Here is a 115,343-nt window from a genome sequence, read left to right as displayed (position 1 = left end):
ACGCGTCACCAGCCGAGGGCTGGCATCATCAGTCGGCGTGACCGTTCGTATGCTCGCCACCGACCTCGACGGCACTCTGCTGCGGTCCGACCGAACGATCTCGAGCAGGACCGCCGACGCAATGGCCTCGGCCCGCGATGCAGGTATCGAGGTCGTCTGGGCAACGGCTCGGGCTCGCCATTCCATCGACGAACTTGCGCGGTCCTGCGGATTCACCGGTAAGGCCATCGGCGCGAACGGGGCAGTCGTGCTCGACCTCGCCGATGGAACACCGGTCATCGCGCACACGACTGGGATCGATCATCTCGCCGTGGCGTCCGCGATCAGTCATGTGCGTGACGTGGTGCCGGGCGTCGTGTTCGCGACGGTCGGCCCGACCATGTTCGTTGCCGAGCATGAGTACGCTGCCCTGTGCGTGTTCGCAGATCATCACCGGCATCCGCACGAGATGCAGACCTCGGATGCCGTTCTCGCCGCGGAGCCGACGGTGAAAATCGTCGCCCGGCATCCCAGTATGCCGAGCGTCGAGCTCTATCGGACTGTGATGGCGGCCCGGATCGGTGGTGTCGAACTCACGCACTCCGGCGCGCCGTACATCGAAATGTCGGCAGCAGGTGTCTCGAAGGCAAGCGCGTTGGAGCGTCTCTCGCGTGAGCTGGACATCGAGCAGCGCGCAGTCGCGGCCGTCGGCGACGCGTACAACGACGTTCCCATGCTTCAGTGGGCCGGTACCGCGCTGGCCACGTCGAATGCGCTGCCTGAGATCAAAGCCATCGCACACCGAGTTCTCGACTCGAACGACGACGACGGCGTGGCGAAATACCTCGAAGAACTGGTTCGCAACATTCGCTGATGGCTTCGGGATCGATGTATCACCCAATACGAAAGGACCTTGCCCTATGGCCGATGATGCGGCACAGCAACCCGGTGACATGACCGTCGCCCAATATCTGGCTTCCAATCGAATCGACGTCGCTGCGCTGAACCGTGACGAAGCCGCGCGACTCGGCGTGGTCCTGACTGCCCCTGCCGGGTGGGAGGCGCTACCCGTTGATCGGTTTCCAGGGGCGACCGAGGTGTTGGTCGAAGAGGGATTGACGCAGAACGGTTTCACTCCGAATGCAGTTCTGCTCGTCGGGAAGCTTTCGGCAGCAGTCGATTCGGCGAAGCTGCTCGACTGCAGTTTCACCGACGCCCGGGCAATGCCGGGATGGACCGACGGTGGCCACAGCTCGGCGGATGTCGGTGGCTCGCCATCTCGCTTCATCCGAGGAACGTTCTCTACCGAGGGACTCGAACTCGCGGTCACCACGAGGTACGCGCTCGTTCGCGAGCTGTTTCTCGTGCAGCTGACGATCACGATCCTCGCTGAGCACCAGGACCGATTGTCCTTCGACATGGACACGATGAACGACGGTGTGATCGACATACGTTCGTGAGCGGACTGCCTTGCGGTGGACTCGGCCACCTCGGCTGGGTTTTTCACTACAGTCGACGGCATGCCGAATCGCAGCGGACGAGCACGGCACCTCACCCTTGTGCCGGACATACCGACCCTGACCGACGGCCCTGCCCGGTTCGACGACGAATACGTGGATGGCTTCGAAGTGCCGGCCGGCATCGTGCAACTCACGTTGGACGTGACGCTCTCGAGCGGCTTTCCAGCGGCGTGGCGGAGAATCAGGGTTCGATCGGATCTGCTGTTGCCGGAGTTCCACGCCATGATCCAGGCCGCGATGGGCTGGGGCGGTCGCGATCACTACCTCATCACCACGCACGCGGGATCGTCCGCGCACACTTTCTGCACTCCGTCGATGTTGGCTGTGGGTGAGGTAGGTCAGCTCGGATCGCATGTCAGGATCGACACGCTGTTGTCGTCCCCCGGCGACACCATCCAGTACCGATACGACCACTGGGTACACGTAATACGCGTGCAGTCGGTGGACACAGATGTCGACGACCTGAGGCCTGCCTGCTTGGACGGCGATCAGGTCTGCCCGCCGGAGGTGGGGTTCGAGCAACTCGCAGCGAACCCCCGTCCCAAGGAAGAGTCGCGCGAGACCACGATCGAAGCGGCAAGTCTGAGGCTGCGTCACGCATGGAGATCTCGATCGCCGGAGGCGGAAAGCGCGGCCGCGTCCCCAGCGGTCGCGACGTTGTTCCGGCGAGTTCTAGAACAACCAGTTCCGCACCTTCTGGATTTGTTGCCCAGATGCGAACTGACCATCGAAAGCTCCGTCGATCTACCCGTGGCACGCGTAGCCATGGCAAAGGTCGCGTGGTTTTTGCAGCTCGTAGGTAACCGCGGTGTTCGGCTGACCGACGACGGCCGGTTGCCTCCGCCGGTTGTGGAGGCAGTGCGCGACAACTTGGACTGGGGGATCGGTTGGGTGGGGAGCAGTGTCCGGGAGAGTGATCATCACCAAGCAACCGACCTCAGGGAAGCAGTCCGCAGTCTAGGGCTGGTGCGAGTTCTCAAGGGAACGCTCGTGTGCACCAAAGCCGGATCCCTTCTCGCCGACGACTCGATCGGCTTATGGCACCACTGCGCCGCGCGGCTCCCGCTGGGCAAGCAGGATTACGAGCTCGATTCAGGAACCCTGTATTTGGTGGCGCTCGCGGCTTCGGCGTCGGCCGAGCAGCGAGACGCAATGGTTGTCCAGACGATGAACGCTCTCGGATGGGGTGGTGGTGAGTGCAACGCTTTCGACACTCAAAAGCTGGCTCATCCAACGGTCGCGTTCCTCGACCTGATCGGTGCGCACGGTCCGCTCTTCTATCTCGGCGGAGGGGGAACGGACTCGCCGAGTTGGGCTCGACGGTTCGCCAGGGACGCTCTGCGGACAGTGAAGTGACTCTGACCAGGCGATTTGGAGTTGGGCGACTCGTCGCGTAACTTTTGTCGAGTCAGAGCGAGACGGACACCGACTCCAGCCGAGAGGCCGGAGACAACGAGGTTGTACGTCGGAGCGTGGCATGGTTTGTCCCCCAAGAGTCGGGCCTTGCGTCCGAGACCAAGCTGGGATAGGCTGGAACAGTTGCCCCGGGCACCTTGAGAACGTGTTTTTCTTGTGTGTTCGGTGTGTGCGTGTTCTTTGAGAACTCAACAGTGTGTCGATGAATGTCAGTGCCGAATGTTTTGGCGCTCATGCCTTTCGGGGTGTGAGCGTGTCGGCTGCGGTCCTTCTTCCCGTCGGATCGTATGTCGAAAAATTTAGTGCTAGTTGAGTTTTTTTGCTAGTGATGTGGACTTGATGTCATTTGACTGATTAGCAGCTTTGGTTGCGAATCTAGAGTCTTTTACGGAGAGTTTGATCCTGGCTCAGGACGAACGCTGGCGGCGTGCTTAACACATGCAAGTCGAGCGGTAAGGCCTTTCGGGGTACACGAGCGGCGAACGGGTGAGTAACACGTGGGTGATCTGCCCTGCACTCTGGGATAAGCCTGGGAAACTGGGTCTAATACCGGATATGACCGCATGATGCATGTTGTGTGGTGGAAAGCTTTTGTGGTGCAGGATGGGCCCGCGGCCTATCAGCTTGTTGGTGGGGTAATGGCCTACCAAGGCGACGACGGGTAGCCGACCTGAGAGGGTGACCGGCCACACTGGGACTGAGACACGGCCCAGACTCCTACGGGAGGCAGCAGTGGGGAATATTGCACAATGGGCGGAAGCCTGATGCAGCGACGCCGCGTGAGGGATGAAGGCCTTCGGGTTGTAAACCTCTTTCAGCAGGGACGAAGCGTGAGTGACGGTACCTGCAGAAGAAGCACCGGCTAACTACGTGCCAGCAGCCGCGGTAATACGTAGGGTGCGAGCGTTGTCCGGAATTACTGGGCGTAAAGAGTTCGTAGGCGGTTTGTCGCGTCGTTTGTGAAAACCCGGGGCTCAACTTCGGGCTTGCAGGCGATACGGGCAGACTTGAGTGTTTCAGGGGAGACTGGAATTCCTGGTGTAGCGGTGAAATGCGCAGATATCAGGAGGAACACCGGTGGCGAAGGCGGGTCTCTGGGAAACAACTGACGCTGAGGAACGAAAGCGTGGGTAGCAAACAGGATTAGATACCCTGGTAGTCCACGCCGTAAACGGTGGGCGCTAGGTGTGGGTTCCTTCCACGGGATCTGTGCCGTAGCTAACGCATTAAGCGCCCCGCCTGGGGAGTACGGCCGCAAGGCTAAAACTCAAAGGAATTGACGGGGGCCCGCACAAGCGGCGGAGCATGTGGATTAATTCGATGCAACGCGAAGAACCTTACCTGGGTTTGACATACACCGGAAAGCCGTAGAGATACGGCCCCCCTTGTGGTCGGTGTACAGGTGGTGCATGGCTGTCGTCAGCTCGTGTCGTGAGATGTTGGGTTAAGTCCCGCAACGAGCGCAACCCTTGTCTTATGTTGCCAGCGCGTTATGGCGGGGACTCGTAAGAGACTGCCGGGGTCAACTCGGAGGAAGGTGGGGACGACGTCAAGTCATCATGCCCCTTATGTCCAGGGCTTCACACATGCTACAATGGCCAGTACAGAGGGCTGCGAGACCGTGAGGTGGAGCGAATCCCTTAAAGCTGGTCTCAGTTCGGATCGGGGTCTGCAACTCGACCCCGTGAAGTCGGAGTCGCTAGTAATCGCAGATCAGCAACGCTGCGGTGAATACGTTCCCGGGCCTTGTACACACCGCCCGTCACGTCATGAAAGTCGGTAACACCCGAAGCCGGTGGCCTAACCCCTTGTGGGAGGGAGCCGTCGAAGGTGGGATCGGCGATTGGGACGAAGTCGTAACAAGGTAGCCGTACCGGAAGGTGCGGCTGGATCACCTCCTTTCTAAGGAGCCTCTTCGCTCGGATGCACTGCTGAACAGTCAGCAGATGATCCAGCGACAGAAACCGTTTAGATTCCATATGTGAATCTGCGGTGCTCACGGGTGGAACACTGACAACCAACCTTTTCATCGTGTGGCCGGCCCTAGCGTCGTCCATCGAATTGGTTATATCGGCATACTGTTGGGTCCTGAGAGAACACGCGAAAGCATGTTTCTTTCAAGGCAAGATAACGATTCTTTTCGAATGTCAGTCATACCGCATCTTCGGGTGGTCGTGGTGCTGATGGGAGTTCGGGGAGGGTGTGTTGTTTGAGAATTGCACAGTGGACGCGAGCATCTTTGTTGTAAGTAATGAAGAGCGTACGGTGGATGCCTTGGCACCAGGAGCCGATGAAGGACGTAGGAGGCTGCGATAAGCCTCGGGGAGCTGTCAACCGAGCTGTGATCCGAGGGTGTCCGAATGGGGAAACCCAGCACGAGTGATGTCGTGTTACCTGCACCTGAATATATAGGGTGTGTGGAGGGAACGTGGGGAAGTGAAACATCTCAGTACCCACAGGAAGAGAAAACAATTGTGATTCCGTGAGTAGTGGCGAGCGAAAGCGGAGGAGGCCAAACTTTGTGCGTGTGATACCCGGCAGGGGTTGCGTATGGAGGGTTGTGGGGTTTGCTTTGTCGATTCTGCCGGATCGGCCGACAGTTAGAAATCATGGTGTTAGTCGAAGTGGTCTGGAACGGCCTGTCGTAGAGGGTGAGAGTCCCGTAGACGAAAATACTGTGACTGTTGTAGTGGATACCCAAGTAGCAGCGGGCCCGTGAAATCTGCTGTGAATCTGTCGGGACCACCCGATAAGCCTGAATACTCCCTGGTGACCGATAGCGGACTAGTACCGTGAGGGAAAGGTGAAAAGTACCCCGGGAGGGGAGTGAAATAGTACCTGAAACCGTGCGCTTACAATCCGTCAAAGCCTTCGAGTGACTTGTCACTGGGGGTGATGGCGTGCCTTTTGAAGAATGAGCCTGCGAGTTAGTGGCATGTCGCGAGGTTAACCCGTGTGGGGTAGCCGTAGCGAAAGCGAGTCCGAATAGGGCGTATCACCGTTTGGTGTGTAGTGGCGTGTTCTAGACCCGAAGCGGAGTGATCTACCCATGGCCAGGTTGAAGCGACGGTAAGACGTCGTGGAGGACCGAACCCACTTAGGTTGAAAACTGAGGGGATGAGTTGTGGGTAGGGGTGAAAGGCCAATCAAACTCCGTGATAGCTGGTTCTCCCCGAAATGCATTTAGGTGCAGCGTCACGTGTTTCTCATCGGAGGTAGAGCTACTGGATGGTCTAGGGGGCTTACCGGCTTACCGAAATCAGCCAAACTCCGAATGCCGATGAGTGAGAGCGTGGCAGTGAGACTGCGGGCGATAAGGTTCGTAGTCGAGAGGGAAACAGCCCAGATCGCCAGCTAAGGTCCCTAAGCGTGTACTAAGTGGAAAAGGATGTGGGGTCGCGAAGACAACCAGGAGGTTGGCTTAGAAGCAGCCACCCTTGAAAGAGTGCGTAATAGCTCACTGGTCAAGTGATCCTGCGCCGACAATGTAGCGGGGCTCAAGTACACCACCGAAGCTGCGGCACTCACACAATAGCCCGCCTTTCTCTTGCGAGGGATTGGCCAGGTGTGTGGGTGGGTAGGGGAGCGTCGTGCAGCCGTGGAAGCATCGGGTGATCCAGGTGTGGAGGCTGTGCGAGTGAGAATGCAGGCATGAGTAGCGAAAGACGAGTGAGAAACTCGTCCGCCGAATGACCAAGGGTTCCTGGGCCAGGTTAATCCGCCCAGGGTGAGTCGGGACCTAAGACGAGGCCGACAGGCGTAGCCGATGGACAACGGGTTGATATTCCCGTACCCGTGTGAACGCGCCCATGGTGAATCAGTGATACTAACCACCCTGAATCTGCGTGACCGATCTCTTTCGAGAGTGAGGCGTGTGGTGGATGCGTGGGACCTGATCTGGTAGTAGCCAAGCGATGGGGTGACGCAGGAAGGTAGCTGGGCCAGTCAGTGGTTGTACTGGTGTAAGCCTGTAGGGCGAACGGTAGGCAAATCCGCCGTTCACATAAGCCTGAGAGGTGATGCGTAGCCGATTGAGGCGAATTCAGTGATCCTATGCTGCCGAGAAAAGCCTCTAGCGAGCTTTCACACGGCCCGTACCCCAAACCGACACAGGTGGTCAGGTAGAGAATACTAAGGCGATCGAGATAACTATGGTTAAGGAACTCGGCAAAATGCCCCCGTAACTTCGGGAGAAGGGGGACCTCGTCCGGTGATCACTCTTGCAGTGTGAGCTGGGTGGGGTCGCAGAGACCAGTGAGAAGCGACTGTTTACTAAAAACACAGGTCCGTGCGAAGTCGTAAGACGATGTATACGGACTGACGCCTGCCCGGTGCTGGAAGGTTAAGAGGACCGGTTAACTGCCCTTGTGGTGGTGAAGCTGAGAATTTAAGCCCCAGTAAACGGCGGTGGTAACTATAACCATCCTAAGGTAGCGAAATTCCTTGTCGGGTAAGTTCCGACCTGCACGAATGGCGTAACGACTTCTCAGCTGTCTCAACCATAGACTCGGCGAAATTGCATTACGAGTAAAGATGCTCGTTACGCGCGGCAGGACGAAAAGACCCCGGGACCTTCACTATAGCTTGGTATTGGTGTTCGGTTCGGTTTGTGTAGGATAGGTGGGAGACTGTGAAGCGGTGACGCCAGTTACTGTGGAGTCGTTGTTGAAATACCACTCTGATCGTATTGGATACCTCAACCTCGGACCATGATCTGGTTCAGGGACAGTGCCTGGTGGGTAGTTTAACTGGGGCGGTTGCCTCCTAAAATGTAACGGAGGCGCCCAAAGGTTCCCTCAGCCTGGTTGGCAATCAGGTGTCGAGTGCAAGTGCACAAGGGAGCTTGACTGTGAGACTGACAAGTCGAGCAGGGACGAAAGTCGGGACTAGTGATCCGGCACCGGCATGTGGAAGCGGTGTCGCTCAACGGATAAAAGGTACCCCGGGGATAACAGGCTGATCTTCCCCAAGAGTCCATATCGACGGGATGGTTTGGCACCTCGATGTCGGCTCGTCGCATCCTGGGGCTGGAGTAGGTCCCAAGGGTTGGGCTGTTCGCCCATTAAAGCGGCACGCGAGCTGGGTTTAGAACGTCGTGAGACAGTTCGGTCTCTATCCGCCGCGCGCGTAAGAAACTTGAGGAAGGCTGTCCCTAGTACGAGAGGACCGGGACGGACGAACCTCTGGTGTGCCAGTTGTTCCACCAGGAGCACCGCTGGTTAGCTACGTTCGGAAGGGATAACCGCTGAAAGCATCTAAGCGGGAAGCCTGTTCCAAGATGAGGTTTCTCACCCCCTCGAGGGGGTAAGGCCCCCGGCAGACCACCGGGTTGATAGGCCAGAACTGGAAGTCGGGTAACCGATGCAGGTGACTGGTACTAATAGGCCGAGGACTTACCACAAAGAAGCTACGCGTCCACTGTGCAATATCTGAAACAACACACGAAGTGTATTTTCGGTACACAACTAGATAGAACCAAGAACGAACACACAATCGTGTGTGTCTCCGACTTCGGTTCGCTCGTGACACTGTTTCACAGAGTTACGGCGGCCATAGCGGAGGGGAAACGCCCGGTCCCATTCCGAACCCGGAAGCTAAGCCCTCCAGCGCCGATGGTACTGCACTCGACAGGGTGTGGGAGAGTAGGACACCGCCGAACACATATTCCAGAACACCCCCGACCACCACGGTCGGGGGTGTTCTGCATTCCACACCTATCTCAGCGCCCCACAACACATTCCGTAGTCGACACTCCAACTGCGTGAACCTCCACCCCCCGGGGCATACGCCGCCCGCAGCCGAAACGACAGATCTACCCCCGGCGATGTACGCACACACACCCGCGACACCGCACAACACGCGGGTAAATCCGCCCACACACCCCGGGCCGTCGCCCAACGATGGATCTACGCCCACGATGTACGCCCACACCTCGCGCAACCGCACAACACGAGGGCACATCGCCCCGGACCACGGGCAACGGGCTGCCGCGGCACCCGACAACGAGCACACCGGGATACATCCGCCAAACCCTCCGGAACCGCAAGACCGTGAACCACAGACGCGGACCGACACGCCGGCGAAGACGCCCGCACACCCAGGCCAGATGATGTGCACCTACAACCGATCCCGTAACCCGGCCGCACAGACGCACACCTAGATGTCAGACGCTCACCTAGATGCCAGCACCTCACCGTGCACCTGACACTATGGCGTGCATCTCGAACACCTAGACCGTCGCCCACCACGGATCCACCCGTGAATGTGCACCCAGCACCCTCCCCAGCCCACATCACGAGGGTAAATCCACCCACACACCCCGGGCCGCCACCGAACGATAGATCTACTCCCACGATGTACGCCCACACCCCGCGAAACCGCACAACACGAGGGTAAATCCACAACCGACCACCCCAACCCCGAGCCCCAGCCGTACGGCACATTCGTTGCCGTCGAATACCAAGGCGTGCAATTAGTCTCGATGAAAAGGCTGATTCCGGTCAGGATTGCAATTTAATTCGGTGGCGCGGGGGAGCCGTCGTGCTGCATGATTCTCTCGTAACGGTACGGATCGAGCGAGAAGGGGTGGAACCTTTGGCAAATACATTCAATATGACTGTCGGGCTGCTACTTTCGCGATCCGATATTGTCGCCATAGTTCGATAGCGACGTCCATTCCGCTGTCGGTTTCACAGGTAGGCCGCATCCTTCGAGATGCGCCGATTCAGCCGTGGGTTCACGGTGCCAATTCAGGGAGAACTCGATGTATCTGTACGAGAACGTGATTCGTGATCACGAGATGAGGGTGGCCAAATCGCTCGAGCGGTACGGACGGAGGAAGGGCAAAGGCGTCGACAGTGTTGACGGCTACCGTCTGCTCGCCAGCGCTAGACGTGCGGTTCGGCGGAAGTAAGCAGGTCCCCGTACGCGGCTGCGTTCGTTTCGATGAACTCACGGACGAACCAGCACGACGGGACAACCGAGAGCCCTTTCCTACGTGTGTCGTCCAGCGCGTACTCGGTCAGTACTGCGGCTAGGCCCCGGCCGCGGTACTGACCGAGCGTGACGGTACGGAAGAAGTTTCGTCGACGGTCGATGTCGAAGTACTCCGAGATCACGGCTGAATCCCCGTCCGCGTACAGGACGAAACGGTGGCCGGCTGCGTCGTGCTCGGGTCGGATATCCACCCGTCGATTGTGCACGGTTCCTGTGGGTGGTGCTGGACCACTAGACTGGGGTCAGAACTCCGAGTCGTGCGCGTGCTACCCGTCGTAGGCACCTCTCTTCATCTGCACGGGTAGGCAGAATCTGAGGTAGCGCTGTGGAAGACGTATCGGAGCAAGGCATAAGGGCGTTCATTCGCGCGGTCGTGATGCACGGAGGACGTGCCGAACGGCTGACTACTTCGCGTCGTAATCCGGTGCAAGTGTGGGGTGTCGACGGGTCCAGTTGCATCGTCCGAGTCAGGTCCAAAGCTGCGGGCGATTGGAAAGCGCGCAGGCAAGACGAATCGTTGGCAACAGATGACACGGGGTCTCTGTACTGGGTATTCGTCGATATGGGTCAGAGTGAACCCGCCTTCTTCATGGTGTCCTCGGAGGAGATGGCAGCGGATATCAAGGGCGAAGTGGATCTCTGGGTTCAAGAATCGCCGTTGCGAACCCGCACGGGTCATCACGCTATCGCGCTTGGACGTGTTCAACACGGGCGTGACCGGTGGGCGCTTCTGGGGCTCAACGCGGACGCCGATCCGGCACTCGCCGAAGCGGCGCACTCGGCAGCATCGCACCGAGTGACCAAGGTCGTGCGCCGTACCGGCGCGAAGCGCGTGGCGCTCGTCGAAGAGGTCATAGACCTGCGGGTCCGTGTGGTCGCCGATTTCGACGGCTACCGGCTCAGCGCCAGATTCGATCCGGACAGCCAGCGTTTGGAGATCGTTCAGGGCCCGATGGAGGGCAGGCGATTCGAGGATCCCACCGAGGCCGCGAGCGCCGTCGCCACCCACATCAGTGGAGATGTCGAGGTTCTAGACGGGTGGAAATTCTGGGAGCTCGATACGCCCGAGCGGCAGTCTCTCGACACACTTCGCTAACTCCCAACCGAACCGATCGTTTTGTAGTGACTGGTCATAAGGATGTGCGAAACAGCGGATTGGGCAGGCTTCGCGTCATTATCGTGAACGAAGTTCCTGTTTCACACCGAATCTTCGACACCCCTCGCCGCGCTGGCGTCTCCGTCGACGTCAGCGCCTAGCACAACGTCGTCGACTCGATCCGATTGTTTCGACGATGACGGCGAGTGGCGTTGTCGACCAGGGAGAGGCCAGTTTCGTGGGGCATTCGTTCCGTTCACCGTCGCTGCACGCATCGCGCTTTGTCATTCTCGTCGCACAGTTCGTGGACAGGCGAGTCGCGGCTGATCACTTCTCGTCAGAGTTTCGTGAGCTCGAGCGAACCGATGCCGGCTATCTCGAAAGGGATGTGTCGATGATCGTCCGAAAGCTCTCGGTTGATGTCGGCGCCTATCGCGGAGATGTCAATCTGCTCGGCGTTGATTTCATCGACGGAGAGCAGCTCTGGAATGCCGCCGGCGCAGCGTTCCGCGATCTGCTCACGTTGCAGTCCGAGCTGTTGAGTCGATCGGCGGGCTGATTCTCAGCTCTTGAACTGTTCGCGGTGGCGGACGAGGTCCTCCAATCGGTAGCGCCGATGGGTGCCACGCATCTCGATACTGAGTTTTCCTGCGTCTGCCAGCTTCCGTACGTACGTATCGGACACACCAAGGATCTCGGCCGCCTGGGACGTCGTCAGGAGCTCGCCGACCGGGCCGATCGTCACTGCCGTTCCCGTAGCGAGTTGGCGCAACAGTTCGACCACAGCTCTCCTGGCCGATGCGTCGAGGTCCAGTTCTAATCCGTCGAGAGCAAGGGTCGGAACGCGCCCCTCCAATGCCGCAATCGACGACGTGACCCGTTGGGCATCGGGATGTGACAACGCCGAGGCAATGTAGCGGTGGTCCATGACGCCGACCCTACTGGGGATAGTGTGCAGTTACCCCCGTAGAAGGAGCACATGTGCCGCAGTTGCTGCATCTCGATTCGTCCGCCGACCTCGAAACTTCGGTGAGCAGAGCGGTCACCGCCCGTTTTTCCGATGTCTGGCATTCTCTCGGCGCCGATCACTCCGTGATCTATCGAGACCTCCACCGGAACCCGCCGCCGCACCTCCCGACGTCGGCCCTGCACTGGGCGCCTCATTTGCGCACACCAGGCGAGATCGCGCCGCCGGAAGCGGAGGCATTGCAGAAAGAACTGATCGACGAGCTGGTCTCGGCGGACGTCGTTCTCGTTGGTGCGCCGATGTACAACTGGTCGATCCCCTCCACGCTCAAAGCCTGGATCGACTACGTACACGTACCGGGGATCACCGTGCCGTTCGACGGCCCGACCCGGCCCGTGGAGGCCAAACCGGTCGTCGTGGTGTCGTCTCGGGGAAATCAGTACGGACCCGGAACGCCCGATTTCGGTGCCGACCACACTGTTGCGCAGCTCGAGCAGGTGCTGGGTACGGCGCTCGGTATGCAGGTGTTCGTCGTGACGATCGATCTGACGCTTGCTTCTCGTGTTCCGGCGCTGGCGTCGTCGATACCCGCCGCCGAAGCGAGCCTGGCCGAAGCTCACCTCGCAGTGACCGACCTCGCACAGCGTCTGGGTGCCGGCACCGGGAGTCCACAGCCCCGCTAGTGTCTGACGGTGCGCGCGTACGAGAATCGAAGTACTGGGCGCCACAGGCCGATGGCCGGTAGGCATCGTCCGGTGGTGACGCAGCTACCGGATGTGCGCCAGCAGTGGTACGCGCGAGCGGCACGCGTCGTCGTCGGACTTGCCGCTGTCTTAGCTCTCGTCGCGAGCGGAGTCGGATGGACGGTGTACCGCGAAGCGACGACGGGTCTGACCACCTCCGACGCACTCGTCTCGTTGCCGGAGAACGACGCGGCAAGCAATGGTCAGGACACCAATATCCTTCTGATCGGTCTCGACAGCCGAAAAGACATGGACGGCAACGACCTACCCGCCCAGTTCGTCACCGACGCCCTCCATGCAGGCGACAGTGACGTCGGCGGATACAACACGAACACACTCCTGCTTCTTCACCTCCCGGCGGACGGCGGCCGAGCCAAAGCGATCTCGATCCCGCGTGACGACTACGTCGACGTTCCCGGATACGGCAAGAAAAAGATCAAGGAGGCGTACGGCCTCGCGAAAGCGGACGCGGACTCGGCTCTGTACGACGAAGGAGTGACGGATCAGACCGAACGTGAACGGCAAGCTCGCGAGGCCGGTCGACGGTCCACTCTCACCGCCGTACAGCAACTGCTCAGGGTCCCGATCGATCATTTCGCAGAGGTCAATCTTCTGGGCTTCTACGACGTAGCCAACGCCGTCGGACCAATCGAGGTGTGCCTCCGAGATGCCGTGGACGACGAATATTCGGGCGCCAGGTTCGCGGCTGGCGTTCAGAGCCTCGACGCGACTCAGGCACTGTCCTTCGTACGACAACGTCACGGACTGACGAACGGTGACCTCGATCGAACGAAGAGGCAGCAGGCCTTCGTGGCCGGCGTGATCTCGAAACTGAAGCAATCGGGAATCCTCGGCAACCTCGGGGAGCTTCGTGCTCTCGTCGCGGGGACGAAGCAAGACATCGTCATCGACAGTGGGCTCGATCCGGTATCGCTTGTGTCGCAGGCGGGGAGCATCCTTGACGGTGAGATCGACTTTTTCACCTTGCCGGTGGAAAGCTATGCCACCATCGATGGACAGGACGTCAACATCGTCGATGTGGATCGGGTACGGAGCGAGACGGCGGCGATTCTCGATCCGTCGCCTTCGGGCGCTGCTCCGGTCCCCGTTCCTGATGCGGACGCGCAGCTCGCGGACGGCGTCCCGGCTGCGGGCGACGATGCACCGGCCGAACCAGAGGTCGTGCAGGGCGACGGCGGCATTCCATGCGTCGCGTGATCAGCGCTCGATCAGTACGTCCATGAGTTCGGCTTCGACCGCCGCGAACGCTGGCGTCGTTACCACCATCGGATCACGGGGCCGCGCCAGTGGCACGGTGATCTGGCGTCGGACACGTGCTGGCTTGTCGGAGAGGACGATCACGCGATCGGAAAGGTACACGGCCTCACGAATGTCATGCGTGATCATCAGAACGGTCCATCCGTACTCGAGCCACATTTCCTGAAGCCAGCGTTGCATGGCAGTCCGCGTGAGCGAGTCGAGGGCGCCGAAGGGCTCGTCGAGCAGTAGGAGATCGTGCCCCTGAACGACGGTGCGCAACAATGCGGCTCGTTGACGCATACCACCCGACATGTCCGACGGTCGAGACTTTTCGTACCCGTCCAACCCGAAGACCGGAAACAGTGCCTGTGCCTGCGCTCGGGCTTCTTTCCTCGGAACGCCCTGAATCTCCAGCCCGAGACTCGTGTTGTCCAGCACCGTTCGCCAGGGAAACAGTAGATCTTTCTGCGGCATGTACGCGCTCCTCGGCGCCCCGACCACTCCCGAATCCGGCGTGTCTAGCCCGGCGAGCATATTGAAGATGGTGCTCTTTCCCGAACCGCTCGGACCGATCAGCGAGACGAATTCTCCCGGCTGAACTTCGAAGCTCACCCCGTCCAGGACGCGTCGACCGTCGTAGGATTTGGTCAATCCGGATACGCGCACGCGGGTCATCGTGGCCGTCTTTCCAGCGCCCACGGTGCAACCACCCGTTCGACGGCGTAGGTCACCAGGAACAACGCAACGCTGATCACTGCCGTCACCGCAACGGCCGCCAGTACCAGGTCGGTGCGAAACGAGTTCTTCTGCTGACTCATGTAGATACCGAGTCCTGCACTTGCACCGGCATATTCGGCGAAGATCGCCCCGACTACCGCGTAAGTGATGCCGATGCGCAGTGACGTGAAGAAGCGAGGCATCGCCGACGGCAGCCGGACGTACCGAAACTGTTGCCAGCGGCTCGCGCCCATGCTGGCGAGGAGCGATCGGGCGTCACGATCTGCCGCTGCGAAGCCCTCGATGAGCCCGATCGCCATCGGGAAGAACGTGGCCAGTGCGATGACCAAGATCTTGGGCAACAGACCGAATCCGAACCAGATGATGAGCAGCGGAGCGATCGCGATGATCGGCAGCGTCTGCGACACGACGAACAGCGGTACGACGGCTCGTCGCAGCCACGGGGAGAAGTCCACGGCCACCGCGAGAATCCAGGCGACGAACAAGGAAACTGCGAACCCGACAATAGTGACTTGCACCGTCGCAGCAGCATTTTCGGCGATGGCGTCGCGATGCGCCCACCCTTGACCCACGATGCGCGACGGCGACGGAAGGATCTGTGGTCTGATTCCGCTGACAGTGACATAGATCTGCCACGCTGCGACGAGCACGACGACGATCGTCGCCGACGGAAGCGCCCAGCGGACGGCAGCGCGGAACCGGTTCTCGGTTGAACTGGGCGATGCGGCACCGGCCATTGCGCTACTGCTCACTGCGCTACCGACCGGTGCGCTACTGGTCGGCGAGATACTCATCGGTGAAGTACGTGGACCAATCGGGCTCCGACGCTAGCGCATTCCCGCTTTCGTCCACGAGAACGCCGTTGTCATAGAGGAACTTCGAGTACTCGGTCCAGGTGTCCAGATTCTGTGAGCCGACCTTGCCCGTCTCGTCCAGCATGTATTTCGAGGCAAGCATCTCCTGGCTTTCGAACACCAGTGATTCGTCGGTGAACGCACCCGGATTGGCATCGATGACATCGCGCGCGGCGCGATCGGGGTCGTCGGCGGCGAGTTGGTAGCCGCGCTGTAGAGCCTGGACGAACTTCCGTGCTTCGTCGGGATTGTCCGCGAGCCAGTTCTCGTTACCGCTGATGGTGATCGCGTAGGCGTCGGGGAAGCCGTAGTCGGTGCTCTCGAAGTACTTCATCGGCGTGCCACTGTGCTCGGCTTCGATACCTTCCCAGGCAAGGTAGGACACCGTGAAGTCAGCGGTTCCGGAGTAGACGGCCTCGTACGCGGACGTGCCGAGCACGACGCTCTCGTAGTTGCCGGTACCGCCGTCGTTCTGGATGACCTGTCGAACTCCTGCTTGCTCGCCGGTGTCGCCGAATCCGGCGTACACCTTGCCGTCGAGCGACTTCGGGCTCGTGATGTCGTCGCGATCCGCTCGAACTCCGATCGCCGTTGCCCAGTGCTGCAGCGGCGCGAGAACCGAGACAATCTGTGCGCCGGCCGCTTTCGCGAAGGTGGTCGAGCTCTGCGTGCTGATTCCGAACTCGGCGTTACCGGAGTCGACGAGCGTGTCCGGCGAACTGTTGTTGTAGGGCAACACTTCGACGTCGAGACCCGCGTCGGCGAAATACCCTTCCTGCAGTGCGACGAACAACCCGGTGTGGTTGGTGTTCGGCGTCCAGTCGAGTGCAAACCGGATGGTATCGGAGTCGTTCGTCTGGGCGCACGACGTCAGACCGGCGACCGTGATCGCTGCAACCACCGCAGCCAGTAACCGCTTCACAGTGTCACCGGCCACGGTGTCGGCGTGAGTGCGGTATCCCAGAACATCAATTCGTATCGGGTGGCGACGCGAAACGCCTGCGTCATCGACGCCCGATCGGCGTCGGTGGCTGCAGCTGCCGCCGTGTCGACGAGTGTGCGGGCGCCGTCGACGACGGCGCGAAACTCGTCCGAATCGTACGTCGACACCCACCGTGCATAGGGGTGTTCGGGATCGGCTTGGAGTACCTCGCGAGCAGCTCCTGCGAGTCGCACGGCTACGTCGGCGTAGATCCAGAAGCACGGCAGAATCGCTGCTGCTGCAACCGCATACGGCTCGGTTGCCGCGGACGCGATGAGATACGAGGTGTAGCCCAGACACGCAGGGGAGTGCTCGGCGCTCGAATCCGAGCGGGGAAGAGCGTCACCCGACAGAAGCGATTCGTGCAGCGATGCTTCTTCGACCGCACTCGCGGCCGACGTGGCCCAGAATGCAGCCGTCGCGGCGTCGGGTGCCTTGGACGCCAGGAGAGACAGCGCCTTTGCGTAGCCCTCCAGGTAGAGGTGGTCCTGCTCGATGTACGTGCGGAAAGCGTCGAGCGGCAGCGTGCCGTCTCCGAGCAGACGCAGAAATTTCAGATCGTCGATAGCAGCACGCAGATCCGCGGTCGCGTCCCACAGTCGATCCGTATGGCGAACAGGGTTCACCGAGCTAGAAGGCGCATTCATCGCCTTGACATCCCTTCGTCAGCATTACCTGCATCAGGTTCGACGGGTGTGATCTCAGCATCCGCATGTACGGACGCACCCCGTGTCAGAACATCGCCGACCATACATCATGCGGCTCCGCCGCCCGTGCGCGCGGACATACCGCCGGGTGTCACTACGCACTCACGGGGCGGTCCGAGGGGGTCGTGAGTGCATACGCACCGCCCGGCGGAATTACGCACGCACGGGAGGCGGGGCCGTTACCATGGCTAAATGAATGCAACCCACAAGTGGTCGAAGGTCGTCGCAACGCTCTGTGCCACGGGGGCCGCTCTGGTCATCGGCAGCGGTGTCGCGAATGCAGACGAATGGCCGCCCATCCCGGACTATCCGAGCCCGAGCGTTCCGTTCGAGGCGTCGGGCTTCCTGACGCCGACCGACCCGGCCTACTGGAACCCGCTGGTCGCCGAGAACAGGCTGACGTCACCGTACGGAACCAGCACCAGAATCGTCTGTACGTCGTTTCACGGCGTGCTGACCGGATGCTGGCAGGCCGACGCCCAGGGCAACCCCCACAAGCTGGTCGCGTTGCCATTCGACTTCCCGAACGTGTCCGGATCGTCGATGCCGGGCGGGGGACCTCAGCACTTCGTGTATCCGGGGTTCATCCCGGGAATCGGATAAGCCCCGGCAATCGCATCAGTTCTTCATGTCCTCGAGTTCCATTCCCTTGGTCTCGGGGATGTTGGAGCGGACGAAGAAGAAGGACACAGCGGCCATGAGGGCGAAGAAGCCGTAGATGACCCAGAGCCCGACAGTCTGGGTGAGCGGTGGGAATGCCAGCGTCACTGCGAAATTGGCAATCCAGTTCGCGGCTGTGCCGATTCCTAGGGCTACGGCGCGCATGCGGTTGGGGAACATCTCGCCGAGCAGAACCCACATGATCGGGCCCCACGTTGCGGCGAAGAAGATCACGAACAGGTTTGCTCCGATCAGTGCGACGGCACCCCAGGGGCTCGGCAGGGTGACGTCGTCGCCGCTTCCGATCTGCTGGGAGAACGAGACCGCAGCCATGGCCAAGCCGACGAACATTCCGATCGAGCCGCCGAGTAGTAGCTTTCGTCGTCCGATTCGGTCCACGAACAGGATGGCGACGAACGTCATCGTCACGTTGATGATCGAGGTGATGACCGACGTCGCGAACGACTGGTCCTCGGTGAACCCAACGGACTTCCAGAGCGTCGTCGAGTAGTAGAAGATCGCGTTGATGCCGACGAGCTGCTGCAATACGGCCATGATGATGCCGACCCACACGATGGGTTGCAGGCCGAATTTCGATCCACGGATGTCGTTGAACGAGGACTTCTCTTCTTTGCGCAGCGTCAAACGAATTTCGTGGACGCGCTCGTCCGGGTGAAGCTCGCCGGTGATGTTGGCGAGAATTTCGGCGGCCTCGTCGTCGAGGTGCTTGCCGACGAGGTAGCGCGGCGATTCGGGGATGGTCACGGCGAGCAGCCCGTAGATGAGGGCGGGTACGACGCCGACCAGGAACATCCAGCGCCAGGCTTCGAGTCCGAGCCAGAGGTCGTTGGATGCACCGTCGGCGGCGCCCTGCAGAAGAGCGTCGGACAGCAGGGCGGCAAAGATTCCGAGCGTGATCGCGAGTTGTTGGAGCGACGCGAGGCTGCCACGCCACTTTGCCGGTGCGATTTCGGCGATGTAGGCAGGAGCGATAACCGACGCGATTCCGATTCCGAGACCACCGAGGATTCGCCACAGAATGAGATCCGGAACGCTGAAAGCCAGGCCGGATCCGACCGAGGAAATGGTGAACAAGGCCGATCCGAGGACCATGACCTTCTTGCGGCCCCAGCGGTCGGCGAGCGAACCGGCGAACCAGGCGCCGACGGCGCAGCCGATCAACGCGATCGCGACGACGAAACCGGTGGTGAAAGAGCCGAGAGAGAATCTTCCTTCGATCGCGTCGACGGCGCCGTTGATGACCGAACTGTCGAACCCGAACAAGAATCCGCCCACCGCGGCGGCGACGGAAACCCCGATTACTTTTGCGCTGCCTCTTGTCGGCGTCTGGGACATCAGAAAGCACTCCTTCCGGTCTTCGAAGCTCAGCGCTCTCGGCCTTCGATGGCGATCGCGCGGCCGATTTGCCGCACCCGGGTCACTCTATGCCCGGTCGTTCGCAGTGCGAAACACCGTCCGTCATTTGAGCTCGAACGCTGAATCGGAGACGGTGAAACCGTGACCGACCTGGTCGGTGCACGTGACGCCTGTCTTCTCCTGGACAGTGCACTTAAGTCCGTTGGAGCTTCCCGATCCTGGTATCGACAGGACCTCGTCGTACGGCAGCGCACGTGCTGTGCCGTCGAATCGATGGAAGCGAGGATCGCCGGAACTCGAGAACTTTGCGGGTGATCCTGCCGTCAGTTCGATGGTGTTGGGCGGCACCGCCGAACCTTGGGCGCCGCTGCCTTCGACCCGCGGGGCCGTGGAGGGAAACTCTCCGTGGCAGCCGGCTACCGAACTGTCGGTGATCAATACGGCGCACTCGAACTTGCCACTCGGAGAAGTGAAATAGAAGGATCCTGGGTCGCCCTCGAAGCGGGAGGCGTCGGCCACGGGCGGTGCCGACGCGGTCGTCGTCGTGACCGGGGGCATCGACGTCGACGTCGGCGGGGAGGTGGTGGTGATCGCGGGCGTCGTCGTTCGGACGACCGACGGCGGGTCGGTGTCGACTGTCGCGAGCGGGGCTGTCGCAGCGCCGTCGACATTGGAGCTGCAGCCCACGAGGAGAGCGAACAATGCCCCGCCCGCTGCAGTGCCCCACACCCCGCGACGGTTCATTCCGCCAGCATAAACTGGCGAAGCTCGATCGGAGGGTTGGTACGTTGGCGGGCGTCGGAACAACTTTTCGGGGAGGTGCCATGACCGAAGCGACATGCCACGTACATACGCCGTATGGAGACGTGATCGGCCACCGAGACGGCACTGTTGTCGCATGGAAAGGGATTCCGTACGCGGCATCGACCGGAGGAGAACATCGATTCAAGGCTCCGCGCCCGGTGGAGCCGTGGTCGGAACCGAAGGACTGCGTCAAGTTCGGTCCGGTCGCGCCGCAGGGGCTCGACAATCCCGTGCCCATGGATCCCGACACCCCCATGTCCGAGGATTGCCTGTCGGTGAACGTGTGGGCACCCGAACCCGACGGAACTCCGCGGCCGGTCATGGTGTGGATTCACGGGGGTGCGTACTCGCTCGGGTCGTCTGCTCAGACGGTGTACGACGGGCGCCACCTCGCCGAACTGGGCGACCTGGTGATCGTGACCGTCAACTACCGCATCGGGGCCTTCGGATTTCTCGACCTGTCGTCGTTCTCCACCGAACAGACGGAGTTCGACGCAAATGTCGGTCTCCGAGACATGATCGCGGCTCTCCGATGGGTGCAGGAGTCGATCGGTGCATTCGGCGGTGACGCCTCGAATGTAACCCTGTTCGGTGAGTCGTCCGGAGGGGCGTCGGTCACCACTCTCATGACATCGCCTGCAACCGAAGGGCTTTTCCATCGCGCGATCGTGCAGAGCGCGCCCGCGACGTCGGTGTACGGCCAGGACCGTGCGGCTCAGGTCGCAGCCCGATTCCTCGAGATCGTCGACGTGACACCGGATCGCATCGACGAACTGAAGACGATCGACATGCACAGGCTCGTTGCAGCGAGTGACACGTTGTGTTACGACGTCCCCGCCAGGGTGCCGGGCACTCTGGGTCTCGCCCCGGTCGTCGACGGTGAGATCGTTCCTCGGTACCCCGTCGCGGCATTCCAGAAAGGTTTCGCGCACCGAATTCCACTGATCATCGGAACCAATCACGACGAGGCGTCGATATTCAGGCTGATGAAATCACCGCTGATGCCCGTCACTTCCGACACCGTGTCCGAAATGTTCCGCGCGATAGCCAACGATCATTCCGATCTGCCGGCGTTTCGCGTGGCAGAGATCATGTCTGCCTATCCGGATCGGTCCAAAACTGCCGGTGCACTTGCCATGTCGCGGGATGCTGGGTTCAAGATGCCGAGCCTGTGGATCGCCGACGCGCACAGCAGGCATTCGCCGGTGTGGATGTATCGGTTCGACCATGCGACGCCGATGCTGCGCGCAGCCCGTATCGGCGCGGGCCACGCAACCGAAATTCCGTACGTTTTCGGAAACTTCGGCACTCTCAACCGCGATCCGACCTTTTGGCTCGGCGGGCGAAAGGCAGCGATGGCGGTGTCGGCGCGCGTGATGAAGCGGTGGGTCGCCTTTGCGCGACATGGTGTTCCGGCCACGTTGGACGGCGCTAAACATTGGCCGAAGTATGCCGAACCTACGCGCGCGACCCTGGTGATCGACGGCCAGGACACCGTCGTCGACGATCCCGACGGCGACCTGCGTGTCGCGTGGGGCGATCGGGTGCTCGGTTTCAGCTAGGCACGGTTGAACGTCGGTGCTTCCGGATACCTTCACCCTGTGCTGTTCACACAGATCATCGACACCTCCGAGGCCGTCGGCGCGACCCGGTCACGCAAGGCCAAGATAGACGCGCTGCGGATCTTGCTGGCGGAGGTGGATCCCGCGGAGATCGACGCTGTCGTCTCCTGGTTGTCGGGTGAGTTACCCCAGGGCCGCATCGGTATCGGGTGGCGAACACTCGCCGACATCGACGTCGAACCCGTTTCGGACGGTTCGCTGACGGTCACAGCCGTCGACGACGCGATCTCCGCCATCGCGTCTACAGCAGGATCGGGGTCCACTGCTCGGCGGCGGGAGCTGTTGACCGGCTTGTTCGCGTCGGCGACCAAAAGAGAACGTGGGTTCTTGGTTCGACTGATGACGGGTGAGCTTCGCCAAGGTGCGCTCGAAGGAATCATGACCGACGCCATCGCGAAGGCCGCGGGGCTGAAGCTCGAACCGGTTCGGCGGGCATTCATGTTCTCCGGGAAATTGACGTCGACGGCGAAGGCAGCTCTCACCGGGGGCGAGGATGCGCTCGCACAGTTCGGGCTCGAGATCGGACGACCGATCCGGCCGATGCTTGCCTCGCCGGCGGAAACATTGGAATCGGCGTGGACCGAGCTGGCAGGTGACGTCAGCGTCGAATACAAGCTCGACGGCGCTCGAATTCAGGTGCATCGACTTCACGACGAGGTGCACATCTACACCCGGACTCTGCGAGAGATCACCGACGGTGTTCCTGAGCTCGTGAAGTTGATTCGTGGACTCCCGTGCATGTCGGTCGTCCTCGACGGGGAGACCCTTGCCCTTGCCGACAGCGGTCGGCCGCGCCCGTTTCAGGAAACGATGAGTCGTTTCGGTGCCCAGAGCGCGCACGAACTCCTGCTGCAGCCGTACTTCTTCGACTGCGTGCATCTCGACGGTGTGGACCTACTCGACGAACCGTTGGAGCGAAGACTGGCCGCACTCGATCGAGTCGCGCCGGATCACCGCATTCCATCACTGGTGCGGCCTGACGCCGAGGCTGCCTCCGTCCACTTCGAGGACGCTCTGGAGGCAGGCCACGAAGGTGTGATGATCAAATCTTTGTCCTCGGCCTACGCTGCCGGACGTCGTGGCCGCACCTGGCAGAAGGTCAAACCCGAGCACACCCTCGACCTCGTCGTACTCGGCGCCGAGTGGGGTTACGGCCGTCGAACCGGGTGGTTGTCCAATCTGCATCTGGGTGCCAGAGATCCCGACGGCGGGGAGCCGATCATGGTCGGTAAGACGTTCAAAGGTCTCACCGACGCTCTGCTGCAGTGGCAGACCGAGGAGTTCCCGAAACACGAACGGTCGTCCGACGAGCACACCATGTACTTGATGCCGGACCTCGTCGTCGAAATCGAACTCGACGGAGTGCAGGTGAGCACCCGCTATCCGGGCGCAGTTGCACTGAGATTCGCACGCGTACTGCGCTATCGGCCCGACAAGTCCGCCGCGGAAGCCGACACGATCGATACTGTCCGCGCACTACTACCATCCTCGACCTGAGTCGTTACTCGGCCGAAACGTCCAATCGTGATGTTGTAACACGATTGACCGCACACACATCCCACGCATCACTTAGGTTGAGAAGGTCAGCCAGCGAGGAATGGAAGTGGCAGTCATGTCGACAGTTCGAGCGGCCCTGGTCCAGACGAGTTGGACCGGCGACAAAGAGACCATGATCAAGGCCCACGAGGACTACGCGCGGAGCGCAGCCGAACAAGGCGCGAAAGTCGTGTGCTTTCAGGAACTGTTCTACGGACCGTATTTCTGCCAGCTGCAGGACGCCAAGTTCTACGACTACGCGGAATCGGTTCCCGGCCCCACCGTCGACCGATTCGCGGCGTTGGCCAAGGAACTCGGCATTGTCATGATTCTGCCGGTGTACGAGCAGGAGCAGCCGGGTGTTCTGTACAACACGGCGGCCGTGGTCGACGCGGACGGTACGTACCTCGGGAAATACCGCAAGCACCACATCCCGCACGTGAACGGATTCTGGGAGAAGTTCTATTTCCGTCCGGGCAACCTGGGCTGGCCGGTGTTCGACACCGCAGTGGGCAGAATCGGCGTCTACATCTGCTACGACCGTCACTTCCCCGAGGGGTGGCGCGCACTGGGGCTGGCCGGTGCCGAAATCGTGTTCAACCCGTCGGCCACCTCGCGCGGTCTGTCCAACTACCTGTGGAAGCTGGAACAGCCGGCATCGGCCGTGGCGAACGAGTATTACATCGGGGCGATCAACCGCGTCGGCATCGAAGAGTACGGTGACGACGACTTCTACGGCACCAGCTATTTCGTCGATCCCGAGGGCAAGTTCGTGGGTGACGTTGCATCCGATACCGAGCCGGAATTGATCGTTCGTGACCTCGACCTGAGCTTGATCAAGACCGTCCGTGACCGCTGGGCGTTCTATCGCGATCGCAGACCGGACGCCTACGGGCCCCTGGTGGCACCGTGACGACGCGGGTGGACGCCATGACATCCCGGTCGGAGCTCTGAGATGGGTACGACGTTTGTGCACGGTGGCACCGTCGTGTCGCCGACGGGTTCGCAACTACTCGATGTCCTGATCGACGGTGACACAATTGTTGCTGTCCTCCAACCTGGTTCGACTGCGCTCGCCGCGGACCTCACCGAGTCCGCGGACACGGTCATCGACGCCACCGGCAAGTACGTGCTTCCGGGCGGCGTCGACGGCCACACGCACATGGAGATGCCGTTCGGTGGCACGTTCGCCTCCGATACGTTCGAGACCGGTACCCGGGCAGCGGCGTGGGGCGGGACCACGACCATCGTCGACTTCGCGATTCAGACGCCAGGGCAACGGGTTCAGGACACGCTCGCGCTCTGGCACGAGAAGGCATCGGGTCGATGCGCCGTCGACTACGGGTTCCATCAGATCATCGGCGAGGTCGACACCGACTCCCTGAAGGCGATGAGCGAGCTCGTGTCCGAAGGGGTGTCCAGCTTCAAACTGTTCATGGCGTATCCGGGAGTGTTCTACTCCGACGACGGTAAAATCCTGCGCGCCATGCAGACTGCAGCCGAGACGGGTGCGCTGTTGATGATGCACGCCGAGAACGGAATCGCGATCGACGTGCTCGTCGCGCAGTCGGTCGCGCGCGGAGACACTGCCCCGTACTTCCACGGCACCTCACGTCCGTGGCAGCTCGAAGAAGAAGCCACGCACCGCGCGATCATGCTGGCGAACGTCACCGGCGCACCGCTCTACGTCGTGCACGTCTCCGCCAAACAGGCACTCGAGCAGATCGCGCAGGCGCGAGGCAAAGGTCAGAACGTCTTCGCCGAAACCTGCCCACAGTATCTGTATCTGTCGCTCGAAGAACAGCTCGGCGCACCGGGTTTCGACGGTGCGAAGTGGGTGTGCTCGACGCCGCTTCGCTCCCGCGCAGAAGGCCACCAGGACGAACTGTGGCGTTACCTGCGCACCGGGGATGTCGCCACGGTCAGTACAGATCACTGCCCCTTCTGCATGAAGGACCAGAAGGAGATGGGTATCGGGGATTTCTCCAAGATTCCCAACGGAATCGGATCCGTCGAGCACCGGATGGACCTCATGTTCCAGGGCGTCAAAACGGGCAAGATCACCCTCGAGAAGTGGGTCGAGGTGTGTTGTACGACGCCGGCGCGCATGTTCGGGATGTACCCGAGGAAGGGCATCGTTTCTCCCGGTGCCGACGGTGATCTCGTGATCTACGACCCGAACGGCCACACCAGTATCGGACTCGGAAAGGCGCATCACATGAACATGGACTACTCCGCCTACGAGGGTTTCGAGATCGACGGACACGTCGACACCGTCATTTCGCGGGGGCGGGTTATCGTCGACGCCGGTGCCTATCTCGGCAGTGCCGGCCACGGCCGTTTCGTCAAACGTGCCCTGTCGCAGAATCTCGTGTGAACGATGGACATCGGAGTCGTGTTGCAGTGCAACCCACCTGCATCACGCGTCATCGATCTCGCCAGACGTGCGGAGACGCATGGGTTCTCGCATGTATGGACATTCGATTCGCACCTGCTGTGGCAGGAACCGTACGTCATCTACAGTCAGATACTTGCCGAGACGAGGCGAGTGACCGTCGGTCCGATGGTGACCAACCCGGCCACCCGCGACTGGACGGTCACAGCTTCGACGTTCGCGACTCTGAACGAGATGTACGGCAACCGTACGATCTGCGGAATCGGTCGCGGCGACTCGGCAGTTCGAACTCTCGGGGGTAAACCGACAACGCTTGCAGCTCTGCGCGAGTCCATTCACGTCATACGCGAACTCGCCAACGGTAGGTCCGCGAAGCTCGGTGACACCACCGTCCAGTTCCCATGGGCAGGTGATTCGAGGCTCGAAATTTGGGTCGCCGCGTACGGACCGAAAGCGCTCGACCTCACCGGGGAGGTAGCGGACGGGTACATCCTGCAGTTGGCCGACCCCGACATCGCGTCGTGGACCATCGGTCGGGTGCGTGCGGCAGCCGAAGCGGCAGGGCGGGATCCGGCGTCGATCAAGTTCTGCATTGCTGCCCCGGCATACGTGACCGACGGCAGCGAAGCGGCGATGGCGCATGCGCGCGATCAGTGCCGGTGGTTCGGGGGCATGGTCGGCAACCATGTCGCGGACCTCGTTGCGCGCTACGGCCAGCAGGGCGGAGGTATCCCCAGCGCGCTCACCGGCTATATCGACGGGCGTAGCGGCTACGACTACAACGCGCACGGCAAGTCCGGCAATTCCCATGCGGAGTTCGTGGCGGACGAGGTGATCGACAGATTCTGCCTGCTCGGTAGCCCAGCGGAACACCTGACGAGGCTGAAAGATCTGGAAAAGCTCGGAGTCGACCAGTTCTCGGTGTACCTACAACACGACGCGAAGTCCGCGACACTCGAAGCCTACGGAGAGTTCATCATTCCGTTCGTGGACGAGCAGGTGACGGCAACGTCGTGACGGGAGTCGTACGCTCTCGTACAGGTGACGGTGGAGGAAGGCGGCTAGTAGATGGATCACGTGTTCTATTCCTGGGCGGCTCAGGCCGAGTTGAATCCGATCACGGTCGACGGCGGTTCGGGGTCGTGGTTCTGGGACGACAAAGGAAACCGGTATCTCGACTTCTCGTCACAGCTCGTCAATGTCAATCTGGGACACCAACATCCGGATCTGATCGCAGCGATCGTCGAACAGGCTCAGATCCTGACGACGATCTCCCCGACGGTGGCCAACTCGAAACGCAGCGAGCTCGCGGCGCTCGTCGCCGAGCGCGCCCCCGGTGATCTGAATCGGGTCTTCTTCACCACCGGTGGCGCCGAGGCCGTCGAGCATGCCGTTCGACTGGCTCGTCAACACACCGGACGTACCAAGATGCTTGCGGCGTATCGCTCGTACCACGGCGGCACCGGCGTCGCCATCGGATTGACCGGCGAGCCGAGGCGGTGGGGCACCGAGCCGACCAACGTCGACGTCGTTCGCTTCTTCGGGCCCTACCCCTACCGGTCACCGTGGGGCACTACCTCGCCCGAGGAGGAAACAGCTGCTGCTCTGTCGCATCTTCAACAGGTAATCGAGCTCGAGGGTGCGCAGAACATCGCGGGCCTCATCCTCGAATCCGTCGTCGGCACCAACGGAGTGCTCGTGCCTCCGCCCGGGTATCTCGCGGGTGTACGTGAGCTGTGCGATCGCTACGGCATCGTCTACATCGCAGACGAGGTGATGGTCGGCTTCGGGAGAATCGGTGAGTGGTTCGCGTGCCAGGCCTGGGATGTCGCTCCCGACCTGATCACGTTCGCCAAAGGCGTCAATTCCGGCTACGTACCTCTCGGGGGAGTCGTGATCTCCGAGCGGATAGCGTCGAAGTTCGACCACAAGCCGTATCCCGGCGGGCTGACGTATTCGGGACATCCATTGGCGTGCGCAGTCGGAGTCGCGTCGATCCGGGTGTTCGAACGAGACAACATCCTGCGCCACGTTCGCACGGTGGGGGAGGATGTCCTGGGCGCAGGTCTGACCAAGCTAGGTGAGTCTCACCAGAGTGTGGGGGAGGTGCGCGGTAAGGGATTCTTCTGGGCGATCGAACTCGTCAAGGACCGCAAGACCCGGGAACCGTTGGTGCCGTTCGCAGCCTCGGGTAAGGACGCGACGCCGATCGGGGAGGTGACCGCAGCCGCCAAGTCGCGTGGGTTGTGGCCCTTCATGGCCGGCAACCGCATTCAGATTGCGCCGCCCCTGACCACGAGCGAGGACGAGATCCGTCAGGGCCTCGAAATCCTCGACGAGGTGCTGGCCGTCGCCGACTCCCACGCCTCGCATTAGTCCGGCGGTCCGGCCTCTACGGCTGCCCTGAACTCGACTGTGCAGCGAGCGCCCGATTGGCAATCGTGCTACTCGTTACCTCCCGAAGCCGCCACCACCTCCGAGCGAATTGGCCAGCAATGCGCCCTGTATTCCTCCGCCGAACCCGTTCTGCAACCCGCCCGACGTCGGACCGAACGGCCCCTGCGCCGGGGTTGATCCGGACGAAGACTGCGGCAGGCCGGACTGCGCACCGCCGAATCCGTTCTGCAGCACTACGGCCCCGCCGGTACTCCCCTGCGTGTACCCAGGGGTCAGAGGTGCGGCAGTCGCCGCTGTCGTACCTGCCGTCAATGCTGCAAGCACAGCTGCAGTCCCGATCGCGGCCAGGGCGCCGCGCCGGATGACACCACAACCCGGGACCGTTCCGTGCTGGTAGTGGACTCGACCCGATGGTGTCTGGACGCTTGAATGGATGAGCATGACCTAGCTCCCTCGTATGGTCGGCGCGACCCGTGAATCGGGTTTCGCTCGATCCACAGTATTGACTGTAGTGCGACTCTAGTCAATATAAGACGGCGATCGTATTGGACGCAGCGGCACCGGGAGCCGCGGTGTCGAAGGCGATTCGGCGCGCGGCAGCCGGACGTAGGGCTGCAGAGGGTGGCCAGGGAGCGCGGATTGAGGGTCAGGCGTCAGGCGTCGTCAGGTGACTGTCTATCGAGGCGCGCAGCCACCGCGTGAAGTGCTCGCGGCTCCATGCGCGGTCGACGGCGAAGTAGCGATAGGTCTGCGGGCTGGTGAGGTAGCTGAGTACGTCGGCAAACTCGGCGACCTCGCCCGCGCCGATCAACCGCCGATGGACGAACCACACGCTGCCGGTGTGGATGTCGTCGAGCCGTCGTAGTTCACTGCGCTCGATTTCCTCGCCGATAGAACGGTCGGAGTCCGCCGCGAGGACGGCGGCATGATGCAGATCCGCGATTCGAGCGTTGGCGCCGACGACGAAATCCACGTACCGGCTCAAAGCGCGGTCGGTGTCCTCGTCGGTCATGATCGCCACGAATTCAGGCCGTTCGATCAGCGAGACGAACTTCTCGTCTCCGATGAATGCACGCTGCAGAATCGCGGTCATGAGCGAGGCTTTGCTGCCAGCCGCATACACAGTCTGGATCGCCACACCCGCCGAGTCGGCGATCTGCCGCAGCGTCGTCGACGAATAACCCTGTTCGACGAACAACCGCTGACCCGAGTCGAGGATGCGCGTCCTCGTCTGCGCCGCGGTGTCGGCTCGGGTGGATGAGACGTATTTGCGCGTACCCATCTGTTCACCACCCCTTCCCGCGGCACCGCCGTTGCAGACCCATCGAATCTATCCGGCGAAGAAGCGCGACCGGGCATTGCACGTCGCGGTTCTTCGATCGTACACAGCTTGCTTCATATTCCTTAGAGTGCAACTCTAGCGGAAATGGCGCGGTCAACCGCAGCCAGAAGGGACCCTCTGAAACCAAGCGCACCACTGGGTGCTAGAGCACCGCGCCAGGGTTGAGAATTCCTTCCGGATCGAGGGCGGTCTTGATGCGCTGAGTGAGTTTCATGACGTCCGCACCCACCTGATCCGGGAGCCACGCTTTCTTCAGTCTTCCGACGCCGTGCTCTCCGGTGATGGTGCCGCCCAGTGAGATTGCCAGATCCATGATCGCGCCGAAGGCGATGTTGGCTCGGCGTTCCATGTCGGTGTCGTTCGGGTCGAACACGATCAGCGGATGGGTGTTGCCGTCTCCCGCGTGGGCGATGACGGCAACGAGCACCTCGTACTTCTCGGCGATGCGCTCGATGCCTTCGACGAGATCGGGCAGCGCAGGCAGGGGTACCCCGACGTCTTCGAGCAGGAGGCTTCCCAGACGCTCGACGGCTGGAATCGCGAAACGCCTTGCAGCAGCGAATGCTTCGCCCTCGTCTGGATCGTCGGTGGTGAATACATCGGAGGCGCCCGCTTCGGTGCAGGCCGCTGCCATGATCTCGATCTCTCGGGCTCGATCGACACCGGGGGAGTCCGATCGCGCGATGAGCATCGATGCGGCGCTGCGGTCGAGCCCCATGTTCATCGCGTCCTCGACGGCGCCGATCGACGCGCGATCCATGAACTCCAGCATCGACGGCCTGAGGGTGCGTGTGATTGCGAGAATCGCCGCGGTGGCGTCGCGAACCGACGCGAACGACGCCACGACGGTGCTCGCGGGTGGCTGCGCAGGAATGAGCCGGACGGTGATCTCCGTGATGATGCCGAGTGTTCCTTCGCTGCCGACGAACAGCTTGGTCAGCGACAGTCCCGCAACATCTTTGAGGCGAGGTCCGCCGAGCCTGACGGCAGTCCCGTCGGCTAGAACGACTTCGAGTCCGAGCACGTAGTCGGTTGTCACGCCGTACTTGACGCAGCACAGTCCACCCGCGTTCGTCGCTGCGTTCCCGCCGATCGAACACATTTCGAACGACGACGGATCCGGTGGATACCATAGGCCGTGTTCGGCCGCTGCCTTCTTGACCTCGACGTTGAGCAGTCCGGGCTGGGTGACCGCGACGCGTGTGACCGGGTCGACGTGGATGTCTCGCATAAGCTCGGTGCTCAGTACGATCCCGCCGTCGACAGCGGTTGCGCCACCGGACAATCCGGATCCGGCACCACGTGGCACCACCGGGACTCCGTGTTTCGTCGCCCAGGTCAGAACCGTCTGCACATCCGCTGTGCACGTAGCACGCACCACAGCGAGCGGGGTGCCGGCATTAGGATCCTTGGCCCAGTCCCGGCGGTATCCCTCGGTGATGTCGGGGTCGGTGATGACGGCCCCGTCCGGGAGGGCTCGTTCGAGTTCGGTCACGTCGGTCATAGCGGGCTCCATCTCGATCAGCAGTGCTCTCGAAGATCGAGCCTATTGAACCGAAGGGGCGCAGGGGGTCACTATTGATTGCGCTGCAACGTAAGTTCTGCGAGTCGGGTAGCACCTTGGCATGGATCGACGGTGCCGCCGCGGTATTGAACCCACCAGGTGATCGTCCCGGAGTACGACGCGGTGATCCCGCACGACGCCGGGTCGCCCGGCCGCCGGGACAGGAAGGCGCTCGCTCCTGCCACGGTAGTCGGCTCGATCGAGTAGTCGAGCTGTTCGGCCAGTGTGCGCTCCCGTCCGAGGGAGTTGTTCTCGTACCAGGCGAATGTGACGTCGATGATCCCTGACGGGCCGCTGCCGGTCCACATGCACACGGCACCGAAGAAGTACTGGTCGACGATGTCTGCCTGGACGCTCTCGGCGATCTTGTCGTCGGGAACGGCGACGCATTCCTGCAGGAGCTTGTCGAACTCGGTGTTGGACCCGCCCGCTCCCTGAGCGACCGGTGTGCCCGAGACCGTGGTGCTGCAGCCGCTGATCAGCAGCAGTACAGCACTGCCGATCGCAGCAAGTTGCGCGCGTCGTGTCCGCATGTGTCGTGTCCGCATGTGTCGTGTCACCGCCCGGTTCTACTTTGCGTTCTCGACGGTGGCGCGGATCAGATCTTCGACCACGTCGCAGCTGGGTCGTGGCGGTGCCGCGTAGTAGTAGTTGAGTGACCAATGCAGGAACCCGTCGCCGGATTCGACGCCTGCTTCACAGGATGTGTCACTGCCCTTCGCGGTGAATCCGGGATGGCCGTCGGCGTCGATGATGCCGATTTCTCGCCCCATCTGGCCGGCAACGGTTCGTTCTCGGTCGATCGGGCTTCCTCGGTACCACGTAAACATCGCGTAGGCACCGGTGTCGACTGCGTCCCATCGGCAGCGGACTGCGTTCGCCGAGGACGTAGTGAGTCCGCTGATGCCCGTGATGCTCGTCAGGCGCTCGTCGGTCATCGATCCGCATTCGCCGACGAACAACTCTTCGGTCGATGGTTGGGCGGGTGTGGTGGGATCGCTGCTCGAACCACTGGACTCCGGCTCGGAGCCGGAACAGCCTGCGGCCAGGACGGCAACGGCAATCAGGCCGAGATATGTTCGCCGCTTCCACACGGTGGTGAAGCCTACCGAGCGCATGACGCATCTGTCCCTGCAACCCCGCTGATTCTCAGTCCCATCAGTCACACCAGTAACTCTGTTATCGGATCGATGCGTCCGCGCAACGAAATCTTGTAGCTCCGGGGTCTAGCGTCCAAGCCAATGGGTGTGGACGATACGGCCCATTCACAAGGAGGTCCGAAGATGATGGATCCGCACCGGAGGTCGTGGCACTACGTCGCCGCGATGTTCTCGTACGAATTTCAGGACGGCGGCGTCGATTACGACACCATCGAGACCGTCCACCGCGGCGAAATCGGCGAATGGGTCGATGCTTTGACGCTGTCGGGCTTGTTCGAGAGGGCGACCGTGCTCGACGCCGAGGACACGTGGAGGCAGCAACCGCGTCTGCTGCTGGACATGCTTCTTCTCGACGCCGACGAAATGACCCGCAGGCGGTGCTTGATGGCGTGGTCCTCGCTCGATCGCCTCGCGCCGATCGCCCAATCAGGTTAGATGCGTTCGGCCCTGTCGCTGTCGACGAGATAGACCTGCTCGTCGGTGAGGGTCACGTGGGGAACATTGTCGCGCTCGTAACCGGCGACCATGGAGGGGCCTGCACCGAGGTCGTCGAGGATCGATCGATAGTGCGGGACGAACGCCAGGTCGACGAGCCCTAGCCCGTTGCCGGTGACCTCGCCGCCGGTGGCTATTCGGACTTCTGCCGGATCGTCCGCGAGTTCGATGCCGTGGAGGGACGTCTGCGCGATACACGCCCCGGCGCTGTACCCGGCGAATACCAACGAGCCGCCACGAACTCGCGAGGAAATCGCGTCACCCGCGCCACACTGCTCGAGTCTCGACGCCAAGACGAACGTGTTTCCGCCTCTGACCCAGAGCGTCGGTACGGAGTCCAAGACGGCGTCGAGATCGGCCGGCCGATCGACGAATGCCCTCAGGTCGAGCTCGAAGGGGTCGAACCCCAGATCGCGTAGACCGCGAATCTCGCTGAGCACAGCGGAACTTCGCGCCGCGGGAGGCCATCCGTCGGCCGCATTCGCTACAACGGCCACCCGTCCCGGCCCTGAAGTGAGCGACACGAACTCATCGGCGTGTGCCCCGAAACGGTACGACGCGAGAAATAGTTTCACCCTGCGTGGTCCGCGTCTTCTGCGGCCAGCCGCACGAGCCCGTCGCGGATTGCCGCCGCCGTCTCCTCGGGAGCGCGCAGACGGCGCGTGACGAACCCCCGCGCGAACCGTAGTTTGTCGCCGGTCCATCTGGGCACGACATGAAGGTGGGTGTGGAAAACCGTCTGGAACGCAGCCTTGCCGTCGTTGACAACCAGATTGGCGCCGTCCGAGCGCAGATCCGAACGACGAATCGCCCTCGAGATCCGCTGTCCCGCTGCGAACACCGCGCCGCCGAGCGCAGGCTCCAACGTGTCGAGGTCCGTGGAGTGTCGTTTGGGAATCACCAGCACGTGTCCGCGGGAGATGGGACGAATGTCGAGGAAGGCGAGTACGTCCTCGGTATCGAGGACGGTCGTCGACGGGGCGTCGCCATGGGCGATGTCGCAGAAGACGCAGTTGGTCACGCGGACCACTGTAAGCGAGCGTCCTCCTATGATGTCCGTCACAGCGGCAGCGGAACGTGCACGTCGTTCTTCTTCGGATTCGATTCAGATCGTTTGCGGCTGTGGCGTGGGTTACCTAAGGTCTACCTACTCTGGCTATCATCAGTGTCCTTGTGCCTTGCGCATGAATTCGCCTGCTCGTAGCGCGGTTACCCCCGCTCGTCGAGCCGTAGGCGCCTCTCAACTTACGAAAGTCGGAGATTTGAGTATTTCGCAGAGTACCGAGAATGGGACGAACAGTGGGGCGTCGACGCGAGTCGGCGTCGTACGCGAGTCCGTGGAGGGCGAGCGCCGGGTGGCGTTGGTTCCGAAGGTTGTCGCGTCGTTGATCGGGAAGGGCGTACGCGTCGTCGTCGAATCCGGGGCGGGTCTGTCTGCTCTGATTCCCGACGAGTTGTACGTCGAAGCGGGAGCCGAGATCGGCGATCCCTGGTCCGCTGATGTGGTCGTCAAGGTCGCGCCTCCTACCGATGCGGAGATCTCGAAGCTGTCGAACGGGTCGACGCTGATCGGGTTTCTCGCACCTCGTAACGCGGACAACAAGATCGAAGCGTTGGCGGCAGCGGGAGTGCAGGCTTTTGCCGTCGAGGCGATTCCGCGTATCTCGCGTGCCCAGGTGATGGACGCGCTGTCCTCGCAGGCCAACGTCGCCGGCTACAAGGCCGTCATTCTTGCGGCGTCGGAGTCGACACGATTTTTCCCGATGCTCACCACCGCGGCGGGCACGGTCAAGCCGGCGACGGTGTTGGTGCTCGGAGTAGGTGTGGCGGGCCTTCAGGCACTCGCGACAGCGAAACGTCTCGGTGGACGCCCGACCGGGTACGACGTACGTCCCGAGGTTGCCGATCAGGTGCGTTCGGTGGGTGCTCAGTGGCTCGATCTGGGTATCGATGCCGCCGGTGAAGGCGGCTACGCCCGCGAGTTGACCGAGGACGAGCGTGCTCAGCAGCAGCAGGCGCTCGAAGAGGCCATCAAGGGCTTCGACGTCGTCATCACCACCGCGTTGGTGCCGGGTCGCCCCGCACCCCGCCTGGTCACCGCAGCCGCTGTCGAGGGCATGAAGCCAGGCAGCGTCGTCGTCGATCTCGCGGGTGAGACCGGCGGTAACTGCGAGCTGACCGAACCCGGTCAGACCGTCGTCAAGCACGACGTCACCATTGCCTCACCGCTGAACCTGCCGGCCACGATGCCCGAGCACGCAAGCGAGCTGTACTCGAAGAACGTCTCCGCGCTACTGGAGCTGATGCTCGACGAGAACGCGGTGCTCGCGCCCGACTTCTCCGACGAGGTGCTCGCGCAGTCCTGTGTTACAAGAAAGGCAGAAGCCTGATGTACACCCCACTTCTCGCGAATATCGCGATTCTCGTGCTGGCCGGTTTCGTCGGCTTCGCTGTCATCTCCAAAGTCCCCAACACCTTGCACACGCCGCTGATGTCGGGCACCAACGCCATTCACGGCATCGTCGTGCTCGGCGCGCTCATCGTCCTGGGCCGTCTGCCGGAGGACGCGTCGTGGGGTGTGCGCATCATCGCGTTCGTCGCGCTGATCTTCGGCACGCTCAACGTCGTCGGCGGCTTCCTGGTCACCGACCGCATGCTCAGCATGTTCAAATCCAAGAAGGCACCCGTGGCAGCCCCATCTTCTGATTCCGCGCAGAAGGGTGCTGATTCCTGATGAACAACCTCGTCAACATTCTCTACATCGTCGCGTTCGGCATGTTCATCTACGGTCTGATGGGCCTGACCGGCCCGAAGACCGCCGTCCGCGGCAACTGGATCGCCGCCGTCGGTATGGGCATCGCAGTGGTTGCGACCCTGATCGAGGTGCGCGACGCCGCCGCGATCAACTGGATCCTCATCGCCGCAGGTCTCGCGATCGGTGTACTCCTCGGTGTCCCGCCGGCCAAGCGCACCAAGATGACAGCGATGCCGCAGCTGGTGGCACTGTTCAACGGTGTCGGCGGCGGCACGGTCGCACTCATCGCGTGGTCGGAGTTCATCGAGACCGATGGTTTCTCGGCGTTCCAGCACGGCGAAGAGCCGACCGTGCACATCGTCATCGGTTCGTTGTTCGCCGCGGTGATCGGTTCGGTGTCGTTCTGGGGCTCGCTCGTGGCGTTCCTGAAACTGCAGGAACTGCTCAACAAGAACGTGGAGAAGGCGTTCGTGAAGAACGCACGCACGTTCCAGCTCACCAACATCGTCCTGTTGGTGCTCGCGGTGGCGGTGTCGATCTTCATCGGTATCAAATCGACCCCGGGCGAGGGCACCTCGGTGTGGTTCATCGTGTTGGTGCTCGTCGCGGCGGCGTTGATGGGTCTGTTCGTGGTGTTCCCGATCGGCGGCGCCGACATGCCCGTGGTGATCTCACTGCTCAACGCGTTGACGGGTCTGTCCGCAGCGGCTGCAGGTCTCGCGCTGAACAACACGGCGATGATCGTGGCGGGCATGATCGTCGGTGCGTCGGGTTCGATCCTCACGAACCTGATGGCGACGGCGATGAACCGGTCCATTCCGGCGATCGTGTTCGGGTCGTTCGGTGGCGGCGGCAGCGATGCCGGTCCGGGAGCCGATGCATCGGGCGGTGTCGTCAAGGCGACGTCGGCGGCTGATGCTGCGATTCAGATGGCGTACGCCTCGCAGGTCATCGTCGTGCCGGGGTACGGGCTTGCTGTCGCGCAGGCACAGCATGCCGTCAAGGACATGGCGTCGATCCTCGAAAGCAAGGGCGTCGAGGTCAAGTACGCCATTCACCCCGTTGCAGGTCGTATGCCGGGTCACATGAATGTGCTCCTCGCTGAAGCCGACGTCGAGTACGACGCGATGAAGGAAATGGACGACATCAACGGTGAATTCTCGCGTACCGATGTCACCATCGTCATCGGCGCCAACGATGTCACCAACCCGGCGGCACGCAACGACCCGTCCAGCCCGATCCACGGCATGCCGATCCTCAACGTCGACGAGTCCCGCTCGGTCATCGTGCTCAAGCGTTCGATGAGCTCGGGCTACGCCGGTATCGACAATCCGCTGTTCACCGCCGATCGCACCTCGATGCTGTTCGGGGACGCGAAGAAGTCGGTCAACTCCGTCATCGAGGAATTGAAAGCCCTCTAACGCGACGGCTCCGTTCGTGCGCGCGTAGTGACCGCCCAAGGTGACTACGCGCGCACGATGCGTTTCAGCGCATTCGCCGCAGCGCGAGTGCCGCAGTATCGAAGGGATTCTGCGCCTCGCGCTCGGCGGCAATCGGCGAGAACAACATCACCGTGGATGAACCGGCCCACCATCCGAGCACGATCAGGGCCGTCGTCACGACACCGACGATGCTGCCGGTGCCGCCGATCACTGCCGCTCCCGCGACCGTGACAGCCGCGACCGTCCCGAGTCCCCACACCATCGGTAGGAATCGCGGCGACGCGACGAGGGTGGCCGCGCTGATGAGTGCCAGGCACGCCGTGAGGTTTCCGTTCGGCAACGCAGAGGCCGGAACCCATCCGTTCGCCCATGCGCGCACCGCAGCGGTGGTGAGAGACGCGCCTACCACCAGGGTGATGACCGCTCCGATTCCGTAGGGAAGCTTCCGAATCAGCGCCACGACGGTCAGCGCGGCCACGGCGGTGAGGACCGGGGTCAGCCCGAAGGCTCGCAGCAGAGTTTCCGATGGGATGGTCAGGCTCGGGACGAATGCGCGCGAGTACGGATAAGTGACGCCGAGTGCCGGCACGACGACCAAAACGAGGATCGACGCGAGCACAGACGCAGCGACCACGACGAGTCTTGCCAGAGTTCCGTGGGGGTCGACAAACGTTTCGGTCGCGGAGTGTTCCTCCAGTTCGACCAATTCCATGCTGTCCGTGTCCGAACTCATCGGTGGACATCTCCTCTCGTGCGCCTGACATCTCGTCTACGAGGATGCAAGACGACTCTGAGTGTGCGATGTGAAGGGCACCTCGAACCGCCGCGGGTGTAGGGCTGGTGCACGCCAGGACCGCTCAAATGTGCGTGATAACGATTCGATCACGGTCGGAGTTGCCGAACGTCGAGGGCGGCTTTACGTGCCGATGCCGGAGGTCGGCACCGCTTTCGCGGGCCCTGTTCGATGAGGTTCGACGGCGTGAAAAGCATTCGTAGCGGGACGAACAGTAGATGATTCAACTTAGTGTGACGCTTATCACATCATCCGGTTTGGTCTGGCGGCCCTAGCCGAATTGGGCGTAGTTTCAACGAATCGGATAAAAGCGCAAATTCGTTACAACTCGATTAGTAACGATTCGAACACGGTGCCATGTAGGTCCAAAAACAGCGGCCGGAGAGCACCGGACAGCGAATCCGATCGAAGGAGACAACATGACCCTCGCAGATACCCGCCCCGCCACGGAGACGACTGCGTCGAGCGGCTCCGCCGCCCTCACGTCGAGTCAGCTCGAGATGATGCGCGCGTTCTTCTGCTACGAGTTCGAGGTAGCTCAGCTCGATCGCAACTCGGTTCCCGAGGCCACACCGGAATCGGTCGAGGAATGGATCGAAGCCCTCGAAGTCAGCGGACTGTTCGTCGCGTCCGAGTTGCAGTCGATGCGCTTGGCGTGGCAGTCCGAGCCTGAGGCGCTGGTCGCACTCCTCATCGGCGACGTCGACGAGATCGCTGCGCGCCGGGATGTCCTCGAGGTCGTGGCAACGGATGCCCCGAGCGAGGCGTCGTACCTCCGAGCCAGCTGACACAACTGGCGCAGTTCGACTGCGCTCACCTATCTACCGAGAACGGCGCCGCAGGCATTCGCCTGCGGCGCCGTTCTGTTGTCCCGTGCCCCGATCATGTAAGAGTGGTTCGACCGGATGAAAGGCGGCATATGTCAACGGACATGGACTTCTCTGCAGTATCCGAATGGATCGGCGGACTGGGGATCGGAGCGGTCTCTCCGCTGAACTTCGATCGAATCGGAAACGGACAGTCCAACCTCACCTACTGCGTGAGCGATGCCGGGGGCAGCCGGTGGGTTCTGCGGCGACCGCCGTTGGGTCGCCTGCTTGCGTCCGCGCACGACGTTGTGCGTGAGTTTCGGATCCTGAGTGGTCTGCAGAACACTTCGGTGCCGGTGCCGAAGATGATCGCGCTGAGTGAGAACCCAGCGGTAGCGGAGGCGCCCCTGGTGTTGATGAGCTATGTCGACGGTCTCGTGGTCGATTCACCGGCCAAAGCCGAAGGGCTCACCGAGGACGTACGGTCGGCCGTGGGCGAGAGCATGACGACCGCACTCGCCGACATTCACCGAGTCGATCTGGAGAGCGCGGGCTTGCTCGATCTAGCAAGCCACAAGCCGTACGCAGAGCGCCAACTCAAGAGATGGACGACGCAGTGGGCCAACTCCAAGTCGCGCGACGTGCCTGCACTCGACCTTCTCGCCGAGCGGCTCGCGGCGAACGTTCCCGATCAGCGTGAGCTGACACTGGTACACGGCGACTTCCATTTGAACAACGTGATCATCGCGCCCGATGGGTCCATCGTCGCAGTCGTCGACTGGGAGCTGTGCACTCTCGGCGATCCGCTGGCTGACATCGGAGCGTTGCTCGCGTACTGGCCCGAGGCAGGCGACGCGGTCGCAGGTCCGTTCATGGCGTCGACCTTGCCTGGATTTCCGACGCGGGCCGAGCTGACGGCCGACTATGCAGCCAAAACGGGGCGCGATGTGGCCGCGGTGGGGTTCTGGCAGGTGCTGGCGTTGTGGAAGTTGTCCATCATCGCCGAGGGCGTGATGCGTCGAGCGGAGTCGGACTCGCGCAATCGAGCCGGCGCTGGCAGTCCGACGACGTCGCTGATCGACGACATCGTGGCCCGAGCACTGTCGACGGCCGACGAGATCGGCATTTAGCTCGGAACGACGAGAGTCCTCGCGGCGGCCTCGATCTCCGTCGGAATTGCAACAGGCTTCCGCGTGACGGCATCGACATAGACGTGGACGAATCTGCCGGTGGCGGCCAGTTCGAGTTCGTCGTCCGCGCCCTCACGGAAGAGCGCGAGCGAATACACGATGCTTCGGGCTCCGAGCTTCTCTACCGACAGTCCGACCTGGAGAGCATCGGGGAAGGACAGCTCACGTCGATACGTGCACGAGGTTTCCGCGACCACACCGATGGCAGGCAACGTGCGAATGTCGACCCCGGTCGTGTTCATCAGCCAGGCGTTCACTGCAGTGTCGAAGTACGAGTAGTAGGTCACATTGTTGACGTGGCCGTAGTGATCGTTGTCGTCCCATCGCGTCGCAATCGGCCACAGGGCGGGGTACTCGGCGGCGGGGTTGTGTTCGGCGCGCTGACCTGCGGAGGCTGTCATGGCCGCTTACTCTAGCCGTTTCGGCCTCAGCACCCAGCGCAAGACCAGTCCGACGACGAGCGCCCAGAACGCCGAACCGATACCCGCAATTGCGATTCCCGACGCCGCGATCACGAAGGTCAGGATGGCTGCCTCCCGTCCCGTCTCGTCCTTCAGCGCGCCCGCGAGCGACGCGCCGAGCGTGCCGAGAAGAGCTAGACCGGCCACGGTCTCGATGACGCCCGCCGGAGCGACGGCGACGAGGGTCGCGACTGCGGCCGAGCACAGCGCGAGAAACAGATAGAACCACCCGGCGCTCGCCGCCGCGATCCAGCGCCGCTTCGGGTCGGGGTGCGCGGAGGGCGCTGCCGCGAGGGCTGCGCTGATCGCGGCGAGGTTGATGGTGTGACCGCCGAACGGTGCTCCGATGACAGTGCCGATGCCGGTGACACCCATGGCGCGGCGCCATGGAACGTCGTAGCCGAACGACCTCATGACGGCCATCCCCGGGATGTTCTGTGAAGCCATGGTGACGATGTACAGCGGAAGGGCGATTCCGACGATCGCTTGCCATGTCCAATGTGGAACCGTGAGGTCGATCCGGGGGATCATGTCGGAGGCGTTCGGAACCCGATCTCCCGCAACGACATCGATGCCGATGACCACCGCCGCTGCGCCGAACGCCGCAGGGACGGCCCAGCGTTTCGACAACTTCTGCAGAACCAGCCATACCCCGACGACCGGGGCGATGACGACTGGCGACGCCGCGAACGCAGTCACCGGCTTCAAGCAGAGCGGCAGCAGAACACCTGCGAGCATGGCCTGTGCGAGGGAGGTGGGGATCGAGTTGATCAGCGCTCCGAGCCGCGGCCACAAACCCGTTGTGACGACCAGAACACCGACGACCACGAAAGCGCCGACCGCGGCGGGCCAACCCCCGGCCACGGTTCCGGTTCCGGCGAGCAGGGCTGCGCCGGGCGTCGACCAGGCCAGAGTGATCGGCTGCCGGTAACGCCTGGACAGGTACAGCATGCCGAGCGCCTGGGTCACGCAGATCGCAAGCAGACCCGACGCCGCCTCGGTCGGTGAGGCGCCCACCGCACGAAGTCCGGTGAGTACGACCGCGAACGAACTCGTGAAACCCACCAGCGCGGCAACGATCCCGGCGCTGACGGGTTGCACGCGAGATGACCTGGCGTTCGGCGGCGGTTCGGTCTGGTCGGTCACAGCTCACTATGATGCCTCCTCCGCGGCGATCCGCGCTTACCGGCCACGACCCGAACGCCGCTCCGATACTGTTGCAATTGTGAACTTGTTCGTGGGGATCGATATGGGCACCGGCAGTAGCAAAGGCGTCCTGGTCACCGCCACCGGCGAGGTTCTTGCGTCCGAGCAGCGAGCCCATACGATGTCGCTACCCCATCCTGGTTGGGCCGAAGTCGATGCCGACGCAGTGTGGTGGAGCGACGTATGTGCCATCGCGTCCGCGTTGATGACCGAGGTCCCGTCGGGTTCTTCGGTCGCAGGCGTATGTGTCAGCGGAGTGGGACCGTGTCTAGTACTGACCGATGATGCACTTCGGCCGGTCAGACCGGCGATCCTCTACGGAATCGACTCCCGTGCATCCCGCGAAATCGATGAACTGACAGATTTTTTCGGTGCCGAAGCAATTCTGCAGCGGTGCGGCAAGTCGTTGTCCAGCCAGGCTGTCGGTCCCAAGATCGAATGGGTTCGCAAGAACGAGCCCGAGAAGTTCGATCGCGCAACCAAGTGGTTCGGCTCCAATTCCTACATTGTCGCCAAGCTCACCGGCGAGTACGTGCAGGATCACCACACTGCAAGCCAATGCGACCCGCTGTATTCGGTTCGTGAATTCGGTTGGAACACAGACTGGATCGGCCGTGTGCTCGGGGACCTGGAGGTGCCGCGGCTTGCATGGCCGAGTGACGTCGTCGGGCATGTCGATGCGCGTGGCAGCGACGCGACCGGCATTCCGCTGGGAACTCCGGTCGTCGCGGGCACCGTCGACGCCTATGCCGAAGCGTTCAGCGTGGGAGTGCGGCACCCGGGCGATTTGATGTTGATGTACGGCTCGACCATGTTCCTCGTCCAGGTCCTGGCGGACTACCACACCAATTCGGCCTTATGGACGACCACTGGAGTGCAAGCGGGCACGTATGCACTGGCGGCGGGAACCTCGACTGCGGGTTCGTTGACCACCTGGTTGCAGACCCTCACCGGCGGTGCGCCGTTCGACGAGTTGATGCGTGAGGCGTCTGCCGTACCGGCTGGGGCCGAGGGCCTGCTGATCTTGCCCTACCTAGCGGGCGAGCGAACGCCGGTATTCGACGCCGACGCCCGTGGTGTGATGGCCGGACTGACCCTGCGGCACGGGCGGGGGCACATCTTTCGCGCAGCCTACGAGGGAATCTCGTTCGGCATCAGGCAGATTCTGGAAATGTTCGACGACGCAGCCACTCCGGTTGCGCGCGCCGTCGCGGTCGGGGGAGGACTACGGAGCCCGGTGTGGGCGCAGGCGCTCAGCGACATCACCGGACAGACGCAACTGGTGACCGAACAGGCCATCGGTGCGAGCTACGGGGACGGTTTGCTCGCCGCGATCGGGGTCGGTGAGGTATCGCCCGAGACCGATTGGGCGACTGTTGCATCCGAGGTGCCGCCCAATCCCGCGCACCGGGCGCTGTACGACGATCTGTACGCAAGCTGGTTGCAGCTGTACCCGGCAACGCGGGACATCGTCCACGCCGGGGCTCAACTGACCAGGTAGCCGCCGTCGACGGGGATGTCGATTCCGTTGATCATCGCCGACGAGTCGGATGCGAGCCACAGCGCTGTCGCGGACACCTCGGACGGGACCGCGAAACGACCCGCAGGAATACGCGCGAGCATGGGCGCCGACTTGACGGGATCGCCCCAGACCTTCTGGCCCATATCGGTGAGAACAACTGTGGGGCAGACGGAATTGGCTCGCACACCTCGGCCGCCGAGTTCGAGCGCAAGAACCTTGGTGGCCATGATCAGTCCGGCTTTCGCGGTGCAGTATGCGTAGTGCTCGGGTAGTGGTCGCAGTGCTGCCGCCGATGCGATCGTGACGATGGATCCGCCGCTGCCCTCGGCCATCGCGCGACCGACACGGGCTGCGAGCAACGCCGGGGCACGGAGGTTGACCTGCATCACCTCGTCGAAATGTGCGGTGTCCAGTGCATCGACAGTTTCCGGATAGGAGATTCCTGCGTTGTTGATCAGCACGTCGATGCCCCCGAAAGCGCGTGCGGCGTCCTCTGCCAGTGCGTCGGCTCCCGAGGGGGTCGACAGGTCGGCTACGACGATCGCCGTCTCGGTATCGAGTGTACGAGAGAAGGATTCGAGCGTAGCGTGATCGCGCCCGGACAGGACGATGCGCGCGCCTGCCGCCGCGAAGGTCTGGGCGATATCGGCCCCGATTCCGCGGCTGGCGCCGGTGATCAGCACCCGTTTGCTGTCGACGCCTGTCAGCGAACTGTCGAGGGTCGGCGACCCGTCGGAACTCGTTGTCATAAGGTGTCTTTCTCGTCGGAAGTCGTGATGTGGGTCAGAATGTCCTGTGCAGTGGCGGGATCGGTGACGAGCCGGTTGAAAAAGTGTGCACGTGCGCCGGTGATGATCGGAACCACCTTGTCCGAGCCGACGGCAACCGCGATGCCGACCGGGATCTTCGGCAGCGCATCGAGTTCGACTGCGATGAGTCGGTCGGAGCCCGGAAATTCCACGGAATTTCCGTCGCGGTCGTAGAAGCGCGAACATACGTCGCCGACCGAATCCCGGAGCGACGCAGAATCCGTGGGGACGAACCGCGGAATGTCCGAGCGGAGCAGGGGCGGGGCCCCGACGCCCATGAGGATGCACCGAGCTTGGGGCCACAGTTCGAGCACTCGTTGAATTGCCGGGTCGGAGTGGATGATCGAATGCAGGTCGGCACCAGGAAGGGCGGGCGCGAACAAATAGTTGGCCCGTCCGCCCAGCTTGTTGGCGATGAGCCTCGTGATCTCGTTCGTCTGGTACCACTCCTCGGGTTGGTCGTTCCCGCCGACGGTCGGAGCCACCAGAATTCCAGGGATCTTCTCCAAATCGAACTGCGCCAGTTCGTAGACGGTTCGTCCGGAGGACACCAACAGGATGTCGCCGGGTACGAGTCCAACGGCGGCCAGCGCTGTGGAGACCGGGGGAGCGAGGTAGCGGCCCATGAGGTCCACCGTCGGTTTCGACGCCGTGGGCGGGGGTAGCGACGCCGACAGGTAGACGTGCTGGAGGCCGAGTGCGGCGGCGACGCGTTCTGCGAGGTCTTCCTGCGAGTAGTCGCTGGGTGGGACGACCTCGATCCGAACGATGCCTTGGCGCCTCGCTTCGGAGAGCAACCGACTCACGGTAGCCCGACTCGTACCGAGTTTCGCGGCCACTTCGGCCTGGGTTGCGTCCTCGTCGTAGTACAGCTTGGCCGCGGTGTACAGCAGGGTGGGCGCGAAGTGACTCCCGTCGGCCGACTGGCCCAACAGGGGGTTCTCGCTTGCTGAGCCGGTGATCGCCATGGCCGGAAGTATCCCATTGAACATATGTGCACGGAGTTTGAATTGCTGAACATTCGTTCTGGACATATGTATACCCGTTCGTTAATGTGAGCGCCAACACATCGCTGAAACGCAATGCTTCGACTCACCCGCCGCCGACCACGCGGCCACGAAACTGCTGCACAAGGAGCCATACATGTCGGATACGACAATCCCGGAGAAGATGCAGGCTGTGGTCTGTCATGGTCCCGAGGACTACCGACTCGAAGAAGTAGCGGTCCCGGTACCCGGACCAGGGGAAGCGTTGGTACGCGTGGAGGCCGTCGGAATCTGTGCGAGCGACCTGAAGTGCTACCACGGGGCAGCGAAATTCTGGGGTGACGAGAATCGACCTGCATGGGCCGAGACCGAGGTCATCCCAGGCCACGAGTTCGTCGGCGAGATCGTCGTGATCGACGACGAGGCCTCCGCCAGATGGAACGTTGCGGTCGGTGACCGAGTGGTGTCCGAGCAGATCGTTCCGTGCTGGAAGTGCCGATACTGCCTGCGCGGCCAGTACCACATGTGCGCGCCGCACGATCTGTACGGATTCAAGCGCCGGACGCCGGGAGCCATGGCCAGCTACATGGTTTATCCCGCGCAAGCGTTGGTGCACAAGGTCTCCAAGGACATCCCGGCGGCCCACGCAGCATTCACCGAGCCGTTGTCCTGCTCGCTGCACGCCGTCGAGCGGGCAGGTATCACGTTCGACGACGTCGTCGTCGTCGCCGGTTGCGGCCCGATCGGTCTGGGCATGATCGCGGGCGCTCGGGCCAAGAGCCCCGCGCACGTGATTGCCCTCGACATGCAGCCCGAGAAGCTGGCACTGGCCAAGGAATGCGGAGCGGACATCGTCATCGACATCCGAAACGAGGACGCGGAGAAGATCGTCAAGGATCTCACCGACGGCTACGGCGCCGACGTCTACCTCGAAGCCACAGGCCACCCCACTGCAGTTCCCCAGGGCCTGAATCTGCTTCGCAAGCTCGGTACCTACGTCGAGTACGGCGTCTTCGGCAGTGACGTCACGGTCGACTGGTCGATCATCTCCGACGACAAGGAACTCGACGTCCTCGGCGCACACCTCGGACCGTACTGCTGGCCCGCCGCAATCCGCATGATCGAGTCCGGCGTTCTGCCGATGGACAAGATCTGCACCCATCAACTCCCACTCGCCGACTTCCAGAAGGGCCTCGACCTCGTCGGAAGCGGTGCAGAGTCCGTGAAGGTCTCGCTCATCCCGTCCTGATTTCTCCTGCGTACTTTAGGGACATACCAATGACTTATCGTCAATTCTCGAGGCGGGACATGCTCCGCGCGATGGGGTTGGCAGGCGTCGCCGCGGCGTCGGTGCCCATCCTGTCCTCCTGTGGTGTCGGCGGCGGAGTGAACGCCGTCAACGGCGCGGGCGAGGTGAGCGGGCCGTTCGACTGGAAGGCAGTGCAGGGCACCACGCTCAACATCCTGCAGACCCCGCACCCGTACCAGCAGTCGTTCCAACCGCTGCTCGGCGAGTTCGAACAACTCACCGGCATCACCGTCAACGCGGATCTCGTTCCCGAGGCGGATTACTTCACCAAGCTCAACACCGAACTTGCCGGTGGCACAGGCAAACACGACGTCTTCATGCTCGGCGCGTACTTCATCTGGCAGTACGGCCCTCCCGGATGGCTCGAAGACCTCAACCCGTGGCTGCAGAACACATCTGCAACCAGCGACGAGTACGACTTCGAGGACATCTACGAGGGACTACGGACCTCCACGAGCTGGGACTTCGAGCAGGGTTCGCCGCTCGGTACGGGTGGACAGTGGGCACTGCCCTGGGGATTCGAGAACAACGTGGTCGCCTACAACAAGAAGTTCTTCGACGAGAACGGCATCACGTTGCCGGACACTTTCGACAACTTCGTTCAGTTGGCGATCGATCTGACCGATCGCTCGCAGAACCGCTACGGCATCGCGACACGTGGATCGAAGTCGTGGGCCACCATCCACCCCGGCTTCATGACGCAGTTCACGCGAGAGGGCGCACAGGACTACGTCTTCGAGAACGGCGAGCTGCAGGCGCGGATGAACTCCGACAAGGCAGTTGCGTTCACCGAGAAGTGGATCGAGATGCAGCACAAGGCCGGTCCCACGTCGTGGACGTCCTACGACTACCCCAACGCGACCGGGGATCTGGGCGACGGCAAGGCAATGATGGTCTTCGACGCGGACAGCGCGACTTACCCGAAGAACAAGCCGGGTGCATCCGCGCAGGCGGGCAACATCGGTTGGTACCCCGGACCTGCGGGGCCCGACGGCAGCTACGCCACCAACCTGTGGACGTGGTCGTTGGCGATGAATTCGATGTCGAAGAACAAGCATGCGGCCTGGCTGTTCATGCAGTGGGCAACAGGCAAGGAGGCGATGTCGAAGGCGGTGCAGGGAGGCATCTACGCCGACCCCGTCCGCAAATCGGTGTTCGACGGCGTCTTCAAGGATCAGGTCGCCGATCAGGCCGGCTACCTCGAGACCTTCGAGACCGTCATCGAACAGTCCAAGATTCAGTTCACCCCGCAGAAGAAGTTCTTCGACACCACCCAGAACTGGGCGTCGGCACTCCAGGACATCTACGGCGGCGACGACGCGCAGTCCAGGCTCGACGGACTGGCGAAAACCAACACCTCGAAGGTGAACCTGTGAAGAACTCGTCGAAAGAGGTAGGTCATGGCTACGCGTACTGAACCGGGGCACCGGACCGGAGCGCCTGTTCCGAAAACCTCCGCCAAGCCCGAGGTCCCACGGTGGCGTCGTAGGCTGCGGCCCTATCTGCTGTCGGTTCCGGCCGTCCTGATCGTCATCGGCATTCTGTATCCGTTCTTCGTCGGCGCGTGGTACTCGTTCCTCAATTACGCTGCGGTGAACCCGAATCCGGTGTTCGTCGGATTCGCGAACTACGCCAGTGTCCTGGGGGACGCTCAGTTCTGGTCGAGCGTGCGGGTTACCGGTACGTTCGCGGTCGTCGCCACCATCGTCGAAACCGTCATCGGTGTGATCATCGCGCTTCTTCTCAACCGATCGTCGATCGTCGGGAGGATCTTCGAGAAGGTTCTGATTCTTCCGTTGATGATCGCGCCCGTGATCGCGGCCGTGGTGTGGAAGTTGATGTTCAACCCGCAGTTCGGCGTGCTGAACCACGTTCTGGGACTGGGAAACACGTTCGACTGGCTCAGCAGCCAGAACGCGCTGTTCTCGGTCATTCTCGTCGACCTGTGGATCTTCACCCCGTTCGTCGCGATCCTCGTGCTCGCCGGAATCAGGTCTCTCCCGAAGGAACCGTTCGAAGCGTCCGAGGTCGACGGGGCGAGCTGGTTCTACATGTTCCGTCGGCTCATGTTGCCGATGCTGTGGCCGTACATCCTGGTTGCAGTGATCTTCCGTTTCATGGACAACCTCAAATTCTTCGACGTGCCATGGGTTCTCACCGCAGGTGGGCCAGGCGTCGCCACGCGTTCGCTGCAGATCGGCGCGTTCGAGGACTCGATCATCAACCTCGACTACTCCCGCGGCAGCACATACATGTTCCTGCTGTGGATCCTCGTGTTCATCACCGCGCGCTTCCTCGTGAGCGTGCTCGGCAAAGCACAGCGGCGTGCCGCTGGAGCGGAGAACTGACTCATGGCCAAGGAATTGCTTCCCGGACAACGCCGGTTCACCCCGGCCTCGGTCGCCGCGGACGTCGTGCTGCTGGTGTGGTTCGTGTTCTCGCTGTTCCCGATCGTGTGGATGGTGCTGCTCGCGCTCAAGTCCGACGCCGAGCAGACGAGTACCTATTTCTCCTTCAGTCCGACGTTCGAGAACTTCGGGACCGTACTGAGTCAGCGTGGAACCGATCTCACCAGCGTCGACTTCACGTCGTCGCTACTGACCAGCTTGATCAACTGCGGCGGCGCCGTCATCGTCTCGCTCGTCATCGGCATCCCGGCTGCCTACGCGGCGGGCCGCTGGCAGTACAGGGGCAGCAACGACCTGATGTTCCAGATGCTGTCGTTCCGCTTCGCCCCCGAACTGATGGTCATCGTGCCGCTGTTCGTCATCTACAACCAGATCGGTCTGTTCGACACCAAGGTCGGCATGATCTGGGTCCTGCAGTTGGTCACGATGCCACTGGTGGTGTGGATCCTGCGGTCCTACTTCCAGGACCTTCCCGAAGACCTCGAACAAGCCGCGCTTCTCGACGGGTACACCCGGTCCAGGGCATTCGTCATGGTCGCGCTGCCCCTCGTTCGACCGGGCATCGCCGCGGCCGCTCTGCTGGCCTTCATCTTCGCGTGGAACAACTACGTCTTCCCGTTGATCCTGTCGGACAGCAACGCCAGCACCGTCACAGTCGCGATCACCAAGTATCTCGGCGGCGGCGGACAGGCGTACTACAACCTCACTGCGGCGGCAGCAGTCATCGCAGCTCTTCCACCGTTGATCCTGGCGCTCACCATTCAGCGTTACCTGGTTCGCGGTCTCTCGTTCGGGGCGGTGAAATCCTAGATGGCACAGCTTGCAGTCAAGGGACTGAGCAAGAAGTACGGCAAGAAGATCGGTATCGACGGTCTCGATCTGGACATCGCGGACGGCGAGTTCTTCGTCATCCTCGGACCGTCCGGTGCCGGCAAGACCACCACCCTCAAATCCATTGCAGGACTGGTCGATGTCGACTCCGGTGCGGTACACATCGGCGACAACGACATGACATCCGTCGAGCCGTATCACCGTAACGTCGCGATGGCGTTCGAGAGCTACGCGCTGTACCCGCAAAAGACTGTCTCGCAGAACCTTGCGTCCCCGTTGAAGTCGGGACGGACGGGTAAGTACACCGAGGCCGAGCAGACCGAGCGCATCAAGTCGGTCACGACCACGCTCGGGATCGATCATCTACTGGCGCGATTCCCACGCGAACTGTCCAACGGGCAGCGACAGCGCGTCGCTCTCGGCCGGGTCCTGGTTCGACCCGCTGACGTGTACCTGCTCGACGAACCACTGTCGCATCTCGACGCCAAGCTACGGGCAGCAATGCGCGTGGAACTCAAGCAGCTCGGGGAGATGTCGAAAACGACGACCGTGTACGTCACCCATGACTACCAGGAGGCGCTTGCCCTCGGAGATCGCATCGCGATCCTCCGAGAGGGACGCGTCGTTCAGGTGGACACACCCGAGAACATCTGGCGTACGCCCGCCGACACGTTCGTCGCGAAAGCTCTCGGCCAGCCCGAGATCAACCTGTACGACGCGACGGTCGACGACGGCCTGCTGCGTGTTCTGGGAAGCACCCTCGAGGTGGCGACGCCGTCGATGCTGAAGCGAGGGGATCGTGCGCGCATCGGTATCCGTCCGTGTGACGTCGATGTTCTCGCCGAAGCGCCGACCGGACCGGGCAAGGTGAGTTTCTCCGGAACCGTCGTGCTGGCCGAACGACTCGGCCGCGACGTCGAGGTCTCGGTCGATCTCGGTGGCACCACGCTCATCGCACTCTCCAAGGGCGGACGACACATCACCGAAGGGGCGACGGTGACTGTCGCCGTCGATTCCTCCGACATCCACATCTTCGCCGGCGCCGATGGCGAGTCCGAGACCCGCCAGCTCGGCGCAGCAGATCAGAAGGAGCGGTAGATGACTGCGACACTTTCCGTGAGCCGCACGTCGGTCGCGCAGAGCTTGACGCTCGACAATCTGGTCAAGACGTACAGCTCCCGTGGACGCGAAGAGTTCAAGGCGGTCAAGGGTATCGATCTCGCGATCGAGCCCGGTGAGCTGATCGCATTGCTTGGGCCCTCCGGGTGCGGAAAGACCACGACGCTGCGGATGATCGCTGGGCTCGAGACCGTCACGAGCGGACAGATTCGCATCGGCGATCGCACGATCACGGATCTGCCACCGGGCAAGCGTGAGGTCGGCGTCGGTTTCGAGAGCTACGCGCTGTATCCACCACTGTCCATCCGCGAGAACCTGGCGTACGGGCTCAAGGCCCGTAAGGTCAAGGATGCCGACGCGCTCGTTGCCTCGATCTCACAGCGACTCGAGATGGAGGACCTGCTCGATCTGAGGCCGGCCGGCCTGTCGAGCGGACAGAAGCAGCGGGTTGCATTGGCCCGAGCCCTCGTTCGGAATCCGCCGGTACTGCTGCTCGACGAACCGCTTTCGCACTTGGATGCCTCTGCACGCCAGCGTGTTCGGCGCGAGCTCAAAATGCTCCAGCGCGAGTTCGGATACACCACGATCGTCGTCACCCACGACCAGGTCGAGGCACTGAGCCTCGCCGATCGACTGGCGGTCATGGACGGCGGCGTCATTCAGCAGTTCGGTACGCCCGACGAGGTTTTCGACGATCCGGCCAATCTCTTCGTCGCCGGGTTCGTCGGTGAACCCCAGATCAATACTCTCGACGGTGTCGTGCGGCGTTCGACGTCGGGGACTGTTGTCGAGATCGGCGACGGCACACTGGCGGTGAACGCAACCGATGTCGCCGACGGCACGTCGGTGAAGGTCGGTATTCGTCCCCAGGACGCGTCCATCGTCGCCGGTGTGGCCGGAGACGGGCAGATCTCGGCGTCGGTGGAGTATTTCGAGCATTTGATGGAGTTCGGTCAGGCGACGATCTCGGTCGCAGGCGGGGTTCGCTGATCGTGCAGACACCCGCACGGGAGAACTACCGCAGCCACGATCGCTGTGCGCTCACCGCCCCCACCGAACGGGTGTATCTGTTCGACCGCGACTCCGGTCTCCGACTTCGATAAGGACCAGTCATGACAAGGCTTTTCAATGATCCGGCGTCCTTCATGGAGGACATGCTCGACGGCTTCCTCGACGCCAACTCGCGCTACGTCGTCGGAGTTCCCGGCGGAGTGGTTCGTGCGACGGCGACGCCCGAGGGCAAGGCCACCGTCGTCGTCGGCGGCGGATCGGGCCACTACCCGGCGTTCTGCGGAGTGGTGGGGCGGGGATTCGCCGACGGCGCAGTGGTCGGCAACATCTTCACCTCGCCGTCCGCGGACGACGCCGCATCGGTCGCGCGGGCCGTCGAGGGCGGCGGAGGCGTGCTGCTGACGACCGGCAACTACGCGGGCGACGTCATGAACTTCGGTCTGGCCGTGCAGAAGCTGCGATCCGAGGGAATCGACGCCCGCTACCTCGCGGTCACCGACGACATCGCCAGCGCACCGAAGGAAGAAATCACCAAACGGCGCGGAATCGCAGGCGATTTCACGGTCTTCCGATGCGCGTCGGCCGCCGCGGACGACGGTTACGACCTGGACGGTGTCGAGCGCATCGGCATCGCTGCGAACGACGCCACCCGCACCCTCGGCGTGGCCTTCGACGGCTGCACGATGCCGGGCGCTGATCACCCCTTGTTCACCGTCGCCGAGGGAACTATGGATCTCGGTCTCGGAATCCATGGGGAGCCCGGGGTGTCCTCGCACGAGATGCCCAGTGCAGCAGAGCTCGCTGACCTGCTCGTGGAAGGCGTGCTCGCGGAGAAGCCCGCGGGCAGCGGCGACCGCATCGCGGTGATCCTCAACGGACTGGGTCGCACCAAGTACGAGGAACTTTTCGTGGTGTGGCAGACGGTCGCCAGAGCACTTCGCGCGCACGGGTACACCGTCGTCGACCCCGAGGTGGGCGAACTCGTCACGAGCCTCGACATGGCCGGATGTTCGCTCACGGTGATGTGGCTCGACGACGAACTCGAGAAATTCTGGACAGCGCCTGCCGACACCCCGGCGTATCGCAAGGGAGTGCTCGCAACGGACAGTGGGGAGCGCAGATCGTCCGAGTCGGCTTCGGCGGCATCGGCGGCGACCTTGCCCGCATCCGACCAGCCCTCACGCGACTGCGCTCGATTCGTCACCGCGTCGCTCGATGCGTTGAGCGAGCGCATGACTGCGGCCGAGGACGAACTCGGACGCATCGACGCCGTCGCAGGAGACGGTGACCACGGCCGAGGGATGGTCAAGGGCACCGCCGCGGCCCGAGCTGCTGCCGGCGACACCGCAGACCGTGACGGAGGCGCCGGTTCGGTGCTCGCTGCTGCCGGTTCTGCCTGGGCAGCCAAAGCAGGCGGAACGTCCGGGGTGCTGTGGGGTGCAGCGCTCACCGCGATCGGTAACAGGCTGGGCAACAACGGAACTCCAGACGACGCAGCGGTCGCCGAGGCACTGCGAGCAGGGTACGACGCACTCGTCGCGCTCGGCGGTGCGTCTCTGGGCGACAAGACGATGCTCGACGCCCTCGACCCGTTCGTCGGCGCTGTCGAGAAGTCGGTTTCGGCCGGCAACGACTGGCGATCCGCGTGGTCCGAGGCCGTGACGGTGGCCGAGGGCGCCGCCGCCCGGACGGCAGAACTCCGTCCGAAGGTGGGACGGGCGCGGCCGCTCGCCGAGAAAAGCGTCGGGACACCGGACGCTGGGGCGGTCTCGCTGTCGATGTGCGTCGCGACCATCGCCGAACTCTTCACGAAGCAAGGAACCTAGATCATGAGCAAGCTACGTATCGTCGTCGGGTGTGACGACGCAGGGCTGCAGTACAAGCAAGCGTTGTTGGCCGATCTCGAGAAGGACGACCGAGTGGAGTCGGTAGCCGATGTGGGCGTCGGGACCGACGAACACACCGCCTACCCGCACGTGGCCGTCACCGCAGCCCGCATGATCGCAGACGGCTCAGCCGACCGCGCGTTGCTCGTGTGCGGTACGGGTCTGGGAGTTGCCATCAGCGCCAACAAGGTCCCCGGCATCCGAGCGGTCACGGCACACGACAGCTTTTCGGTCGAGCGTGCCGTCCTGAGCAACGACGCCCAGGTGTTGTGCATGGGTCAGCGCGTCATCGGCATCGAGCTTGCGCGTCGGCTGGCCAGGGAGTGGCTCGGCTACACCTTCGATCCGCAGTCCGCGTCGGCTGCGAAGGTCGCAGCGATCGGCGAGTACGAAACCGGTGCACTCGCTACCGCCGAGGATGCGGCAAAGGCGGTCTGCGACTGAGCTAGCTGGTGCGACGGTGGAACACCAAGCATGCCGTCGCGCAGGAAGTGTCGAATGCCCCTCGAGGGAACAACCAGAGTTCCGGCTTGCGGTGCCGCGGGTTCGACTGCAGTTTCATCACCGGGGCCCCGCGTTCCTGGTCAAAACCGCGGTAACGGTTCTACCGCGGTTTCCGCGGCCAGATCATGGGCGCCTGAAACTTTTCTGAGACAACAAATTTCGACCAACGAAATCCCTGTTTCCGACCACCGATTTTTCAGTGGAAGCTCCTATCTACCTGACCTGATTTCTCACTGGCAATCAAGGCCGTGCGCACAGACCCATAAGCACTCAGAAAGTCATCACGTCAGGCCACGTCAGGCCACGTCAGGCAGCGGCATGATCGCGTCGGTCGTCTCGAGTGCCCGCAGCTGACGTCACAGCAACCGGCTATAACGAAAACCAGTTCAACAAGCTAGTCGCGACCGCCCAACGCGGTCTGCAACATTTCCGTGCGGACGATAAGTGATTTCTGCACGCGCACCTGGCCCAGGGGCCGTGAGGCTTGTTTCGGAATACGCCCGGTCGGGCATGTGCTTTTGTGATAGTTCACAAGGTGTGGTTCCGCGTTCGACGGGAGTAGTGATGCGGTCGGTGTCGAGAATGGCCGTACTGATGCTGTGTGGTGCGGTGATGACGGCGGGGGCAGTCGCGTGCAGCTCGGCATCCGAATGTTCGAACGATTCTGGCTCCCTGCAGGAGTCGGACGGTTCATGTCTTCGGTTCGGGGTGAGCACACCGAACGGGCCTCTAGCCGTCGGTGAGACGGCGGCAGTCGCGGAATCCGTCGGCGTCGACCCCAGTCTTGTGCTCTCTTTCCATGACTTCGCCGCAGTCCCCCCGATCGGCCAGCTCGACGCGGTTGCCGCCACGGGCGCGTCGTCGATACTCACCTGGGAGCCGTGGCGGCATTACGGCGGCGACGACTACGACCGCGGAGCGTTCACGATGGCCTCGATCGTTGCCGGGAAGCATGACGACTACCTCTACCGATGGGCGGACGAACTGGTCGCGCACGCAGCGGTGGTGTATTTGCGCTTCGCGCACGAGCCGAACGGAACTTGGTACCCGTGGTCTCCGATGGGTGGCACGTCACCCGACACCTACGTGGCGGCCTGGCGGCACGTGCACGACTTGTTCATGTCGAAAGGCGCGACCAACGTCAAGTGGGTGTGGGCGCCCAATGTCCCTGTTGCAGAGGAGATTCGTCCGATGTCCGACTGGTATCCGGGAATCGAGTACGTCGACGTGATCGGCGTCGACGGTTACAACTGGGGAACGAGTGCACCCGGCCACCGTTGGACAAGCCCATACGATCTGTTCGGATCCGCGTTCGATGAGCTCCGCGCCTTGGCTCCAGGCACACCGCTCCTCGTCACGGAGGTCGGTTCGGCCGAGGAAGGTGGCTCGAAAGCGGACTGGATCGAAGAGTTCGTGGCCTACCTCGACGCCGAGCAGGGAGCTACCGGATTCGTCTGGTTCGAACAGAACAAAGAGGCAGATTGGCGGCTCAACAGCACGGAGGAGGCCGCCGCAGCGATGGGGCGTGCACTACGAAAGGCGGGTCTGTCATGACCATGGTCGACCCCCGGCCAAACGACGTACGCGAGGACGCTCGACTGCGGTCGGTCGAACAACTGCACTTGTTGGATTCGGCGCCCGAGGACCGATTCGCGCAGATCACCCGCATGGCGCGTGCAGTCTTCGGAGTGCCGATGTCGTCGGTGTCGTTGCTCGCGCGAGATCGGCAGTGGTTCAAAGCCATCGATGGCATGGACGTACAGAACGTTCCTCGTCCGCACACCGTTTGTCAGACAACGGTTGCGCGTGCCTATACGCAACCCGACGATCCGGCCCTCATCGTCGAGGATCTCACTCGAGTGCCCGAGTTCGCAAAATTGCCGGGTGTTGCTGCTGACGGCGGTGTTCGGTTCTACGCCGGTTACCCGCTGTACGGGCCCGGCGGGCATCCAGTGGGTACGTTCTGCATCTTCGATATCGAACCTCGCGAGTTGAGTGCCGATCAGCGCACCGCTTTCCGGGAGATGGCGGCGTGGGCGCAGCGTGAGATCGAGAACACCGACGACCTCGAGCGCGCATCGGCTGTGCAACGGCAGCTACTACCGCTGCCCCTGGCGGAGGTGCCCGGTTACGCCGTCGCATCCATGTGTGTGCCGGCGTTCGCGGTCGGTGGGGACTTCTACGATCACTACCGGTGGCGCGGCGGACTGACCTTCACAGTTGCCGACGTCATGGGGAAGGGCCTCGGTGCTGCCATTCTGACTGCCAGCGTGCGGTCCGCGATGCGCGCTGCCTCGCGAGCACTCGATGCAGCGGGTACCGATGCAATTCTCGGCGACCTGATGCAGATCGTTGCCGACCAACTCGCCGAGGATTTCGCCAGTACCGAGACGTTTGCCACCGTTTTCCATGCCCGCCTGCACACCGACAGCGGCGTCGTGGAGTGTGTGGACGCCGGACATAGCCTGTGCCTCGTAAGGCGGGCCGACGGGACAGTCGAGCCTGTGAGTGGCCGCGGTCTCCCGTTGGGAATCCTGCCCGACGAGGTGTGGGACACGACGACAGTGGTGTTGCATCCGGGCGACATGATGGTCATTCCGTCCGACGGACTACTCGATCTGATGTCCGAGAAGAGCGACTCCACCGCCGTTCACCGAATTCTCGCCGGGTGCCCTACACCGCAGTCTCTGTGTGACGCCGTCCGCGACCTGGCCGCGGTGCGTCCCCCCATCGACGACGTCACCGTCGTTGCCGTTCGTCGAAATGACGCTCGATGACTCACCGCACCGACAGCAAGACCGCGGTACGGACGTCCCCCTCGCCGTGGTTACGTCTGCTCATCGTCCTCACCGCAGCGTTGGGCGTGAACTACATCGTGTGGCGCTGGCTCGTGTCGGTCAACTGGGACGCGTGGTGGATCGCCGTTCCGCTGGTAGTGGCGGAGACATACAGCCTGATCGACTCCCTTTTGTTCGGGTTGACGATGTGGCGGTTGCAGCATCGGAACGATCCGCCCGCACCGCCCGAAGGCGCCACCGTCGACGTGTTCATCACGACCTACAACGAGCCGATCGATCTCGTAATGAAGACCGCCCTCGCAGCCAAGGACATCCGATACCAGCACTCGACGTGGATTCTCGACGACGGCGATCGAGAAGAACTGGCGGCCGTCGCTGCCGAGCGCGACATCGGCTATCTGACGCGGTCGGTCAGCTGGATCGACAAGCCACGCCACGCCAAGGCCGGCAACCTCAACAACGCCCTTCTCGAGACCCACGGTGAATTCATTCTCATCCTGGACGCCGACCAGATACCCGAGCCACAGATACTCGACCGCACACTCGGATATTTCCAAGATTCGAAGATGGCCTTGGTGCAGACCCCGCAGTACTTCGTCAACGTTCCGAAGTCGGATCCACTGGGAAGTCAGGCTCCGCTGTTCTACGGGCCGATTCAGCAGGGCAAGGACGGGTGGAACGCGGCGTTCTTCTGCGGGTCGAACGCGGTTCTCCGCCGTGAGGCCCTGATGCAATTGGGAATTACCCAGTACGTCAGCGCGGTCGAGGACGGGATCGACCGCGCTTTGCGGGCGGCGAAATCTGTATTGCGCAAAACGAGGAAACAGGTCGGCTCGGACAATCCTGTGGCCCTCGCCGCTCTCGACGCCGTCGGCGATGCGGTGAAGGAAGCCCGATCCCGATTGAAGGCCCGCGAACCCCTGGCCGAGATTACCTATCGCTTTCAGAAACAGGTCGACGCCGCAGCCCGAACTCTGGTGGATTCCGACCTGGAGATGATGCGCGCCGATCTCGAAGCAATCCAAGCACTCCAGGAATTGGGCGAGTCCGAGAGCGGTGCAGGGGCTCTGGACTACGAGGCGCTGGCGGTGCTCGCCGACCACGAGTGGTCACCTCTCGGTGCGCTCGAGTCGATCCGAGCCATGATCGACGCTGTGGATGTGGGTCGGTCGGATGAGGCGCAGCCGATGCTTCCACTGGCAACCATCTCGGTCACCGAAGACATGGCCACCTGCATGCGATTGCACACGCTGGGCTGGAATTCCGCCTATCACCACGAGAACCTGGCGTACGGCCTCGCGCCCGAGGACCTGAAAACCATGGTCACTCAGCGGCTTCGGTGGGCACAGGGAACCATCCAGGTGATGCTCCGTGAAAACCCGCTCGTTCAGAAGGGTCTCACCGTCGCGCAGCGGCTGATGTACTGGGCCACGATGTGGAGTTACCTCGCCGGATTCGCCGCGATCGCCTACATCGCGGCGCCGGTGGTGTATCTGGTCCTCGGCATCATGCCTGTTCAGGCATACAGCTGGGACTTTTTCAGCAGACTCATCCCGTTCCTACTTCTCAACCAGGTGCTGTTCTTCGTGGTCAGTCGCGGAACACCGACGTGGAGAGGACAGCAGTACAGCCTCGCCCTCTTTCCGGTCTGGATAAAAGCGTGCACGACGGCATTTCGCAATGTCTACATGAACCGCCCGCTCGGCTTCGCCGTGACTCCCAAGACGAAGCAGGCCCAGGACTCGCTGCCCTGGCACATCGTGCGGCCTCAGCTGGTGGCGATGGTCATCCTGGTGATGGCATCGATCATCGGAATCTTCCAGCTCTACCGCGGGGCCATTTCCGTGCTCGGGGTCGGTGTCAATCTGTTCTGGGTCCTGTTCGACCTGGTGATATTGAGTGTTGTGATCACAGCGGTCCGTTACCGCGGGCCCGACGAAGAAAGGCCATGATGCCCACTTACGAAACTCGAACCATCGACGGCGGTGCTGTGGTGCTGGCCCCACAGGGACGTCTCAACATGGTGGCGGCTCCGACACTGCGCGCCCAGCTCCACGGACTCGTCGAAGGCGGCAACTCTCGCATCGTTGTCGACCTGTCCGAGACGGAGTTCATCGATTCCTCAGGGCTGGGGGCATTGGTCTCAGGGCTCAAAGCAGCTCGGCAGGCCGGCGGTGATCTCCGGATTGCGACCCCGTCGCAGCAGGTCGAAACAGTGCTGGAGCTGACGAACCTGAATCGGGTGTTGCGGACATACACCTCGATCGACGCCGCATTCGCTGATGAGTAACTCTGCCGGTGTGCGTGTCCTCGAGGACGTCACGCGTCCGGAGACCCTTGATCTCATCCACGGGCTGCTGGCTGATGTATTCGCGGAGCATGCGCTAGACGACACGGACGCAATGACGTTCGAGCTCGCTGTCGCCGAAATCGGTGCCAACATTATAGAGCACTCGGAGTCAGGTGGGTCTGTGACGATACGGCTCGAACTCGAGGTGTTCCCGGGCCGAATCGAGGCCCGCTATTGCGATGATGGCAAACCCGCGCGCATCGACCTGAACGCCGTGTCACTCCCGGACGATTTCGCCGAACGCGGGCGCGGCCTCGCGATCGCGGTCAACGTTCTGGACGAGCTGGGCTACCGACGTGCCGACGGTAAGAACCACTGGCGACTTGTCCGGAATCGAACTACCGATCAAGCGTGAATGTCAACAGACCTTACGGGTGCCGCCAATCACCGACACCGACCGAAAGGGCTTCGATTTTGGTTCTGCTCACACAGTTCCGCACTTTGATGACCATGTCGGACAGCAGCTTTCGCGAGCGATGGTAGGCGCGCGCGAGAGCTCGGCAACGTCCAGGGTTGCACCGAACACCGATTTAATCGCCTGTAGACGTCAACCAGACCTTGACGGTGCGGTAACTGTCGTTTTCATACCTCTACACGGTCTTCGAGCTAGCTGCGCGAGAACTCCGACGCTCGCTGGATCTGATCGTCGCTCGGACGTACGCCGGTGTAGAGGGCGAACTGCTCGGCGGCTTGCAACGCGATGACTGCCGCGCCCGTCACGACGGGTTTGCCTGCGGCACGGGCTCTCACGATGAGCGGCGTCTCCGACGGCATGGCCACGACGTCAAACACAGCCTGCGCCGAGTCGATCTGTTCGTCGGAGAACGGGGAGGAGTCCGCGTCGGGCCCGCCGGCCATTCCGACGGGAGTGACGTTGACGAGAAGGTCGGCTCCGACGGTATCCGGCGACCAGTCGTAACCGTAGGTCTCCGCCAGAGCCGGGCCGGTTTTCGGGTTGCGTGCCACAACGGTTCCGCGCGTGAAGCCCGAATCACGAAGTGCTGCAACGACAGCTTTGGCCATTCCGCCGCTTCCGGTCACTGCTACCGAATACTCGGTCGACCATCCGGAGGACTCGAGCAGATTCGCGACCGCTTGGTAGTCGGTGTTGTAGGCGTGCAGCACACCGTCGTCGTTGACGATGGTGTTGACCGATTCGATGGCGCTGGCCGAGTCGTGCATGACGTCGACCAACTCGATGACGTCTTCCTTGAAAGGCATGGACACGGCGCAGCCTCTGATCCCCAGTGCGCGAACGCCGCCGACCGCGGCGGCGAGATCCGTCGTCGTGAATGCCTTGTAGACGAAGTTCAGTTCCAACTCGTCGTACAGGTAGTTGTGGAAGCGGGTTCCGATGTTGCTCGGCCGTCCGGAGAGGGACATGCAGAGTTGAGTCTCACGGTTCAGGAAGCTTCGCGACATTGTCTGGACAATACTCCCAGCAGTCTGGGGACACTCAGCAGTCGCGGGCCACCGAGGACAGTGTTCGTTGGTCTTCCTGCGTGATCGGCAGCGCGTACTGCGCGGCGACCGACAGGTATTTGCCTGCATAGAAGCAGTGGTAGGCCGCATTGGGTGGTAGCCACTGCGACGGCGTGGAGTCACTCTTGGACTGGTTGTCGTCGCCGTTGACCGCAAGCAGGTTGAAATCGATGTCGTTGGCGAATTGGACTCGTTTGTCCACCGGCCAGCCGTTGGCGCCCATGTCCCAGGCCGCGGACAGCGGGTACACATGGTCGATCTGAATCTTGCCCGCGTCGGCCTTCGTGAAGCTGAGGCGCTCGCCCGAGTACGGATCAGCGAGCGTGCCCTCGAGGACGACACAGTTGCGAGTGCCGTCGCGGAACATCACGTTCGTCATGCTGAGCGCGAGCACATTGTCACGGGTGCCGCACCCGTCGTGGCCGCCGGGCCCGTCGTAGTCGTCGGTCCATGCAGGGCCGAACACGCAACCCTCGCCTGCTTTGCACCCGCGCTCGTAACCGGCGGCGTCAGGCCTCGCTGCGACGACCTGGACCCGGCCGAGCAACTCTTCGATCTGGACGCGCGTCGGGCTACCGGGCGCAGGAGGTGGCGGCGACAGTCCTGGAATCCCTGTGGTGTCGCAAGAACCGAATGCCGCCATCGCCACGGCTGCAACAACCATCAGCAGTGCCACCCGCAGCTTCTTCACACACGTCCCATCATCGGTATCCGTAGTCGAGAAGAGAGTGTGCCGTACGGTACCGACACGTCAGGTGACCTCGATGACGACCTTGCCCGCCGCGTGGCCGCTCTCGACTGCGGCCAACGCCTCCCCGGCGTGCTCGAGCGGAAATACCTGATCGATTCGAGGGTGCAATGTTCCGTTCGCGACGAGTTCGGCGACGGCCTCGTACGCCTCGGTGGTCCTGCGGCGCGTCACACCGGATCCGCCCAGCGACGCCGCCAGCATCGAGTCCGCGACGCTGACAACAGGTCCGTCGGGCTTGATCAGCGATACCGCCGACCTCAGTACGTCCCCACCCACCAGATCGAAGATTCCGTCCACGACCGTGTCGACGGAATCGGCAAAGTGTTCTCCCGAGGGCACGAATCGGGCACCGACGCTTCGCACCCACTCCTGCTTGTGTGTGCTCGCGACGCCTATGGTCTTCAGCCCGCGAGCCCGTGCGATCTGCAGGGCCGCGGACCCCACGCCTCCACCGGCGCCGAGCACCAGAAGCGTCGCGCCGGAGGTCAGTGCGAGTTGGTCGATGGCGTCGAACGCGGTTCCGGCCGCGACCGCCAACGTTGCAGCGGCGACGAACGACACGGACTCGGGCTTGCGCGCAGCGTTCGACGCGTTCAACACCGTGTATTGGGCGTATCCGCCGTGCCCAGCCGCTGTCGATCCGAACACATGGTCACCGACGGACAGCCCGTCGACGTGGGTGCCGACCTGAACGACGGTGCCCGACACTTCGCGACCCAGAACCGCGGGCAGCAGCGTCGGCACACTGTCCTTGCGGTTGCCGGCTCGCACTTTCCAATCCGCAGGATTTACTCCCGCTGCATGCACCGCAACCAGAACCTGCCCCTGCCCGGGATCCGGGATCGGAACGTCGAGAAAGAACTCTGTTTCCGGGCCTCCGTACTCACTGAACCCATACGCGATCATGGTTCCACTGTGCCAAATGTCCGGACTCGATGGGCACGGTGTACCCATTGCGTTCCGATGACGGAAGGATTCCGCGCCGTCGGAGCGCGGTTGGTGCACCGTGCTCGTCGGACGCGCACAGACACTGGTTGGATGGACGGATGCTGCACGGTCTCTGGTCGCCCGACGGGGGACTGATGTTGTGGGACGACGAGGTGAGCGTCGGCGACGAACCGGAGCTACCCGCTGTTCACGCACGCATCCTGACGCGACCGTTTCGGCATCGGGTCGAGGTGTCGTTGCCATCCGCGGGCGAACCGACGATCGCTCGGATGCCTGCCATCGCATTGGCACCCGCCGACGCCGCCGAGCTGCTGTTGCGCACGCCTATTGACCACCCGCTGCTGTCGGGTGACCTGAGATATCTCGCTCACGTCGCGCGCGGGATCGAGCGGTGGGTCCGCGCCGGGCGCGTCGTGCCTGCGCTGGTGCTGATGGACGGGCAATGGTGGCCGAGGTGGCGTCTCGTCGGGGGTGAACGCCAGCGGGCGTGGCTCAACGAACTCGCCCTCGCCATGCCGTCGGTGCAGCGAGCGCAGCACCGGCCCAAGAAAGTCTTGGAGGACATCACGCAGGAGCTGACCGACCCCATCGTCAGATCCGTTCTGGGCAAGCCTGATTCGAATCACCCCCTGTTGTCCGCGTTGATCCGCGACGATCCCTATTCGGGCGGAACCCAACAGATGTCGACGTTGCTCGACAAGTGGCGCGGCACACTCACCGTCGACGAACCGTCGTTGGTTCTGCGGCTGCTCGAGCCGGATGACGACGAGGACACCCCGGGTGAGGAAGAGACCCTGTGGCGGCTGCAGGTCTGTCTTCGTGCAGACGGGGAGGCGCCCGTTCCGGTTCCCCTGGGTCGAAAGATCGACGCAACGCTGCTGGCTACGGCCGTCCGAAAGCTGGGGGAAGCCGTCGCAGCGTATCCGCTGCTACGTGAGCTGCCGTCGGAGGAGAACTCGCTCGATCTGCTGCTTCCGACGTCGGTCGTCATCGACCTCGTCGAACATGGCGTCGCGGCGTTGCAATCGAGCGGGACGACGGTATTGCTGCCGAGGGCGTGGACGCGGATGGATCCGTCGATGCGTCTGCGGGTCGACTCACCCGCGGTCACCAAGGCCGCGGCTGATCGTGCGGTTGGTATGGACGAGCTCGTGTCGTACGACTGGCAGTTGCAACTCGGCGACATGGTGCTCACCGAAGCCGAGATGAACCGTCTCGCCGTGTCCAAGGGTGATCTGGTCAGGTTGCGAGGCCAGTGGGTGCTCGCCGACGGTGGTCAACTGGCCCGTGCTGCGAAGTACGTCGCCGAGCATCACGGGGACGGCACTCCGCTCGGTGCGCTCATGCGCGAGATGACCCTCGCCGATCCGCCGCCTGCTCCCGTCGAAGACATCAGGGCCACCGGGTGGGCGAAGGCGCTGCTCGAACCGGGCGCATCTCCTGAGGAGATTCCACTTCCCGCTGGTGTCAACGCCGTTCTGCGTCCGTACCAGCAGCGCGGGCTCGAATGGCTCGCCTTCATGAGCAAGCTCGGGCTCGGTGCCGTACTGGCGGACGACATGGGTCTGGGAAAGACGCTCCAGGTGCTCACCCTTCTTTCCCACGAGCAGAGCCCGTCGCCGACGCTGCTCGTAGCTCCGATGTCGGTTGTCGGCAACTGGCAGCGAGAGGCCGCGAAGTTCACCCCGGGCCTTCGGGTGATGGTCCATCACGGGCCTGCGCGTTTGAAGGGCGAGGAACTCGACAAGGCGATCGGCGAACACGATCTGATCGTCACGACGTACGCACTCATGGCCAAGGACCGGGCGCAGTTCGCCGAACAAAGCTGGCGCCGTGTCGTTCTCGACGAGGCGCAGCACATCAAGAACTCCGGCACCGTGCAGGCGAAAGCAGCTCTCGCTATTCCCGCGGAGCACAAACTGGCACTCACCGGCACACCCGTCGAGAACCGTCTGGACGAACTGAGATCGATTCTGGACTTTGCGAATCCGGGAATGCTCGGTAGGCCGACGGACTTCCGTAAAAGATTCTCGGTGCCGATCGAACGCGAAAAAGACGAGGGTGCACTGTCGAGGTTGCGCGCGATCACCTCACCGTTCATTCTGAGGCGCCTCAAGACCGATCCGACCGTCATATCCGATCTGCCGGAGAAGAACGAGATGACGGTGCGCTCCAATCTGAGCGCCGAGCAAGCGGCGCTGTACAAGGCAGTCGTCGACGAGATGATGGCGCAGATCGCCGACGCCAAGGGGATGAAGCGCAAAGGCGCGGTGTTGTCGGCTCTGACTCGGCTCAAGCAAGTGTGCAACCACCCGGCCCATTTTCTGTCCGACGGCTCGCCCGTCCTCAAGCGAGGCCAGCATCGATCCGGCAAGATCGCGCTCGTGGAGGACATGCTCGACGCGATTCTCGGCGAGAACGAGAAGGCGTTGCTGTTCACGCAGTTCCGCGAGTTCGGTGAGCTCGTCGCACCGTATTTCGCCGAGCGATTCGGCACCGAGGTGCCCTTCCTGCACGGCGGCGTCGGTAAGGCCAAGCGCGACGCAATGGTCGAGACGTTCCAGGCCGAGTCCGGGCCACCCATCATGATGCTGTCGCTCAAGGCCGGGGGAACGGGTCTCAATCTGACGGCGGCCAATCACGTTGTGCATCTGGATCGTTGGTGGAACCCCGCGGTCGAGAATCAGGCCACCGACCGTGCGTTTCGAATCGGCCAACGCAAGAACGTCCAGGTGCAGAAGATGCTCTGCGTCGGAACGGTCGAGGAACGAATCGACTCGATGCTGCACTCGAAACAGGACCTCGCGGACCTTGCAGTCGGGTCGGGTGAGAACTGGGTCACCGAGATGGATACCGCTCAACTGCGAGAACTGTTTCGCCTCAGTGAAGACGCGGTGGGTGAATGATGGCCGATTTCAGTCAGTACGGTAAGCGTCGAAAGGTCAAGGGAGGCATCGAGTCGCAGAACAAGCGCGGCGCCTTCGGTCAGACCTGGTGGGGGAGACACTTCGTCACCGCGATGGAAGATCTGGCCGATCCAGGCCGTATCGCTCGCGGACGAACCTACGCGCGCGGGGGCCAGGTGCTCAATCTGGGCGTCGAGCGAGGACAGATCTACGGTGAGGTTCAGGGCAGTCAGCTCGAACCGTTCTCGGCGTCGGTGACGGTCGATCCGCTGACCGACGGTCAGATAGCTGCGTTGATCGAGAGAGTCAGTTCCAACCCAGGCATGCTCGCCGAGCTCGCGTCCAACGCGATTCCGCAGGCGTTGGCCTCGGTGCTGCTGCCGCACGACAAGGGGCAACTCGACTTCGACTGCACCTGCCCGGACGACGGGTGGCCGTGCAAGCACGCCGCCGCACTGATGTACATCGCAGCAGAGCACATCGATGCGTCCGCTGCCACGATTCTGACGTTGCGCGGAGTCGACCTCGATCAGCTGATCGAAGGCGTCGGAGACACCGAGACCGAGTTCGATCGCCGTGACTGGTTCGCGGACAAGGCGTCGTTCCCCGCACTGCCGAAGGTGGCGTTCTCCGCGGCCGTTGACGATCTCGACCCCCTGATCCTGCGCAAGGTCTTCCGTGCCGACGGCTCGGAGGAACATGAGGTCAGCAGGGCTGTAGCCGATCTGAAGGCGTTCTACGAACGCTTGTGAAGGCGGCTTCGCCGCCAGTGGCACGGTTAAGTGCCCTACCGGGCGCTCAACCGTGCCACTACGACTTCTGGACATACATGGAAGTCCAACTATAGGATGGGCACACATAATCTCCTCGTACTTGTAAGGACGGATTTCATGGCTCGCGAACTCACACATTTCATCGGTGGCAAGCATGTCTCCGGACAGTCTGGCAATTTCGGCGACGTGTTCGACCCCAACACCGGCGAGGTGCAGGCGCTCGTACCTCTGGCGAGCGACGCCGAGGTCGAAGCTGCCATCGCCGACGCCGAACAGGCGCAGCGCGAGTGGGCCACCTGGAATCCGCAGCGCCGAGCCCGCGTCCTGATGAAGTTCCTGCAGCTGATCAACCGGGACATGGACGAGCTGGCCCGCCTGCTGTCCAGTGAGCACGGCAAGACCATTGCCGATGCCAAGGGCGATATTCAGCGTGGCCTAGAGGTCGTCGAATTCGCTGTCGGCATCCCGCACCTGCTCAAGGGCGAATACACCGAGGGCGCGGGCGGCGGTATCGACGTCTATTCCATGCGTCAGCCGCTCGGCGTCGTCGCAGGCATCACCCCGTTCAACTTCCCGGCCATGATCCCGCTGTGGAAAGCAGGCCCGGCCATCGCGTGCGGAAACGCCTTCATCCTCAAGCCCTCCGAGCGTGACCCGTCGGTACCCCTCAAGCTCGCCGAGCTCTTCCTCGAAGCCGGCCTGCCTCCGGGCGTTTTCAACGTGGTCAACGGCGGCAAGAACGCCGTCGACGTGCTGCTGAACGACGACCGTGTCAAGGCAATCGGTTTCGTGGGCTCCACTCCGATCGCGCAGTACATCTACGAGACCGCGGCCAAGAACGGCAAGCGCGCGCAGTGCTTCGGCGGAGCCAAGAACCACGCTCTGGTCATGCCCGACGCCGATCTCGACCAGGTCGCCGACGCCCTCCTCGGTGCTGCATACGGCTCCGCGGGTGAGCGCTGCATGGCCATCTCCGTTGCCGTCCCGGTAGGCGAAGAGACCGCAGATGCACTGGTGGCCAAACTGAAAGAACGCGTCGCGACCCTGAAGATCGGCCGCTCCGACGACGAGAACGCCGACTTCGGCCCGCTCGTCGGCAGCGACGCATTGAAGCGCGTCAACGACTACACCCAGATCGGAATCGACGAGGGCGCCGAGCTCGTCGTCGATGGCCGTGACTTCGTCCTCGAAGGTCATGAGAACGGATTCTTCGCGGGCGCAACGTTGTTCGACAAGGTCACGACGGGCATGCGCATCTACAAGGAAGAAATCTTCGGACCGGTCCTGATCGTCGTCCGGGCCAAGGACTACGAGGACGCACTCCGGCTCCCGACCGAGCACGAGTACGGCAACGGTGTCTCCATCTTCACCCGCGACGGTGACACGGCCCGAGACTTCTGCTCTCGGGTTCAGGTCGGCATGGTCGGGGTCAACGTCCCGATTCCGGTACCGATCGCCTACCACACGTTCGGTGGCTGGAAGCGCTCCGGTTTCGGTGATCTCAACCAGCACGGACCCGATTCGGTGCGCTTCTACACCAAGACCAAGACGGTCACGCAGCGGTGGCCGTCGGGCAAGAAAGAGGCAACCGCCAATCACTTCGTCATCCCCAACATGGACTGACGCATGTTTACTTTGACCGAGGACGAGCGTGCGATCAACGAGACGGCACGAGATTTCGCCGACGAGTTCCTCGCGCCCAACGCAGTCGAGTGGGACCAGAGCAAGCATTTTCCGGTGGACGTGCTGCGCAAAGCCGCAGGCCTGGGCATGGGCGGCATCTACATCGGCGAGGACGTGGGCGGGTCCGGCCTGACCAGGCTGGACTCCGTCCGGATCTTCGAACAACTCGCGACGGGTGATCCGTCCATCGCGGCGTACATCTCGATCCACAACATGGTGACGTGGATGATCGACACCTACGGCAACGACGAGCAGCGCCATCAGTGGGTACCTGGGTTGTGCTCGATGGACCAACTGGGCAGCTACTGCCTCACCGAACCCGGCGCCGGGTCCGACGCGGGAGCCCTGAGCACCAAGGCCGTTCGCGATGGGGACGAGTACGTGCTCAATGGCGTCAAGCAATTCATCTCGGGCGCAGGTACTTCCGATGTGTATGTCGTGATGGCGAGGACGGGTGAGCCCGGGCCCAAAGGGATCTCCGCGATCGTCGTGCCGAAGGATTTGCCGGGGCTGTCGTTCGGCGCAAACGAGAAGAAGATGGGTTGGAACGCTCAGCCGACACGGCAGGTCGTATTCGAGGATGTCCGTGTTCCCGCGGCAAACCTCCTCGGTAGCGAAGGTGACGGCTTCCGTATCGCTATGAACGGACTGAACGGCGGCAGGCTCAACATTGCCGCGTGCTCGATCGGAGGTGCTCAGTCAGCGCTGGACAAAGCTGTCGCGTATTTGTTGGAGCGAAAGGCCTTCGGTTCGAGGCTGCTCGACGCTCAGGCGCTCCAGTTCCGGTTGGCCGATATGAAGACCGAACTCGAAGCGGCACGGACGATGCTGTGGCGAGCCGCGGATGCGTTGCAGACGAACGCTCCTGACAAGGTCGAACTCTGTGCGATGGCAAAGAGATTCGGGACCGACACCGGATTCCAGGTCGCGAACGACGCACTACAGTTGCTCGGTGGTTACGGGTATCTTGCGGAGTACGGAGTCGAGAAGATCGTTCGCGATCTTCGCGTTCACCAGATCCTCGAGGGAACCAACGAGATAATGCGAGTCGTGGTGGCTCGCTCGATAGTGGGAGCAGCATGACCGAGCCTGAAGTTCTGTTCGACGTCCGCGGCGGCGTCGGCAGAATCACGCTGAATCGGCCCAAGGCCATCAACGCCCTCAATCACGACATGGTGCTGCAGATTGCACCGAAGCTCGAAGAGTGGGCAGCCGACGACGGGATCGACGTGGTCCTTCTGGTCGGCGCCGGCGAGCGAGGGCTGTGCGCGGGCGGTGACATCGTCTCGATCTACCACGACGCCAAAGACGGCGGCAGCGGTTCCAAGGACTTCTGGCGCGACGAGTACATCCTCAACGCTGCAATCGCTCGGTTCCCAAAGCCGTACGTCGCGATCATGGACGGTGTCGTCATGGGAGGTGGCGTCGGACTGTCGGCGCACGCCAACACCCGCATCGTCACCGAACGCTCCAAGATAGCGATGCCCGAGGTCGGGATCGGGTTCATCCCGGACGTCGGTGGCACGTACTTGCTCTCGCGTGCGCCAGGAGAACTCGGCACGCATCTCGGTCTGACGACCGCTCGAATGGACGCGGGTGACGCCATCGCGGCGGGATTCGCTGATCACTACATGCCGTCGGCCAATCTCGAGAAGTTCTACGACGCAGTGGTCAGCGGCCTGCTCTCGGATGCGTTGACCGAATACACCGAGGAAGCACCGTCGTCGGCGCTCGAAGCATCGAGCGAGTGGATCGACCGGTACTACGCAGCGAACACCGTCGAGGAGATCGTCGACGGCCTGCGCGGCAGCGGACTTCCCGACGCGGAGAAGGCCGCCTCCGACATCGAATCGAAATCGCCCGTGTCGCTGAAGGTGACGCTGCGTTCTCTCCGAAATGCGGCGAAGGCGTCGTCGCTCGAAGAAGTACTGAACGAGGAGTACCGCGTCTCGCTCGCGAGCCTCGAATCACACGATCTCGTCGAAGGCATCAGGGCGCAGGTGGTGGAGAAGGACAGAAACCCGAAGTGGACGCCTGCGACTCTCGCAGACGTAACCGACGCCGACGTCGATCGGTACTTCGGCAGCGTGGGCAGCCTCGAGCTAGGACTGGAGAACAACGTATGAGTGAGAAGACGATCGGCTTCATCGGTCTCGGACACATGGGCGGCCCGATGGCGGCCAACCTCGTCAAGGCCGGATACACGGTGCAGGGATTCGACCTGGTGCCCGCAGCGCTGACACAGGCAACGTCCGACGGCGTCACCGTCGTCGAATCCGCGGTTGCCGCTGTGAAGGACGCCGACACCGTCGTGACGATGTTGCCCAACGGGCGTCTCGTGCTCGGTCTCTACGAAGACCTGCTCCCCGCAGCAGCGCCGGGAACGCTGTTCATCGACTCGTCGACGATCGATGTCGCCGACGCCCATGCCGCCCACAAGCTGGTGAGCGAAGCAGGGCATCGCAGCCTCGATGCGCCCGTATCGGGCGGGGTTGGGGGAGCAGCGGCCGGCACGTTGACGTTCATGGTCGGTGGTTCCGAGGCCGATTTCGATTCGGCTGCAGCGGTACTCGACGTGATGGGCCGTAAGGTGGTGCACTGTGGCGCGGCGGGCAACGGTCAAGCCGCCAAGGTGTGCAACAACATGATCCTCGGCGTCTCGATGATCGCGATCAGCGAAGCGTTCGTCCTAGGGGAAAAGCTCGGACTGAGCAATCAGGCACTGTTCGACGTCGCATCCACGGCGTCGGGTCAGTGTTGGGCGTTGACGACCAACTGTCCGGTGCCGGGGCCGGTCCCCACGAGCCCCGCCAACAACGACTACAAGCCCGGCTTCGCCGCGGCATTGATGGACAAGGATCTCGGCCTCGCCGCGAACGCATTGCGGGACAACGGTGTCGAGGGAACCCTCGGACTGCAGGCTGCGGAGATCTACTCGCGGTTCAAGGAAACTTCCGGCGGTGGTACCGACGTCGATTTCTCCGGCATCATCAACGACATTCGCGAGCGTTCGACAGGAGCTGGCGCATGAGCGACTACGAGACGATCCTGCTCGAGCGGCGCGGACGCGTCGGGATCATCACCCTGAATCGTCCGAAGGCGCTCAACGCCTTGAATTCTCAGTTGATGAGTGAGGTGGTCTCTGTCGTCGAGGATCTCGACCGTGACGAGAGCATCGGCGCAATCCTGATCACCGGTTCGGAGAAGGCGTTCGCCGCCGGCGCCGATATCAAGGAAATGCAGCCCAAGTCGTACATGGATGTCTACCTCGACGACTTCTTCACCTCGTGGGATCGTCTGAGCGCGGCCAGAACCCCCATCGTGGCAGCAGTGGCCGGATATGCGCTCGGCGGGGTTGTGAACTGGCCATGCTGTGTGACGTACTGATCGCCGCCGACAACGCGGTGTTCGGCCAGCCGGAGATCAAACTCGGTGTCATCCCCGGAATCGGAGGATCGCAGCGTCTCACGCGTGCGGTGGGCAAGGCGAAGGCGATGGAGCTGGTGCTGACCGGCCGAAACATGAAGGTCGACGAGGCCGAGCGGGCCGGTCTGGTGTCGCGGATCGTGCCTGCGGCCGACCTGCTCGACGAGGCGATTGCCACTGCAACCACCATCGCCGAGATGTCGTTACCCATCGCAATGATGGCCAAGGACGCGGTCAACCGATCCTTCGAATCCTCGCTTGCCGAGGGTGTTCGGTTCGAACGACGGTTGTTCCACTCGACGTTCGCGACCGAGGACCAGAAGGAAGGTATGGCCGCCTTCGTCGAGAAGCGTCAGGCGAAGTTCGTCCACCGGTGAGTGCAGGTCAGCCCTGCTGATCCACGGACAGCAGGGCTGCGCCTCGTGCCGACACCAGTTCGGGTCGGCCGGGTACGAGTGTTCTGAGACCGAGCCGCTTTTCGAACGCAGCACCGATCGATGCGACGTTCGCCCCGCCCCCGAGAAGAACGATCGACGCGGGCTTCGCACCCGACAGCGCGATGGTCTGCTCGACGACCATGGTGGCGTACCGTACCGGGCCCGAGATGATGCCCTCGAAATCGCGCCGGGTGAATACGTGCTGCCCGGTTCCGTCCGCTCCGTGTGCGCTGACGACACCGGAACCGCTCAGCTGCTCCTTGATGGATCGGGAGGCGTCGACGTCGGTTCTTACGCCGTTCTCGGCCAGGTGTCTACGAACGAGGTGATCGAGGTCGTCTCCGCAGAATGTGGATGTTCGACGCGATGCGACGGTTGCTCCGGCGGAGAGGTCGAGGACGGACACCGTCATTCCTGTGCTTCCGAGGTCGCACAGCACCGTCGCGCCGTGTGAGGGAACGGTTCCGGTGAACCTGAGGTATCGCAATTGCGCGGCGGTCTCGTGTACGAGCCAGGAGGGCCGAGGGTCGCGGCGCGTACTCAATGCGTCCGCATCCTCGGTCTGCCTGTAGGCGATAGCCGAATACGCCACGGGTACAGCTAGTTTGGATGCGGTGGTGTGAAGTGCAGATACCCCTGCCGCGATGGTCGACGCCAGCGTTTGGCCGCGTTGCCGACGCACTGTTCGCGATGCGATCGGCGCTCGATGCGGACTGTCCAGGTACGTCAGGATTGCGCGAGCACCGTGTGCACCCGCGCCGACGCCTACTACCAACACTCTTCACTCCAACCTCGACGCGGCCCCCGCCACGTCCTCGGGACATTCCATCACGGATCGGCGGAGCGACGTCACTCACCAGGCCGGTGTTGTCCCGATGTCCTCGAAATCACCGGCGGTTCGCCTGAGTTCGGCAAGGATACGAACCAGCGATGTCAGACGGTCCTTGGCCAGACCGGGCTTGCCGAACACCTGGTCGTTGAGTTTCTCGGTGGCGTCGACCGCCAACGTGCGGCCGGTGTCGGTGATTTCTACCAGCGTGGTCCTTCGATCGCTCGGGTGCGGAGTTCGACGGACATATCCGGCGGCTTCGAGCCTGTCGACTGCATTGGTGACACTCGTCGGGTGAACCTGAAGCCTGGCACTGGCTTTGGCCATGGGGATGGCGCCGTTCTTGGTGAAGGTCAGCAGGGTGAGGAGTTCGTAGCGTGAGAACGTCAGGCCTGTCGGTTTCAGCGCCTCCTCGACTCTGGCCAACATGATTTGCTGGGCACGCATGAGTGAAGTGACAGCGGCCATCCCGTCGGCGACATCGCCCCATCCATGCTTGGTCCACTGGCGGTGGGCCTCTGCAATGGGGTCGAGTGGGAGCGGTGGCGTTGCAGACATGGGTCCATCCTCCCACGATCGGCGGCTTCGCCGCCCGTGCGCGCAAACTTACCGCCGAACGTAACTACCCACTCACGAGCAGGTGGCCGGGTCGTGAGTGGGTAATTACCTTCGGGGGTCATCACGCGCTCACCGGGTTGGAATCACGCTGAGCGAAACCATGGTCAGTCGGCGACGGGCACGGCATATTTGTCCTCGATGCGGGTGTGGCTGAGTGGCTAGGCACCGGCCTGCAAAGCCGTTTACACGGGTTCGAATCCCGTCGCTCGCTCGAAGGAACCGCCAGGTTGCAGGCCTGGCGGTTCCACTCATTTCAGCTGGTAAACCAGGAATCGGTTTGTTGTGCCTGCTTGCCGTGAACCATCCAGTTCCGGCTCGTGCACGTCAATTCTCAGCGCGGAGCCAGGTTCCGCAAAGCGAGGGCGAGAACACGGGGCAGGTCTTCGGCTTCGTATCCGGTGCCGGGGTCGCACGTTTGCTCGGCGACAAGGTGATTGGACATGGCCAATCCGTGCAGCAAGACCCATAGCAGTGGTCCGACGTCCCGAACATCGTCGGCGATGAGGGTGTTGCTCCGCTGCGCCTCGATTACGAGTTCTTTGAAGTACTGGTTGAAGTCGGCGGCGGCATCCTCGAGCACGCCAGTCGGTTTGAAAGCGTAGTCACCTCCGAACTCGAGCCGGTAGTGGTTGGGGAATGTCCAAGCGACACGGACGTAGGAAAGGCATGCGCGGAATAGTGGGGTGGAGGTTGGGTCGGAATTATCTACCGCGCGCTGCATTTCCGCTTTCAAGAAGTTCAGATTTTCGGCAGCCACCGTACTCAGCAGGTCGTCCTTGTCTTTGAAGTGGCGATATGGCGCGGTTCGCGAGACGTCGGCCGCTGCGCCGACCGCTCTCAGGGTGACGTTGGTCGGTCCACCCTGCGCCAGAAGGTCTGTGGCCGCGGAGATAAGAGCGCGTCGCGTGTCTCGAGTCGGTTCCCGCACCTCAGCAGGATAGATGCGGTTGACGCTGTCAACAAGCTGGTGTTAGGTTGACGCTGTCAACTAGGCGTTCGGCTCTTGGCTGCCTCGGCAGTCGGTGACCGGCATTGTGACCATTTCGGGGGTTCGATGGCTTCGACTTCGCTGGCGGCTTCTCTGGACCTGCTTCGCTCAGATGTCGCCGCCTGGAATTCCTGTCGAGAGGCTCCGGGCTCGGGGAGAGTTAGCCTCGCCGAGGCCGATCTTGCCGGAGATAGGCTGGCTGGCGCGAACCTGTCGGGCGTGGACCTTACCGGCGCCGATCTGTCGGGAGCCGACCTCGCCGACGCCAACCTTGCCGGCGCCAATCTGACCTCGGCAGAGTTCGTCGGCGCAGACATGGCGAGGGCCGATCTCAGCGGGGTGATCGCGCACGATGCCAACTTCACCGGCGCGTACCTCACACGCGCTAGTTTGCGGGACGCCAACCTGACTATGGCGTATCTGAAGTCAACGTTCCTCGGGTACGCGGATCTCGCCGGGGCGGACCTGTCCGGTGCGTACATGACTGGCGCATATCTCGGTCAAGCAGACCTGACCGGCGCCATCCTGATCAGTGCCTACCTTGGCAAGGCCAACTTGTCCGGGGCCGATATTGCCACCGCCGTCCTGGACGGTGCCGACCTCACCGAAGCAATCATGCCAGACGGCACCTGGCTCGACTACGGCAATCAGAAGTAGATACCAAGCTCAGTCTGCTTGCGACGCAATTGATCTCGGCCGACTACACGTCGGCTACAACCGACATTCGAAGGGAGGTTGGGAGAGCATGGGCGAAGATATCCGTTCTCCCGACGGCAGATGCATCCAATTTCCAAGGCCGCATTGATGTTTCGTAACCGAGCGGCCGTTGCCCTGTACCGGAGATCAAACGGCCGCCTCGGCGGGAGGTCCGTTGGACTGCCCGTTCTGCTGTTGACGGTGCCCGGACGCAAGACAGGCCTGTCAAGAACGACACCTGTCATCTATCTCGAGCACGGCTCTTCGTACGTGGTGGTGGGTTCCGCATTCGGCGCGAAAACCGATCCGGACTGGGTAAAGAATCTTGTCGTGGCCAAGTCCGCCGTGATCCGGGTTGGTGACAGGGAGTGGGAGGTATCAGCAAGGATTGCGGTCGACGAAGAGCGCGATCGTCTGTGGCATGAAGTAGTTATGCCCGCACTGCCGGTGATTGCGAAACACGAAGAGAAGTCCGGACGAATGTTCGCCCTCGGCGTCCTCGTGAGACTGTAGGAAGGACAGCGTGCGGAATCGGCGCGGGGCAGGTCAACCTACCTGCAAAGCCGTGCGCTCGAATTCCAAAGATCAAGCGCCAGGATTCCAGGGCGGCGCGACGCCCCAGCCCCAGCGTGGGACGGGTGCGTCGGCCACCACCTCGGCATTCGGCTGAGAGTTAGAGAACGCCAGTCGCGTTCCCCATTCGACGTATGCCATGAATGCCGAGCGGAACTCGGGATCGTCGGGTAGCCCGGCGTCGTCGGCCGCGATCGACATCAACTCCACGAATCGACGACGCTGCAATGCTGTGATTCCCAGGTCGATGTGGTGGGCGAGCATGCGGTGGTATCCACCGAGCTCGGCTGTGTAGCGATCGGGTCCGCCGAAAACCTCGGCCCACCAGAGGGTGACGTGAGCACGGTGATCTTCGCCCACGCCACCGGGAAACATCGGCGACAGCAACGGGTCTCGCTCGACGTGGTCGTAGAACGCGTCGAGCAGCCGCCGGAACGCACCGTCTCCGCCGGCCCAGTCGTAGAGCGTCGGATCTGCCATCTTCGATACAATACACAACAGTATTGTATTGACAAGGTATGTTGCCAATCATGGTGAGCAAGACGGGCCGTGCGCGCGATACGACGATCGACGACCGCGTTCTTGCCGTCGCCGCGCGACATCTGGCCGAATCGGGGTACGACGCCATGTCTGTTCATCGCGTGGCGTCCGACGCCGGCACGACCCGGCAAGCCATCTACCGCCGGTGGGCGACGAAGGCTGCGCTCGCGGAAGCAGCCGTCACCGCCGTCACCGAAGTCGCATCGCCCGAACTCGACGACGCCGAGCCGTTCGAAGCGCTGGTCCGCGAACTCACCGACTTCAGCTCGGGTGTCTCGCGCCCCGGCCGTATGGCTCTTGTGGGGACAATGCTGCAGGAGGGCACCGACGAGGATGTTCGTGACCGTTACCAGGCAGGCGTCGTAGCCCCACGACGGCAACGTATTCGCGACATCCTCGAACGCGGTCAGCGCGCCGGATCAATTCCGGTCGACGCGGACCTCGAGATAGTCGTTCCGATGGCCACCGGCTCGTTCTACGGCCGGGCACTCGCCGGAGATCCCATTCCCGAACGCTGGCCAGAGCGAACGGCCGCGTTGATCTGGCGGGCGGCCGGAGGCGACCCGCGCTAGGAGTGGTCAGCGCTTTCGGCGTGCTCCTGCCGAGCGGGGCGGTACGGCTCGCATGCGATCGCGGACGGAGGGAGCAGGTTGCTGAATACCTTGCGGTCTGCGATAGCGTCGAGAGCAACTGCTGGCGAACGACGTTCACGTGACCGGGTATCGCACGCATCTCCGTAGCGATGCGTCGCAACTCACGGAACTGGTGGAGCGCGACGATCGCGGTGAGCTCGTCGTCGATATCGGCGAGCGCGTACCTCTCCGCGACCTCGCGGCAGTTCATGCTCGCGCGGCCGCGGGGACGTCGATGGGCAAAGTCGTTTCGTCCCTGACGCTTGATGTCATTGGTCGTACTGCTGTGAATGTCGGAGTCTGCGCGTACCTTTCACGTGTACGCTAACCCGCTCATCCCAGGAGAAGTCATGCCCAGCAAGGATTTCACCGTCGACGCCCCGTGTTGGATCGATCTGACCAGCGGCGATCCAGGCCGCGTTGTTCCGTTCTACGAGAACCTCTTCGGTTGGCACGCGGACGTCGCCGAGGAGTTCGGCGGATATGTCACGTTCGTCAAGGACGGAGTCAACGTTGCGGGAGTTGGCGGCCAGATGCCGGGGCACGACGGTGTCGAACGTCTGGAACACCTACATCGCCTCGTCCGACGCCGATGCCACCGCCCGGAAGGTGGCCGAAGCGGGTGGGCAGGTGCTGTTCCCTGCGATGACGGTCGGAGACCAGGGGACGATGTCACTCTTCACCGACCCTGGGGGAGCGGTCGTGGGGATCTGGCAGGCCGATCAGCATCGTGGCTACGGTGCATGGGGTGAACACGGCACACCGGTGTGGCACGAACAGTTCACCCGCGCTTATACCGCGTCGCTGCCGTTCTACGAATCTGTGTTCGGATGGACCTACGAGGTTCTCGGTGACACCGATGAGTTCAGGTATGCGCAGGCAATCGTCGACGGTGACATGGTCGCCGGAATCATGGATGCTACCGCGTTTCTACCACCGTCGCATTGGCGGGTGTACTTCGGGGTGGACGACACGGATGCGGCTGTTGCGAAGGTGATCGAACTGGGCGGAACCGTCGTCGATCAACCGGAGGACTCGCCGTTCGGGCGAGTTGCAGGTATCGCGGACCCGCTCGGTGCCAGGTTCCAGATCGCGTCAGTAAATTAGTTCGGCGACGAGGCCTTCAGGCCAACAGCTCAGGCGCACGGGCGACGGTCACTGCCCAGTCAGCGCCCTGCCGCCAAGGGCGTAGGTCCCAGGTCGAAAACCGATGTTCGACGCCTAAGCCGACGGCGTCGAGGTGGTCGTCGAACTGCTCGACGGTGTAGGCCCTGTCGGTAGCGAAGCCTGCAACGAATACGCCCCCGGGCTTCACGTGAGCGGCGATCCGTTCGAGGGCTGTTCGTTCGGTGCCCGGTTCCATGAACACCATCACGTTGCCCGCTGCGATCACGGCGTCGAACCTTTCGCCAAGGTCCAACCCGGTCAGATCGGCCTGGTGAACGGTGATCTGGGTGTGCGCACGCGCAGCCTCGACGAATACAGGATCGAGGTCGACTGCAGTCACCCGATGACCGCGGCGTGCAAGTTCCGCACCGAGACGCGCTGTGCCGCAACCCGCGTCGAGGACCGTGCTTCCGGGAGCGAGTAAGGCGTCGACCATCCGGGCTTCACCGTGCAGGTCGACGCCGCGGGATTCCAACCGCGCAAACCGTTCGACGTATTCGCGCGACTGAGCCTCGGTGTTCTCGTTCTGCCAGCGTGTCGGGGCCATGCCACACCCTAGCTCCGAGGTGACTGAATGGGACATTCGCTCCGCGCCGGTGACCGAATGAGCCGTTCGTTCACCGGCGAGACCGAATGAGACATTCGCACACTCAGAGTGACCGAATGAGCCGTTCGTTCACCGGCGAGACCGAATGAGACATTCGCACACTCAGAGTGACCCAAACAGCCGTTCGGTCACCCGGCGAGACCGAAACAGACATTCGGTCACCCTGGAGACCCCTGAACCCGGGCGCCGGCGAACCTTCGGTCCACCTCAGGCCCATCGAGGCCGAAGTCGGCGAGGCTGTACTTGTGTGCCGGCCTACGCACTCCGGTTCGGCTCGATTCGTGCATGGATTCCATTGCGGTGCGAGCATCGTCGGTGAGGGCGAGCCCGAAGTGTCGGTACACCTGCGCGACGGTTCCGAGTGGTTCGGCGACGAAGTCGTGGTAGTCGACATCGTAGAACTGCGATGCAGACGCTTGCGCGCGTGCTGCAGAGAACGAGTGCACCCCACGCTCCCACAGTTCGAGCTGGGTGCGTCCGATGGTCTCGCCGGTGAACTTCGAGCTCCATCCTTGCGTTGCTTGTTCGGCGAGACTGCATACCGACGGCATGATCGTGCTCGGCTCCCGGTGACACTGGATGATCAGGGCATCAGGGTAGACCTGCAGTAGCTCTTCCAGCGCGAACAGGTGGCTCGGGTTCTTGAGCACCCATCGCCGTCCGACGTCGTGCATTCCGATCAGCTGAAGATTGTTGCGGTGACGCTGATAGGGCGCGAGCCAGCTCTGCTCGGCCAGCCAGGTCGAGTACGTGGGGACGTACGCCAAGCATTCGTAAGCGATGGATTGGACCGACTGCCTGAGCAGTTGCCAGCATTCTTCGACCTCGGACGCCGACATGTAGTGCACGCCCATGAATTCGGGGTGCTCCACGTGATGCTGCGCGAACCCCTTCTCGATCTGCGCGAACACGGGATTCGATTCCCAGGTTTCGCGCGGCGGACGAGGCTGCGGCATCTCGGTCAGCCACATTTCGAGGCCTTGGTGGGCTGGGTCGACGGTCAACAAGCGATGCAGCGCAGTCGTTCCCGTACGGGGAAGCCCGGTGACGAAGATGGGCCGCTCGATAGGCACATCCACCCAGCCGGGATTCGCTCTCCACGCGTGCTCGCTCAACAATCTGGCCACCAGTGCGCCGCGAAGGAAGAATCGACTCATCTTCGAGCCGATCGGAGTCAGCTCGGCATCGCGTTGGTAGGACTCGAGCAGCGTTTCCAGTCCTTCTCGGTAGTCGTCCGATCCGAAGTCGTCGAGTCCGGTGAACTTCTTCGCCGACGCGTGTAGATCCTCGGCTGTGCCGACGTCGGTACGTTCGGTGCTGGTCACTTCTTCGCTCCTAGTGGTGGTATTCGCCGCAGTTGACGTCGAGGCATTGACCGGTGACGGCGCGAGCGAGCGGGGACGCGAGAAACACCACGGCGTCGGCGATCTCCTCCGGCTCGGGTAGACGCCGCAAATCGGTGGTGGAGGCGGTCTGCTCGTAGATCTGTTCGCTGGTGGTTCCGTACTTCTTTGCCATGTGCGCGAAGTAACCCTGCAGCGTGGATCCCCAAATATATCCAGGTGCAACGGTGTTGACGCGCACGCCCTGGGGTCCTAGCTCACTGGCAAGAGTCTGCGACATCGCAAGCAGCGACGCCTTGGCGATCTTGTAGCTACCGTACTTCGGCTGCGAATGTCGCAGGACTGCCGAGTTGATCATCACGATCGACCCTGCGGACTCGACGAGGGCTGGGGTGAACAGCTGCGACAACCGCAAGGTTCCGAAGACGGACAGTTCGAGCCCTCGGCGAATGATCGATTCGTCGGTGTGTGCGAGGTCCTTCATCGACGGGATTGCGAACGCGTTGTTGACAAGAACGTCGACGTGACCGAACGAATTCAGCGCGGAGTCGACGAGTGCCGAGGACGATTCGGGGTCCGTGATGTCCGTCGACACCACCAGGGCTCGACGGCCCAGTTCTGCAACCTCTTTCGCCACTTCCCTCAAGAAGTCCTCGGTCCGTGCCGCCAACACCACGTCGGCGCCCGCGGCTGCGCTACGCAAGGCTATGGACCTACCGAGTGACGGCCCGACGCCGGAGACGACGACGACCTTCCCCTCGAGCATCATCCGAGCATCCGAGTCGCCACCGCATCGCGTCTGGCATCGATCCGTGACGCGAAGTCCTCGGGGCTGATCTTGTTGCTGTCGTAGTAGGGAAGCACTTGTGAAATGTGGTCGAAGTCGACGATCTGCACAGTGGGGCCGTCCTCAGCGGTCATCTCGCGCGAGACTCGTTGCCAACGAAACTGCGCGTAGCCTCGCGAATGTCCCGTCGTCTCGATCCAGTTGGTCACCTCGGGGTTTCGCTCACTGACTACGAGTCGAATGTTGCCGTCCGGGTCCGTCTGCGCCTGATCCGCGGTAAGAGAGGTCTGGTGGTGAATGTAGTCGAGCGAGATGTACCACAGGCTGCCCAGTTGGAATCCTTGATATGGCGCATCGGATTTCGGCACGGTGATGATCATCGCTTGGTCCTCGCGTAACTCGTAGTGGCCGGCCGACGAGTATTGCGTGCTCAAACCGCCGGGGGTGAGACGCGGTTCGGTCATCGTATTGACCTCGAGATTCAGGTAGAACCACTGAGGGAATTGCAGGAACGTTCGGATCCGTCCGAGCAACATCTTGCCTGCCGTCGAATAGCGCTTCGCGACAGCTTCTTTCGTACGAACCACGGGTGCATCCCCGGATGACCCGATTCGTCGAATGGTCAAGGTCCCGCGTGAGGCGGTCCAGTCGCTGTACACCTCGCGTACCACGAGCATCGACGATCCTTCGCCGAGAGTGAAGTGGTTGGGTAGATCGGACGGTCGCCCGAAATGCAGTGCGAACGAACCATCTGGCTCGACCGAAATAGACCGGTCGTCGAACGCCGTCAGGCTGTCGGGTACGTCAACGGGGGAGTAGTCGCCCTTGAGGATCTGGAAGCTCAGATCCGTTGTGGTTCCGCGTGTCCCTTCCACCACATACTCGTACTCGTCGGAAATATTGGCGTGAAAGTACAAGGTGTCGGGGTTGTCGAGGCCCATCTTAGTGTAAGGGCCGGTGGAGGAGGCGAAGATCGGAAATCGAGTGTCGTATGCCCATGCCATCTGGAGCGAGGCTCGAACACTCCCGGCCAGGTACTCGTATCCCTCGACCAGGTCCTGTTCGCTCCGCACGTGCGGAGCGTCTTCGATGATCTTTTCCGCGGCCGCCGTCGCTTCGGTGAATGAATCGGTAAGCACACCCATCTCCTTGCAACTGGTGGTACAAATACGTACCGATCTGGTAGAACAGGTTGCAGAAACGACAATAGAACGTGTTCTAGGGAGGGTCAATGGCCGGTCGTACGTCGCCGCCGACGGACCGGGTGGTCGCGGTGCTCGACTACATGGTGGCGCGAGGTGATCAGAGGTTCGGATTGTCCGAACTCGCACGGGCTCTCGACATCAGCAAACCCACGTGCTTGGGCATACTGTCCTCGCTGGTGGACGGCGGTTATCTTGTTCGCGAACCGGCTCCCGTCACCTACGGACTCGGTCCGGCGCTGATTGCCGCGGGACGCGCAGCGCATGAAGCGTTCGCGATCGGCCCACTCGTCGAGTCGAAGCTGGAATCGTTGAGCGCTGCGTACGACACGACGTGCACCGCGTCCCAGGTGGTGGGCGACCGCATCACTCTTCTGGCAGTGGTCGGACGGGAAGACGCGCGCACGGCGAAGGTCGGCGAGTCGTACCCGTTCGCGCCACCGGTGGGACTTATGTACGTGCTGTGGGACTCCGACGATCGGGTCGAGGAGTGGTTACAGCGCGAGCCTGCGCTGCCGATTCGGCTCGACCGCGATCACCTTCTGAGGGTCATCGGCGAGTGCCGCCGAAACGGCTATCTCGTCGAGACTCTCACCGACGTTGGACGGCGACTGCATTCCGCGATGGCGGGCGTTGCCGCACGTGAACTACCGGACGAGGTTCGTGAACTGCTCGGGGAGGTGGTGTCGAGTCTCGGTGAGCGGGTGTATCTGGGGCGGAGCGGGCACGGTGAGATGCATGGTGTCAGCGTCATTGCCGCGCCGACGTACGACGCCCGGGGGCGACAGGCGATGGTGTTGACCCTGCACGTGGGCAAGCAAATCGACGGCGCGGAGATCGCGCGGCGCGGGGCGGCGTTGCGCGCGGTTGCGGACGAAGTGACATCTTTGGCGGGCGGGCGTCGACCCACACGTTGACCGATTGCTAGAACAGGTTCTATTGTTCGATGCATCAAGCGTGAACCGAGTCGGTACAAATATGGACCGACCGATCGGAGGGACGCCATGTCGGCCACGTACCAACTGACTCATCTCGGCGCACTGGAGGCCGAGGCTGTTCACATCTTTCGCGAAGTTGCGGCAACGGCAGAACGTCCGGTGTTGCTGTTCTCCGGGGGTAAGGACTCGGTGGTAATGCTGCACCTGGCGGCCAAGGCGTTCTGGCCGGCACCAATTCCGTTCTCTGTCATGCACATCGACACCGGCCACAACTTCGACGAAGTCATCGAATTTCGAGATGCGACCGCCGAGGCGTCGGGCATCGATCTCATCGTTGCGTCGGTGCAGGACGATATCGACGCGGGCCGCTCGGCCGACGAAACCGGCCCCGGGGCAACGCGGAATCGCTTGCAGACTGCAACGCTGCTCCGCGCCATCGGTGAACATCGCTTCGACGCGGTGTTCGGAGGAGCGCGGCGCGACGAGGAGAAAGCTCGTGCGAAAGAGCGCATCTTCAGCTTCAGAGACCGACACGGACAGTGGGACCCGCGCAAGCAGCGTCCGGAGTTGTGGCAGTTGTACAACGGCAGGCACCTGCCGGGCGAGCACTTCAGAGTCTTCCCGCTGTCCAACTGGACCGAACTCGACATCTGGCAGTACATCGCGGCCGAGGACATCGCGTTGCCCAGCATCTACTATGCCCATCGGCGCATGGTGATCCCGCGCGACGGAATGTTGATGGCTGCAACACGATTCATCGATCTTCTCGATGACGAGGAACCGTTCGAGTCGTTGGTGAGATTCCGTACGGTCGGCGACGCCACCTGCACCGGTTGCGTCAACTCGGCGGCGGCCGACGCGAATGCGGTGGTGCTCGAGATCGCGACGACTCGGACGACAGAGCGGGGAGCAACTCGCGGCGACGACCGAATTTCGGAGTCAGGTATGGAAGACCGCAAGAAGGAAGGTTACTTCTGATGTCGCAGCTTCTGCGGGTCGCGACGGCGGGCAGTGTCGACGACGGAAAGTCGACGTTGATCGGTCGGTTGCTCTACGACTCCAAGTCGATCTTCGAGGACCAGCTGGAGGCGGTGGAGCGTACGAGTCGACAGCGAGGAGGGGATTCGACCGACTTGGCTCTGTTGACCGACGGATTGCGCGCCGAACGCGAGCAGGGAATCACGATCGACGTCGCCCACCGATATTTCGCGACGGACAAACGCAAGTTCATCATCGCCGACACTCCTGGGCACGAGCAGTACACCCGCAACATGGTCACGGGAGCATCGACTGCGGACGTCGCATTGATTCTCGTCGACGCCAGGGCAGGCGTGCTCGAGCAGACCAGGCGGCATGCGTTTCTGGCGTCGTTGCTCGGTATTCCGCATCTCGTGTTGTGCGTGAACAAGATGGACCTCGTCGATTGGTCGGAGGCCAGATTCGAGGAGGTGAAGTCCGAATTTCGCGATTTCGCCGCAAAACTCGACGTCCATGATCTGACGTTCGTACCCATGTCGGCGTTGGATGGAGACAACGTCGTCCATCGAAGCCGCGCTATGGCGTGGTACCAGGGGAGTTCCCTGCTGCATCATCTCGAGGACGTGCATATCGCGTCGGACCGCAACCTCATCGACGCCAGATTTCCTGTTCAGTACGTGATCAGGTCCGGGCGGTCGGAGTACCGAGATTTTCGCGGGTACGCCGGAACCGTCGCAGGCGGGGTCTTCAAGGCCGGTGACGAGGTCCTCGCGCTGCCGTCGGGATCCTCGACGCGAATCAAGGCCGTGCGAGGCCCAGGCGGTGAGGAGGTATCCGAGGGGTTCGCTTCCTCTGCGGTATGTATGGAGCTCGACGACGATGTCGATCTGGGGCGAGGGCACATGCTTGTGCGTCCGAACAATCGCCCACTCGTCGGGTCCGAGATCGATGCGATGGTCTGTTGGCTGACCGACGACTCTGCCCTGCGTGCGGGCAACCGCTATCTTCTGATGCACACCACGGCAACTACTCCTGCAGATGTCGTCACCCTGGACTACCGGCTCGACGTCAATACCCTCCACCGTGATTCACCCGCTGATTCGTTGGCGCTCAACGCGATCGGGCGAGTGCAGCTTCGGACTCACCGTCCGCTGTTCTTCGATCCCTATCGCCGGAACAGGGTGACCGGCAGCTTTCTGCTCGTCGACGAACGCTCGGGTGCCACGGTCGCGGCCGGCATGATCACTGGCCCGACGCCCGCGTCTACCGGTGCTGTCTGGAGTTCGTCTCGGATCGAGCGCGACCAACGAACCACCCGAGGCGCGACCGTGTGGATGACCGGTTTGTCGGCGTCGGGTAAATCGACGATCGCCGCTGAGCTGGAACGGTTGCTTGTGGCGTCGGGCAAGCCTGCGTATCGGCTCGACGGTGACAACTTGCGTCACGGGCTCAATTCCGACCTGACGTTCTCCGCGTCGGACCGCGCCGAGAACGTGCGGCGCGTCGGAGCCGTGGCGGAGTTGATGGCGGATGCGGGCCTCGTCTCGATCGCATGTCTGATCAGCCCGTACCGGCGGGACCGTGACGAAGTACGTCGCCTCCACAAGGCGGCAGGAATCCCATTTTTCGAAGTGTTCGTCGACACCCCTATTGCCCTGTGCGAGAAGCGTGACCCCAAGGGGATGTACGCGAAAGCGCGCGCAGGTGAAATAAAAGGGTTCACCGGAGTGGACGATCCCTACGAAACCCCGGACCATCCGGACCTGGTGCTTCATCCCGGGGACGGTGACTGCGCGACACAAGCGCGCAAGATCATGGAATTGTTGAGCGCGTGAGCGCAGCCTTTACGCCTGAAGACGACGCACAGTTCGCCGCCGACGTCGCCGAAGCCGCAGGTCAGCTCCTGCTCGACGTGCGCGAGAGGGAGAGCGGTAGGACCGAAGGCCGTGAACTCGGCCGGCTCGGAGATGCCGAAGCCAACACCTACATCCTCAGCAGGCTCGCGTCGGAGCGGTCAGCGGACGCTGTCCTGTCCGAGGAGTCCGCTGACGACCTGAGCAGGCTCGATGCGCGCAGGGTGTGGATCATCGACCCGCTCGACGGCTCGCGTGAATACGGGATCGCTGGGCGCGGCGACTGGGCGGTGCACGTCGGATTGTGGGAGGCCGAGACGGGCATGACCGCGTCCGCGGTCGCTCAACCAGCTCTCGGCGTCGTGTACTCCACCGCGGCCATCCCGAGCCTGCCGCCGCCTGACGGGCGACCGAAGCTTGTCGTGAGCGACAGCCGGCCGCCCTACTACATCGAGCAGTTGGCCGCCGATGTCGAGGGTGAGGTCGTCACGATGGGGTCGGCGGGGGCCAAAGCCATGGCGGTGGTGCGGGGAGAGGTCGACGCCTACGTCCACTCCGGTGGGCAGTGGGAGTGGGACTCGGCGGCGCCGGTGGGCGTAGCCCTGGCGGCAGGCCTCCACTGCTCCCGGATAGACGGTTCTCCGTTGCTGTACAACCGGTCTCACCCCTACCTGCCGGATCTCTTGATCTGCAGGCCCGAACTCGCCGAACCGCTGCTGCGCGGAATAGCCCGTCACGCAACGCGTGAGGCCGACACCGGCCGGGTCGCGATGGCGCGCGAGTATGTGAAGGCGCTGCAGAGCCACGATGCCACCAAGCTCCGTCTGTCCGAGAACTGCCGGCGCGTCGAGAACGGCCAGATCACCGGTGAGACAGGTCAGTTCATCAGAAACGATCTCGAACACGGTCCGCAGTACATTCCCATCACCGCTGTTCGCGATCTGGACATCAAGGAGTGGGACACCAGCGTGGTTGCGCGCTATCTATTGGATCTCGACGGCGGACTCACCGTGTCGATCACCGAACATTTTTTCATCCCGGCCGGCGATATCACGGCCATCACCGCGATCATCGAGCCGATCGAAAAGACGATTCGTCGGTAGGTCGAGACGCATCCTTGACGAAGAGGAGTCCGTTGAACTCGGCCAGCTGAGCAGGATCGATCGGTGCGTATCCGAACCACGACGACGTGCGAGTGTTCGGCAGCGTGTCGCCGAGTGCCGCCGACAACGAGTGCGTATCGACCAAGAATCGGTCTCCCGGCATCGCATAGAGGAGTCCCTCGAGCGTGTCCGGCGACGGAGTGCCCACGTCGTGGTGGTGCATTGTGCCCAATGCGGTTGGGACAAAGCCATAGTCGTCGTTCAATTCGGCGCTGACCACAGCGCCGGCACACCACCACTCGATGGGCCCTTGCCACATCTGCATCCTGCTTCGTTGCCGCTGCAGATGGCTGTTGTGAGCGTAGACGAGGGTAGGGGCCTTCTCGGTGAGAGCGAGTAGGTTGGCGGCCATCATCGAGTCTCGCAACCCGCACAGGCGTGCCATCCGGGCAGCTGAATCGTCGGCCATCCAGTAGTGATATCGGAGCAATCCTGTCGCAGTGCGGCCGTGCAGGCACGCGCGATCCCACGCCGGGCCGGTCGTCTTCCTCCGTAGATCAGGCGCTTGCGAGAAGAGAAGGTCAACCAGATCGTCTGCGAGAACGCGCAAATCGATTGCGTGCGCACTTCGGCCGATGGATTTCGACGGGTCCATCATGGCCTCGGGATCGGTCCACTGCCTGTCGTCTCCGATCAATCCATCGAGGGTCTCGGCGGTGACAGGCAACAGGTCGGCGTTCACCCACTCGGCCAAATAGGAATGCAGAGCACACAGTGACACTCGGGGGCTCGCGGCAGCGGACATTTCCAGTGGACCGTCGAATCCCGCGAACCGAACTCGCATCGATGCTTCTCGCCCGTCGTTGTATTCGCGCATCCACTGCACGAGTGCGCGGTTGCCCGCCAGCAGACCCCACTCGTGACTGAATCCGTTCTCCATGACCTCATCGAGACTGCCGATGCCGGAACAGACGTAATCGTCTACCGTCACGCCCAGCACGCAGTCGCTTTCGAGAGCGATGATGCGGTAGTCGTGCCCTTCGACGAGCTGTCGGAAGACCTCGTTGCGCAGTTGGAGCAGCGCTTCGGCCCCATGGGTCGGTTCACCGATTGCGAAGAGTCGCGGCCGAGTGGAAAACAACTCCATCAACGCCTGGGCATCGATGGAACGGATGGACTCTATCGGCGATGCAGGCATACCTTGAACGGTATCGTTGAACTTTCCATTGAGACTTCGGGACGAGTACGGCGGTCAAACGGTGCAAAACCCTCAACACCTTCGTCCGGTCGACCTCGCGCGCGAGCACGGGCTGTCCACCCAGGCGGTACGAAACTACGAGGACGCGGGAGTTCTGCCCACCGCCGAGCGCTCGGCCGCCGGCTACCGGACGTACACAGCGCTGCACGCGCAGGCCCTCCGTTCGTTTCTGGCGTTGATTCCCGGCCATGGTCATCAGGCGTCGACGTCGATCATGCGCGCAGTGAACGCGGGAAACCTCGACGAGGCGTTGAGCATCATCGACGACGCTCACGCCCGATTGCTCGAAGATCGCGGCACCCTCCGAGCTGTCGAGAGGGCGCTTGCCGAGCTCGCGTCACCGAGCCCACGGCATGCTGAGCCCAGCGGCATGTTCATCGGACCACTCGCGCACAAGCTGGGAATCGAGCCGGCGACCCTACGAAAGTGGGAGCGCGCTGGCCTGATTCGACCGATACGCGATCGGCAGACCGGCTATCGCCTCTACACCGCGAGCGCCGTGCGCGACGCCCAGGTGACCCGCCAGCTGAGGAGAGGTGGCTACCTTCTCGAACAGATCGAGCCGATTCTGTCCGAAATACGAACCGCGGGAGGTATCGAGCCACTTCGGGGCGTACTGACCGACTGGCACAACGGGTTGTCGCAACGCGGTCGGGCAATGCTCACCGGCGCAGCTGAATTGAACACGTACCTGTGCGGACGCTAGCTCCGAAGTTTCTTCGTCGTTTTCTCCAGTTCCGCCGTCCTCGCTTGCGCGTCGGTCAGAATCCTTCGCAGACGGCGAGATTCACGCTCGCTCGACTTCTCGTTCTTTCGCGCGTCTGCTTCGAGTGCTTCGGTTTCGTGCAGTTCGGCGCGCAGGCTCGTCAACTTCTGCTTTATCTCGGACAACCGCGCAGCCGCCTCTTCAGCGCTTGCTGCCGCTGACTCGGCCTGCTCGCGTGCGGCGTCTTCGTCCTGGCGTGCGTCGTCGAGATCCCGCTCGGCCTCGGCAAGTGCCTCAGCATCACGGGGATCCTCCTCGGAGGCGTCGGGTTCGGATACGCCGGGTCGAGATGCATCAGGTCGAGATGCATCGGGGTCCGGCGCCAACGCAAGCACAGCCGGGCCGAAGCCGCTGTACGATTCGGCCGTCACGACACGGCCACCGCGCACACGCTCGGCTACCTCGGGATCAGCCAGGGCCGCACCCAGAGTCTGGCCGACCTCGCGCGCAGCATCGTCGGTGGCGGAGCGGCCATGCTCACGAGCGATGTCGACGGCGCGGGCGGTCAATGCGCGAATCGATTTCTGGCGATCGGAGGACAATTCCCGCAGATCGCCTGTCGAGGAACGTCGCTGAGCGTCGCGCAGTCGGTCGCCGAGATCGAACAGGTCCGCGATGTCCTCGGGCTCGTGCCGGACGAGAAGGTTGACCATCCACCCGACGGTGGTGGGCTTGCGCAACTTGCCGATCGCCGTCGCCAGTGCGCGATTCCCGGCGTCCTTGGCTGCTGCTGCGGCGGTCTTCCGGGCAGTGACGAACTCGGCCGGATCGTGTGCGTACAACTCGGAAGCGACGTCGTCGAGTTCGGCATCATCGAATTCGGCGTCGGACACGTGGGTAATTCTTGCACCGTCACGCAGATATGTGTGCCCCCGGCAGGATTCGAACCTGCGGCCTTTCGCTCCGGAGGCGAACGCTCTATCCCCTGAGCTACGGGGGCCCGCCGAACGAACAAAATTCGGCGTGCCTGTTGGGCGGCTCCAAGACTAGCGCATTGCAACTGTCACCTGAAACCGCACCTGGTTTTGCGGCTTCGCCGCCCGTGCGCGCGTAGTTACGTCCCTCTGTCATTACCCACTCACGGGCGGCGAAGCCGCATCAGAGCGGCTGGGCGCCCTTCTCGGTCAACATCTGGGTCATGAGCGTCGATTCGCCCTGCTGCGTGGAGATCATCTTCGCCGCCAATTGTTTCAGCGCAGGTGTCTCGGCGTGATCGGATGCGTACTCCATCATCGACAGTCCACCCTCGTGGTGGCGAAGCATCAGTTGCAGAAACATGACGTCGACGGCAGGACCGGTTGCCTGTCGCAACGCGGCGAGTTCGTCCGTCGAGGCCATTCCTGGCATGGCGGCGACGGGACCGCCGGAGTCGTTCGCCATCGACGACATCGAGTGCCCATGCTCGTCGGCCGACATCCACCCCATGTATCCGTCGGATCCGACGGCGGCGCGGTCCCAGATCGCCAACCAACCCTGCATCTGGCCGACCTGGTTCTGCTGCGACGTCAGCATGTCGAACGCCAGATTCCGCACCAGCGGGTCGACGGCATTGGTCATCGCGATGGACGACATGTCGATCGCCTGCTGATGATGGACCGACATGTCCTGTGCGAAGCCGACATCCACCGAGTCCGCGGCCGGATTCGAATCGTTGCCGCCGAGGACAGTGGTTCGGGCCAGGAAACCCAGCGCGAACCCGATGGCCACGGCGGCAACGACGCCGAGAGCCAGCAGCGCCACCAGCTGTGGTCTGCCGATTCTCGCTCGTTCTCTGTCGACCGCCATCACGGAGCGGGGGCCGGCGCCGGAACACCGGCTGGGATCTGCATGTCGCTCGGGAGCTGAAGACCGGAGGGAAGGCCAGCGGGGAGGCCGCCCGCGGCCCCGGTCTCGCTGGCGTCGGGAGTGATGCCGCCGCCGTCCATCGGAACAGCATCCGCACCGGGCGCCGTAGCGTCGAAGGGCGGTGGGTTGTCGGGATCGAAGCCGCCGCCGGGGACCGTCGCGCAACTCGCGCCGACCTCGGGGTACTGGTACCGATTGAGTCGCAGCGCCGAGATGAACTGGTCGACGCGATCGTCGTCGGCACTGTCGACCTTGAGCTGGTGGCCCCACGATTGCAGCGACACCGGGGTGTCCTGGCCCGGGTACGGGGACATCAGCGTGTAGGTCTCACCGTCGACCTTGTCGGCCAGCGTGTTGATCTGGTCCTCGGACAACTCGTCCGGGTTGTAGGTGATCCAAATGGCGCCGTGTTCGAGCGAGTGCACAGCGTTTTCGGTGCGGATCGCGTCCGGGTAGACGATGCCGGTGCACGTTGCCCACGTCGCGTCGTGCGGTCCACCGAAGGGAGGGCTCTGGTCGTACGCAACGCGTTGTGTCGGCGCCACGTGCAGGGCTGCCGGGTACTCCTGGACAGCTACATCGGCAATAGCCGTCGACGGATCCTGGTTGCTTTCGCTCGGTTCCCAGCGCTGTGCTTCGGCGCGATCCTGATACTTGGGGAACAGATTGATGGCCAGGACAGCGATGAGGCCGACGACGATGATTCCGGCGCCGATGGCAAACCATGGAATCTGTCGCCCGGACGGTACGCCGGACTTCCTGGTGGCGGGGACGCCACTCTTCTTCTTGGTTGCTTTGATCGCCTTGTTGGCCTTGGCTGCCGATTTGTTGTCTCGACCGCCGGTATTGGAACCCGTGGGCATCGCTGTCGTCGCTCTTTCGGTTGTCGGAGGTGCGCCCTGGGCGCACGCGCTGTACGAATGTTTCCGCGATCCATTTCCGACGCGACCGCAGAGCGCCCTTACTGTACGGTCCCTAGCTGAGCGCACGCTTTGAGGTGTCGCGGTGGAGACAAGTTCGCGGGCCGGGTACGTCGATGGCAACTGGCTGCGCTCGAGACCATAGGATGGACACCTGTGACTCCCGCCGACCTTGCCGAACTACTGCGTGCGACCGCTGCAACGGTGCTCGCCGACCGTAGTCTCGACGCGTCCGTACTACCTGAAAAGGTGACGGTCGAACGTCCACGTAACCCTGAACACGGCGACTACGCCACGAACGTCGCCCTTCAGATCGCGAAGAAGGCGGGCGCCAACCCTCGCGATTTCGCAGGGTGGCTCGCCGAGGCGTTGACGGCAGAGCCGTCCATCGCCAGTGCCGAAGTGGCAGGTCCGGGCTTCCTCAACATTCGTTTGGCGGCCGACGCGCAAGGTGTCATCGTGGCGCAAGCGATCGCTGAGGCCTCGGCCTACGGTTCGGCGGCGACGCTGCAGGGCACGAAGATCAACCTGGAGTTCGTCTCCGCCAACCCGACGGGTCCGATTCACCTCGGTGGCACCCGCTGGGCTGCCGTCGGCGACGCACTGGGCCGAATCCTCTCGGCCCAGGGGGCCGAGGTGGTACGCGAGTACTACTTCAACGACCACGGTGAGCAGATCGATCGGTTCAGTCGCTCGTTGATCGCAGCGGCGAAGGGCGAGCCGGCCCCCGAGAACGGCTACGCGGGCGCGTACATCGAGGAGATCGCGCAGCAAGTGGTGGCGAAGAGCCCCGAGGTTCTCGGGATGTCGGAGGTCGCCCAGGCCGAGACGTTCCGGTCGATCGGCGTCGAGCTCATGTTCGACCAGATCAAGAAGAACCTGCACGAGTTCGGCGTCGATTTCGACGTCTACTTCCACGAGAACTCGCTGTTCGAGTCCGGTGCCGTCGAAAAGAGTGTCGAGTTCCTGAAGAACTCGGGAAGCTTGTACGAGGAGGACGGCGCCTGGTGGCTGCGGAGCACTGACTTCGGCGACGACAAGGACCGCGTTGTCGTCAAAAGCGACGGAAACGCCGCCTACATCGCCGGGGACATCGCCTACTTCCAGAACAAGCGTCAGCGCGGGTTCGACCTGTGCATCTACATGCTCGGCGCCGATCACCACGGATACATCGGTCGCCTCAAGGCCGCGGCTGCTGCCTTCGGTGACGACCCGAACACCGTCGAGGTCCTCATCGGGCAGATGGTCAACCTGGTGCGCGACGGTGTCTCGGTCAAGATGAGCAAGCGGGCCGGGACCGTCATCACCCTCGACGATCTCGTCGAGGCCATCGGTGTCGACGCCGCTCGCTACGTTCTGGTGAGGTCCTCGGTCGACTCGAGCATCGACATCGACCTGCAACTGTGGGCGAGCGCAAGCAATGAGAACCCGGTCTACTACGTCCAATACGCGCACGCCCGGCTGGCGTCGCTTGCACGCAATGCCGCCGAACTCGGCATCAGCGCCGACAACCCCGACCTCGGTCTGCTCACCGAGGATCAAGAGGGTGAACTGATCAGGACGATCGGGGAGTACCCGCGAGTGGTGGCCAGCGCCGCCGAACTGCGGGAACCCCACCGGATCGCGCGGTATCTGGAGGAGTTGGCCGGTGCCTACCATCGGTTCTACGGCGCATGCAGGGTACTTCCACAAGGAGACGAGGAGCCGGGACCAGTGAACACCGCGCGATTGGCGTTGGGCAACGCAACTCGACAGGTGCTGGCCAACGGCCTTGCCCTGCTCGGCGTCAGTGCACCGGAGCGCATGTGAGCGCGCACCCGGCGGGCCCCAAACACGCGGACGTACAGGCAAAGGACGGTCTCGCCGAGCGTCCGGCATCGCCTCAGGAGATGACGACGCTTCCGGCTCACGTCTGGCCGGCACACGCAGAACGTGGCGAGGACGACGTCGTGAGGTTGGCGGGAGTGTCCGTCACCGAACTCGCTGCCGAGTACGGAACTCCGCTCTTCGTGATCGACGAAGACGACTTCCGGACCCGCGCACGGGAAATGGCCGCGGCGTTCGGTGATCCCGCTCGCGTGCACTACGCATCGAAGGCGTTCTTGTGCGGCGAGATCGCTCGCTGGGTCGCCGACGAGGGGCTCTCACTCGACGTGTGCTCGGGCGGCGAACTCGGTATCGCGCTCGCAGCCGGATTTCCCGCCGAGCGAATTGCCATGCACGGCAACAACAAATCGGTTGACGAGCTGATCGCTGGAGTCCGTGCGGGAGTCGAACACGTCGTCCTCGACTCGATGATCGAGATCGACCGACTCGACTCGGTCGCCGCCGACAACGGTGTGGTCCAGGACGTTCTGGTCCGAGTCACTGTCGGGGTCGAGGCGCACACACACGAATTCATCGCGACCGCGCACGAGGATCAGAAATTCGGGTTCTCACTTGCGGACGGCTCTGCGCTGGAGGCCATCGAGCGAGTCTTCGCGACCGACCACCTACGGCTGGTAGGCCTGCACAGTCACATCGGTTCTCAGATCTTCGAGGTCGACGGGTTCGAACTCGCTGCGCACAAGCTCGTCGGTCTGCTGCGCGACGTCGTGTCGAAGTTCGGCGTCGACAAGACATCGCAGATCGCGACGATCGATCTCGGTGGCGGAATGGGGATTTCGTACATTCCGAGCGACGATCCTCCGCCGATCGCCGAGTTGGCCGCCAAGCTGAGGTCCATCGTGGCTACCGAGTCGACCCGGGTCGGCTTGCCCGTACCCAACGTCGACGTGGAGCCGGGCCGCGCGATCGTCGGACCGACCACGGTGACCCTCTACGAGGTGGGCACCATCAAGGACGTCACCGTCGACGCCAGGACGTCGCGACGCTACATCAGCGTCGACGGCGGTATGAGCGACAACATTCGCACGTCGCTGTACCAGGCCGAGTACGACTGCAGGCTGGTGTCGCGGTCGTCTCAGGATGCCCCCGTGCTCGCCCGAATCGTCGGAAAGCATTGCGAGAGCGGCGACATCGTCATCAAGAACACCTGGATGCCTGCCGATGTCGGCCCGGGCGACCTGCTCGCCGTCGCGGCGACGGGAGCCTACTGCTACTCGATGTCCAGTCGGTACAACCTACTGACGCGACCGGCCGTCGTCGCAGTGAAAGATGGAAAGTCTCGGCTCGTCCTGCGCCGGGAGACACTCGAAGACCTGCTCAGCTTGGAGGTGCAGCCATGACTACGAAGCCGATAGGAATCGCCGTTCTCGGACTCGGGAACGTCGGAAGCGAAGTCGTCCGAATCCTCACCGAGAATGCAGAAGATCTCGCCGCGAGGGTGGGAGCACCGCTCGAGATCCGCGGGATCGCGGTGCGGCGGGTCGATGGAAAGCGCGGAGTCGACACCTCGTTGCTCACCGACGATCCGGCCTCGTTGGTCGATCGTGACGACGTCGACATCGTCGTCGAGGTGCTCGGCGGCATCGATGTCCCTCGCAAGCTGATCCTCGCCGCCCTGGAGAAGGGCAAGTCCGTCGTCACGGCCAACAAGGCACTGTTGGCCGAGTACACCGGCGAACTCAACGAGGCGGCCGAGAAGTCCCGTGCCGACCTGTATTTCGAGGCTGCGGTCGCAGGCGCAATTCCCGTCGTCCGTCCTCTCATGCAGTCTCTCGCTGGCGACCGCGTCAACAAGGTGGCCGGAATCGTCAACGGCACAACGAACTTCATCTTGTCGGCGATGGACGAGACCGGCGCCGACTACGCCGAAACTCTTGCCGAAGCTGGACGATTGGGTTACGCCGAGGCCGATCCGACGGCGGATGTCGAAGGCTACGACGCTGCGTCCAAGGCCGCGATTCTTGCCTCGATCGCGTTCCACACCCGCGTTACTGCGAGCGATGTGTACCGAGAAGGCATCAGCAAGATCACCTCTGCGGATCTGGAAACGGCACGTTCGCTCGACTGCACCATAAAGTTGCTTGCCATCTGCGAGCGCATCACGACTCCCAAGGGCAAAGAGCGGATCTCCGCGCGCGTCTACCCGGCTCTGGTTCCGCACGATCATCCTCTTGCCACGGTCAACGGTGCTTTCAATGCCGTCGTCGTGGAAGCCGAAGCTGCTGGGCGCCTGATGTTCTACGGGCAAGGAGCGGGCGGCTCGCCGACTGCGTCCGCTGTGCTCGGCGACCTCGTCATGGCTGCGCGCAACAAGTTCTACGGCGGCCGCGGCCCGTTGGAGTCGAAGTACGCGAAGCTGAAGATCGCCCCTATGGGAGACATCCTCACTCGCTACTACGTGAGCATGCAGGTTGCCGACAAGACAGGCGTTCTCGCGACCGTGGCCGCCGAGTTCTCCAAACGGGACATCAGCATCTCCACGGTCCGTCAGGAAGAAAGCTCCGAAAACGGGGCCCGTCTGGTCGTCGTGACACACCTTGCCGCCGACTCCGCCCTGTCCGAAACCGTCTCGGCGTTGGACGAACTCGACGTCGTCACCTCTGTTGCCAGTGTTCTGAGATTGGAAGGCACATAAATGACCGTGCACACCCCGTGGCCCGGACTGATCGAGGCATACCGCGATCGTCTCGCAATCGGCCCGAACTGGAAGACAGTGACGCTGCTCGAGGGCGGGACTCCGCTGATTCACGCTGAGCGTCTGTCCGAGCTCACCGGCTGCGAGGTCCACCTCAAGGTCGAAGGGCTCAACCCGACGGGTTCGTTCAAGGACCGCGGCATGACGATGGCCGTGACCGACGCGCTGGCACGTGGCCAGGAGGCGGTTCTGTGCGCGTCCACGGGTAACACCTCGGCGTCGGCGGCAGCGTATGCCTCCAAGGCGGGCATGGGATGTGCCGTTCTGGTACCTCAGGGCAAGATCGCGATGGGCAAGCTTGCCCAGGCCGTCATGCATGGTGCCAAGATCATTCAGGTCCAGGGCAACTTCGACGACTGCCTCGAACTCGCGCGGAAGACGACTGCCGAGTTCCCGACGATCGGCTTGGTCAACTCGGTGAACCCGGTGCGCATCGAGGGCCAGAAGACCGCAGCATTCGAAATCTGCGACGCACTCGGCAACGCGCCGGACGTCCACGCGCTTCCCGTCGGCAACGCGGGGAACATCACGGCCTACTGGCGCGGGTACTCGGAGTACTTCCGTGACGGACTCACCACGATCAAGCCCCGCATGCTCGGTGTCCAGGCTGCCGGGGCCGCTCCACTCGTCCATGGTGCGCCGGTGTCGAACCCGGAGACCATCGCGACCGCCATTCGTATCGGGTCGCCTGCGTCGTGGAACGGTGCTGTCGCAGCCAAGGAAGAGTCCAACGGTGCGTTCCGGGCTGCAACCGACGAGGAAATTCTCGAGGCCTACCGCCTGGTGGCGAAGTCCGAGGGTGTCTTCGTGGAGCCTGCGTCCGCGGCGTCGATCGCAGGTCTGCTCGCAGCGCGGAAGGAAGGCTGGCTGGACAGCGGCCTTCGGGTCGTGTGCACGGTGACCGGAAACGGCCTCAAGGACCCCGACACAGCTCTGTCGGGAATGCCGGTGGTCGAGCCGATTCCGGTCGACCCTGTTGCAGTGGCATCTGCACTCGAGTTGGTCTAGTGGCAGAGTCCCAGTCCATGACGACAACACTGCCGTTGGGTTCGACGGTCACGGCGCGTGTTCCCGCATCGAGTGCCAATCTCGGTCCAGGGTTCGACACCTTGGGGATCGCGCTCGGGCTGTACGACGAGATCAGTGTCACCACGACGGCGTCGGGGCTCAGCATTCACGTCGAAGGCGAAGGTGCCGACGACGTCCCTTGGGGCCCAGCGCATCTCGTGGTACGAGCGATCGAACGCGGGCTCGAAGCGGCCGGTGTGTGGGCGGACGGCCTGGATGTCGTGTGTCGCAACGTTATTCCGCACTCGCGCGGGCTGGGATCCTCGGCCTCGGCGGTGGTCGGCGGACTGGCGGCAGCGAATGCTCTTGCAGCCAAGCTCGATCCGTCGTTGTCGCTCACCGATCAGCAGTTGGTTCAGTTGTCGTCGGAGTTCGAGGGACATCCGGACAACGCGTCGGCGAGCGTCCTCGGCGGAGCTGTCGTGTCGTGGAGCGAACCGGCCAGCGCAAGCGTGACGCAACGGACTTACTCGGCTGTGCGGTTGCCGGTTCACCCCGACATACACGTCGTCGCTCTTGTTCCCGCCGAACGGTCGTCGACTTCGCACACGCGGGGCCTTCTGCCCGAGTTGGTGCCGCATCGCGATGCTGCTTTCAACGTGAGCCGAGGTGCGCTTGCAGTCGTCGCTCTCACCCAACGTCCGGATCTTCTGATTCCGGCGACCGAGGATCTCCTTCATCAGGGGCAGCGTTCCAGCGCCCTGCCGTCGGCGACGAAGTGGATCACGTCACTGCGCGCTCGCGGAATCGCCGCCGTGCTGTCCGGTGCGGGCCCGACCGTGCTTGCGTTGTGCACCGAGCCGTTCCCGACCGATCTGAAGGAAGAGGCGACGAGCGAAGGGATTCGGGTTCTGGAACTCGAGGTCGCCGATGGGGTCAGCACCTACTGAGGAACTGCGACGCGAGCGGACGTACAGTGACTCACCGGTAGCCGGTTCTTGCCGACCGCGAGATTCGACGCTATTGTGAGGGACGTCCGTACATCGTGCGCTTCAGACGCCGTTCTTCACCAGGGCAATCACGTCATCGTATTCGGGGGAATCACGTCCGGGTCGGATGATGCTCCTGGCTTGGATCCCATTCCGCAGTACTGCGGATACGGGGCCGCTCGTCCGTCGGAAGTAGTTCGACCGTTGACGGCAATATCCGTGCTCGAAAGAAATTCGAGCTACGGAACGAACCCTTGGCTGCGCAGACTGCGAGCGAGGGAAGGAAAGGACCTCCGTGACCGATACGGAACTGATCTCTGCGCCCGAAAAGACCCGTCGCGGAGCTGGCCTGTCCGGAATGGTGCTCACCGAGCTGCGTAGTCTCGCGGGCGAACTCGGTATCAAGAGCATCTCCGGTATGCGCAAGGGCGACCTGATCGCCGCAATCTCAGCACGTCAAGGTGGTGGAGCGTCGGCGACAACCGATGCACCCAAAGCCCCTCGACGCAGCGCGGCGGACAAAAGCAGCGCAGCAGACAAGAGCAGTGCAGTAGACAAGGCGCGAGCCCAGGAACCGGCGACTGCGCCGGCCGAGGCAACAGCGCCCAAGACACCCGTCGCGAATCCCGATGCGGACGCGAGCACTGGCGATGCGGCCGAGACTCCGCGTCGCACCCGCGGTCGTCGTGCAGCCGGCCGTCGAGCCGGTGCATCGGACCAGCTGCCTCTCGACGAGGCAGCGGTCGAGGCCGCACCTGAGACTGCTCCCGTCGCCGAATCCGCAGGTACAGACGCCGGTGACAATGGTTCGGGTGCAGGCGAACGCCCCCGACGCAGCCGGGCAGAGCGCGACACGCGAAACTCTGCCGAAGGCAACGACAGTCCGCGGGGCAACCGCGGCGACTCGGCTGGCCGCTCCGAATCCTCCGACGGTGACTCCAACCGTTCCGACGGTGGTCGCGAGCGCAATCGAGACAACAACCGCGGTGAGCGCACGCGCGACAACCGTGGCGAGAGCGGCCGGGGCGAAGGTAATCGCGCCGACGGCAACCGTGGTGAAGGCCGCAGTGACCGGAGTGAAGGCAACCGCGGTGAAGGTAACCGTGGCGATGGCAACCGTGGTGAGGGCAACCGGAACCGCAATCAGAGCCAGAACGACAATCGCGGCGACGACCGGAACAACAACGGCCCTCGCGACAACAGGGACAACCGTGACAACGGCGAGGACGACGGCGATGGCCGCGGACGTCGGGGTCGTCGGTTCCGTGAGCGTCGTCGTGGGCGCGACCGTGGAGACGGCGGCGCAGGTGGCGGCGGAAACGAGCGCGAGCCCGAGATCCGCGACGACGATGTGTTGCAGCCGGTGGCGGGCATTCTCGATGTTCTCGACAACTACGCGTTCGTCCGGACGTCCGGTTACCTGGCGGGCCAGAACGACGTGTACGTCTCGATGAACTTGGTCCGTAAGAACGGACTTCGTCGTGGTGACGCCATCACGGGCGCAGTGCGGGTTGCTCGCGAGGGTGAGCAGTCGAACCAGCGTCAGAAGTTCAACCCGTTGGTCCGTCTGGACACTGTCAACGGCGGAGACGTGGACGCTGCACGCAAGCGTCCCGAGTTCAACAAGCTGACGCCGCTCTACCCCAACCAGCGGTTGCGCCTCGAGACCACGCAGAACATCCTCACCACACGCATCATCGACCTGGTGATGCCGATCGGTAAGGGACAGCGCGCGCTGATCGTCAGTCCGCCGAAGGCCGGTAAGACGAGCGTTCTGCAGGCCATCGCCAATGCGATCTCTGTGAACAACCCCGAGTGCTACCTCATGGTGGTTCTGGTCGACGAGCGACCGGAAGAAGTCACCGACATGCAGCGTTCGGTGAACGGCGAGGTCATTGCCTCGACATTCGATCGTCCTCCCGGCGATCACACCGCTGTCGCCGAGCTCGCTATCGAACGCGCGAAGCGCCTCGTCGAAGCTGGTCAGGACGTAGTCGTCCTGCTCGACTCGATCACCCGCTTGGGCCGTGCGTACAACAACAGCTCACCCGCGTCGGGTCGAATCCTGTCCGGTGGTGTCGATTCGACGGCGCTGTACCCGCCGAAGCGCTTCCTCGGTGCTGCTCGCAACATCGAGAACGGTGGGTCGCTGACCATCATCGCCACGGCGATGGTCGAGACCGGCTCCACCGGTGACACCGTGATCTTCGAGGAGTTCAAGGGCACCGGCAACGCCGAGCTCAAGCTCGATCGCAAGATCGCCGAGCGTCGCGTGTTCCCCGCGGTGGACATCAACCCGTCGAGCACCCGTCACGACGAGTTGTTGCTCAGCCCCGACGAGGCAGCTGTGGTGCACAAGCTCCGCCGCGTCTTGTCCGGCCTTGACTCGCATCAGGCAATCGACCTGCTTGTCGATCGTTTGAAGAAGAGCAAGAACAACCTGGAGTTCCTGATCCAGGTGTCGAAGACCGCGCCCGGCGCGCTCGACGACTGACAGGCGCCTTCGGCGCATGTGAACGGAAATACACAGCCTGCTATGTATTTCCGTTCACATGCGCGAAGCGCCTCACGCGGGAACAAGCCGACAGGTGTCTGTGTTGAAACCCCTGTCGGACGGGAATGACTTGCGATTGGCAGGTCAGACCCACTCTCTGGCATACTGAACGGCCGAGTCCGGTTCCGGTTCACGCTCTCGATCGGCGAGGGCGACCCGGCGACCATCTGAAAGGGACACCATGAAGGCAGGAATCCACCCCGACTACACACTCACCACGGTTGTGTGTGGTTGCGGCAATACTTTCGAGACGCACAGCACCACCGACAAAGATCGCATCAACGTCGAGGTCTGCTCGCAGTGCCACCCGTTCTACACGGGCAAGCAGAAGATTCTCGACACCGGCGGTCGCGTCGCACGCTTCGAGGCTCGCTACGGAAAGCGCGCTGCCAAGAAGGCCGAAGCCGACAGCTAGCTGCTCTCCCGACGCCCGCCCTGTGATGTCTACAGGGCGGGCGTCGTCTATTTCCTGGTCTTCTTTCAATCGAGCGGAGCGCACCAATGGCGAGGACGACGAAACCGTCGGCCATCGACGACATTCTGGCCGAACACTCGGGTCTCGAGCAGCAACTCGCCGACCCGTCCCTGCACAACGATCCGGCTGCGGCTCGCCGCGCAGGAAAGCGTTTCGCGGAGCTCGCCCCGATCATGTCGGTGCACGGAAAGCTCGTCTCGGCGCAGGACGATCTGGTGGCAGCGCGCGAATTGGCAGCTGACGATGCGTCGTTCGCAGCGGAGATTCCCGAGCTCGAGCAGACTGTGGTGACGCTCGAACAGACTTTGGCCGACCTGCTTGCTCCGCGCGACCCACACGATGGCGACGACATCGTGATGGAGGTCAAATCCGGTGAGGGCGGGGAGGAGTCAGCCCTGTTCGCGGCGGACCTCGCACGGATGTACGTGCGATACGCCGAGCGTCGTGGCTGGCGTGTGGAAGTTCTCGACGCCAACGTGTCCGATCTCGGTGGGTACAAGGACGCCACGCTGTCCATCAAGGCCAAGGGGAACTCGCTCGACGGCGTGTGGGCTCGATTGAAGTTCGAAGGAGGCGTGCACCGGGTTCAGCGCGTGCCCGTGACGGAATCTCAGGGCCGCGTGCACACATCCGCCGCCGGGATTTTGGTTTACCCGGAGCCCGAGGAGGTCGAAGAAGTCCAGATCGACGAGACGGATCTCCGCATCGACGTGTACCGCTCGTCCGGCAAGGGCGGCCAGGGCGTCAACACGACCGACTCCGCTGTACGCATTACTCACCTTCCGACGGGAATCGTCGTCACCTGTCAGAACGAACGCTCGCAGCTGCAGAACAAGGCGCGTGCGATGCAGGTGCTCGCGGCCAGGCTTCAGGCTGCGGCCGAGGAAGCGGCCGACGAGGAAGCATCGGCCGGTCGCGCAAGTCAGGTACGGACCGTCGACCGTTCCGAACGCATCCGCACGTACAACTTCCCCGAGAACCGCATCACCGACCATCGCATCGGGTTCAAGTCGCATAACCTGGACGCTGTGCTCGACGGCGAGCTCGACCCATTGCTCGACGCACTGGGCAAGGCTGATCGTGATGCTCGGATGCAGGCTGAATAACGCGCCTTCGGCGCCCGTGAGTGCGTAGTTACGTTCCGCGGTAATTACGCACGCACGGGCGGCGTAGCCGCATGAAGGGGGAAAACGTGTACCAGGAATTGACGCCCGCGGGCGAGAATGCGGTGAACGAACTTGCCGGCAGGTACGGCGTGTCCACCTCGGCCGTTCGAACGATGCTCGACGCAGTCAACGCGGGCCGCGGGTCGATGGCTCAGTTCAATATCGGCGAGCTCGGTGGCGGTGGGCAATGGATGCGCGGCGGTATGACCATGGTGGGCAACATGTTCGACCACGGTCTCAAAGCTCGTGTCGACGGTTTGTGCCGAGATCTGTCTGACGTGTTGGCGAAGAATCAGGTGTACCCGCCCGCACAGAACTCCACGACCGGCGTCGGCAATTCGTGGTGGCCCGGTGAGCTGGGGAGTCCAAGTTCCAGTGGTGGTCAGAACGGGTCGCAGTATGCCTACTTCCCGAGTTCGAAGCGCCTGGCGGTACTCGTCGGGGGTCGCCTGGCGGTCTACGACACTCTCGACCACTCGATTGGCGGGGTGCAGCAGCAACAGGGCGGCGGTCCAGGGTCGCTCGAGTTCACCAGCCAGTACGGCACCTTTACCGCGGCCAGTCTTCCTTTGGTCGACCCGGTGCAGTCCGAACCAACGCATAGCCCTGGTCCTGCCCAGAACCCTGGTCCTGCCCAGAACTCCGGTGCCGCCCAGAACCCCGGGCCTCCACCGAACGCCGGCCAGCTGAACATCGGCGAGATCACCTCGGCGATCGAGGCTCTCGCCTCGCTGCACGACAAGGGCATCTTGACCGACGACGAGTTCTTCACCAAGAAGTCCGAGCTGCTGAAGCGAATTTGACGTCGGTCCCTCGTGGCACGCTGTACGGGTGACTCGTAAACCGCTTCGTCTGGCCATTCTGGAAGCAACCGCGACACTCGAGGCCGCTGGAGTGCCCAGCGCCCGGGTCGATGCGGAGCTGCTTGCATCGCATCTCGTCGGCGTCGAGCGTGGACGACTCGGTTTGGTTCCCCTCGTCGAACCCGAGGTTATCGAGGCGTACAACCGGACCATCGAACAGCGTGCAAAGCGGATTCCGTTGCAGTACATCACTGGAACCACCGCGCTCGGCAACATCGACGTGGAAGTCGGGCCGGGTGTTTTCGTGCCTCGGCCGGAAACAGAACTGCTGCTGGGATGGGCGCTCGCGTTTCTGGAGGGCGTGGATCACCGGCCGCCGGTCGTCCTCGATCTGTGTACCGGTTCGGGGGCGCTCGCACTGGCTCTCGCCAACGCACGCCCCGACGCCCAGGTCCACGCTGTCGAACTGGACACCTCCGCGCTGGCATGGGCGCGTCGCAACGCTGACCTGAGAGCTGAACGAGGCGACACTCCAATCACTCTCCATCACGGCGATGTCACCGATCGTGAGTTGCTGAAAGAACTCGACGGGCGAGTGGATGTCATCGTGTCCAATCCGCCGTACATCCCGGAGGGCGCTCAACTCGAACCCGAGGTGATCGATCACGATCCGCATCTCGCGCTCTTCGGCGGAACCGATGGACTGTCGGTTATCGAGCCGATGATCGGCAATATCGCGCGGTGGCTCGGCGTCGGTGGGGGAGTGGGTGTCGAACACGACGATTCGCACGGCGATCGGGTCGCGGCACTGTTCGAAAAGCGACGGGTGTTCACCGATGTCGTGGAGCACCCCGACCTGTCCGGTCGCCCGCGGTTCGTCGTCGCCTCACGAGCGGTTTCGGCCGACAGCTGACCGAGGGACACAGGCGACGCACCGGACGAGCCGTCCACTGTCCTTCGAGACGGAAGTGACAAGATGAGGGGGTGAGTACCGTCTACGACTGCCAGCACGCCGACTCCCGAGCAGCCGGTTTGTCCGCGGCCAGGGGCGCCCTCAAGTCGGGCCGTCTTGTGGTCATGCCGACGGACACGCTCTACGGTCTCGCGGCAGACGCTTTCGACAGTGGCGCCGTCACGGATCTGCTTCGCGCCAAAGGACGTGGCCGCGACATGCCGGTGCCGGTGCTGGTGGGTTCGTGGAACACGATCGATGGACTCGTCGGAAGCGTCAGGCCGCGGACGAGAGATCTCATCAGGGCCTTCTGGCCGGGCGCGTTGAGTCTCGTCGTGCAGCAGGCGCCGTCGCTTGCCTGGGATCTCGGCGACGCACAAGGAACCGTCATGCTTCGTATGCCTCTGCATCCGGTTGCTCTCGAGCTGCTGCGCGAGGTCGGTCCCCTTGCTGTGTCGAGCGCGAACATCTCGGGTCAGCCGCCTGCGACGACGGTGGTCCAGGCAAGAGACCAGCTGGGCGGGTCGGCGTCTGTGTATCTGGACGGCGGTCCGGCCGAGCACGCACTAGCGTCGACGATCGTGGATCTCACGTCGGACCAACCGAAGATTTTGCGGGCAGGCGCGGTCGCGACAGAGGCTGTGGCCGAGGTGCTCGGGGTGACCACCGAAAGTCTCATGCAGGGGAGCTCGGCTCAGTGACGCAACACGAGTTCTTCGGCGCCGAATTCGGCGAACTACGGTCGACGGATCCCGAGATCGCCGACGTGCTGATCGGCGAGCTCGAGCGGCTACGCGGCGGCCTGCAACTCATCGCGAGTGAAAATCTGGCGTCACCCGCGGTGCTCGCGGCCCAGGGCAGTGTCCTGACAAACAAGTATGCCGAGGGATATCCTGGTCGCCGCTATTACGGCGGGTGCGAGGTCGTCGACGCGGCAGAGAACCTCGCGATCGAGCGTGCGAAAGCTCTTTTCGGCGCCGACCACGCCAACGTGCAACCGCACTCGGGAGCGAGCGCCAACCTTGCTGTCTACGCAGCCTTCGCACAGCCCGGCGACGCAGTTCTCGCGATGAGCTTGCCGCATGGCGGCCATCTCACACACGGATCGATCGTCAATTTCTCGGGCAAATGGTTCACTCCAGTCCCGTATCACGTGCGGCGCGACACCGAACTGATCGACTACGACGAGGTGCGCGAACTCGCGCTGGTGCACAGGCCGCGGATCATCGTGGCGGGCGCGACGGCGTACTCGCGAGCGATCGACTTCGCCGCGTTCAGAGCAATCGCCGACGAGGTCGGCGCAATCCTGTGGGTCGATGCAGCGCATTTCATCGGTTTGGTTGCAGGGCAAGCGATCCCGTCACCGGTTCCGTATGCGGACGTCGTGTCCGCAACCACCCACAAGGTTCTCCGTGGACCACGGGGCGGAATGATCCTGTGTCGTTCCGAGCATGCCAAGGCCATCGACAAAGCGGTGTTCCCGTTCACTCAGGGCGGGCCGATGATGCACACGGTGGCTGCCAAAGCCGTGGCGTTTCGTGAGGCCGCTACAGAGGACTACCGCCGCTACGCGGCCCAAGTGGTCTCCAATGCGCGTGCCCTGTCGGCGTCGCTGGTCGATGCGGGAATGCGTGCGGTGTCGGGTGGGACCGATACGCACCTCGCCCTCTTCGACCTCCGACATCTCGGCGTCGACGGTCGGGCCGCCGAATCGCGGTGCGCATCGGCCGCAATCACCCTCAACAAGAACGCCATCCCGTTCGACCCGGCGCCGCCGGCTGTGGCATCGGGCATCCGTGTCGGCTCTGCTGCCCTGACGACGCAGGGGTTCGACGAAGCCGACATGACGGCGGTCGGATCTCTGGTCGCGCGCGCGGCGGCGGCCGAGGCCGGAACGACGACAGGTGATTCCGAGTTGGCAGCGGTCCAGGACGAGGTCAGGGCGCTCGTGTCGCGCAAGCCGGCGTACCCGCGCGCATGACAGTAGAGGTCATCGCACAATCCGGTCAGGGTGCAGGCGTCCCGATTCGCGAGCTGCTGTTGGTGTTTCTGACGGCAGCGGTCGTGACGTTCCTCGCCACCGGCGGAGTGCGGGTTCTCGCCATCAAGTTCGGCGCAGTCGCTGCTCCCCGTGAACGCGACGTGCACGTGACACCCACGCCGCGCCTCGGCGGTACAGGTATGTACCTCGGGATGCTGATCGCACTCTTGTTCGCGTCGCAGTTGCCCGCCCTCGCTCGCGGCTTCGACTCCGAGTACAACCAGGATGTACCGGCGGCGCTCGTCGCGGGCTTCGTCATCGTGGCGGTCGGCATCATCGACGATCGATGGGGTCTCGACGCCCTTACGAAGTTCGTCGGCCAGGTCACGGCGGCGGGCGTGCTCGTCGTCATGGGTGTGAGCTGGTACATCGTCTACGTTCCGTGGTCCGACGGTGGTTACACCGTCGTCCTCGACCAATTGCAGGCCGGGCTGGTGACCGTCCTCGTCACGGTCGTGATGGTCAATGCGATGAACTTCGTCGACGGGCTCGACGGCCTTGCCGCTGGGCTGGGATTCATCGCATCACTTGCGATCTGTGTGTTCTCGGTGGGTTTGCTGCACGAGCAGGGCGGTGATGTCGGCATCTACCCCCCGACAGTCATCGCAGCTGCGCTGGCCGGCGCGTGCCTGGGCTTTCTGCCTCACAATTTTCAGCCCGCGCGGATCTTCATGGGTGATTCGGGTTCGATGCTCATCGGTCTGATGCTGGCGACGGTGGCCACGAGCGCATCGGGTCGCATTCCCCTGGTTGCGTACGGCCCACGTGACCTGCTCGGATTGCTGTCGCCCCTTCTGCTGGTCGGCGCGGTGATGTTCATTCCGATCCTCGATCTGCTGCTGGCCGTCATTCGACGAACACGCGCGGGCCGGAGCCCGTTCAGCCCGGACAAGATGCATTTGCACCACCGACTCCTTCAGATCGGCCACTCGCATCGCCGAGTCGTCCTCGTCATCTATCTGTGGGTCGGGGTTCTCGCATTCGGTGCCGTGGGCTCGTCGTTGCTCGACCGGCGCATCGTCGTTCTCCTCGTTGCGGCTGGCCTCGTATTCGCCCTGGTGGTGACGGCAGTGCCGTCGATCCGGCTCGACATGGCGCGTCAACGCCGCAGTGCCAGGCGCGCTGGTCGCCGAGGCCGTCGAACGTGAAGTCGGACACGACAAAGTAGTCTGTGCGTCTGTGAGCTTCTCTCCTACACCGGTGCCCGATCAATCCGACTCGATGCGTGCGGCAGTTCGCTACGGCATCATCGGGCTGGTGGTGCTCACCGTGCTGGGTGCCGTCGTCGCGACGCTGGTTGCCGGCCTGCCTGGGTTGTGGGGTGCTCTCATCGGGGCCGCACTCGGCGGCGGGTTCATCTTGACCACGGCGCTGTCCATAGCGCTCACGTCGAAATTTCCTCCGACCATGGCGGGCGCCGTGCTGCTCGGAGGTTGGATCGTCAAGATGCTGTTGGCGGTCGTAGTACTGGCCGTACTCAAGGACATGGATTTCTACAGCAAGAAGTCTCTGGCCCTTGTCGTCGTCGCGGCGTTGGTACTCGTCCTAGGCGCCGAGGTCTACGGTGTGGTGCGTACCAAAGCGCCGTACGTGGATGATGCGCCAGGCAGCGCAGAGTCCGACGGTGCGTAGTACGACGACCGGTCGTAATCGGTCAAGAAGTGGCCCCACCTACACAACGTCGTAGTTGTGTTGATAAAGTTCCGCACAAGTGAGGGTTGGACTGCCGCGAATGGGACATATCGCGAGCAAGAAGCCCTTGCAGGTAACCGAAGTGGCGTGAGTTTCACTACATGCGCGCCCGACAAGTTACCGAGTCGACGTGAGTCGCCGACACCCGACAGACGCTGGCCGATGAAGACCAGGCCTCAGCTGCTGACGACCTCGAGCCGATATCGTCGACTTGATAGATCGTCAATGTCCGATCGAACCGCAGTCGTTTGGCGTCTGCGGCCCGAACACGGGAGAGACCGCTGAGCGTCACCAACCTGGCTGCGGAGTTCCACCCGCCGTCACTATCCGACTTCTTTCCTCCCGCTGTGTTGTTCGAAGGCACACCCTTCGAACTCGACCGGCTGATGCTGATTCGCATTCTCATGACCCTCGTGTTGGTCGTGCTGTTCGCTGTCGCGATGCGCGGGCCGAAGGTTGTACCGCGGGGTCTGCAGAACGTCGTCGAGTACATGCTCGACTTCGTCAAGGTGCAGATCGCCGACGAGATTCTGGGCAAGGAACAGGGCAAGAGGTTCCTGCCGATCATCATGACGATCTTCTTCGCCGTGTTGTTCATGAATCTCTCCGGAATCATCCCGTTCCTGAACATCTCGCCGAACGCGCGAATCGGTATGCCACTCGTGCTTGCCGCCCTTGCCTACGTCACGTTCAACTACGTCGGCATCAAGAAGTACGGCTTCTTCAAGTACGTCAAGAGCAGTGTCGTGGTCCCCGACGTTCCGTGGGCCCTGCACATCATCCTGATTCCGATCGAGTTCATCTCGACGTTCATCCTCCGTCCGTTCACGCTCACCGTCCGTCTCATGGCGAACATGCTGGCCGGTCACCTCATGCTCGTGCTGTTCTTCAGCGCGACTCAGTTCTTCTTCTTCCAGGCCGCAGCGGGCATGAAGATCTTCGGCATCTTCTCCTTGGCGGCCGGTTTCGGCTTCACGCTGTTCGAGATGCTTGTCATCGGACTGCAGGCGTACGTGTTCGCACTGCTGACCGCGGTCTACATCGATCTCGCGCTGCACGCCGACTCCCACTAGACCGCACGACCAAGATCTACCTGACCCACGCACCGTCCGGTGATGGGCAACAGAAAGGGAACGGAAATCAAATGAGCCTCGCGTACCTGGCACAGGAAGTCACCGAGACCACCGTTACGGGTGGCGGCTACGGCGCAATCGGTTACGGCCTCGCAGCCATCGGACCTGGCATCGGTGTAGGCATCGTGGTCGGCAAGGCCATCGAGGGCATCGCGCGTCAGCCGGAGCTCCAGGGCACCATCCGTACCAACATGTTCCTCGGCATCGCGTTCACCGAAGCGCTCGCGCTGATCGGTATCGTCGCCGGCTTCCTGTTCGGTTAATCCGATATGGCAACCACCATCGCGTTCTTGGCCGCGGAAGAAGGCGAGGACATCAATCCTCTCCTCCCCGCGACATACGACATCGTTTGGTCTGCGGTCTGCATCGCTGTCATCGGCTTCGTCTTCTGGAAGTACATCCTTCCGAAGTTCCAGGAAGTTCTGGCGCAGCGCAGCGATCTGATCGAAGGCGGCATCAAGAAGGCCGAAGAAGCACAGGCAGAAGCCAAGGCTGCTCTCGAGCAGTACCAGAAGCAGCTTGCCGACGCTCGCTCCGAGGCTGCGCAGATCCGTGAGGAAGCGCGCACCCAGGGGCAGGCCATTCTCGCCGAACTGAAGACGAAGGCGCAGGAAGAGAGCGACCGGATCGTGGCCGCAGGCCACAACCAGCTCGTAGCTCAGCGTCAGCAGATCATCACGGAGCTCCGTAGCGATCTGGGACGTACAGCAGTGGAACTGGCCGAGAAGGTCATCGGGGAGCAGCTGTCCGACGAGGCGAAGCGCGCCGGTTCCATCGATCGCTTCCTGAGCGAACTCGACTCCGTCACCGCTGACTCTGCAGCGGGAAAGTGAGATAACCATGTACGCAACTTCTCGTGAGGCTCTTGACCGCACGCGTTCGGTTGCGAACGATGCGCTCGGTTCTGCGCAGGCAGGGCAGGCAACTGCCGCTGCGGCGCAGACCGGAGCCGAGCTCTTCGCTGTCGTGGAGACCCTCGACGGACAGCGCACGTTGCGTACCGCGCTGTCCGACGCCTCGGTTTCCGCGGAACGTCGGAGCGCGCTGGCGGAGGAACTCTTCGCCGGACAGGTATCCGAGATCACCGCGAAGGTCCTGAAGACCGCAGTCACGGAGAGCTGGTCCAAGGCATCGGATCTGCTGAACTCGCTCGTCGTTCTGGGTCGTGAAGCTCTGCTTCGCGCCGCAGCCGATCAGGATCAGCTCGACACCGTCGAGGACGAGCTGTTCCGCCTCGGCCGCATCGTTGCAGCCAATCCGCAGCTCGAACAGGCATTGTCGGATCTCGGCAAGCCCGTTCAGGCCAAGCGCGAGCTGCTGGGACGGCTGTTGTACGGCAAGGTGACTGCGGTCACCGAGGCATTGGCGATTCAAACGGTCAGTCGTCTGCGGAAGTCGGCCCCGGCCGACGCTCTGGACGAGCTGGCAGGGCTGGCAGCCCAGGTTCGTGACCGGGCAGTGGCACACGTTCGTAGTGCAGCGCCACTCAGCGACAGCCAGCTCGAGAAGCTGACTGCGACGTTGACGCGTACATACGGCAAGCCAGTGACCGTTCACGTAGAGGTCGACGCCGAACTGCTCAGCGGACTCGTTGTTCGAATCGGCGACGAGGTCATCGACGGTAGTGGGGCAGGACGCCTCGCTGCACTGCGAAAGACACTCAAGTAGTCCGGCCAAGGCACCCCCAGTCTTGACGAAGAAGCGTTTCGAAATTTCGAAGCCTTTAATACCGCGATCATTGAAGGAAGAGCAGGAAAAAATATGGCGGAGCTGACGATCTCCTCCGACGAGATCCGTAGCGCGATCGAGAATTTCACCGCGAGCTACTCACCGGAGTCCTCCCGCGAGGAGGTCGGCACGGTTACCGACACGAGCGACGGAATCGCCCACGTGTCCGGTCTTCCGTCGGCGATGTCCAACGAGCTGCTGGAATTCCCCGGCGGCGTTCTCGGTGTTGCGCTCAACCTGGATGCCACCGAAATCGGTGCCGTCATCCTCGGTGACTACGAGCACATCGAAGAAGGTCAGGAAGTCAAGCGAACGGGCGACGTCCTGTCCGTGCCCGTCGGCGACGGCTACCTCGGCCGCGTCGTCAATCCCCTCGGACAGCCGATCGACGGCCTGGGCGACATCGAGTCCAGCGAGAACCGCGCACTCGAGCTGCAGGCAGCCTCGGTGCTCGAGCGCCAGCCCGTGGAAGAGCCGCTCCAGACGGGTATCAAGGCCATCGACGCCATGACGCCCATCGGCCGCGGACAGCGTCAGCTCATCATCGGTGACCGCAAGACGGGCAAGACCGCCGTCTGCATCGACGCCATCCTGAACCAGAAGGCCAACTGGGAGTCCGGCGACGAGAAGAAGCAGGTTCGCTGCATCTACGTCGCCATCGGCCAGAAGGGCTCCACGATCGCAGGCGTCAAGGCTGCGCTCGAAGAGCAGGGTGCACTCGAGTACACGACCATCGTCGCGGCTCCCGCATCCGACTCGGCCGGCTTCAAGTGGCTCGCTCCGTACACCGGCTCGGCCATCGGCCAGCACTGGATGTACCAGGGCAAGCACGTCCTCATCGTGTTCGACGACCTGACCAAGCAGGCAGAGGCGTACCGCGCCATCTCGCTGCTGCTGCGTCGCCCGCCGGGCCGCGAGGCGTACCCCGGTGACGTTTTCTACTTGCACTCCCGTCTGCTGGAGCGCTCGGCGAAGCTGTCCGACGAACTGGGCGGCGGCTCGCTGACGGCTCTGCCGATCATCGAGACCAAGGCCAACGACGTCTCGGCCTACATCCCGACCAACGTCATCTCGATCACCGACGGTCAGGTCTTCCTCGAGTCGGACCTCTTCAACAAGGGTGTTCGTCCCGCCATCAACGTCGGTATCTCGGTGTCCCGAGTCGGTGGCGCTGCGCAGACCAAGGGCATGAAGAAGGTCTCCGGATCACTTCGCCTCGAACTGGCGCAGTTCCGTGAGCTCGAAGCCTTCTCGGCGTTCGCCTCCGACCTCGACGCGGCCTCCAAGGCTCAGCTCGAGCGCGGCGCACGTCTGGTCGAGCTGCTCAAGCAGGACCAGTACTCACCGGTTGCCGTCGAAGATCAGATCATCTCGATCTGGCTTGCCGGCCAGGGCACGTACGACTCCGTTCCCGTAGGCGACGTCCGTCGCTTCGAGACCGAGCTGCTCGAGGACCTGCACCGCAATGCAAGCGGCGTCTACGACAGCATTGCCGGTGGCAAGGCTCTCGATGACGACGCGCAGAAGGCACTCACCGAGGCGACCGAGAAGTTCAAGGCAGGCTTCCTCGACTCCGAGGGCAACCGCGTCGTCAACGAGGCAGAGGCGGACACGCTGAACCCCGACGAGGTCAGCCAGGAGCAGGTCAACGTCACTCGCAAGACAGTCAGCAAGTAGGTCTGACGAGATGCCCAGTGTCGTTACGAGTAGAGAAGGGAGCGTGAACAGCTGATGGCAAGCATTCTCGAGCTGCGTTCCCGGATCAAGTCGGTCAACTCGACCAAGAAGATCACGAAGGCGCAGGAACTGATCGCTACGTCGCGAATCACCAAGGCGCAGGCCCGTGTTGCTGCTTCCAAGCCGTACGCGGAAGAGATCACCAAGGTGCTCTCGGCATTGGCGAGTGCGTCGGGTTCGTTGGACCACCCGCTCTTGAACGAACGTTCCGAGCCCAAGCGTGCAGCAGTGCTGGTCGTGACCAGTGACCGCGGTATGTGTGGTGGATACAACTCCAACGTCCTCAAGGAAGCGGAGGAGCTGTTTCAGCTTCTTCGCAAGGAGGGCAAGGATCCGGTCATCTACGTGCTCGGTGCAAAGGGCCTCGGCTACTACACCTTCCGTGAGCGCGATGTGAAGGGTGCATGGACGGGCTTCTCGCAGGAGCCCGGCTACGCCGACGCGGCGAAGGCCAGCAAGCATCTGGTCGAGTTGTTCATGGCGGGGTCCGGTTCCGAGGTCGACGCGCCCAATGGTGAAGGCACCATCGAAGGCGTCGACGAACTGCACATCGTCTACACACGTTTCGTGTCGATGCTGACGCAGAAGCCAGAAGTTCGACGTATGGCACCCCTGGAAATCGCGTACACCGACGAAGAGATTCAGATGGGCGCCGACGCGCTCACCGATTCTCCTTCGGCGTCCGATGTTCAGGCCCAGTACGACTTCGAACCCGAAGCCGGGACTCTCCTGTCGGCTCTGCTGCCGAAGTACATCAGCACGAGGGTCTACTCCTCGCTGCTCGATGCGGCTGCATCCGAGTCGGCCGCGCGTCGTACAGCGATGAAGGCAGCGACGGACAACGCGAACGAATTGGTCGAGACCTTGAGCCGTCAGGCCAACCAGGCTCGGCAAGCCCAGATCACCCAGGAAATCAGCGAAATCGTTGGTGGCGCAAACGCGTTGGCTGACAGCGCAGGAAGTGACTAAGCAATGACCGCAGCAGTAGCCCAAGAGAACGCGAGCGGAGCGGACACACAGTCCGGCCGTGTCGTTCGGGTCATCGGCCCCGTTGTGGACGTCGAGTTCCCGCGCGGCGCCATCCCCGCCCTGTTCAATGCACTTCACGCAGAGATCACTCTGCCGACGGTGGCCAAGACCCTGACGCTCGAGGTTGCACAGCACCTCGGCGACAACTTGGTCCGCACCATCTCGATGCAGCCGACCGACGGACTTGTCCGCGGAACCGCTGTCGAGAACACCGGCAAGCCGATTTCGGTTCCCGTCGGTGACGTCGTCAAGGGCCACGTGTTCAACGCCCTCGGTGACTGCCTCGACACCCCGGGACTCGGCCGCGACGGCGAGCAGTGGGGCATCCACCGCAAGCCACCAGCCTTCGATCAGCTCGAAGGTAAGACCGAGATCCTCGAGACCGGCATCAAGGTCATCGACCTCCTCACCCCGTACGTCAAGGGTGGAAAGATCGGACTGTTCGGTGGTGCCGGCGTCGGCAAGACCGTTCTGATCCAGGAAATGATCACCCGTATCGCCCGCGAATTCTCCGGTACCTCGGTGTTCGCAGGTGTCGGTGAGCGCACTCGTGAGGGCACCGACCTTCACCTCGAGATGGAAGAGATGGGCGTCCTCCAGGACACCGCCCTTGTCTTCGGCCAGATGGACGAGCCGCCGGGCACGCGTATGCGCGTCGCCCTGTCCGCACTGACCATGGCGGAGTACTTCCGCGATGTTCAGGGCCAGGACGTGCTGCTCTTCATCGACAACATCTTCCGCTTCACGCAGGCAGGCTCGGAGGTGTCGACCCTCCTCGGACGTATGCCTTCCGCCGTGGGTTACCAGCCGACGCTGGCGGACGAGATGGGTGAGCTCCAGGAGCGCATCACCTCGACCCGTGGACGTTCGATCACCTCGCTGCAGGCGATCTACGTTCCCGCCGACGACTACACCGACCCGGCGCCTGCAACGACATTCGCCCACCTCGACGCGACGACCGAGCTGTCGCGTCCGATTTCGCAGATGGGTATCTACCCCGCTGTGGACCCGCTCAGCTCGACTTCGCGAATCCTCGAGCCCGGCATTGTCGGCGCCGAGCACTTCCGCGTCGCCAACGAGGTCAAGCGAATCCTGCAGAAGTACAAGGAATTGCAGGACATCATCGCCATCCTCGGTATGGACGAGCTCCAGGAAGAGGACAAGGTTCTGGTCGGCCGCGCACGTCGCCTCCAGAAGTTCCTCGGACAGAACTTCATCGTTGCCGAGAAGTTCACCGGCGAGCCCGGTTCGGTCGTGTCGCTCTCCGACACCATCGAGGCGTTCGACAAGGTCACCAAGGGCGAGTACGACCACCTTCCCGAGCAGGCATTCAACAGCTGTGGTGGTCTCGACGACGTCGAGGCAGCAGCCAAGAAGATCGCCGGAAAGTAGCCCGACGTGACTTCTTCGGAAACGAACGGCATGGAGGTCTCCCTCGTCGCTGTCGAGCAGAAGCTGTGGTCCGGCAACGCGACCCTGGTGAGCGCTCAGACGACGGAGGGTGAAATCGGCATCATGGCCGGTCACGAGCCTGTCCTCGGCCAGTTGGTCGAGGCGGGCACGGTCTCCATCACGACGACCGACGGCGAGAAGATCGTGGCTGCAGTCCACGGTGGATTCCTGTCAGTCACGGGAAAGACCGTCACTGTTCTGGCCGAGTCTGCGGACTTCGCTCAGGACATCGACGTCGACGCAGCACGCTCTGTCCTGGACGCGGGCGGTGACGACAAGGAAGCCCTGGCTATCGCCAAGGGCCGAATTCGCGCCGCCGAGCGGGCCTAGGTTTTACGAGAAAGCCGCGACGGGGCCAGCGAGATGCACATCGGAGTGATCGTTCTGATCATTCTGGTTGTGCTGCTCGCAGGCCTCGTCGCGGCTTTTCTGTATCGTTTGACCATTCTTCGACGCGGCGGCACCGCTGCGATCATGCGTGTCATACCGTCGGCGGGTGGCAGTGGCTGGCGACACGGTGTCATTCGATACGGCGACAACACTCTCGTGTTCTTCAAACTGTCGAGCTTGCGGCCAGGGCCCGACCACAGGATGACTCGTCAGGGCATCGAGGTGGGGGAGCGGCGCAAGCCCCGCGCCGACGAATTCGACATCATGAGTGACGAAATCGCCGTCCTCGAATTGACCCATCACGCCCACCGTTACGAAATTGCGCTGGATCGAGGCGCCCTCACGGCGTTCATGTCCTGGCTGGAGTCCCGTCCGTCTGGACGCTCGAGACGCGGCCGACCTGCGGCTTAACGCTCGCGAGATCCGCCTGGAATCCACTGGACGTCGCCGTCGGGATTTGCGTACCGACTGAGGATGAACAGAAGGTCCGACAATCTGTTCAGATACTTCGCCGGCAAAGCGCTGGTGTTGTCCGGACTCGCGTCTACAGCTGCCCATGCGGCGCGCTCGGCCCTTCTCGCGATAGTCCGCGAGGTATGAAGTAGGGCACCCAGAGGCGTCCCACCAGGCAATATGAACGACGTCAACGGCTCCAGGTCGTCGTTGAACTGGTCGCACCACCGCTCCAGTCGATCGATGTATGTCTGGTCGATGCGCAGCGGTGGATATTTCGGGTCTTCGACGACAGGCGTGGACAGGTCTGC

108 protein-coding genes, 2 tRNA genes, 3 rRNA genes, 3 pseudogenes and 1 riboswitch (1 of these 117 only partly in view) are annotated in these 115,343 nt (G+C 62.8%); of the genes and pseudogenes, 79 read left to right on the top strand and 37 right to left on the bottom strand.

Annotation, left to right across the window (positions count from 1 at the left end):
• The first annotated feature begins 49 nt into the window (after positions 1-49).
• From D8W71_RS23375 to rrf, 6 genes are all read left to right on the top strand, one after another.
• Complete coding sequence (locus D8W71_RS23375; RefSeq protein ID WP_121117012.1) at positions 50-853, top strand: Cof-type HAD-IIB family hydrolase; 804 nt, start codon at positions 50-52, stop codon at positions 851-853.
• 46 nt (positions 854-899) lie between these two features.
• Positions 900-1,439 (top strand): LpqN/LpqT family lipoprotein, encoded by a 540-nt coding sequence (locus D8W71_RS23370; protein WP_121117009.1) that lies wholly within the window; start codon positions 900-902, stop codon positions 1,437-1,439.
• Between the two features lie 60 nt (positions 1,440-1,499).
• Positions 1,500-2,855, top strand: coding sequence for a plasmid pRiA4b ORF-3 family protein (locus D8W71_RS23365; RefSeq protein ID WP_121119816.1), 1,356 nt, complete (start codon positions 1,500-1,502; stop codon positions 2,853-2,855).
• 444 nt (positions 2,856-3,299) lie between these two features.
• Positions 3,300-4,817, top strand: a 16S ribosomal RNA gene (locus D8W71_RS23360).
• Positions 4,818-5,157: 340 nt separating this feature from the next.
• Positions 5,158-8,316: ribosomal RNA gene (locus D8W71_RS23355) — 23S ribosomal RNA — on the top strand.
• A 141-nt stretch (positions 8,317-8,457) separates the two neighbouring features.
• Positions 8,458-8,574, top strand: a 5S ribosomal RNA gene (rrf, locus tag D8W71_RS23350).
• The 16S, 23S and 5S rRNA genes sit together here, the layout of an rRNA operon.
• Positions 8,575-9,802: 1,228 nt before the next feature.
• On the opposite strand, the gene D8W71_RS23340 is transcribed toward rrf, so the two are convergent.
• Positions 9,803-10,102 (bottom strand): GNAT family N-acetyltransferase, encoded by a 300-nt coding sequence (locus tag D8W71_RS23340; RefSeq protein ID WP_121117005.1) that lies wholly within the window; start codon positions 10,100-10,102, stop codon positions 9,803-9,805.
• Positions 10,103-10,236: 134 nt separating this feature from the next.
• On the opposite strand from D8W71_RS23340, the gene D8W71_RS23335 reads away from it, so the two are divergent.
• Both D8W71_RS23335 and D8W71_RS23330 read left to right on the top strand, forming a co-directional pair.
• A complete protein-coding gene (locus D8W71_RS23335) occupies positions 10,237-11,007 on the top strand; it encodes a hypothetical protein (RefSeq protein ID WP_121117003.1) in 771 nt (256 codons plus the stop codon).
• A 196-nt stretch (positions 11,008-11,203) separates the two neighbouring features.
• Positions 11,204-11,566, top strand: coding sequence for a homoserine dehydrogenase (locus D8W71_RS23330; protein WP_236077586.1), 363 nt, complete (start codon positions 11,204-11,206; stop codon positions 11,564-11,566).
• A 3-nt stretch (positions 11,567-11,569) separates the two neighbouring features.
• Here the strand turns inward: D8W71_RS23330 and D8W71_RS23325 are convergent, their stop codons facing one another.
• Positions 11,570-11,935: a helix-turn-helix domain-containing protein gene (locus D8W71_RS23325; RefSeq protein WP_121117001.1), complete on the bottom strand. Its 366-nt coding sequence runs from the start codon at positions 11,933-11,935 to the stop codon at positions 11,570-11,572.
• A 53-nt stretch (positions 11,936-11,988) separates the two neighbouring features.
• On the opposite strand from D8W71_RS23325, the gene D8W71_RS23320 reads away from it, so the two are divergent.
• Positions 11,989-12,657, top strand: coding sequence for an FMN-dependent NADH-azoreductase (locus tag D8W71_RS23320; protein WP_121116999.1), 669 nt, complete (start codon positions 11,989-11,991; stop codon positions 12,655-12,657).
• 75 nt (positions 12,658-12,732) lie between these two features.
• Positions 12,733-13,935 (top strand): LCP family protein, encoded by a 1,203-nt coding sequence (locus D8W71_RS23315; RefSeq protein ID WP_236077585.1) that lies wholly within the window; start codon positions 12,733-12,735, stop codon positions 13,933-13,935.
• Here the strand turns inward: D8W71_RS23315 and D8W71_RS23310 are convergent, their stop codons facing one another.
• From D8W71_RS23310 to D8W71_RS23295, 4 genes are all read right to left on the bottom strand, one after another.
• Complete coding sequence (locus D8W71_RS23310; protein ID WP_121119812.1) at positions 13,936-14,652, bottom strand: ABC transporter ATP-binding protein; 717 nt, start codon at positions 14,650-14,652, stop codon at positions 13,936-13,938.
• On the bottom strand, positions 14,649-15,452 hold the full coding sequence (locus D8W71_RS23305) for an ABC transporter permease (protein ID WP_121116995.1): 804 nt from the start codon (positions 15,450-15,452) through the stop codon (positions 14,649-14,651). The genes D8W71_RS23310 and D8W71_RS23305 overlap by 4 nt, the downstream gene beginning before the upstream one ends.
• Positions 15,453-15,486: 34 nt before the next feature.
• A complete protein-coding gene (locus D8W71_RS23300) occupies positions 15,487-16,506 on the bottom strand; it encodes an ABC transporter substrate-binding protein (RefSeq protein WP_121116993.1) in 1,020 nt (339 codons plus the stop codon).
• Positions 16,488-17,198: a TenA family protein gene (locus D8W71_RS23295; RefSeq protein ID WP_121119811.1), complete on the bottom strand. Its 711-nt coding sequence runs from the start codon at positions 17,196-17,198 to the stop codon at positions 16,488-16,490. Before D8W71_RS23295 ends, D8W71_RS23300 begins: the two co-directional genes overlap by 19 nt.
• Positions 17,192-17,291, bottom strand: a riboswitch (TPP riboswitch). It overlaps the preceding gene by 7 nt.
• 159 nt (positions 17,292-17,450) lie before the next feature.
• On the opposite strand from D8W71_RS23295, the gene D8W71_RS23290 reads away from it, so the two are divergent.
• Positions 17,451-17,861, top strand: a complete 411-nt coding sequence (locus D8W71_RS23290; protein ID WP_121116991.1) for a hypothetical protein — start codon at positions 17,451-17,453, stop codon at positions 17,859-17,861.
• 15 nt (positions 17,862-17,876) lie between these two features.
• Here D8W71_RS23290 and D8W71_RS23285 read toward each other — a convergent pair whose 3' ends face one another.
• Together D8W71_RS23285 and D8W71_RS23280 are read right to left on the bottom strand one after the other, a co-directional pair.
• Positions 17,877-19,307 carry a sugar porter family MFS transporter gene (locus D8W71_RS23285; RefSeq protein WP_268959876.1) on the bottom strand — a complete coding sequence of 477 codons (1,431 nt, stop codon included), beginning with the start codon at positions 19,305-19,307 and terminating at the stop codon, positions 17,877-17,879.
• 90 nt (positions 19,308-19,397) lie between these two features.
• Positions 19,398-20,039 (bottom strand): hypothetical protein, encoded by a 642-nt coding sequence (locus D8W71_RS23280; protein WP_121116987.1) that lies wholly within the window; start codon positions 20,037-20,039, stop codon positions 19,398-19,400.
• A gap of 80 nt (positions 20,040-20,119) precedes the next feature.
• On the opposite strand from D8W71_RS23280, the gene D8W71_RS23275 reads away from it, so the two are divergent.
• The 6 genes from D8W71_RS23275 (at position 20,120) to D8W71_RS23250 (ending at position 28,028) form a co-directional block, all read left to right on the top strand.
• A complete protein-coding gene (locus D8W71_RS23275) occupies positions 20,120-21,661 on the top strand; it encodes a carboxylesterase/lipase family protein (RefSeq protein ID WP_121116985.1) in 1,542 nt (513 codons plus the stop codon).
• Between the two features lie 39 nt (positions 21,662-21,700).
• A complete protein-coding gene (locus tag D8W71_RS23270) occupies positions 21,701-23,218 on the top strand; it encodes an ATP-dependent DNA ligase (protein WP_121116983.1) in 1,518 nt (505 codons plus the stop codon).
• Between the two features lie 115 nt (positions 23,219-23,333).
• Positions 23,334-24,170 (top strand): nitrilase-related carbon-nitrogen hydrolase, encoded by an 837-nt coding sequence (locus D8W71_RS23265; RefSeq protein WP_201265170.1) that lies wholly within the window; start codon positions 23,334-23,336, stop codon positions 24,168-24,170.
• A gap of 42 nt (positions 24,171-24,212) precedes the next feature.
• A complete protein-coding gene (hydA, locus tag D8W71_RS23260) occupies positions 24,213-25,634 on the top strand; it encodes a dihydropyrimidinase (protein WP_121116979.1) in 1,422 nt (473 codons plus the stop codon).
• 3 nt (positions 25,635-25,637) lie between these two features.
• Positions 25,638-26,669 carry a TIGR03842 family LLM class F420-dependent oxidoreductase gene (locus tag D8W71_RS23255; RefSeq protein ID WP_121116977.1) on the top strand — a complete coding sequence of 344 codons (1,032 nt, stop codon included), beginning with the start codon at positions 25,638-25,640 and terminating at the stop codon, positions 26,667-26,669.
• Between the two features lie 51 nt (positions 26,670-26,720).
• On the top strand, positions 26,721-28,028 hold the full coding sequence (locus tag D8W71_RS23250) for an aspartate aminotransferase family protein (RefSeq protein ID WP_121116975.1): 1,308 nt from the start codon (positions 26,721-26,723) through the stop codon (positions 28,026-28,028).
• 75 nt (positions 28,029-28,103) lie between these two features.
• Here D8W71_RS23250 and D8W71_RS23245 read toward each other — a convergent pair whose 3' ends face one another.
• From D8W71_RS23245 to D8W71_RS23225, 5 genes are all read right to left on the bottom strand, one after another.
• On the bottom strand, positions 28,104-28,490 hold the full coding sequence (locus tag D8W71_RS23245) for a hypothetical protein (RefSeq protein WP_121116973.1): 387 nt from the start codon (positions 28,488-28,490) through the stop codon (positions 28,104-28,106).
• Between the two features lie 205 nt (positions 28,491-28,695).
• Positions 28,696-29,331, bottom strand: coding sequence for a TetR/AcrR family transcriptional regulator (locus D8W71_RS23240; RefSeq protein WP_121116970.1), 636 nt, complete (start codon positions 29,329-29,331; stop codon positions 28,696-28,698).
• A gap of 202 nt (positions 29,332-29,533) precedes the next feature.
• Complete coding sequence (locus tag D8W71_RS23235) at positions 29,534-30,895, bottom strand: FAD-binding oxidoreductase (RefSeq protein WP_121116968.1); 1,362 nt, start codon at positions 30,893-30,895, stop codon at positions 29,534-29,536.
• Between the two features lie 71 nt (positions 30,896-30,966).
• A complete protein-coding gene (locus D8W71_RS23230; protein WP_121116966.1) occupies positions 30,967-31,488 on the bottom strand; it encodes a DUF3558 domain-containing protein in 522 nt (173 codons plus the stop codon).
• A gap of 36 nt (positions 31,489-31,524) precedes the next feature.
• A complete protein-coding gene (locus D8W71_RS23225) occupies positions 31,525-32,073 on the bottom strand; it encodes a DUF3558 domain-containing protein (protein WP_121116964.1) in 549 nt (182 codons plus the stop codon).
• 165 nt (positions 32,074-32,238) lie between these two features.
• On the opposite strand from D8W71_RS23225, the gene D8W71_RS23220 reads away from it, so the two are divergent.
• On the top strand, positions 32,239-32,550 hold the full coding sequence (locus tag D8W71_RS23220; protein ID WP_121119809.1) for a hypothetical protein: 312 nt from the start codon (positions 32,239-32,241) through the stop codon (positions 32,548-32,550).
• Here D8W71_RS23220 and D8W71_RS23215 read toward each other — a convergent pair.
• Complete coding sequence (locus tag D8W71_RS23215; protein ID WP_236077584.1) at positions 32,547-33,134, bottom strand: Type 1 glutamine amidotransferase-like domain-containing protein; 588 nt, start codon at positions 33,132-33,134, stop codon at positions 32,547-32,549. The two genes, D8W71_RS23220 and D8W71_RS23215, sit on opposite strands and share 4 nt — an antisense overlap.
• Before the next feature lie 47 nt (positions 33,135-33,181).
• Positions 33,182-33,631, bottom strand: a complete 450-nt coding sequence (locus tag D8W71_RS23210) for an HIT family protein (RefSeq protein ID WP_121119807.1) — start codon at positions 33,629-33,631, stop codon at positions 33,182-33,184.
• A 241-nt stretch (positions 33,632-33,872) separates the two neighbouring features.
• Here D8W71_RS23210 and D8W71_RS23205 point away from each other — a divergent pair, with 241 nt between their 5' ends.
• From D8W71_RS23205 to D8W71_RS23195, 3 genes are read left to right on the top strand one after another with little or no spacing between them, the layout of a single operon-like run.
• Positions 33,873-35,000: a Re/Si-specific NAD(P)(+) transhydrogenase subunit alpha gene (locus tag D8W71_RS23205; protein ID WP_121116960.1), complete on the top strand. Its 1,128-nt coding sequence runs from the start codon at positions 33,873-33,875 to the stop codon at positions 34,998-35,000.
• On the top strand, positions 35,000-35,344 hold the full coding sequence (locus D8W71_RS23200) for an NAD(P) transhydrogenase subunit alpha (protein ID WP_121116958.1): 345 nt from the start codon (positions 35,000-35,002) through the stop codon (positions 35,342-35,344). Before D8W71_RS23205 ends, D8W71_RS23200 begins: the two co-directional genes overlap by 1 nt.
• Positions 35,344-36,786 carry an NAD(P)(+) transhydrogenase (Re/Si-specific) subunit beta gene (locus D8W71_RS23195; protein WP_121116956.1) on the top strand — a complete coding sequence of 481 codons (1,443 nt, stop codon included), beginning with the start codon at positions 35,344-35,346 and terminating at the stop codon, positions 36,784-36,786. Before D8W71_RS23200 ends, D8W71_RS23195 begins: the two co-directional genes overlap by 1 nt.
• Before the next feature lie 64 nt (positions 36,787-36,850).
• On the opposite strand, the gene D8W71_RS23190 is transcribed toward D8W71_RS23195, so the two are convergent.
• Positions 36,851-37,540 carry a hypothetical protein gene (locus D8W71_RS23190; protein ID WP_121116954.1) on the bottom strand — a complete coding sequence of 230 codons (690 nt, stop codon included), beginning with the start codon at positions 37,538-37,540 and terminating at the stop codon, positions 36,851-36,853.
• A gap of 479 nt (positions 37,541-38,019) precedes the next feature.
• On the opposite strand from D8W71_RS23190, the gene D8W71_RS23185 reads away from it, so the two are divergent.
• Complete coding sequence (locus tag D8W71_RS23185; protein ID WP_121116952.1) at positions 38,020-38,388, top strand: hypothetical protein; 369 nt, start codon at positions 38,020-38,022, stop codon at positions 38,386-38,388.
• Positions 38,389-38,519: 131 nt separating this feature from the next.
• Positions 38,520-39,539, top strand: a complete 1,020-nt coding sequence (locus tag D8W71_RS23180) for a phosphotransferase family protein (protein ID WP_121116950.1) — start codon at positions 38,520-38,522, stop codon at positions 39,537-39,539.
• On the opposite strand, the gene D8W71_RS23175 is transcribed toward D8W71_RS23180, so the two are convergent.
• Together D8W71_RS23175 and D8W71_RS23170 are read right to left on the bottom strand one after the other, a co-directional pair.
• Positions 39,536-40,000, bottom strand: a complete 465-nt coding sequence (locus D8W71_RS23175) for an acyl-CoA thioesterase (protein ID WP_121116948.1) — start codon at positions 39,998-40,000, stop codon at positions 39,536-39,538. The genes D8W71_RS23180 and D8W71_RS23175 overlap by 4 nt on opposite strands.
• A gap of 6 nt (positions 40,001-40,006) precedes the next feature.
• Positions 40,007-41,206: a benzoate/H(+) symporter BenE family transporter gene (locus D8W71_RS23170; RefSeq protein ID WP_121116946.1), complete on the bottom strand. Its 1,200-nt coding sequence runs from the start codon at positions 41,204-41,206 to the stop codon at positions 40,007-40,009.
• A 79-nt stretch (positions 41,207-41,285) separates the two neighbouring features.
• On the opposite strand from D8W71_RS23170, the gene D8W71_RS23165 reads away from it, so the two are divergent.
• Entirely contained in the window at positions 41,286-42,767 is a 1,482-nt protein-coding gene (locus D8W71_RS23165; RefSeq protein WP_121116944.1) for an FGGY-family carbohydrate kinase, read from the top strand.
• Here D8W71_RS23165 and D8W71_RS23160 read toward each other — a convergent pair.
• Both D8W71_RS23160 and D8W71_RS23155 read right to left on the bottom strand, forming a co-directional pair.
• Positions 42,752-43,537, bottom strand: coding sequence for an SDR family NAD(P)-dependent oxidoreductase (locus D8W71_RS23160; RefSeq protein ID WP_121116942.1), 786 nt, complete (start codon positions 43,535-43,537; stop codon positions 42,752-42,754). The genes D8W71_RS23165 and D8W71_RS23160 overlap by 16 nt on opposite strands.
• The gene (locus D8W71_RS23155; RefSeq protein ID WP_236077583.1) at positions 43,534-44,565 is read right to left on the bottom strand and encodes a sugar-binding transcriptional regulator; all 1,032 of its coding nucleotides are present in this window, start codon (positions 44,563-44,565) and stop codon (positions 43,534-43,536) included. The genes D8W71_RS23160 and D8W71_RS23155 overlap by 4 nt, the downstream gene beginning before the upstream one ends.
• A gap of 175 nt (positions 44,566-44,740) precedes the next feature.
• Between D8W71_RS23155 and eltD the strand changes: the two genes are divergently transcribed.
• The 13 genes and pseudogenes from eltD (at position 44,741) to D8W71_RS23090 (ending at position 59,154) form a co-directional block, all read left to right on the top strand.
• A complete protein-coding gene (gene eltD, locus D8W71_RS23150; RefSeq protein ID WP_121116940.1) occupies positions 44,741-45,832 on the top strand; it encodes an erythritol/L-threitol dehyrogenase in 1,092 nt (363 codons plus the stop codon).
• A 59-nt stretch (positions 45,833-45,891) separates the two neighbouring features.
• Entirely contained in the window at positions 45,892-47,268 is a 1,377-nt protein-coding gene (locus D8W71_RS23145; protein ID WP_121116938.1) for an ABC transporter substrate-binding protein, read from the top strand.
• A gap of 24 nt (positions 47,269-47,292) precedes the next feature.
• The gene (locus D8W71_RS23140; RefSeq protein ID WP_121116936.1) at positions 47,293-48,240 is read left to right on the top strand and encodes a carbohydrate ABC transporter permease; all 948 of its coding nucleotides are present in this window, start codon (positions 47,293-47,295) and stop codon (positions 48,238-48,240) included.
• 3 nt (positions 48,241-48,243) lie between these two features.
• Positions 48,244-49,110 carry a carbohydrate ABC transporter permease gene (locus tag D8W71_RS23135; protein WP_121116934.1) on the top strand — a complete coding sequence of 289 codons (867 nt, stop codon included), beginning with the start codon at positions 48,244-48,246 and terminating at the stop codon, positions 49,108-49,110.
• Positions 49,111-50,229, top strand: coding sequence for an ABC transporter ATP-binding protein (locus D8W71_RS23130; protein ID WP_121116932.1), 1,119 nt, complete (start codon positions 49,111-49,113; stop codon positions 50,227-50,229).
• A pseudogene (locus D8W71_RS23125) lies at positions 50,230-51,353 on the top strand (ABC transporter ATP-binding protein).
• Positions 51,354-51,362: 9 nt separating this feature from the next.
• The gene (locus D8W71_RS23120; protein ID WP_121116930.1) at positions 51,363-53,087 is read left to right on the top strand and encodes a dihydroxyacetone kinase family protein; all 1,725 of its coding nucleotides are present in this window, start codon (positions 51,363-51,365) and stop codon (positions 53,085-53,087) included.
• Between the two features lie 3 nt (positions 53,088-53,090).
• The gene (locus D8W71_RS23115; protein WP_121116928.1) at positions 53,091-53,591 is read left to right on the top strand and encodes a ribose-5-phosphate isomerase; all 501 of its coding nucleotides are present in this window, start codon (positions 53,091-53,093) and stop codon (positions 53,589-53,591) included.
• A 768-nt stretch (positions 53,592-54,359) separates the two neighbouring features.
• Positions 54,360-55,205, top strand: coding sequence for a glycoside hydrolase family 26 protein (locus D8W71_RS23110; protein ID WP_328588806.1), 846 nt, complete (start codon positions 54,360-54,362; stop codon positions 55,203-55,205).
• Complete coding sequence (locus tag D8W71_RS23105; protein WP_121116924.1) at positions 55,202-56,428, top strand: PP2C family protein-serine/threonine phosphatase; 1,227 nt, start codon at positions 55,202-55,204, stop codon at positions 56,426-56,428. The genes D8W71_RS23110 and D8W71_RS23105 overlap by 4 nt, the downstream gene beginning before the upstream one ends.
• A complete protein-coding gene (locus tag D8W71_RS23100; protein WP_121116922.1) occupies positions 56,425-58,401 on the top strand; it encodes a glycosyltransferase family 2 protein in 1,977 nt (658 codons plus the stop codon). The genes D8W71_RS23105 and D8W71_RS23100 overlap by 4 nt, the downstream gene beginning before the upstream one ends.
• Complete coding sequence (locus D8W71_RS23095; protein ID WP_121116920.1) at positions 58,401-58,739, top strand: STAS domain-containing protein; 339 nt, start codon at positions 58,401-58,403, stop codon at positions 58,737-58,739. The genes D8W71_RS23100 and D8W71_RS23095 overlap by 1 nt, the downstream gene beginning before the upstream one ends.
• The gene (locus D8W71_RS23090; protein WP_121116918.1) at positions 58,732-59,154 is read left to right on the top strand and encodes an ATP-binding protein; all 423 of its coding nucleotides are present in this window, start codon (positions 58,732-58,734) and stop codon (positions 59,152-59,154) included. The genes D8W71_RS23095 and D8W71_RS23090 overlap by 8 nt, the downstream gene beginning before the upstream one ends.
• 251 nt (positions 59,155-59,405) lie before the next feature.
• On the opposite strand, the gene D8W71_RS23085 is transcribed toward D8W71_RS23090, so the two are convergent.
• The 3 genes from D8W71_RS23085 to D8W71_RS23075 form a co-directional block, all read right to left on the bottom strand.
• Positions 59,406-60,221 (bottom strand): shikimate 5-dehydrogenase, encoded by an 816-nt coding sequence (locus D8W71_RS23085; RefSeq protein WP_121116916.1) that lies wholly within the window; start codon positions 60,219-60,221, stop codon positions 59,406-59,408.
• A gap of 34 nt (positions 60,222-60,255) precedes the next feature.
• Positions 60,256-60,924, bottom strand: coding sequence for an HNH endonuclease family protein (locus D8W71_RS23080; protein WP_236078122.1), 669 nt, complete (start codon positions 60,922-60,924; stop codon positions 60,256-60,258).
• A 108-nt stretch (positions 60,925-61,032) separates the two neighbouring features.
• Complete coding sequence (locus D8W71_RS23075; RefSeq protein ID WP_121116914.1) at positions 61,033-61,938, bottom strand: NADP-dependent oxidoreductase; 906 nt, start codon at positions 61,936-61,938, stop codon at positions 61,033-61,035.
• Positions 61,939-62,078: 140 nt separating this feature from the next.
• On the opposite strand from D8W71_RS23075, the gene D8W71_RS23070 reads away from it, so the two are divergent.
• From D8W71_RS23070 to D8W71_RS23040, 7 genes and pseudogenes are all read left to right on the top strand, one after another.
• Positions 62,079-64,886, top strand: coding sequence for a DEAD/DEAH box helicase (locus D8W71_RS23070; RefSeq protein ID WP_121116912.1), 2,808 nt, complete (start codon positions 62,079-62,081; stop codon positions 64,884-64,886).
• A complete protein-coding gene (locus D8W71_RS23065) occupies positions 64,883-65,638 on the top strand; it encodes an SWIM zinc finger family protein (RefSeq protein WP_121116910.1) in 756 nt (251 codons plus the stop codon). The genes D8W71_RS23070 and D8W71_RS23065 overlap by 4 nt, the downstream gene beginning before the upstream one ends.
• A gap of 138 nt (positions 65,639-65,776) precedes the next feature.
• On the top strand, positions 65,777-67,282 hold the full coding sequence (locus D8W71_RS23060) for a CoA-acylating methylmalonate-semialdehyde dehydrogenase (protein WP_121116908.1): 1,506 nt from the start codon (positions 65,777-65,779) through the stop codon (positions 67,280-67,282).
• A 3-nt stretch (positions 67,283-67,285) separates the two neighbouring features.
• Positions 67,286-68,425 carry an isobutyryl-CoA dehydrogenase gene (locus D8W71_RS23055; RefSeq protein WP_121116906.1) on the top strand — a complete coding sequence of 380 codons (1,140 nt, stop codon included), beginning with the start codon at positions 67,286-67,288 and terminating at the stop codon, positions 68,423-68,425.
• Complete coding sequence (locus tag D8W71_RS23050; protein ID WP_121116904.1) at positions 68,422-69,468, top strand: enoyl-CoA hydratase/isomerase family protein; 1,047 nt, start codon at positions 68,422-68,424, stop codon at positions 69,466-69,468. The genes D8W71_RS23055 and D8W71_RS23050 overlap by 4 nt, the downstream gene beginning before the upstream one ends.
• Positions 69,369-70,373, top strand: a complete 1,005-nt coding sequence (gene mmsB / locus D8W71_RS23045; RefSeq protein ID WP_236077582.1) for a 3-hydroxyisobutyrate dehydrogenase — start codon at positions 69,369-69,371, stop codon at positions 70,371-70,373. The genes D8W71_RS23050 and mmsB overlap by 100 nt, the downstream gene beginning before the upstream one ends.
• Positions 70,370-71,145, top strand: a pseudogene (locus D8W71_RS23040) (enoyl-CoA hydratase). Before mmsB ends, D8W71_RS23040 begins: the two are co-directional and overlap by 4 nt.
• A gap of 7 nt (positions 71,146-71,152) precedes the next feature.
• Here the strand turns inward: D8W71_RS23040 and D8W71_RS23035 are convergent.
• A complete protein-coding gene (locus D8W71_RS23035) occupies positions 71,153-71,983 on the bottom strand; it encodes a hypothetical protein (RefSeq protein ID WP_236077581.1) in 831 nt (276 codons plus the stop codon).
• Between the two features lie 75 nt (positions 71,984-72,058).
• Positions 72,059-72,592, bottom strand: a complete 534-nt coding sequence (locus tag D8W71_RS23030) for a MarR family winged helix-turn-helix transcriptional regulator (protein WP_121116900.1) — start codon at positions 72,590-72,592, stop codon at positions 72,059-72,061.
• 200 nt (positions 72,593-72,792) lie between these two features.
• On the opposite strand from D8W71_RS23030, the gene D8W71_RS23025 reads away from it, so the two are divergent.
• Positions 72,793-72,863: transfer RNA gene (locus D8W71_RS23025), tRNA-Cys, on the top strand.
• Between the two features lie 120 nt (positions 72,864-72,983).
• On the opposite strand, the gene D8W71_RS23020 is transcribed toward D8W71_RS23025, so the two are convergent.
• Complete coding sequence (locus D8W71_RS23020; RefSeq protein ID WP_121116898.1) at positions 72,984-73,580, bottom strand: TetR/AcrR family transcriptional regulator; 597 nt, start codon at positions 73,578-73,580, stop codon at positions 72,984-72,986.
• A 126-nt stretch (positions 73,581-73,706) separates the two neighbouring features.
• Here D8W71_RS23020 and D8W71_RS23015 point away from each other — a divergent pair, with 126 nt between their 5' ends.
• On the top strand, positions 73,707-74,297 hold the full coding sequence (locus D8W71_RS23015; RefSeq protein ID WP_121116895.1) for a pentapeptide repeat-containing protein: 591 nt from the start codon (positions 73,707-73,709) through the stop codon (positions 74,295-74,297).
• Positions 74,298-74,417: 120 nt separating this feature from the next.
• Positions 74,418-74,849, top strand: coding sequence for a nitroreductase/quinone reductase family protein (locus D8W71_RS23010; protein WP_121116893.1), 432 nt, complete (start codon positions 74,418-74,420; stop codon positions 74,847-74,849).
• Between the two features lie 72 nt (positions 74,850-74,921).
• Here D8W71_RS23010 and D8W71_RS23005 read toward each other — a convergent pair whose 3' ends face one another.
• Entirely contained in the window at positions 74,922-75,389 is a 468-nt protein-coding gene (locus D8W71_RS23005; protein ID WP_121116891.1) for a group II truncated hemoglobin, read from the bottom strand.
• A gap of 50 nt (positions 75,390-75,439) precedes the next feature.
• Here D8W71_RS23005 and D8W71_RS23000 point away from each other — a divergent pair, with 50 nt between their 5' ends.
• The 4 genes and pseudogenes from D8W71_RS23000 (at position 75,440) to D8W71_RS28100 (ending at position 77,188) form a co-directional block, all read left to right on the top strand.
• Positions 75,440-76,021 (top strand): TetR/AcrR family transcriptional regulator, encoded by a 582-nt coding sequence (locus D8W71_RS23000; RefSeq protein ID WP_236077580.1) that lies wholly within the window; start codon positions 75,440-75,442, stop codon positions 76,019-76,021.
• A gap of 139 nt (positions 76,022-76,160) precedes the next feature.
• The gene (locus D8W71_RS22995; RefSeq protein ID WP_201265169.1) at positions 76,161-76,409 is read left to right on the top strand and encodes a hypothetical protein; all 249 of its coding nucleotides are present in this window, start codon (positions 76,161-76,163) and stop codon (positions 76,407-76,409) included.
• 155 nt (positions 76,410-76,564) lie between these two features.
• A pseudogene (locus tag D8W71_RS28265) lies at positions 76,565-76,726 on the top strand (VOC family protein); the annotation flags it as partial.
• A 57-nt stretch (positions 76,727-76,783) separates the two neighbouring features.
• Positions 76,784-77,188 (top strand): VOC family protein, encoded by a 405-nt coding sequence (locus tag D8W71_RS28100; RefSeq protein ID WP_236077578.1) that lies wholly within the window; start codon positions 76,784-76,786, stop codon positions 77,186-77,188.
• A 16-nt stretch (positions 77,189-77,204) separates the two neighbouring features.
• Here the strand turns inward: D8W71_RS28100 and D8W71_RS22985 are convergent, their stop codons facing one another.
• The 4 genes from D8W71_RS22985 to D8W71_RS22970 form a co-directional block, all read right to left on the bottom strand.
• Positions 77,205-77,795: a class I SAM-dependent methyltransferase gene (locus D8W71_RS22985; protein WP_121116889.1), complete on the bottom strand. Its 591-nt coding sequence runs from the start codon at positions 77,793-77,795 to the stop codon at positions 77,205-77,207.
• Between the two features lie 218 nt (positions 77,796-78,013).
• Positions 78,014-79,180, bottom strand: a complete 1,167-nt coding sequence (locus tag D8W71_RS22980; RefSeq protein ID WP_121116887.1) for a sulfotransferase family protein — start codon at positions 79,178-79,180, stop codon at positions 78,014-78,016.
• A 10-nt stretch (positions 79,181-79,190) separates the two neighbouring features.
• Positions 79,191-79,967, bottom strand: coding sequence for an SDR family oxidoreductase (locus D8W71_RS22975; protein ID WP_121116885.1), 777 nt, complete (start codon positions 79,965-79,967; stop codon positions 79,191-79,193).
• Positions 79,964-81,124: a hypothetical protein gene (locus tag D8W71_RS22970; protein ID WP_121119797.1), complete on the bottom strand. Its 1,161-nt coding sequence runs from the start codon at positions 81,122-81,124 to the stop codon at positions 79,964-79,966. The genes D8W71_RS22975 and D8W71_RS22970 overlap by 4 nt, the downstream gene beginning before the upstream one ends.
• Before the next feature lie 92 nt (positions 81,125-81,216).
• Between D8W71_RS22970 and D8W71_RS22965 the strand changes: the two genes are divergently transcribed.
• The 4 genes from D8W71_RS22965 to D8W71_RS22950 all read left to right on the top strand — a co-directional run bounded on the left by D8W71_RS22965 (position 81,217) and on the right by D8W71_RS22950 (position 86,059).
• Positions 81,217-82,104, top strand: a complete 888-nt coding sequence (locus D8W71_RS22965; protein ID WP_121116883.1) for a helix-turn-helix domain-containing protein — start codon at positions 81,217-81,219, stop codon at positions 82,102-82,104.
• An 87-nt stretch (positions 82,105-82,191) separates the two neighbouring features.
• Positions 82,192-83,103 carry a sulfate adenylyltransferase subunit CysD gene (gene cysD, locus D8W71_RS22960; protein WP_121116881.1) on the top strand — a complete coding sequence of 304 codons (912 nt, stop codon included), beginning with the start codon at positions 82,192-82,194 and terminating at the stop codon, positions 83,101-83,103.
• Positions 83,103-84,938: an adenylyl-sulfate kinase gene (gene cysC, locus D8W71_RS22955; RefSeq protein WP_121116879.1), complete on the top strand. Its 1,836-nt coding sequence runs from the start codon at positions 83,103-83,105 to the stop codon at positions 84,936-84,938. Before cysD ends, cysC begins: the two co-directional genes overlap by 1 nt.
• The gene (locus tag D8W71_RS22950) at positions 84,935-86,059 is read left to right on the top strand and encodes a 3'(2'),5'-bisphosphate nucleotidase CysQ (protein WP_121116877.1); all 1,125 of its coding nucleotides are present in this window, start codon (positions 84,935-84,937) and stop codon (positions 86,057-86,059) included. The genes cysC and D8W71_RS22950 overlap by 4 nt, the downstream gene beginning before the upstream one ends.
• Here the strand turns inward: D8W71_RS22950 and D8W71_RS22945 are convergent.
• Positions 86,025-87,257, bottom strand: a complete 1,233-nt coding sequence (locus tag D8W71_RS22945; RefSeq protein ID WP_121116875.1) for an erythromycin esterase family protein — start codon at positions 87,255-87,257, stop codon at positions 86,025-86,027. The two genes, D8W71_RS22950 and D8W71_RS22945, sit on opposite strands and share 35 nt — an antisense overlap.
• A gap of 61 nt (positions 87,258-87,318) precedes the next feature.
• Here D8W71_RS22945 and D8W71_RS22940 point away from each other — a divergent pair, with 61 nt between their 5' ends.
• Positions 87,319-88,023, top strand: a complete 705-nt coding sequence (locus tag D8W71_RS22940; RefSeq protein WP_201265168.1) for a TioE family transcriptional regulator — start codon at positions 87,319-87,321, stop codon at positions 88,021-88,023.
• Here the strand turns inward: D8W71_RS22940 and D8W71_RS22935 are convergent.
• From D8W71_RS22935 to D8W71_RS22920, 4 genes are all read right to left on the bottom strand, one after another.
• Complete coding sequence (locus tag D8W71_RS22935; protein WP_121116871.1) at positions 88,020-88,916, bottom strand: hypothetical protein; 897 nt, start codon at positions 88,914-88,916, stop codon at positions 88,020-88,022. The two genes, D8W71_RS22940 and D8W71_RS22935, sit on opposite strands and share 4 nt — an antisense overlap.
• Positions 88,917-88,950: 34 nt before the next feature.
• Positions 88,951-89,023: transfer RNA gene (locus D8W71_RS22930), tRNA-Arg, on the bottom strand.
• A gap of 158 nt (positions 89,024-89,181) precedes the next feature.
• Positions 89,182-89,868: a DUF305 domain-containing protein gene (locus D8W71_RS22925; RefSeq protein WP_121116869.1), complete on the bottom strand. Its 687-nt coding sequence runs from the start codon at positions 89,866-89,868 to the stop codon at positions 89,182-89,184.
• Entirely contained in the window at positions 89,868-90,791 is a 924-nt protein-coding gene (locus D8W71_RS22920; RefSeq protein WP_121116867.1) for a DUF3105 domain-containing protein, read from the bottom strand. The genes D8W71_RS22925 and D8W71_RS22920 overlap by 1 nt, the downstream gene beginning before the upstream one ends.
• 213 nt (positions 90,792-91,004) lie before the next feature.
• On the opposite strand from D8W71_RS22920, the gene argS reads away from it, so the two are divergent.
• The 23 genes from argS (at position 91,005) to D8W71_RS22800 (ending at position 114,990) form a co-directional block, all read left to right on the top strand.
• Positions 91,005-92,657, top strand: a complete 1,653-nt coding sequence (gene argS / locus D8W71_RS22915) for an arginine--tRNA ligase (RefSeq protein WP_121116865.1) — start codon at positions 91,005-91,007, stop codon at positions 92,655-92,657.
• Positions 92,654-94,075 carry a diaminopimelate decarboxylase gene (lysA, locus tag D8W71_RS22910; protein WP_121116863.1) on the top strand — a complete coding sequence of 474 codons (1,422 nt, stop codon included), beginning with the start codon at positions 92,654-92,656 and terminating at the stop codon, positions 94,073-94,075. The genes argS and lysA overlap by 4 nt, the downstream gene beginning before the upstream one ends.
• Positions 94,072-95,370: a homoserine dehydrogenase gene (locus D8W71_RS22905; protein WP_121116861.1), complete on the top strand. Its 1,299-nt coding sequence runs from the start codon at positions 94,072-94,074 to the stop codon at positions 95,368-95,370. Before lysA ends, D8W71_RS22905 begins: the two co-directional genes overlap by 4 nt.
• Positions 95,371-96,438: a threonine synthase gene (gene thrC / locus D8W71_RS22900; protein WP_121116859.1), complete on the top strand. Its 1,068-nt coding sequence runs from the start codon at positions 95,371-95,373 to the stop codon at positions 96,436-96,438.
• A 17-nt stretch (positions 96,439-96,455) separates the two neighbouring features.
• Complete coding sequence (gene thrB / locus D8W71_RS22895) at positions 96,456-97,388, top strand: homoserine kinase (protein ID WP_121119795.1); 933 nt, start codon at positions 96,456-96,458, stop codon at positions 97,386-97,388.
• Positions 97,389-97,722: 334 nt separating this feature from the next.
• Complete coding sequence (rho, locus tag D8W71_RS22890) at positions 97,723-99,921, top strand: transcription termination factor Rho (protein WP_201265167.1); 2,199 nt, start codon at positions 97,723-97,725, stop codon at positions 99,919-99,921.
• 241 nt (positions 99,922-100,162) lie between these two features.
• On the top strand, positions 100,163-100,396 hold the full coding sequence (gene rpmE / locus D8W71_RS22885; protein ID WP_121116855.1) for a 50S ribosomal protein L31: 234 nt from the start codon (positions 100,163-100,165) through the stop codon (positions 100,394-100,396).
• Positions 100,397-100,482: 86 nt separating this feature from the next.
• Positions 100,483-101,562, top strand: coding sequence for a peptide chain release factor 1 (prfA, locus tag D8W71_RS22880; RefSeq protein ID WP_121116853.1), 1,080 nt, complete (start codon positions 100,483-100,485; stop codon positions 101,560-101,562).
• A gap of 86 nt (positions 101,563-101,648) precedes the next feature.
• Positions 101,649-102,425: an SHOCT domain-containing protein gene (locus D8W71_RS22875; RefSeq protein WP_121119793.1), complete on the top strand. Its 777-nt coding sequence runs from the start codon at positions 101,649-101,651 to the stop codon at positions 102,423-102,425.
• 28 nt (positions 102,426-102,453) lie between these two features.
• Positions 102,454-103,338, top strand: coding sequence for a peptide chain release factor N(5)-glutamine methyltransferase (prmC, locus tag D8W71_RS22870; RefSeq protein ID WP_121116851.1), 885 nt, complete (start codon positions 102,454-102,456; stop codon positions 103,336-103,338).
• A gap of 71 nt (positions 103,339-103,409) precedes the next feature.
• The gene (locus tag D8W71_RS22865; protein WP_121116849.1) at positions 103,410-104,078 is read left to right on the top strand and encodes an L-threonylcarbamoyladenylate synthase; all 669 of its coding nucleotides are present in this window, start codon (positions 103,410-103,412) and stop codon (positions 104,076-104,078) included.
• Entirely contained in the window at positions 104,075-105,358 is a 1,284-nt protein-coding gene (glyA, locus tag D8W71_RS22860; protein ID WP_121116847.1) for a serine hydroxymethyltransferase, read from the top strand. The genes D8W71_RS22865 and glyA overlap by 4 nt, the downstream gene beginning before the upstream one ends.
• Positions 105,355-106,566, top strand: a complete 1,212-nt coding sequence (locus D8W71_RS22855; protein ID WP_121116845.1) for a glycosyltransferase family 4 protein — start codon at positions 105,355-105,357, stop codon at positions 106,564-106,566. The genes glyA and D8W71_RS22855 overlap by 4 nt, the downstream gene beginning before the upstream one ends.
• 31 nt (positions 106,567-106,597) lie before the next feature.
• Complete coding sequence (locus tag D8W71_RS22850; protein ID WP_121119791.1) at positions 106,598-107,050, top strand: hypothetical protein; 453 nt, start codon at positions 106,598-106,600, stop codon at positions 107,048-107,050.
• 407 nt (positions 107,051-107,457) lie between these two features.
• Entirely contained in the window at positions 107,458-108,183 is a 726-nt protein-coding gene (gene atpB, locus D8W71_RS22840; RefSeq protein WP_121119789.1) for a F0F1 ATP synthase subunit A, read from the top strand.
• Positions 108,184-108,254: 71 nt separating this feature from the next.
• A complete protein-coding gene (locus D8W71_RS22835; RefSeq protein ID WP_019667280.1) occupies positions 108,255-108,506 on the top strand; it encodes an ATP synthase F0 subunit C in 252 nt (83 codons plus the stop codon).
• Positions 108,507-108,512: 6 nt separating this feature from the next.
• Positions 108,513-109,076 carry a F0F1 ATP synthase subunit B gene (locus tag D8W71_RS22830; RefSeq protein WP_121116843.1) on the top strand — a complete coding sequence of 188 codons (564 nt, stop codon included), beginning with the start codon at positions 108,513-108,515 and terminating at the stop codon, positions 109,074-109,076.
• A gap of 7 nt (positions 109,077-109,083) precedes the next feature.
• A complete protein-coding gene (locus D8W71_RS22825) occupies positions 109,084-109,911 on the top strand; it encodes a F0F1 ATP synthase subunit delta (RefSeq protein WP_121116841.1) in 828 nt (275 codons plus the stop codon).
• A 93-nt stretch (positions 109,912-110,004) separates the two neighbouring features.
• A complete protein-coding gene (gene atpA / locus D8W71_RS22820) occupies positions 110,005-111,648 on the top strand; it encodes a F0F1 ATP synthase subunit alpha (RefSeq protein ID WP_121116839.1) in 1,644 nt (547 codons plus the stop codon).
• Positions 111,649-111,702: 54 nt separating this feature from the next.
• Positions 111,703-112,677: a F0F1 ATP synthase subunit gamma gene (locus D8W71_RS22815; RefSeq protein WP_121116837.1), complete on the top strand. Its 975-nt coding sequence runs from the start codon at positions 111,703-111,705 to the stop codon at positions 112,675-112,677.
• Between the two features lie 3 nt (positions 112,678-112,680).
• Positions 112,681-114,129, top strand: a complete 1,449-nt coding sequence (gene atpD, locus D8W71_RS22810; RefSeq protein WP_121116835.1) for a F0F1 ATP synthase subunit beta — start codon at positions 112,681-112,683, stop codon at positions 114,127-114,129.
• A gap of 30 nt (positions 114,130-114,159) precedes the next feature.
• Positions 114,160-114,519: a F0F1 ATP synthase subunit epsilon gene (locus D8W71_RS22805; RefSeq protein WP_115968166.1), complete on the top strand. Its 360-nt coding sequence runs from the start codon at positions 114,160-114,162 to the stop codon at positions 114,517-114,519.
• Positions 114,520-114,552: 33 nt separating this feature from the next.
• On the top strand, positions 114,553-114,990 hold the full coding sequence (locus tag D8W71_RS22800; protein WP_201265165.1) for a DUF2550 domain-containing protein: 438 nt from the start codon (positions 114,553-114,555) through the stop codon (positions 114,988-114,990).
• Here D8W71_RS22800 and D8W71_RS22795 read toward each other — a convergent pair.
• Positions 114,987-115,343 carry the 3' portion of a cob(I)yrinic acid a,c-diamide adenosyltransferase gene (locus D8W71_RS22795; RefSeq protein WP_121116833.1) on the bottom strand. The gene runs 222 nt beyond the window's last position, so the window shows 357 of its 579 coding nt (coding positions 223-579); its start codon lies off the right edge, out of view — the gene reads right to left on this strand; it ends in the stop codon at positions 114,987-114,989. The genes D8W71_RS22800 and D8W71_RS22795 overlap by 4 nt on opposite strands.

The organism is Rhodococcus sp. P1Y (assembly GCF_003641205.1).
Classification (GTDB): domain Bacteria; phylum Actinomycetota; class Actinomycetes; order Mycobacteriales; family Mycobacteriaceae; genus Rhodococcoides.
The sequence above is the reverse complement of the archived record's forward strand: the minus strand, read 5'-3'. Positions and strand labels throughout refer to the sequence as shown.

Excerpts from the sequence above, each read along its gene's own strand:
- D8W71_RS23085 (WP_121116916.1), bottom strand. The coding sequence starts at position 60,221 with ATGTCGCGAAGCTTCCTGAACCGTGAGACTCAACTCTGCATGTCCCTC.
- D8W71_RS23185 (WP_121116952.1), top strand. The coding sequence starts at position 38,020 with ATGACCCTCGCAGATACCCGCCCCGCCACGGAGACGACTGCGTCGAGC.
- D8W71_RS22805 (WP_115968166.1), top strand. The coding sequence starts at position 114,160 with ATGGAGGTCTCCCTCGTCGCTGTCGAGCAGAAGCTGTGGTCCGGCAAC.
- D8W71_RS23115 (WP_121116928.1), top strand. The coding sequence starts at position 53,091 with ATGAGCAAGCTACGTATCGTCGTCGGGTGTGACGACGCAGGGCTGCAG.
- D8W71_RS22800 (WP_201265165.1), top strand. The coding sequence starts at position 114,553 with ATGCACATCGGAGTGATCGTTCTGATCATTCTGGTTGTGCTGCTCGCA.
- D8W71_RS23190 (WP_121116954.1), bottom strand. The coding sequence starts at position 37,540 with ATGAGTTCGGACACGGACAGCATGGAATTGGTCGAACTGGAGGAACAC.
- D8W71_RS23180 (WP_121116950.1), top strand. The coding sequence starts at position 38,520 with ATGTCAACGGACATGGACTTCTCTGCAGTATCCGAATGGATCGGCGGA.
- D8W71_RS23140 (WP_121116936.1), top strand. The coding sequence starts at position 47,293 with ATGGCTACGCGTACTGAACCGGGGCACCGGACCGGAGCGCCTGTTCCG.
- D8W71_RS23375 (WP_121117012.1), top strand. The coding sequence starts at position 50 with ATGCTCGCCACCGACCTCGACGGCACTCTGCTGCGGTCCGACCGAACG.
- D8W71_RS23120 (WP_121116930.1), top strand. The coding sequence starts at position 51,363 with ATGACAAGGCTTTTCAATGATCCGGCGTCCTTCATGGAGGACATGCTC.
- D8W71_RS23175 (WP_121116948.1), bottom strand. The coding sequence starts at position 40,000 with ATGACAGCCTCCGCAGGTCAGCGCGCCGAACACAACCCCGCCGCCGAG.
- D8W71_RS22815 (WP_121116837.1), top strand. The coding sequence starts at position 111,703 with ATGGCAAGCATTCTCGAGCTGCGTTCCCGGATCAAGTCGGTCAACTCG.
- D8W71_RS23250 (WP_121116975.1), top strand. The coding sequence starts at position 26,721 with ATGGATCACGTGTTCTATTCCTGGGCGGCTCAGGCCGAGTTGAATCCG.
- D8W71_RS23195 (WP_121116956.1), top strand. The coding sequence starts at position 35,344 with ATGAACAACCTCGTCAACATTCTCTACATCGTCGCGTTCGGCATGTTC.
- D8W71_RS23145 (WP_121116938.1), top strand. The coding sequence starts at position 45,892 with ATGCTCCGCGCGATGGGGTTGGCAGGCGTCGCCGCGGCGTCGGTGCCC.
- D8W71_RS23030 (WP_121116900.1), bottom strand. The coding sequence starts at position 72,592 with ATGTCTGCAACGCCACCGCTCCCACTCGACCCCATTGCAGAGGCCCAC.
- D8W71_RS23365 (WP_121119816.1), top strand. The coding sequence starts at position 1,500 with ATGCCGAATCGCAGCGGACGAGCACGGCACCTCACCCTTGTGCCGGAC.
- D8W71_RS22965 (WP_121116883.1), top strand. The coding sequence starts at position 81,217 with ATGGCCGGTCGTACGTCGCCGCCGACGGACCGGGTGGTCGCGGTGCTC.
- D8W71_RS23015 (WP_121116895.1), top strand. The coding sequence starts at position 73,707 with ATGGCTTCGACTTCGCTGGCGGCTTCTCTGGACCTGCTTCGCTCAGAT.
- eltD (WP_121116940.1), top strand. The coding sequence starts at position 44,741 with ATGTCGGATACGACAATCCCGGAGAAGATGCAGGCTGTGGTCTGTCAT.
- atpD (WP_121116835.1), top strand. The coding sequence starts at position 112,681 with ATGACCGCAGCAGTAGCCCAAGAGAACGCGAGCGGAGCGGACACACAG.
- D8W71_RS23010 (WP_121116893.1), top strand. The coding sequence starts at position 74,418 with ATGCATCCAATTTCCAAGGCCGCATTGATGTTTCGTAACCGAGCGGCC.
- prfA (WP_121116853.1), top strand. The coding sequence starts at position 100,483 with ATGGCGAGGACGACGAAACCGTCGGCCATCGACGACATTCTGGCCGAA.
- D8W71_RS23275 (WP_121116985.1), top strand. The coding sequence starts at position 20,120 with ATGACCGAAGCGACATGCCACGTACATACGCCGTATGGAGACGTGATC.
- D8W71_RS22945 (WP_121116875.1), bottom strand. The coding sequence starts at position 87,257 with ATGCCTGCATCGCCGATAGAGTCCATCCGTTCCATCGATGCCCAGGCG.
- D8W71_RS22825 (WP_121116841.1), top strand. The coding sequence starts at position 109,084 with ATGTACGCAACTTCTCGTGAGGCTCTTGACCGCACGCGTTCGGTTGCG.
- D8W71_RS23155 (WP_236077583.1), bottom strand. The coding sequence starts at position 44,565 with ATGGCGATCACCGGCTCAGCAAGCGAGAACCCCCTGTTGGGCCAGTCG.
- D8W71_RS23325 (WP_121117001.1), bottom strand. The coding sequence starts at position 11,935 with ATGGACCACCGCTACATTGCCTCGGCGTTGTCACATCCCGATGCCCAA.
- cysD (WP_121116881.1), top strand. The coding sequence starts at position 82,192 with ATGTCGGCCACGTACCAACTGACTCATCTCGGCGCACTGGAGGCCGAG.
- D8W71_RS23225 (WP_121116964.1), bottom strand. The coding sequence starts at position 32,073 with ATGCGCTCGGTAGGCTTCACCACCGTGTGGAAGCGGCGAACATATCTC.
- D8W71_RS22920 (WP_121116867.1), bottom strand. The coding sequence starts at position 90,791 with ATGCCCACGGGTTCCAATACCGGCGGTCGAGACAACAAATCGGCAGCC.
- D8W71_RS23255 (WP_121116977.1), top strand. The coding sequence starts at position 25,638 with ATGGACATCGGAGTCGTGTTGCAGTGCAACCCACCTGCATCACGCGTC.
- D8W71_RS23295 (WP_121119811.1), bottom strand. The coding sequence starts at position 17,198 with ATGAATGCGCCTTCTAGCTCGGTGAACCCTGTTCGCCATACGGATCGA.
- D8W71_RS23000 (WP_236077580.1), top strand. The coding sequence starts at position 75,440 with ATGGTGAGCAAGACGGGCCGTGCGCGCGATACGACGATCGACGACCGC.
- D8W71_RS23100 (WP_121116922.1), top strand. The coding sequence starts at position 56,425 with ATGACTCACCGCACCGACAGCAAGACCGCGGTACGGACGTCCCCCTCG.
- D8W71_RS23330 (WP_236077586.1), top strand. The coding sequence starts at position 11,204 with ATGACGGCGAGTGGCGTTGTCGACCAGGGAGAGGCCAGTTTCGTGGGG.
- D8W71_RS23160 (WP_121116942.1), bottom strand. The coding sequence starts at position 43,537 with ATGACAACGAGTTCCGACGGGTCGCCGACCCTCGACAGTTCGCTGACA.
- D8W71_RS23105 (WP_121116924.1), top strand. The coding sequence starts at position 55,202 with ATGACCATGGTCGACCCCCGGCCAAACGACGTACGCGAGGACGCTCGA.
- D8W71_RS23130 (WP_121116932.1), top strand. The coding sequence starts at position 49,111 with ATGGCACAGCTTGCAGTCAAGGGACTGAGCAAGAAGTACGGCAAGAAG.
- rpmE (WP_121116855.1), top strand. The coding sequence starts at position 100,163 with ATGAAGGCAGGAATCCACCCCGACTACACACTCACCACGGTTGTGTGT.
- D8W71_RS23095 (WP_121116920.1), top strand. The coding sequence starts at position 58,401 with ATGCCCACTTACGAAACTCGAACCATCGACGGCGGTGCTGTGGTGCTG.
- D8W71_RS23055 (WP_121116906.1), top strand. The coding sequence starts at position 67,286 with ATGTTTACTTTGACCGAGGACGAGCGTGCGATCAACGAGACGGCACGA.
- cysC (WP_121116879.1), top strand. The coding sequence starts at position 83,103 with ATGTCGCAGCTTCTGCGGGTCGCGACGGCGGGCAGTGTCGACGACGGA.
- D8W71_RS22855 (WP_121116845.1), top strand. The coding sequence starts at position 105,355 with ATGACAGTAGAGGTCATCGCACAATCCGGTCAGGGTGCAGGCGTCCCG.
- D8W71_RS22925 (WP_121116869.1), bottom strand. The coding sequence starts at position 89,868 with ATGGCGGTCGACAGAGAACGAGCGAGAATCGGCAGACCACAGCTGGTG.
- D8W71_RS23265 (WP_201265170.1), top strand. The coding sequence starts at position 23,334 with ATGTCGACAGTTCGAGCGGCCCTGGTCCAGACGAGTTGGACCGGCGAC.
- D8W71_RS23200 (WP_121116958.1), top strand. The coding sequence starts at position 35,000 with ATGTACACCCCACTTCTCGCGAATATCGCGATTCTCGTGCTGGCCGGT.
- D8W71_RS23060 (WP_121116908.1), top strand. The coding sequence starts at position 65,777 with ATGGCTCGCGAACTCACACATTTCATCGGTGGCAAGCATGTCTCCGGA.
- D8W71_RS23075 (WP_121116914.1), bottom strand. The coding sequence starts at position 61,938 with ATGATCGCGTATGGGTTCAGTGAGTACGGAGGCCCGGAAACAGAGTTC.
- D8W71_RS23235 (WP_121116968.1), bottom strand. The coding sequence starts at position 30,895 with ATGACCGACGTGACCGAACTCGAACGAGCCCTCCCGGACGGGGCCGTC.
- D8W71_RS23070 (WP_121116912.1), top strand. The coding sequence starts at position 62,079 with ATGCTGCACGGTCTCTGGTCGCCCGACGGGGGACTGATGTTGTGGGAC.
- D8W71_RS23090 (WP_121116918.1), top strand. The coding sequence starts at position 58,732 with ATGAGTAACTCTGCCGGTGTGCGTGTCCTCGAGGACGTCACGCGTCCG.
- D8W71_RS23280 (WP_121116987.1), bottom strand. The coding sequence starts at position 20,039 with ATGAACCGTCGCGGGGTGTGGGGCACTGCAGCGGGCGGGGCATTGTTC.
- D8W71_RS23245 (WP_121116973.1), bottom strand. The coding sequence starts at position 28,490 with ATGCTCATCCATTCAAGCGTCCAGACACCATCGGGTCGAGTCCACTAC.
- D8W71_RS23080 (WP_236078122.1), bottom strand. The coding sequence starts at position 60,924 with ATGGCGGCATTCGGTTCTTGCGACACCACAGGGATTCCAGGACTGTCG.
- D8W71_RS23135 (WP_121116934.1), top strand. The coding sequence starts at position 48,244 with ATGGCCAAGGAATTGCTTCCCGGACAACGCCGGTTCACCCCGGCCTCG.
- D8W71_RS22835 (WP_019667280.1), top strand. The coding sequence starts at position 108,255 with ATGAGCCTCGCGTACCTGGCACAGGAAGTCACCGAGACCACCGTTACG.
- D8W71_RS23065 (WP_121116910.1), top strand. The coding sequence starts at position 64,883 with ATGATGGCCGATTTCAGTCAGTACGGTAAGCGTCGAAAGGTCAAGGGA.
- D8W71_RS22985 (WP_121116889.1), bottom strand. The coding sequence starts at position 77,795 with ATGGCCCCGACACGCTGGCAGAACGAGAACACCGAGGCTCAGTCGCGC.
- D8W71_RS23230 (WP_121116966.1), bottom strand. The coding sequence starts at position 31,488 with ATGCGGACACGACGCGCGCAACTTGCTGCGATCGGCAGTGCTGTACTG.
- thrB (WP_121119795.1), top strand. The coding sequence starts at position 96,456 with ATGACGACAACACTGCCGTTGGGTTCGACGGTCACGGCGCGTGTTCCC.
- D8W71_RS23240 (WP_121116970.1), bottom strand. The coding sequence starts at position 29,331 with ATGGGTACGCGCAAATACGTCTCATCCACCCGAGCCGACACCGCGGCG.
- D8W71_RS23050 (WP_121116904.1), top strand. The coding sequence starts at position 68,422 with ATGACCGAGCCTGAAGTTCTGTTCGACGTCCGCGGCGGCGTCGGCAGA.
- D8W71_RS23370 (WP_121117009.1), top strand. The coding sequence starts at position 900 with ATGGCCGATGATGCGGCACAGCAACCCGGTGACATGACCGTCGCCCAA.
- D8W71_RS23305 (WP_121116995.1), bottom strand. The coding sequence starts at position 15,452 with ATGGCCGGTGCCGCATCGCCCAGTTCAACCGAGAACCGGTTCCGCGCT.
- D8W71_RS23290 (WP_121116991.1), top strand. The coding sequence starts at position 17,451 with ATGAATGCAACCCACAAGTGGTCGAAGGTCGTCGCAACGCTCTGTGCC.
- D8W71_RS23310 (WP_121119812.1), bottom strand. The coding sequence starts at position 14,652 with ATGACCCGCGTGCGCGTATCCGGATTGACCAAATCCTACGACGGTCGA.
- D8W71_RS23220 (WP_121119809.1), top strand. The coding sequence starts at position 32,239 with ATGATGGATCCGCACCGGAGGTCGTGGCACTACGTCGCCGCGATGTTC.
- D8W71_RS22975 (WP_121116885.1), bottom strand. The coding sequence starts at position 79,967 with ATGATGCTCGAGGGGAAGGTCGTCGTCGTCTCCGGCGTCGGGCCGTCA.
- D8W71_RS22830 (WP_121116843.1), top strand. The coding sequence starts at position 108,513 with ATGGCAACCACCATCGCGTTCTTGGCCGCGGAAGAAGGCGAGGACATC.
- D8W71_RS23005 (WP_121116891.1), bottom strand. The coding sequence starts at position 75,389 with ATGGCAGATCCGACGCTCTACGACTGGGCCGGCGGAGACGGTGCGTTC.
- atpA (WP_121116839.1), top strand. The coding sequence starts at position 110,005 with ATGGCGGAGCTGACGATCTCCTCCGACGAGATCCGTAGCGCGATCGAG.
- hydA (WP_121116979.1), top strand. The coding sequence starts at position 24,213 with ATGGGTACGACGTTTGTGCACGGTGGCACCGTCGTGTCGCCGACGGGT.
- thrC (WP_121116859.1), top strand. The coding sequence starts at position 95,371 with ATGACCGTGCACACCCCGTGGCCCGGACTGATCGAGGCATACCGCGAT.
- D8W71_RS22905 (WP_121116861.1), top strand. The coding sequence starts at position 94,072 with ATGACTACGAAGCCGATAGGAATCGCCGTTCTCGGACTCGGGAACGTC.